The sequence below is a fragment of the Streptomyces sp. NBC_01198 genome, assembly GCF_036010485.1.
GTDB lineage: Bacteria > Actinomycetota > Actinomycetes > Streptomycetales > Streptomycetaceae > Actinacidiphila.
The window spans coordinates 4,377,457-4,492,799 of record NZ_CP108568.1 but is presented as its reverse complement, the minus strand read 5'-3'; the positions used below and the strand labels follow the sequence as shown (position 1 = coordinate 4,492,799).

Annotated in this window: 94 protein-coding genes and 2 pseudogenes (2 of these 96 only partly in view); 65 read left to right on the top strand and 31 right to left on the bottom strand. The window is 73.2% G+C overall.

The window, feature by feature from the left end; all coding sequences use genetic code 11:
- From OG702_RS20200 to OG702_RS20185, 4 genes are all read left to right on the top strand, one after another.
- Positions 1-249, top strand: the 3' portion of a protein-coding gene (locus OG702_RS20200; RefSeq protein WP_327290304.1) for a SitI3 family protein. Its footprint begins 234 nt before the window's first position; the window shows 249 of its 483 coding nt (coding positions 235-483); the start codon falls outside the window, past its left edge; it ends in the stop codon at positions 247-249.
- Positions 250-271: 22 nt separating this feature from the next.
- Complete coding sequence (locus OG702_RS20195) at positions 272-715, top strand: DUF6086 family protein (protein WP_327290303.1); 444 nt, start codon at positions 272-274, stop codon at positions 713-715.
- A gap of 1,159 nt (positions 716-1,874) precedes the next feature.
- A complete protein-coding gene (locus OG702_RS20190; RefSeq protein WP_327290302.1) occupies positions 1,875-3,497 on the top strand; it encodes a hypothetical protein in 1,623 nt (540 codons plus the stop codon).
- A gap of 8 nt (positions 3,498-3,505) precedes the next feature.
- Complete coding sequence (locus OG702_RS20185) at positions 3,506-3,904, top strand: hypothetical protein (protein ID WP_327290301.1); 399 nt, start codon at positions 3,506-3,508, stop codon at positions 3,902-3,904.
- A gap of 217 nt (positions 3,905-4,121) precedes the next feature.
- On the opposite strand, the gene OG702_RS20180 is transcribed toward OG702_RS20185, so the two are convergent.
- Both OG702_RS20180 and OG702_RS20175 read right to left on the bottom strand, forming a co-directional pair.
- Positions 4,122-6,215: a hypothetical protein gene (locus OG702_RS20180; RefSeq protein WP_327290300.1), complete on the bottom strand. Its 2,094-nt coding sequence runs from the start codon at positions 6,213-6,215 to the stop codon at positions 4,122-4,124.
- A 137-nt stretch (positions 6,216-6,352) separates the two neighbouring features.
- Positions 6,353-7,045 carry a TetR/AcrR family transcriptional regulator gene (locus OG702_RS20175; protein ID WP_327290299.1) on the bottom strand — a complete coding sequence of 231 codons (693 nt, stop codon included), beginning with the start codon at positions 7,043-7,045 and terminating at the stop codon, positions 6,353-6,355.
- A 336-nt stretch (positions 7,046-7,381) separates the two neighbouring features.
- On the opposite strand from OG702_RS20175, the gene OG702_RS20170 reads away from it, so the two are divergent.
- Together OG702_RS20170 and OG702_RS20165 are read left to right on the top strand one after the other, a co-directional pair.
- The gene (locus tag OG702_RS20170; RefSeq protein WP_327290298.1) at positions 7,382-7,939 is read left to right on the top strand and encodes a hypothetical protein; all 558 of its coding nucleotides are present in this window, start codon (positions 7,382-7,384) and stop codon (positions 7,937-7,939) included.
- A gap of 301 nt (positions 7,940-8,240) precedes the next feature.
- A complete protein-coding gene (locus tag OG702_RS20165; RefSeq protein ID WP_327293301.1) occupies positions 8,241-8,747 on the top strand; it encodes an SUKH-4 family immunity protein in 507 nt (168 codons plus the stop codon).
- Positions 8,748-8,902: 155 nt separating this feature from the next.
- On the opposite strand, the gene OG702_RS20160 is transcribed toward OG702_RS20165, so the two are convergent.
- On the bottom strand, positions 8,903-9,916 hold the full coding sequence (locus OG702_RS20160) for an acetamidase/formamidase family protein (protein ID WP_327290297.1): 1,014 nt from the start codon (positions 9,914-9,916) through the stop codon (positions 8,903-8,905).
- A 239-nt stretch (positions 9,917-10,155) separates the two neighbouring features.
- Here OG702_RS20160 and OG702_RS20155 point away from each other — a divergent pair, with 239 nt between their 5' ends.
- From OG702_RS20155 to OG702_RS20120, 8 genes are all read left to right on the top strand, one after another.
- A complete protein-coding gene (locus OG702_RS20155; RefSeq protein ID WP_327290296.1) occupies positions 10,156-10,863 on the top strand; it encodes a nucleotidyltransferase domain-containing protein in 708 nt (235 codons plus the stop codon).
- 89 nt (positions 10,864-10,952) lie between these two features.
- Entirely contained in the window at positions 10,953-12,329 is a 1,377-nt protein-coding gene (locus OG702_RS20150) for an SMI1/KNR4 family protein (protein WP_327290295.1), read from the top strand.
- A 347-nt stretch (positions 12,330-12,676) separates the two neighbouring features.
- Positions 12,677-13,747 (top strand): hypothetical protein, encoded by a 1,071-nt coding sequence (locus OG702_RS20145; protein ID WP_327290294.1) that lies wholly within the window; start codon positions 12,677-12,679, stop codon positions 13,745-13,747.
- A 162-nt stretch (positions 13,748-13,909) separates the two neighbouring features.
- On the top strand, positions 13,910-14,896 hold the full coding sequence (locus OG702_RS20140) for an NAD-dependent epimerase/dehydratase family protein (RefSeq protein ID WP_327290293.1): 987 nt from the start codon (positions 13,910-13,912) through the stop codon (positions 14,894-14,896).
- Positions 14,897-14,977: 81 nt separating this feature from the next.
- The gene (locus OG702_RS20135; protein WP_327290292.1) at positions 14,978-15,781 is read left to right on the top strand and encodes a HEAT repeat domain-containing protein; all 804 of its coding nucleotides are present in this window, start codon (positions 14,978-14,980) and stop codon (positions 15,779-15,781) included.
- Between the two features lie 243 nt (positions 15,782-16,024).
- Positions 16,025-16,312 (top strand): hypothetical protein, encoded by a 288-nt coding sequence (locus OG702_RS20130; RefSeq protein ID WP_327290291.1) that lies wholly within the window; start codon positions 16,025-16,027, stop codon positions 16,310-16,312.
- Complete coding sequence (locus OG702_RS20125) at positions 16,309-16,707, top strand: PIN domain-containing protein (protein ID WP_327290290.1); 399 nt, start codon at positions 16,309-16,311, stop codon at positions 16,705-16,707. The genes OG702_RS20130 and OG702_RS20125 overlap by 4 nt, the downstream gene beginning before the upstream one ends.
- Before the next feature lie 192 nt (positions 16,708-16,899).
- Entirely contained in the window at positions 16,900-17,583 is a 684-nt protein-coding gene (locus tag OG702_RS20120) for a DUF899 family protein (protein WP_327290289.1), read from the top strand.
- Between the two features lie 68 nt (positions 17,584-17,651).
- Here the strand turns inward: OG702_RS20120 and OG702_RS20115 are convergent, their stop codons facing one another.
- The 4 genes from OG702_RS20115 to OG702_RS20100 all read right to left on the bottom strand — a co-directional run bounded on the left by OG702_RS20115 (position 17,652) and on the right by OG702_RS20100 (position 20,925).
- Positions 17,652-18,005, bottom strand: coding sequence for a VOC family protein (locus OG702_RS20115; protein WP_327290288.1), 354 nt, complete (start codon positions 18,003-18,005; stop codon positions 17,652-17,654).
- 146 nt (positions 18,006-18,151) lie between these two features.
- Positions 18,152-18,817 (bottom strand): DUF4232 domain-containing protein, encoded by a 666-nt coding sequence (locus tag OG702_RS20110; RefSeq protein WP_327290287.1) that lies wholly within the window; start codon positions 18,815-18,817, stop codon positions 18,152-18,154.
- A 210-nt stretch (positions 18,818-19,027) separates the two neighbouring features.
- Positions 19,028-19,492, bottom strand: coding sequence for an SRPBCC family protein (locus OG702_RS20105; RefSeq protein WP_327290286.1), 465 nt, complete (start codon positions 19,490-19,492; stop codon positions 19,028-19,030).
- A gap of 32 nt (positions 19,493-19,524) precedes the next feature.
- Positions 19,525-20,925, bottom strand: coding sequence for a hypothetical protein (locus OG702_RS20100; protein ID WP_327290285.1), 1,401 nt, complete (start codon positions 20,923-20,925; stop codon positions 19,525-19,527).
- Positions 20,926-21,225: 300 nt separating this feature from the next.
- Between OG702_RS20100 and OG702_RS20095 the strand changes: the two genes are divergently transcribed.
- The 7 genes and pseudogenes from OG702_RS20095 to OG702_RS20065 all read left to right on the top strand — a co-directional run bounded on the left by OG702_RS20095 (position 21,226) and on the right by OG702_RS20065 (position 31,377).
- Positions 21,226-22,410, top strand: coding sequence for a serine hydrolase domain-containing protein (locus OG702_RS20095; RefSeq protein WP_327290284.1), 1,185 nt, complete (start codon positions 21,226-21,228; stop codon positions 22,408-22,410).
- Between the two features lie 103 nt (positions 22,411-22,513).
- A pseudogene (locus tag OG702_RS20090) lies at positions 22,514-22,621 on the top strand (RICIN domain-containing protein); the annotation flags it as partial.
- Between the two features lie 181 nt (positions 22,622-22,802).
- Positions 22,803-24,716: a M1 family aminopeptidase gene (locus OG702_RS20085; protein ID WP_442814485.1), complete on the top strand. Its 1,914-nt coding sequence runs from the start codon at positions 22,803-22,805 to the stop codon at positions 24,714-24,716.
- Between the two features lie 197 nt (positions 24,717-24,913).
- Positions 24,914-27,757, top strand: coding sequence for an ATP-binding protein (locus tag OG702_RS20080; protein ID WP_327290283.1), 2,844 nt, complete (start codon positions 24,914-24,916; stop codon positions 27,755-27,757).
- Between the two features lie 231 nt (positions 27,758-27,988).
- Positions 27,989-28,861, top strand: a complete 873-nt coding sequence (locus tag OG702_RS20075) for a patatin-like phospholipase family protein (protein ID WP_327290282.1) — start codon at positions 27,989-27,991, stop codon at positions 28,859-28,861.
- The gene (locus OG702_RS20070; RefSeq protein ID WP_327290281.1) at positions 28,858-29,973 is read left to right on the top strand and encodes a hypothetical protein; all 1,116 of its coding nucleotides are present in this window, start codon (positions 28,858-28,860) and stop codon (positions 29,971-29,973) included. Before OG702_RS20075 ends, OG702_RS20070 begins: the two co-directional genes overlap by 4 nt.
- A 231-nt stretch (positions 29,974-30,204) precedes the next feature.
- Positions 30,205-31,377 (top strand): hypothetical protein, encoded by a 1,173-nt coding sequence (locus OG702_RS20065; protein WP_327290280.1) that lies wholly within the window; start codon positions 30,205-30,207, stop codon positions 31,375-31,377.
- Between the two features lie 8 nt (positions 31,378-31,385).
- On the opposite strand, the gene OG702_RS20060 is transcribed toward OG702_RS20065, so the two are convergent.
- Positions 31,386-32,273 (bottom strand): DUF427 domain-containing protein, encoded by an 888-nt coding sequence (locus OG702_RS20060; protein ID WP_327290279.1) that lies wholly within the window; start codon positions 32,271-32,273, stop codon positions 31,386-31,388.
- Positions 32,274-32,573: 300 nt separating this feature from the next.
- On the opposite strand from OG702_RS20060, the gene OG702_RS20055 reads away from it, so the two are divergent.
- Positions 32,574-34,322: an MOSC and FAD-binding oxidoreductase domain-containing protein gene (locus OG702_RS20055; protein WP_327290278.1), complete on the top strand. Its 1,749-nt coding sequence runs from the start codon at positions 32,574-32,576 to the stop codon at positions 34,320-34,322.
- Between the two features lie 63 nt (positions 34,323-34,385).
- On the opposite strand, the gene htpG is transcribed toward OG702_RS20055, so the two are convergent.
- The 3 genes from htpG to OG702_RS20040 form a co-directional block, all read right to left on the bottom strand.
- Entirely contained in the window at positions 34,386-36,326 is a 1,941-nt protein-coding gene (gene htpG / locus OG702_RS20050; RefSeq protein WP_327290277.1) for a molecular chaperone HtpG, read from the bottom strand.
- Between the two features lie 70 nt (positions 36,327-36,396).
- Positions 36,397-39,456 carry a DEAD/DEAH box helicase gene (locus tag OG702_RS20045; RefSeq protein WP_442814483.1) on the bottom strand — a complete coding sequence of 1,020 codons (3,060 nt, stop codon included), beginning with the start codon at positions 39,454-39,456 and terminating at the stop codon, positions 36,397-36,399.
- Positions 39,457-39,561: 105 nt separating this feature from the next.
- Positions 39,562-40,755: a damage-control phosphatase ARMT1 family protein gene (locus OG702_RS20040; protein ID WP_327290276.1), complete on the bottom strand. Its 1,194-nt coding sequence runs from the start codon at positions 40,753-40,755 to the stop codon at positions 39,562-39,564.
- Positions 40,756-40,930: 175 nt separating this feature from the next.
- Between OG702_RS20040 and OG702_RS20035 the strand changes: the two genes are divergently transcribed.
- Together OG702_RS20035 and OG702_RS20030 are read left to right on the top strand one after the other, a co-directional pair.
- A complete protein-coding gene (locus tag OG702_RS20035; RefSeq protein ID WP_327290275.1) occupies positions 40,931-41,461 on the top strand; it encodes a hypothetical protein in 531 nt (176 codons plus the stop codon).
- Positions 41,462-41,506: 45 nt separating this feature from the next.
- Positions 41,507-42,520 (top strand): ADP-ribosylglycohydrolase family protein, encoded by a 1,014-nt coding sequence (locus OG702_RS20030; protein WP_327290274.1) that lies wholly within the window; start codon positions 41,507-41,509, stop codon positions 42,518-42,520.
- Between the two features lie 52 nt (positions 42,521-42,572).
- On the opposite strand, the gene OG702_RS20025 is transcribed toward OG702_RS20030, so the two are convergent.
- Together OG702_RS20025 and OG702_RS20020 are read right to left on the bottom strand one after the other, a co-directional pair.
- The gene (locus OG702_RS20025; protein WP_327293298.1) at positions 42,573-43,520 is read right to left on the bottom strand and encodes a DUF5996 family protein; all 948 of its coding nucleotides are present in this window, start codon (positions 43,518-43,520) and stop codon (positions 42,573-42,575) included.
- Positions 43,521-43,736: 216 nt separating this feature from the next.
- Positions 43,737-45,593, bottom strand: coding sequence for a galactose-binding domain-containing protein (locus OG702_RS20020; RefSeq protein ID WP_327290273.1), 1,857 nt, complete (start codon positions 45,591-45,593; stop codon positions 43,737-43,739).
- Positions 45,594-46,008: 415 nt separating this feature from the next.
- On the opposite strand from OG702_RS20020, the gene OG702_RS20015 reads away from it, so the two are divergent.
- The 5 genes from OG702_RS20015 to OG702_RS19995 all read left to right on the top strand — a co-directional run bounded on the left by OG702_RS20015 (position 46,009) and on the right by OG702_RS19995 (position 51,829).
- Entirely contained in the window at positions 46,009-47,322 is a 1,314-nt protein-coding gene (locus tag OG702_RS20015; RefSeq protein ID WP_442814481.1) for a L,D-transpeptidase, read from the top strand.
- A gap of 163 nt (positions 47,323-47,485) precedes the next feature.
- Positions 47,486-47,950, top strand: a complete 465-nt coding sequence (locus OG702_RS20010) for a MarR family winged helix-turn-helix transcriptional regulator (protein WP_327290272.1) — start codon at positions 47,486-47,488, stop codon at positions 47,948-47,950.
- A gap of 165 nt (positions 47,951-48,115) precedes the next feature.
- Positions 48,116-48,631: a (2Fe-2S)-binding protein gene (locus tag OG702_RS20005; protein ID WP_327290271.1), complete on the top strand. Its 516-nt coding sequence runs from the start codon at positions 48,116-48,118 to the stop codon at positions 48,629-48,631.
- Between the two features lies 1 nt (position 48,632).
- Entirely contained in the window at positions 48,633-49,622 is a 990-nt protein-coding gene (locus OG702_RS20000) for an FAD binding domain-containing protein (protein WP_327290270.1), read from the top strand.
- Entirely contained in the window at positions 49,619-51,829 is a 2,211-nt protein-coding gene (locus OG702_RS19995; protein ID WP_327290269.1) for a xanthine dehydrogenase family protein molybdopterin-binding subunit, read from the top strand. Before OG702_RS20000 ends, OG702_RS19995 begins: the two co-directional genes overlap by 4 nt.
- Here OG702_RS19995 and OG702_RS19990 read toward each other — a convergent pair.
- Together OG702_RS19990 and OG702_RS19985 are read right to left on the bottom strand one after the other, a co-directional pair.
- A complete protein-coding gene (locus tag OG702_RS19990) occupies positions 51,804-54,209 on the bottom strand; it encodes an FtsX-like permease family protein (RefSeq protein ID WP_327290268.1) in 2,406 nt (801 codons plus the stop codon). The genes OG702_RS19995 and OG702_RS19990 overlap by 26 nt on opposite strands.
- A 467-nt stretch (positions 54,210-54,676) precedes the next feature.
- Positions 54,677-55,360, bottom strand: a complete 684-nt coding sequence (locus tag OG702_RS19985; protein ID WP_327290267.1) for an ABC transporter ATP-binding protein — start codon at positions 55,358-55,360, stop codon at positions 54,677-54,679.
- A 134-nt stretch (positions 55,361-55,494) separates the two neighbouring features.
- Between OG702_RS19985 and OG702_RS19980 the strand changes: the two genes are divergently transcribed.
- The 6 genes from OG702_RS19980 (at position 55,495) to OG702_RS19955 (ending at position 60,251) form a co-directional block, all read left to right on the top strand.
- Positions 55,495-56,811 (top strand): sensor histidine kinase, encoded by a 1,317-nt coding sequence (locus OG702_RS19980; protein ID WP_327290266.1) that lies wholly within the window; start codon positions 55,495-55,497, stop codon positions 56,809-56,811.
- Between the two features lie 5 nt (positions 56,812-56,816).
- Complete coding sequence (locus OG702_RS19975; protein ID WP_327293296.1) at positions 56,817-57,449, top strand: response regulator transcription factor; 633 nt, start codon at positions 56,817-56,819, stop codon at positions 57,447-57,449.
- Positions 57,450-57,521: 72 nt separating this feature from the next.
- Complete coding sequence (locus tag OG702_RS19970; protein ID WP_327290265.1) at positions 57,522-57,875, top strand: MerR family transcriptional regulator; 354 nt, start codon at positions 57,522-57,524, stop codon at positions 57,873-57,875.
- A gap of 244 nt (positions 57,876-58,119) precedes the next feature.
- Complete coding sequence (locus OG702_RS19965; protein WP_073494967.1) at positions 58,120-58,323, top strand: cold-shock protein; 204 nt, start codon at positions 58,120-58,122, stop codon at positions 58,321-58,323.
- A gap of 154 nt (positions 58,324-58,477) precedes the next feature.
- Positions 58,478-59,962 carry a DEAD/DEAH box helicase gene (locus tag OG702_RS19960; protein WP_327290264.1) on the top strand — a complete coding sequence of 495 codons (1,485 nt, stop codon included), beginning with the start codon at positions 58,478-58,480 and terminating at the stop codon, positions 59,960-59,962.
- 34 nt (positions 59,963-59,996) lie between these two features.
- A complete protein-coding gene (locus tag OG702_RS19955) occupies positions 59,997-60,251 on the top strand; it encodes an SCO5918 family protein (protein ID WP_327290263.1) in 255 nt (84 codons plus the stop codon).
- Between the two features lie 243 nt (positions 60,252-60,494).
- Here OG702_RS19955 and OG702_RS19950 read toward each other — a convergent pair.
- Positions 60,495-61,146: pseudogene (locus tag OG702_RS19950) on the bottom strand (alpha/beta hydrolase).
- Between the two features lie 145 nt (positions 61,147-61,291).
- The gene (locus tag OG702_RS19945; RefSeq protein WP_327290262.1) at positions 61,292-61,858 is read right to left on the bottom strand and encodes a TetR/AcrR family transcriptional regulator; all 567 of its coding nucleotides are present in this window, start codon (positions 61,856-61,858) and stop codon (positions 61,292-61,294) included.
- 140 nt (positions 61,859-61,998) lie between these two features.
- On the opposite strand from OG702_RS19945, the gene OG702_RS19940 reads away from it, so the two are divergent.
- The 3 genes from OG702_RS19940 (at position 61,999) to OG702_RS19930 (ending at position 69,121) form a co-directional block, all read left to right on the top strand.
- The gene (locus OG702_RS19940) at positions 61,999-67,224 is read left to right on the top strand and encodes a caspase family protein (RefSeq protein WP_327290261.1); all 5,226 of its coding nucleotides are present in this window, start codon (positions 61,999-62,001) and stop codon (positions 67,222-67,224) included.
- Between the two features lie 266 nt (positions 67,225-67,490).
- Positions 67,491-68,186 carry a hypothetical protein gene (locus tag OG702_RS19935; RefSeq protein WP_327290260.1) on the top strand — a complete coding sequence of 232 codons (696 nt, stop codon included), beginning with the start codon at positions 67,491-67,493 and terminating at the stop codon, positions 68,184-68,186.
- A 155-nt stretch (positions 68,187-68,341) separates the two neighbouring features.
- Complete coding sequence (locus tag OG702_RS19930) at positions 68,342-69,121, top strand: oxidoreductase (protein ID WP_327290259.1); 780 nt, start codon at positions 68,342-68,344, stop codon at positions 69,119-69,121.
- Positions 69,122-69,189: 68 nt separating this feature from the next.
- Here OG702_RS19930 and OG702_RS19925 read toward each other — a convergent pair whose 3' ends face one another.
- From OG702_RS19925 to OG702_RS19915, 3 genes are all read right to left on the bottom strand, one after another.
- A complete protein-coding gene (locus OG702_RS19925; RefSeq protein ID WP_327290258.1) occupies positions 69,190-72,828 on the bottom strand; it encodes a choice-of-anchor D domain-containing protein in 3,639 nt (1,212 codons plus the stop codon).
- 193 nt (positions 72,829-73,021) lie between these two features.
- Complete coding sequence (locus OG702_RS19920) at positions 73,022-73,750, bottom strand: hypothetical protein (RefSeq protein WP_327290257.1); 729 nt, start codon at positions 73,748-73,750, stop codon at positions 73,022-73,024.
- Between the two features lie 126 nt (positions 73,751-73,876).
- A complete protein-coding gene (locus OG702_RS19915; RefSeq protein WP_327290256.1) occupies positions 73,877-74,329 on the bottom strand; it encodes a MarR family winged helix-turn-helix transcriptional regulator in 453 nt (150 codons plus the stop codon).
- A gap of 94 nt (positions 74,330-74,423) precedes the next feature.
- Here OG702_RS19915 and OG702_RS19910 point away from each other — a divergent pair, with 94 nt between their 5' ends.
- The 7 genes from OG702_RS19910 to OG702_RS19880 all read left to right on the top strand — a co-directional run bounded on the left by OG702_RS19910 (position 74,424) and on the right by OG702_RS19880 (position 80,990).
- Positions 74,424-75,281: a haloalkane dehalogenase gene (locus tag OG702_RS19910; RefSeq protein ID WP_327290255.1), complete on the top strand. Its 858-nt coding sequence runs from the start codon at positions 74,424-74,426 to the stop codon at positions 75,279-75,281.
- A 51-nt stretch (positions 75,282-75,332) separates the two neighbouring features.
- Entirely contained in the window at positions 75,333-75,968 is a 636-nt protein-coding gene (locus OG702_RS19905; protein ID WP_327290254.1) for a GNAT family N-acetyltransferase, read from the top strand.
- Between the two features lie 194 nt (positions 75,969-76,162).
- Positions 76,163-76,693 (top strand): SigE family RNA polymerase sigma factor, encoded by a 531-nt coding sequence (locus OG702_RS19900; protein WP_442814479.1) that lies wholly within the window; start codon positions 76,163-76,165, stop codon positions 76,691-76,693.
- Positions 76,686-77,123, top strand: a complete 438-nt coding sequence (locus OG702_RS19895; RefSeq protein WP_327290252.1) for a hypothetical protein — start codon at positions 76,686-76,688, stop codon at positions 77,121-77,123. Before OG702_RS19900 ends, OG702_RS19895 begins: the two co-directional genes overlap by 8 nt.
- A gap of 93 nt (positions 77,124-77,216) precedes the next feature.
- Entirely contained in the window at positions 77,217-78,557 is a 1,341-nt protein-coding gene (locus tag OG702_RS19890) for a hypothetical protein (RefSeq protein WP_327290251.1), read from the top strand.
- A 132-nt stretch (positions 78,558-78,689) separates the two neighbouring features.
- A complete protein-coding gene (locus OG702_RS19885; protein WP_442814478.1) occupies positions 78,690-79,385 on the top strand; it encodes a TetR/AcrR family transcriptional regulator in 696 nt (231 codons plus the stop codon).
- Between the two features lie 63 nt (positions 79,386-79,448).
- Complete coding sequence (locus tag OG702_RS19880) at positions 79,449-80,990, top strand: MFS transporter (protein WP_327290250.1); 1,542 nt, start codon at positions 79,449-79,451, stop codon at positions 80,988-80,990.
- A 76-nt stretch (positions 80,991-81,066) separates the two neighbouring features.
- Here the strand turns inward: OG702_RS19880 and OG702_RS19875 are convergent, their stop codons facing one another.
- The gene (locus tag OG702_RS19875; RefSeq protein ID WP_327290249.1) at positions 81,067-81,609 is read right to left on the bottom strand and encodes a GNAT family N-acetyltransferase; all 543 of its coding nucleotides are present in this window, start codon (positions 81,607-81,609) and stop codon (positions 81,067-81,069) included.
- Positions 81,610-81,628: 19 nt separating this feature from the next.
- Positions 81,629-82,402 (bottom strand): GntR family transcriptional regulator, encoded by a 774-nt coding sequence (locus OG702_RS19870; RefSeq protein WP_327290248.1) that lies wholly within the window; start codon positions 82,400-82,402, stop codon positions 81,629-81,631.
- A gap of 215 nt (positions 82,403-82,617) precedes the next feature.
- Here OG702_RS19870 and OG702_RS19865 point away from each other — a divergent pair, with 215 nt between their 5' ends.
- The 3 genes from OG702_RS19865 to OG702_RS19855 all read left to right on the top strand — a co-directional run bounded on the left by OG702_RS19865 (position 82,618) and on the right by OG702_RS19855 (position 84,734).
- On the top strand, positions 82,618-83,187 hold the full coding sequence (locus OG702_RS19865; RefSeq protein WP_327290247.1) for an ATP-binding protein: 570 nt from the start codon (positions 82,618-82,620) through the stop codon (positions 83,185-83,187).
- A gap of 105 nt (positions 83,188-83,292) precedes the next feature.
- A complete protein-coding gene (locus OG702_RS19860; RefSeq protein ID WP_327290246.1) occupies positions 83,293-84,264 on the top strand; it encodes an STM4015 family protein in 972 nt (323 codons plus the stop codon).
- A gap of 269 nt (positions 84,265-84,533) precedes the next feature.
- On the top strand, positions 84,534-84,734 hold the full coding sequence (locus OG702_RS19855) for a hypothetical protein (protein ID WP_327290245.1): 201 nt from the start codon (positions 84,534-84,536) through the stop codon (positions 84,732-84,734).
- A gap of 86 nt (positions 84,735-84,820) precedes the next feature.
- Here OG702_RS19855 and OG702_RS19850 read toward each other — a convergent pair whose 3' ends face one another.
- Positions 84,821-85,285, bottom strand: a complete 465-nt coding sequence (locus tag OG702_RS19850) for a DoxX family protein (RefSeq protein ID WP_327290244.1) — start codon at positions 85,283-85,285, stop codon at positions 84,821-84,823.
- A 204-nt stretch (positions 85,286-85,489) separates the two neighbouring features.
- Positions 85,490-85,759, bottom strand: coding sequence for a helix-turn-helix domain-containing protein (locus tag OG702_RS19845; RefSeq protein WP_327290243.1), 270 nt, complete (start codon positions 85,757-85,759; stop codon positions 85,490-85,492).
- A 165-nt stretch (positions 85,760-85,924) separates the two neighbouring features.
- Between OG702_RS19845 and OG702_RS19840 the strand changes: the two genes are divergently transcribed.
- Positions 85,925-86,410, top strand: coding sequence for a helix-turn-helix domain-containing protein (locus OG702_RS19840; RefSeq protein WP_327290242.1), 486 nt, complete (start codon positions 85,925-85,927; stop codon positions 86,408-86,410).
- 40 nt (positions 86,411-86,450) lie between these two features.
- On the opposite strand, the gene OG702_RS19835 is transcribed toward OG702_RS19840, so the two are convergent.
- Complete coding sequence (locus OG702_RS19835; RefSeq protein WP_327290241.1) at positions 86,451-87,425, bottom strand: class I SAM-dependent methyltransferase; 975 nt, start codon at positions 87,423-87,425, stop codon at positions 86,451-86,453.
- Positions 87,426-87,503: 78 nt separating this feature from the next.
- On the opposite strand from OG702_RS19835, the gene OG702_RS19830 reads away from it, so the two are divergent.
- Both OG702_RS19830 and OG702_RS19825 read left to right on the top strand, forming a co-directional pair.
- A complete protein-coding gene (locus tag OG702_RS19830) occupies positions 87,504-88,088 on the top strand; it encodes a helix-turn-helix domain-containing protein (RefSeq protein ID WP_327290240.1) in 585 nt (194 codons plus the stop codon).
- 131 nt (positions 88,089-88,219) lie between these two features.
- Positions 88,220-88,771 carry a COG4315 family predicted lipoprotein gene (locus OG702_RS19825; RefSeq protein WP_327290239.1) on the top strand — a complete coding sequence of 184 codons (552 nt, stop codon included), beginning with the start codon at positions 88,220-88,222 and terminating at the stop codon, positions 88,769-88,771.
- A 35-nt stretch (positions 88,772-88,806) separates the two neighbouring features.
- Here the strand turns inward: OG702_RS19825 and OG702_RS19820 are convergent, their stop codons facing one another.
- The 3 genes from OG702_RS19820 to OG702_RS19810 all read right to left on the bottom strand — a co-directional run bounded on the left by OG702_RS19820 (position 88,807) and on the right by OG702_RS19810 (position 90,982).
- Positions 88,807-89,490 (bottom strand): ArsR/SmtB family transcription factor, encoded by a 684-nt coding sequence (locus tag OG702_RS19820; RefSeq protein ID WP_327290238.1) that lies wholly within the window; start codon positions 89,488-89,490, stop codon positions 88,807-88,809.
- Positions 89,491-89,565: 75 nt separating this feature from the next.
- Positions 89,566-90,252 carry an RES family NAD+ phosphorylase gene (locus tag OG702_RS19815; RefSeq protein WP_327290237.1) on the bottom strand — a complete coding sequence of 229 codons (687 nt, stop codon included), beginning with the start codon at positions 90,250-90,252 and terminating at the stop codon, positions 89,566-89,568.
- A gap of 4 nt (positions 90,253-90,256) precedes the next feature.
- Complete coding sequence (locus tag OG702_RS19810; protein ID WP_327290236.1) at positions 90,257-90,982, bottom strand: hypothetical protein; 726 nt, start codon at positions 90,980-90,982, stop codon at positions 90,257-90,259.
- A 265-nt stretch (positions 90,983-91,247) separates the two neighbouring features.
- Here OG702_RS19810 and OG702_RS19805 point away from each other — a divergent pair, with 265 nt between their 5' ends.
- The 7 genes from OG702_RS19805 (at position 91,248) to OG702_RS19775 (ending at position 104,434) form a co-directional block, all read left to right on the top strand.
- Positions 91,248-92,561, top strand: coding sequence for a hypothetical protein (locus tag OG702_RS19805; RefSeq protein WP_327290235.1), 1,314 nt, complete (start codon positions 91,248-91,250; stop codon positions 92,559-92,561).
- Positions 92,551-94,689 carry an AAA family ATPase gene (locus tag OG702_RS19800; RefSeq protein ID WP_327290234.1) on the top strand — a complete coding sequence of 713 codons (2,139 nt, stop codon included), beginning with the start codon at positions 92,551-92,553 and terminating at the stop codon, positions 94,687-94,689. Before OG702_RS19805 ends, OG702_RS19800 begins: the two co-directional genes overlap by 11 nt.
- Entirely contained in the window at positions 94,680-95,372 is a 693-nt protein-coding gene (locus OG702_RS19795; RefSeq protein WP_327290233.1) for a 4Fe-4S cluster-binding domain-containing protein, read from the top strand. The genes OG702_RS19800 and OG702_RS19795 overlap by 10 nt, the downstream gene beginning before the upstream one ends.
- Positions 95,360-95,977, top strand: a complete 618-nt coding sequence (locus tag OG702_RS19790; protein WP_327290232.1) for an FHA domain-containing protein — start codon at positions 95,360-95,362, stop codon at positions 95,975-95,977. Before OG702_RS19795 ends, OG702_RS19790 begins: the two co-directional genes overlap by 13 nt.
- 414 nt (positions 95,978-96,391) lie before the next feature.
- Complete coding sequence (locus tag OG702_RS19785) at positions 96,392-99,361, top strand: protein kinase domain-containing protein (RefSeq protein WP_327290231.1); 2,970 nt, start codon at positions 96,392-96,394, stop codon at positions 99,359-99,361.
- A complete protein-coding gene (locus tag OG702_RS19780) occupies positions 99,358-103,800 on the top strand; it encodes a CHAT domain-containing protein (RefSeq protein ID WP_327290230.1) in 4,443 nt (1,480 codons plus the stop codon). Before OG702_RS19785 ends, OG702_RS19780 begins: the two co-directional genes overlap by 4 nt.
- Positions 103,801-103,840: 40 nt before the next feature.
- Positions 103,841-104,434 (top strand): hypothetical protein, encoded by a 594-nt coding sequence (locus tag OG702_RS19775; RefSeq protein WP_327290229.1) that lies wholly within the window; start codon positions 103,841-103,843, stop codon positions 104,432-104,434.
- Between the two features lie 42 nt (positions 104,435-104,476).
- On the opposite strand, the gene katG is transcribed toward OG702_RS19775, so the two are convergent.
- Positions 104,477-106,711 (bottom strand): catalase/peroxidase HPI, encoded by a 2,235-nt coding sequence (katG, locus tag OG702_RS19770; protein ID WP_327290228.1) that lies wholly within the window; start codon positions 106,709-106,711, stop codon positions 104,477-104,479.
- A gap of 273 nt (positions 106,712-106,984) precedes the next feature.
- Between katG and OG702_RS19765 the strand changes: the two genes are divergently transcribed.
- Together OG702_RS19765 and OG702_RS19760 are read left to right on the top strand one after the other, a co-directional pair.
- Positions 106,985-107,407, top strand: coding sequence for a Fur family transcriptional regulator (locus OG702_RS19765; protein ID WP_327293294.1), 423 nt, complete (start codon positions 106,985-106,987; stop codon positions 107,405-107,407).
- Between the two features lie 149 nt (positions 107,408-107,556).
- On the top strand, positions 107,557-108,186 hold the full coding sequence (locus OG702_RS19760; protein WP_327290227.1) for an LUD domain-containing protein: 630 nt from the start codon (positions 107,557-107,559) through the stop codon (positions 108,184-108,186).
- Positions 108,187-108,246: 60 nt separating this feature from the next.
- Here OG702_RS19760 and OG702_RS19755 read toward each other — a convergent pair whose 3' ends face one another.
- Positions 108,247-109,170, bottom strand: coding sequence for a DUF2199 domain-containing protein (locus tag OG702_RS19755; protein WP_327290226.1), 924 nt, complete (start codon positions 109,168-109,170; stop codon positions 108,247-108,249).
- Between the two features lie 285 nt (positions 109,171-109,455).
- Between OG702_RS19755 and OG702_RS19750 the strand changes: the two genes are divergently transcribed.
- The 3 genes from OG702_RS19750 (at position 109,456) to OG702_RS19740 (ending at position 112,660) form a co-directional block, all read left to right on the top strand.
- Positions 109,456-110,274 (top strand): 6-phosphogluconolactonase, encoded by an 819-nt coding sequence (locus tag OG702_RS19750; protein ID WP_327290225.1) that lies wholly within the window; start codon positions 109,456-109,458, stop codon positions 110,272-110,274.
- Positions 110,275-110,339: 65 nt separating this feature from the next.
- On the top strand, positions 110,340-111,641 hold the full coding sequence (locus OG702_RS19745) for a family 4 glycosyl hydrolase (protein ID WP_327290224.1): 1,302 nt from the start codon (positions 110,340-110,342) through the stop codon (positions 111,639-111,641).
- Positions 111,638-112,660, top strand: coding sequence for a BadF/BadG/BcrA/BcrD ATPase family protein (locus OG702_RS19740; protein WP_327290223.1), 1,023 nt, complete (start codon positions 111,638-111,640; stop codon positions 112,658-112,660). The genes OG702_RS19745 and OG702_RS19740 overlap by 4 nt, the downstream gene beginning before the upstream one ends.
- Positions 112,661-112,690: 30 nt before the next feature.
- Here OG702_RS19740 and OG702_RS19735 read toward each other — a convergent pair whose 3' ends face one another.
- Complete coding sequence (locus OG702_RS19735; RefSeq protein ID WP_327290222.1) at positions 112,691-113,431, bottom strand: GntR family transcriptional regulator; 741 nt, start codon at positions 113,429-113,431, stop codon at positions 112,691-112,693.
- Positions 113,432-113,578: 147 nt separating this feature from the next.
- Here OG702_RS19735 and OG702_RS19730 point away from each other — a divergent pair, with 147 nt between their 5' ends.
- Both OG702_RS19730 and OG702_RS19725 read left to right on the top strand, forming a co-directional pair.
- Positions 113,579-114,955, top strand: coding sequence for an ABC transporter substrate-binding protein (locus OG702_RS19730; RefSeq protein WP_327290221.1), 1,377 nt, complete (start codon positions 113,579-113,581; stop codon positions 114,953-114,955).
- A 2-nt stretch (positions 114,956-114,957) separates the two neighbouring features.
- Positions 114,958-115,343 carry the beginning of a carbohydrate ABC transporter permease gene (locus OG702_RS19725; protein ID WP_327290220.1) on the top strand. 586 nt of this gene lie beyond the right edge of the window, so 386 of the gene's 972 nt are visible here — the first part of the coding sequence; its start codon is at positions 114,958-114,960; the stop codon falls past the right edge of the window.

The window sequence follows — 115,343 nt, the reverse complement described above, 5'->3', positions numbered from 1 at the left end:
GTGGCGTTCGTGTTCGACAAGGAATCCGACTTGGCCCGCCAGGAGGACGACGTCATCCAGTTGGTGACCGGACTGCTGGAACACGTTCCTGGTGACGCCGTACTGGAATACCACGACGAGATCATCTGGCTACTCCGGCGCAATGGCGACCTGAGCTTGAATGAGAGGGACGACCTGTGGTCCCCGCGACGCCTCGCTGAGGTTCGGCAGCCCTACCGCCGCGCAACGTACGCTTTTTCAGAGGAGTGATGGTGAAGAGGTCTTCGATACGATGAGTTCCGACGACGCGTCTGACGGTATCCGGTTCGCAATAACGCCTACCGGAGCGATATCTCAGATCTGGTTCAGAACTGGCTCCTCACATGTCGCTCCTGAAGCGGGACTATGGCGAGCCGACGATCGTGTTGCCGGCCTGTTCCTGGGACACGCGGCGCTCTTCGCGGACTTCCTCGGGGTGCCATCAGGGATCGGCAACATCGTCAACGGTGAGTGCCCTGTCGACGGCTCCCTCCTCGACGCGTTCTGCGTCGCTTCTCTTGCCGAGTACGGTGCGACGGTTCAAGGGATCCAGCGCGCGCTGACAGTGGGATTCATCGCCACAGCCCTCGTCCTGCTGGACCGAGCCGGACGACCGGTCCCCACTTGCGTCGCCCCGGAACAACAAGCTGCGTGGGCCGCTCTACGCGATCAGCACTCCGCCGTCATGCCGCGCTGAGGCAGGAGCAGGAACACCGGAGCCCCCTCCGCGGTTCCCGTACGGTCGCCGTTTCACGGGGCCGTGCGACCGCCGGGATATGGGCTGCTTATCCCCAAGGCCGAGAACTGCATGCGGACCGTCACAACCCAGCAGCGAGCCCATGGACTGGAAGGGTGAGCGGACTCAGCTGAGCTCACAGCCGAGCGCGGCCAGAATGCCAGCCTCCTGCTCGGGATCCATGCCGTACTCGGCCCACCGTGGGTGGTCAACCGGCCGCCCGTCAGCCTGGAGCCGCGCCCAGGTGTCCTCCACGGTCTGGGCCAGCGGCCGGCAGGCTGGACCGCACCGATCTGGTCCGGCACCAGCGGGCCGTCAGGCAGCTCGACGACCACATGCTCGACGTCGGCAGGCGGGCCGTGCCCGGGGAGGATGAAGAGGCTCACCACGAGGTCGAACTCACCGCCCACGACCGCCGACTACAACTCGCCAGTTCTGTCGGTCCAGTAGTGGCCGCCTATCCACTTGCAGGGACGGATCTCGTTCCACGGCTCATCAGGGCCCAGGGACGTTTCGACCTTTCTGGCGCGTCTTCATCGGCGCTCCCATCCGACGAGACGAACGACTGCCCGCTGTAAGGACGTTCCCGCCGCCGTGACTCGCTGGCGTCACCTCCTCCGCCGCGGGCCGAGAGACGGAAAGGGCGCAGGTCAAACCGAGGATCCCTGGGAGCCATATGGGAGCCGAACCGCCCCCCGAGCCCCTACGAGACCTCCCCAGGCCCATCCAGCCCAACCCTCTGACCTGCGGCAACGTCAAACGCCCAGCTAGCGACCCCCGTTCGACGGCATTCGGGACGAAGAGGCCGTGGGTTCAAATCCCGCCACCCCGACCCAGGTCAGAGGCCCTGCAGGATCATCCTGCAGGGCCTCTGGCGTACCCGTACAGCAGCGAAGTACAGCAACCGTGCTGGTCAGCGCTCCGGCTACAACTCGTTCGGCTCCCACGGTCCGGCCTGCCTAGGACGTTGCGCGGCACCAGTCTGGCTGCTTTCAGACATTTTCCTCCCCGAAGCGCCCGGTGCCGGACTTGTTCCTGCTTTCCAGTAGCCAGGCAGGCCAGGCATGAGGAGGATCGGCACCCGTTGGCTTGGTGACGGGAACGAGCGCCCGGGGGGGCAATGTCCACGACCGAAAAATCCTCGATTTTCGCAGTACCGGCTGTGCCGATCGGCCCGGCGACCGAGGGACAGTCCGATGAGTACACAGGACGCATCACCAGGCAGTTATGCGCAGCGGCGTACGTGCGGCCTGATCGGTTGGCGAACGTCCGGAGCTGGGTGCTCGCGTTACGTGCGCAGCTGATCGCTTGGGTACGGAAGCGCCTGCACTTGAAACCCGTGGCTGCGCCGAAAGCCTCGTCGCCAGAGAGCGAACCTGCGGCGCCGTCGGTAGTGCGCGGGCCGGACTACGCGATGTGGGTACGGAAGCGGATCACCTCACAGGCCCATCGGATACCGACGCACGCCTTCGATCAAGGACCCGTCCTGCGGGTCTGTGACATGGCCATCCGACAGGTGCGAAGGCGTACCGCCACCCTGACCGCGGTGGTGCTCGGTTCCCTCGGCTTAGCGATCATGGGCTGGCTTCCGAGCGGGACGGCAGCCATCCTCGCGCTGATCGGCTGCTGGCTCGTCTACCTGGCAGACAGGTACACCGCCCAGCAACGGTCCAACGCGCTCCTCTCCGGCGGCCTGCCCTCCGCGCCATCCGACCCACAGAGTCCCGCCCTCCCCTATGTACGCGAGGCGGGCCGTGGCGGGCCGCGTGATCGATTCCTGGGCGCCGGCCTGAACGCGTGGCAGGAGGCGGTGATCGGTATTGACGTGGAGCCGGCTCCCGAGAGCCAGGATGACGACGAGCACGCTACCCCGTTCGTTCCAAGGCCGAAGGCCGGATCGAAGAACGAGGATGTCGCCGCAGCGGTCCTCGCGGCACTCTCGCAGCACGGTAAGCGGACCAGTGCGCGCAAGCCGATGAAGCCCTTCCGGGACACCGACCTGCACGCCTACATAATTAAGCGGCTGTCTGACCCCGCACCCACGCATGACCGCCTCCACCCGAAGCTCCTCATCGACGTCATCGGCATAGCCGGCATCTCTCGAGATCGCTGGGCAAGGCTGGATGACGACGCCTGGCGCGGACTGGCATCCCTCGCGGCGAACGACAAAGTGAGCAGTCTGCCGGGCACCGACACCGCCCGCCGCTACGTCTGGGCTCGGATCACCGACTGGAACGGCGAGCTGGTCGCATCTGTCCTGGTCCACTTCGCCTACGCCGGCGGCTTCCTACGCGTCACCGTCCGGCCGCACATCATGGCGCCGCTCAACCCCGCCGTCGACGGGCTGAGCGCCACCGCACCGCTGACGTTCCGGTGGCTGAGCCGAGCCGCCCTGAACGCCGTGGGCGACATCGCCGTAGGAGTCAACCGGCTGCTCCGCCGCCGCACTCCCCGGCCAGTCCCCGAACTCGGCGCGGATCCCGGGCCGGTCAGCCTGCGGGAGGTCTACAGCCTGCGCCGGATCGAGGACATGCACATGAACGACGACGCCCGCTACTACGTCCAGATGATGCAGCGCCGTGTCTTCGACTCCACGGAGATATTCCTCCGCGACCACAACGTCGACATCGCCGCCTACACGCAACAAGCCACCGCGATCTACAACTTCGGCGTCATGAACGGCGGCACCATGAACGGAGCCGTTCAGGCAGCGCCCTTCTCCAACGACGCCCAGATGAGCTAGGAGTCACCATGCCCCTCGGCCGCAACCACCCGGACTCCAACCCCAACGGCGCCAACTTCGGCATCATCAACAGCGGCTCGATCAACGGCCCCGTACAGGCCGCCGCCTTCTCCTCGAACGCCTCACAGACCAATCACATCGCGCCCGGCGCAGTGGACCGCGCCCAGGACAGCATCACCGACCTGCGCCAACGCCTCGAAGCTCTCCGCCTCCACCACCCCGAAGCCGAACAAGCCCTTCGCGCTCTGGACGCGATCAGCCCGCGCCTCGCGGCTCCCGACAGCGACCCAGGTGCACTGCGCTTCATGCTCGAAACACTGACGACCACATGTGCCGCGATCCCTAGCGTCGTCACCGCCGCCGAAGCAGTCCACTCAGCCGTAACAGCCCTCATGCCAGCCCTCTGAACCTACCGCGGGCCCCGCCCGTCCTCGCCGCCGATCCTTCGGCGCCCACGCTCCAGCTCCCGCTCGCGCTCTGGACCATCGCCCTGCCACTCGTAGCGAACATGACGGGTCTTTCCTGGACCAACGGCTGCAACTTGGCTGCAGGCCTTGAACCCACCGCCAGGTCCGAGTCCAGAAAGCCGTTACCGTAACGCATATGCGGTCCTCGGCGCAGGCGCTATGCGCGCACCGGCGAGCTGTTCAGCCAAGCCAGCATCGTGTGGAGGCGCTGGCGGTGGTAGGGAGGTGGTGGCGGGTCGGCCACCATCAGCTCCCGAACCAGGTGCTCTGTGATCTTGGGCGACAAAGACTGCGACACGTCCTCAAGTAAGATGAAATTCGTGCCATTCGAGGAGCCACGTACACTCAGCAGAAAACGCCAGATTTCGCGCGCTATTTCCTCATAACCACATGAAGCGAATGCCCTCGCCAGGCCTCGCTGGTCGTCCAAATCCAGAGACTGGTGACGACAAACGCGTTCGGCAAGATGGACCAGTTCACCTTGGTCACCAAGGGCCAATAGCGTATAGATGGCACCTGCCACATCGGAGCTGTTGGCATCCGGGAACTCAAGAAGGCGCTCGGCAATACGCACGCTCAATTCATCGAGTTCCGGAGATGCTTCTCGGATGATGGACTCCAGTACGCCCCTGGCCCAGCCGCTTGTGAATACCGTTCCATTCAGCTGTGACGTCATTACTTCTACAGCACGTTTGCTGTCCACCTTGAGAAGTACTTTCGCCGCCAGACTGTACTGTCGATCCTTCATGATGGAAGACTGTAACGCGAGCGTGGCCACGCGCGCCGCTTCGCCGACGTGACCGGCGTTCAGTAGAATTTCGGCGTATCTGACTCGCGCGTTAAGGTTCAACCGGGTGCCATCGCCGATTAGCGCACGGAACTCATTCAGGGTCGCTCCCTCGTGTGCCGCAACCCAGAGCCCAATGATGATCTCCGAATTGGTAGGAGATTCACCATCACCCGAGAGCTGGGATTTTACCCATTCATGAACTGGGTAATGCACGCCGGCTTCTGTCATCGCCTGAAGCAACAGTGCCTGACGCCATGATTCACAGCCTGATTCCTGCGCTCGAGCGAGGAGCCTTTGAGCGGACTCGGACACCGCTGCTCCCTTGATGCGCAGCAGCACGTTCATGGCTTCCCCATGACTCGTCGTAAAGGGCTCGGCTTCCACGACCTCAAGGGCCAGTTCTGAAGCCGCGGTCAACGCACCAGCCTGCTCCAGCGCCAAAGCGAGGGCCAGTCGGCCTGCATGGTCGAAGGACGGGCGGTCACGGCCGAGTCGGACGATCTCAGCCGTGACTTCGGGCAAGAGGCTGGAGTCCAGCCAAGCGACAACTGCCCTCCTTAGGTCGTCCTTGTCCGCCAGTGGGTCGTCGAGGGTACCGCGAGCGGCACGCCGCAAATCCTCATCTGCTCCGAGTGCCCGGTACGTCTCCGCCGCGATGGTCGATTCCCATGCCCCCGCGTCCGGTTCGGCGAGAAGGTCATCTACGCGAAGTCGTACCGCTTGGCGTGCATATTCGTTCAGTTGCTGAGCGAGTTGCGCCGCCTTGGGCAACAGTCCATACATGAGCTCGAGTATTGGCATGAGCAACTGGGACGTGATCGCCGGATCCACGAGTCGATTGAGACCAATAAGCGCGTGGAATCGCTGCGTTGAAGTTAGCTCCATCGCGGTGGCGAGATCTTTCAGAATCCCTGCCGTGTCGTATCGTGTACCCAGAGCCGACAGGGCGTCCACCGCAGTCTGGTATTCTTCGCTGTCGTTCCGAAACACACCGACCACAAGACGCACGACCCTCGTGCAGCGCTCTTCATTAACCTCGATTCCCTCGACTATGAGCGAGGCTGCAAGCAGCGACCGCTCGGGATAAGGATGGGTCAGGATTCGGTCGATAAGCAGGTCAGTGGAGCAGTCCACGCGGCTCGCCCATCGGCACAAGACGAACCGCGACAATGTCTGGTCCGTGCCCTCGCTAGCCCGCCGGATCCAGGCCTCAAGTCCCTTGCCATCTGCCGGTATCTCTCTGGCGTACTCCCACGCCGCTAGATATTCAGCGAAACTTTGGTGTAGGAAACGGAATTGGTCACCGGCCACCACTAGCAGCCCTGTGTCAGCCAACGCAGCGGTCAGGTCGTCCTGCCAACCAGTCGGCAACGCCGATCTGGCCGAATGCCGTTGCAACACTTGGTCACGTGCGGCTTGGGCAAGGTCCACTTCCCCTTCCGTTTGCAGTCGGGCCAGCACCCGAACGAGATCATCGACCGACCCTGCGAGCCAGGACGGGAACCGGGACCACGGCCCTCGGTGATCCGAACTGCCGCCCCGCCCAGCAGGCCCAAGCGGCCCGCGCCGCAGCCGCAGTCGTCGCACCCCATCCGCGGCTACGTGCTGGGCGGCGAGCAGTCGATCCCGGAGACCGGCGTGGCGGCCGAAGGCGCCTGGTCGGGCGCGGCAGCGGCGCTTTCGCCGGGCCCGAAGCCGCCGGTGAGGACTCGCAGCAGTCCTTCGATGCCCCGCAGCAGCGTCTCGCCGGCCACGACCGGGTCGCCGAGGTAGCCGGCGCTCATCGCGCCGTCGCGGAGCATGACGAAGTGGCGGCCGGCGTGCTCGGCCCTCGCGGGCGCGATGTCGGCGAACAGCCCGGTGATCGTCTGCAGGAACCACTCACGGTGCTGCACGACGGCACGGTGGACGGGGTGGTCGGGGGCGGGGAATTCTGCTGCCGCGTTGAGGAAGGCGCATCCGCGGTAGCCGGGCGAACGGATCTGCCCGACCAGGGACGCGCCGATGGCCCGCAGGATGCCGTCGGGGGGCGTGTCCGCCGTCATCAGGGAGCCGATCTGGCTGCGGATCGCCTGGTCGACGCTGCTGATGTAAGCGACGGCCAGGTCTTCCTTGCTGCGGAAGTGGCGGTAGAAGGTGGCGTTGGTGACCTTCGCCTCGGCGACCAGGCGGTCGACGCCCACCGTGTGGATGCCCTCGGCGTAGAAGAGCTGCCCAGCGGTGCCCAGGAGCCGTTCCCGCGCTGCGGAGACCCTCTTGCCGGTGGCGGTGCCGGCTTCCGTCTGCGTCATGCCTTCCACCATAGCGGGTAGAACGCTCTCTCTTGTTTTGGCCGCAGAGGTGTGTCAGGCTCCAGACGAGAGAGAGCGTTCTCTCTGTATCGAGGTGAAGGTTTCCCGTGATCCGTCCTGCCATCCGACCCGCGCTCCGGCCTTCGCCGCCGCATCACCAGAGGCCGACCTCCGGGCCGAAACCGACCGTCGTCTTCGTACCCGGCGCGTTCGCCGAGCAGGCGGACCGCGGCACCATCCGCTGATTCGCCCCGCCGCGACCGACACTCCGCCGCTCGACCCGCGCGACCACACCAGTCCCGTTCGACCCATCCCCGCACTCACTGGAGAATCCCCATGGCATCCGCCGTCACCACGGAGCATGCGATCCCCGGCACCGTCCTGCCCCGGCTCTACGTCGTCCGCTTCGTCTTCGCCGCCGCGTGGGCGGTGCTGCTGCTGGTTTCCGGCTCCGACCTCACCGCCGGGGTCAAGGTGCTGCTGTTCCTCTACCCCGCCTTCGACGTGGCTACGGCCGTCGTCGACGCCAGGTCGGCCGGCGCCGACGGGCCTGTCAGGGGCCTGTACCTCAACATGGCCATCAGCGCGCTCGCCGTCGTCGCCCTCGCCGTTGCCAGTGCCTCCGGCACCGGTGACGTCCTGCGGGTATGGGGCGCCTGGGCCGTCGTGTCCGGCCTGGTCCAGCTTCTGGTGGGCATCGCCCGCCGCCCGATGGGCGGGCAGTGGGCCATGATCGCCAGCGGCGGCATCTCCGTCCTCGCCGGCACCTCCTTCATCCTGAGCGCTTCCAAGGCCGACCCCTCGCTGAACGCCCTCGCGGGCTACGCCGTACTCGGTGGAGTCTTCTTCCTCGTTTCCGCGATCCGGCTCCACCGGTCGGCCCGCAGGGGCTGAGCCGTGTCGGTTCCGGGCGGCAACCAGGGCCCGCGGGCACGCACAGGCGGATTCCTCGGCGCCTCTCTTCCGCGCGCGTCGCGGCTACGGTCCCAGGTCGCGCGCAGTTCCACGGCTCCAGCCGGGCCGGAAGTGGTGAGGAGTGGCAGCCTGCCGTCCGCGCGTCTGGGTGCGAGCTCCGTCAGGTGTCGCGGAGCGCGGTGCGGGTGCCGTAGCCGACGGCCCGAGTTCCCGCGCTCGGCGCAGGGGGCCCGGCTCGCGGCTCCCCGTGAGGCGGGAGCACGAGGATGATGTCCGCGTGATGCGAGACCTGCCGCCGTTGCCGTTGCCCCAGTACGCCGTGGTCCGCATCGGCTGCTCACCGGAGGTGCCCGCTGAGATCGCCGCCGAACTGCGGCAGATCGGCGTCCCGGCAGGGCTGATCGGTTACGAGTACCGGCCGCTGACCGAGGCGGCAGTCCTCGGCGGCCTCGACGAGAGCGGGTTGGTCGCCTTCGGGACCAGCGGTCTGTTCGGACACATCGCCATTGACGTGGCTTCGCGTCGCATCGTGCACATGCCCACAACCGCGTCCTCGACCGTCAACCACGTGAACAGGGACCTCGGAGCCTTCCACCGGTGCGTCGCGGCGGCCATCGCCCGTTTTCCGTTCTACGAAGAAGGCGAGGACGACAGATTCGACGAGGCAGCGGACGACCTTCGCGAGCTTCTCGCCAACCTCGATCACACCGCGCTCGCACACAACGGGCTCTGGGAGACCCTGTGTGACGACGTCGCGATGGGCGACTACGCGAACTGGGCGGACTGAGGCACGTCAGCTCTCCCGTATCAGACCCGTGGCCGTCGGGCAGCCGTCGACCAACTTGCGGCGGCACGAGCTCCTTTGAGGCAACGCTTCACAGCACGGGTGATCTGCCTCAGGTCCGCAGCGGCGAGGCTGCCGCAGCCCACGCCGCCTCGCGCTCAGGGCCGAAGTGCCGTCGCGCTCTCCCGCAGCTGCGCGTGCAGTCCGCGGTGGGTCTCGCGGGCCGGCAGCCACTCCTTGCGGATCTTGGCCACGCACGTGTAGTTGGTGTCGCAGACATTCGCCAGCGGTGACTCGACGGCCTGGGTGGCGAACTGGTACGCGTCCAGTTCGCTGAAGCCGTAGTCGCGTACCAGCCACTGGACCAGGTCGAGTTGGGAGATGCGGAACGCGTCCTCCAGCGGGCGTGCCGAGCCGGTCGAGATGATGTGCGTGTCCGACTCGATGCGCGGCCACGGGGTGGTGTGCCCCTTGAGCAGCTCGACGATCACCACCGTGTTCATCGCGCACTCGACGGCCACCCCGCAGGTCTCCCCCTCGCCCTGCCGGGCGTGCCCGTCGCCGAGGCTGAGCAGCGCGCCCTCGACGTTCACCCCGAGGTAGCAGGTGACGCCTGAACGCATCTCGGGGGTGTCCATGTTGCCGCCGTGCGCGTCCGGTACCAGCGCCGAGCGCACCTCCAGGTTGGCCGGGGCCACACCCACCGTGCCGTGCATCGGGTCCATGGGCAGCTCAAGCTCGATGTCACTGTCGTGCGCCCGGAACAGCGCCGTGCGCCGCGCCCGGTCCAGCTGCCAGATCCAGACGGTCTCGGGAAGCGGGGGTTGCAGGGTCGCCGTGGTGTGGGTCGAGGTGAGCGCCCCGAACAGCGGGACCGTGGTGGACGCCGCCCAGTCCCGCGCCGGCTCGATCGACACGAAGTGCACGGCGACCGTATCGCCGGGCTCGGCTCCCACGACGTGGAAGGGGCCGGTCTGCGGGTTCAGGAACGGGAACTCGCACACCTCGGACACCAGGTCCTTCTCGGACCGTACGCGCCCGGCGAAGCAGTCCTCCGTGTACAGGTCGAGAACCGTGCCGGGCTCGATGCGGGCCACGGGCGGCGCACCGCCGAACGTCCAGGCGTACTCGTCCGGTTGGGGCCGGACGGTCAGGATCCGGGGGTAGCTCATCGCTGCACTGCTCCCATTCTGGCTGAATCCGCGGATGTGCTCGCAACAAGTACACCGGTGCACTTGGCCGGGGTGAAGGCCATTCTGCATTCATGAGTCCGGCGTGGCGATGGACCGTCCCACTCCTGGTCCGGCACACGCGGGTGAAGTCCTCCTTTGCCCGCCACGGCTGGGGCCGCGGCGCGCACCGGGAGTGAAATCCCCTACGCCCGCGACCGGCCGGCCCCGATAATCCCCTCATGGACCCGATCGACGCCGCGCTCGCCGTTGTCGAGGAACACCATCCCGACGCGCGGGCCGCCTTCCTCGGCGGCAGCGTCATCACCGACCGCCGTACCGCAACCTCCGACCTGGACATCGTGGTTCTGCTGCACGGCGCTCCAGCGCCCTACCGGCTCAACGTCCACCGCCATGGCTGGCCGGCCGAACTGCTGGTCCACACCGAGGAGTCCTGGCACGGCTTCGTCGAGCGGGAGGTACGCGACGGCAGTTCGCCGCTCATGTGGATGTGCGCGGAAGGCGTCCTGCTCCTCGACAACGACGGCGTCGGCGCGCGTACCGGTGCCTACGCCAAGTCACTGGCCGCCGCCGGCCCTCCCGCCCTGCCCGTCGAGGAGATCGAGGACCGCCGCTACGCCCTCACCGACCTCCTGGACGATCTCGCGGGCTGCACCGAGCAGGGCGAACGCCTCTTCATCTGCACCGAACTCGCCCGCCGCACCGCCGAACTCGTCCTGGCGCTCAACACCGCCTGGAACGGGGGCGGAAAGTGGCTGTCCCGCCGCCTCGACGCCACAGCCCCCGGTCTGAGCACGCGCCTGCACGACGGGGTGCAACAAGCCCTCGAAGGCCGCACGAAACCGCTGGTCGCCGTCGTGGACGAGGTGCTCGACCGGGCCGGAGGCCGGTTGTGGGTGGGCTACCGGCGCAGCGGCACCCCGCGATGACCCCGCTGACCCCGGCGACCACGTGACCCACGGTGTCGTACCCCTGTGGTGGGGTGGTGTCGGACGGTGGAGAGCGAGGAGCGGGGACGATGGGTGAGCGTGCGGCTTGGCGGCCGTTCTTGAAGCAGTGGAGCGAGGAGTGGGTCGCGGCGCACGGCTCGGAGCAGGACGAGCCGCTCGCGGAGGAGGTCGTACGGAACACCTGGCTCGGGTTCGCGCCGGCGAGCGAGGCCGATGTCGCCGCGGCCGAGGCGCGGCTCGGACGCCGACTGCCGCCTTCCCTGCGGGAGTTCCTGCTCGTCACCAACGGGTGGCGCGATGCAGGGAGCTTCATCTATCAACTGGCGAACTGCACCGAGCTCGCGTGGCTGCGGGACACCGACGACCGCAGCTGGATCGACGTCTGGGAAAGACTCGCGGAAGACCAGGAGGAAGACGACCAGGACGAGGAAGCGTTCGGCGTCCGGGAGGCGAAGGTCCTCGCGCGTTCTCTGCGCCTCTCCCTCGACGGTGACAGCGCGATCATGCTGCTCGACCCGGACGACGTGGACGAGGACGGCGAGTGGGCGGGCTACTGGCTCGCCTCGTGGTCCGGCGAGGGGCCGGAGCGGCACGGATCGTTCCACGACCTCATGCGCCAGCAGTGGGTGTCCTTCCACGCCATACGCAAGCCGTCAGGTGCCACTCGGGACCACTGGGACGCGGAAGTCGAGCGGGCTCGCCGCGAGGCGCTGGCCGGGGCGGTGAGCGGGCCGCTTGCGGTGTTCGCCGAGGCGCACGAGTTCGGACGCGAGCGCGCCGACGTCCTGAGCGCGCAGCTGAAAGCGCTGGTCGGCGACTGGCGCCAGCTCGTCGCCGACCTGATGTGGTGGACCCCGAAGAAGGACGACCTCCTTCTCAGCCCGCTGTTCGCCGCCGAACTCCTGCCGCTGCTGGTCAGGCACGACCAGCTCGCCCGGCCCCTCGAACTGCGGCCCCTGCCACGGCTCAAGGAGTACGCGCCCGAACCGGTACGAGCGCTCATCGCCGGCTACGAGGCCCGAACGGACGAAGCGGGCTTCCGGCTCACCTTCGGCGGCGGCCCCGAGTTCGACGCGGCCGTGCACGCCGTCGCCGACCCTCTCGCCGCGCATCCGGCCTTCCAGGCCCCCGACCGACCGGCGGCCCCTGCGGGTACAGACATCGTCACCCGCCACATCCGCGGCACCCGTGACATCGGCAGCTGCCGGGAGCCCGACACCGACCCGCTGTCTGATCCAGCGAACGTCCGGGCAGCCCGCGCGGCCCTCTGCGACGAAGCCTGGCCCGAACTCCTCGCCGCGCTGCGCCTGTGGCGCCCGGTGTGCGAGGACCACATCGCCCCGATATCCCTGCTCGCCGATCCCGTCCTGGCCGAACTGATCACCCCGGCGCGCGGGAACGAGATCCTGGCGACGCCCCGAGGCCCGGGTCCCGGCGTCATGTAAACCTGCTTCGGAGCCGCCGCCACCTTGCTGGGGGTCCCGCCGCGCGGGCGGGAGCAGGCGTGGCGCACCGCGACCACGCCGACTCAGCCTTGGGCGCCGGAGTCTTCGCCCGCATCGTGGAGGCGTGGACGAACGGCCTCCACTGGGGCCGCGCGCACCGGTATCCCCGTCCCCTTCCACAGGGCTGTGGACGACCGCGAACGCGCCACCGCCGGCTCCGTGACCCGACGCCATCGGACGCCGGCAGCGCTCCCGCGCCTCCAACCAGAGGCGGTTGAAAGGGGGTTCGGGAGGCGAGCGATCCCGGCCCGATGACGCCGGGCAGACCTCGGGCCTATGGTGTGCCGGTGATCTTCAACAGCAAGCCCGAGGCTTCGGGACTCGCCGCCACCGTGTCCGAGCTGGAAGGCGCGGTTGCCGCTCGTGACGGCGACCGCACCGGGCGGGCCTTCGACGCCATGATGAACGCCGTGCAGTCGGCGTCGGACGCCGAACGCGCCCTCGCGGGGCTGCGGTTGGCGGCGCTCATTCCCGCCTTCCCGCCCACGGGCCCGCGGCCGATGCTCGCGATGGCGGCCGGCTACTGCGTCGAGCGGGGGGCCGATCCCGCGGCCTGCGCCGAGCCGATACTCGACGGCGTCCACCGGGACCTGCTGGCCGCGCTGGAGTTCGCCCGGCGCTGGGCCGCCAGTGGCGGGCCCCAGGACGAACTGCCGGAGCCGGACGAGAAGATCATCGACGACGCGCTGCTCGCCCGCCTCGGCGACGACGCCTACGAGGCCACGCGGCTGGCCCTGGCCTGGTGCTGGATCGAGCAGTGGCAACCGCCCGCGCTGGCCGTGCTGTGCCGCAGCGCCGAGGTACGCCGCCGGCACGCGTCCGCGCTCGTCACCGCCTGCCGCGACCTGGCCGCCCTGAACCGCCACGACCTCAAGTGCCTCGCCTACGCCCTGGCAGTGCTGGACGAGGAGCCGGTGGTGGTGCTGCACCGGCCCACCAGGACCGGGTTCGAGGTGCGCATAGGCGGCATCGGGGACAACTTCCAGTTGCACACGCTGCTCGCCCACGCCCTCATCGGCGGCGGCCACGTGCCCGGCACCCCGCCTTCGGCGGAGAGCGTCCGGCTGGCCACGGACCCCGAACCCGCCCGCGGGAGGTCGGAGGTCATCGCGGCCGGGGCCTTCGAACTCCTCGCCCCGGACGGCGAGCGCATCTGGAACGAGGGGCTGCCCGACGACATCCCCGTGGTGCAGGGGCGCCGCCTGCTGGTGCTCGACGATCCGGCCTACCAGCGCAGTTGGAACGCCGACCGGTTCTTCCCGCACCTTCCGGGCACGGTGGAACTCACCCGCGTCCTCGACGCGGACGAGACACGGGCCTGGTACGCCCACACGTCATCCGGCGACGGGACCCGCTGAACTGCCGTGCCCTGACGGCTCCGTCGCCCTGTGCCGCGTGACGGCGAGCCCCCGCGCCCACGCAGGTGATTCCGCGCTCCTCCAGGTCCGCCCTTCCACCGGGAGCTACGCCCTCGGCGAAGGAGGGGGCCAAGGGTGTGCTGACCGTGTTTGGGTGGCCCGATGGAGATCCTGGTACTGGGCGGGACAGCGTGGGTGGGCCGCGAGGTGTCGCGGCAGGCACTGGAACGTGGGCATCGGGTGACCTGCCTGGCCCGCGGCGTGAGTGGCGACGTGGCCGAGGGCGCGGCGCTGGTCGCCGCGGACAGGCGTGAACCGTCGGCGTACGAGGGCCTGGTGGGCCGGGACTGGGACGCGGTGGTCGAGGTGTCCTGGCAGCCGGGATTCGTCCGCGGTGCGCTGGCGGCCCTTGGTGAGCGGGCGGCCCACTGGTCGTACGTGTCCTCGGTCAGCGCGTACGCCTCGCACGCGCGGCCGGACGCGGACGAGTCGGCGGAACTGCTTCCCGCGACCGCACGGGACGAGGTCGACGCCACGGAGTACGGGGAAGCCAAGGTGGCCTGTGAGCAGGCCACGAGCGCCGCGGTGGGCGACCGGCTGCTCATCGCCCGCGCCGGGCTGATCGGCGGTCCCGGCGACCACAGCGGCCGCACCGGCTACTGGGTCGCCCGGGCGGCGCGCGAGCCGCTGGCACCGCTCCTGGTGCCGGAGTCGGCCGGCGTCATGACGCAGGCGGTCGACGCGAGGGACCTCGCGGCGTGGCTGCTCGACCGCGCGGAGAAGGGGACGACCGGAACGTACGACGCTGTCGGCCCGATCGTCCCCTTCGGCGAATGGGTCGCGCTGTCACGGGAGAGCGGCGGCCACACCGGGCCGGAGGTGGAGGCCGGCGCCGACTGGCTGCTCGATCAGCATGTGGAGCAGTTCATGGGCCCGGACTCCCTCGCGATGTGGACGACCGGCCCGGACTGGGCCGGCTTCAGCGCCCGCAGCGGCTCTGCGGCCCGCGCGGCCGGTCTTCGGCACCGGCCCCGTGCGGAAATGCTGGCGGACACCCTGCGTTGGGAGCGGGAACAGGGGCTGGACCGCCCCCGCCGGGCAGGCCTCACCCCGCAGCGCGAGCGCGAACTGCTGGCAGCGTTGGGGTAGGTCGGTACGGGGATGTGCCCGGGGCCGGGGGTCGCGGGTGCCGGCCGGTGCCGTGGGATCGGCCGCCTACCATCCCATGTCATGGCGATGTTCGTGCACTTGACCTCGGCGGCGAACGCGCCGGGCGTGCGGCGGTCCGGGATACGGGCCGCCAGCCACGGACAGGGCAGCGCGCGGGGGGTGTACTGCTTCCCCGTACTGCCGTCGTACACCCTGACCCACCAGTGGCTGCGCGAGCTGGCCCGTTTCGGCAGCAGGGGCGGGCTCGTGGCGGTCCACGTGCGACTCGACGATGCCCAGGAGGTGTTGGTCGGGCGTTATGCCGAGCGGGCACGGATGGCGCAGGTCGTGGTCTCCGCGGCGGAGGCGGTACGGCGGATCGCCGCGCTGGAGGACCCGCGCGGGTGGGAGGTGTTCGTCCCCCGGGCGATCCGCCCGCGTGAAGTGCACCGCGTCCGTACCGCGCCCCAGGTGACCGGCTGGCGGTACCTGCCGGACGCGCACGGTGCGCGCCCCTGCACCTGTTTCGGCTGCCGGGTGCGCGGCGGGTACGGGGCGCGGCGCCTGCGCGAGCGGTTGCCGCATCCGCTGGACGGCCCGCCCCCGCCCGTGCGGGTGCTGCTCGCCCAAGTCGCAGCCGGTGACCCCGGGGACGCGGCCGCGCTGCGCGAGGCACTGCACTGGTTCAGCATGCGTCGGCGTGGCCCGCTCGACCGGTTGGCCGGCCTCGCCACCCACCCCGACCCCGGGGTGCGCGAGGATCTGGTCTGGGCGGTCGCCGGCTGGTCCACCCCCGGGGTCACCGAACTGCTGGACGGCCTCGCCGACGATCCGGACGCGGACGTCCGGGAGGCGGTGGAGGCGGCCCGCGATCCGATCAGCTAGCGCATACCGTGACCTCTTTGCACGCTCGCTGGGCTCTCGCCCGAGGCTCGCTGCCGGCAGTGTGCACCTTTCCAGCCCGGTCGCCTGGGACGGCCTTGGCCCTCATGCCGCCGCCCGCGCAGGGCCTCTGGCGGATGTGCGTCCTGGGCCGCGCGCCGGTGTCCGGGGCCAGTGCCCTGCTGCGTCCTTCGGCCCTTTCGCCCGTGATGGCGCATGCACCACACAGACGGTATGGTCGATGGTATGGCAACCAAGAAGTACACCGTCACCTTGCCAGAGGAGCTCGCCGAGGAGATCCGCTCCGAGGTCGGCCCCGGCGGCTTCAGCCGCTACGTCACACAGGCCGTCGAGCGCCAGCGCGAGCGGGAGCGGTTGCACGAGGCCGTCGACTGGTGGGAGACCGAACACGGCCCCGTCACGCCGGAGGAGCTGGCCGAGGCAGAGGCGGAGCGCAAGGAGATCGAGCGAGCCCACGCCGACCGCGAGGAGCGAGCTCGTCATACGGCCGATCCGTCCGGAGAGGCCGCGTGAGCGACGGACAGGTCTACCTGCTCGACAGCGAGGGCCTTTCCCAGTGGGTACGCGGAGACCGCCGCATGGGTGCCCGCCTCAAGGACGCCGACCGCTCCGACATCCCCGTGGTCACGACGTCGATGACCCTTGTCGAGGCCTACCACGGCAAGCTCCACCGGCCGGCCTGGCGCTGGGCTCTGTCGCGCCTGCGGGTGGAAGCGGTGACCGAACAGATCGCCAATGACGCCGTCGACCTTCTCCAAGGGGCCGGACTGCACGGCCACAAGTACGCGACCGACGCCGCCCTGGCCGCCGTGGCCCTGCGGCAGCGTGGCCGGGTCACGATCTTCACCTCGGACGAGGACGACATGCGCAAGCTCTGCGGAGACCGTGTCGTGGTCGTGAAACTCTGACGCCTGGCGCTCCGGCGCCCTGTTGCGAACCACCGGGCCGCACCTCCGAGGTCGGCCGGACCGGGCAGGTCAGGCCTGCGTCCGCGACTTCGTGGGCAGCGCACCGGCCGGGGACCGATGAGTTTTGGGCGGGCGGGCGGTCAGCACTTCCAGACAGGCACCCGACCGCCCGGAGGCACCATGTCCAGGAGTATGAGTAACGCCCTGCCGCCCGTTGTCGAGAGCTCCGACTGGGAGGCGAGGCTGGCCGCTCTGCGCGTGCGGGAGAAGGCAGCCACCCGCGAGCTCGACGCCATCGCGGCCGAACGCCGCCGGCTGCCGATGGTGCGGATGCCCGACTACGTGCTGGAGGGCGAGGACGGACCCGTCCGGCTCGCGGAGATCTTCGGCGACCACCCGCAACTGATCGTCTACAGCCACATGTGGCACGAGGGCGCGGAGTGGCAGTGCGGCGGCTGCACCGGCTTCACCTCGCAGTTCACCCGGCTCGCGGGCCTGGAGAAGTTCGACGCCCGGTTCGTGGTCGTCACCCAGGGGCCGATCGAGGAGGCGCTCGCGTACAAGCGCAAGGTGGGCAACGCGATGACGTGGTATTCGACGGCGGACAGCCCGTTCGGCAGCGACATCGGCGCCCCGCCGAACGGCGGCTTCGCCGTCAACGTGTTCCTGCGCGACGGCGACACCGTCTATCGCACCTGGCACACCGACGGGCGCGGCACCGAGCAACTGAGCCATCTGTTCGGCCTGGTCGACCTCCTGCCCTACGGCCGCCAGGAGGAATGGCAGGACTCCCCCGAGGGCTGGCCCAAGTCGCCGACCTACAGCCGCTGGGCGACACCGCAGGAGATCGCGGGCGCGTACGGCGAAGGCAGCTGATTCCTGCGGGCGTTGGGGGCGGCGGGCGCGTCAGGCGCTCGGCGTGAGCTGCGTGGCGGGGGAGTTGGTCAGGCGGGCTGCCACAGCTCGATCCGGTTGCCCTCCGGGTCGGTGACCCAGCCGAACCGGCCGACCCCCTCCATGTCCTGGACCTCCTCGCTCACGTCCGCCCCCCTGGCGCGCAGCTGCGCGAGCATCGCGTCCAGGTCGCGGACCCGGAAGTTGAGCATGCTCTGCTGGGCGCGGGAGCCGAAGTAGTCGGTCTCCGACTCGAAGGCCGCGAAAACCGTCGGGCCGGCCTCCTGACGCCACAGGCCGTTCTCATCGGAGTCCAGGCCGAGGCAGTCGCGATACCAGGCCCCCAGGGCCGCCGGGTCGGCGGCCCGGAGGAAGTAACCACCGATTCCACGTACACGTTCCATGCGGCCATCTTGCCGGACGGCTGCCGGGCGTGATCCCGCGTCGTGCTCGCGGGTCCACGGCGTACGCACGGCGCGCCCGTCCGTTTGCCCTCCCGGCCGGCCGGTCCAGGCGCCGCGAGAGCAACTCCGGGTTGGAGCGGGTCGGGTCAGGAGGCGGTGACGGGGCCCACGTAGGTGGCGGGGTGGGTGGCGCCGTCCTGGCGGAGGACGCTGCCGCCCGGCCAGGTCAGGGTGACGGAGGTGGTCTCGTTGGGCGGGGTGATGACGAGGCTCTTCGCCTTGAACTCCTGGCCGTTGCCCGCCTCCCAGGGGTCGTAGGTGATGACGAAGCTCGCGCTCGCGCCGGGCTTGAGGGTCACGGTCGGGGTGGACTTGGCGGAGCGGACGAGGGACCAGGAGTCCGCGGCCTTGAGGTCCGCGCCCGGGAAGCCCTTGACCGTGCAGGTCGATCCGCTGCCGTTCGTCATCACGACCTCGAGGTGCTGCTGGTCGTCGGAACTGCTGTAGGTCTGGTCCCCGTTGCCGAAGGAGAACTTCAGGCCGGCGGTGTGGCAGCGGCTGGTCACGGCGGCGGCGGGCGCGCCGTTGCTGCCCGACGTCGAGGACTTCGTGCTCCCCGGGGCGGGCTTCGTGCCGGAGGTACCTGTCGTCGCCGGGGCGGCCCCGGGGGCGTTCGTGGTCGCCGACGTGGACGACGACGGCTTCGCCGGTGCGTCGGCCGACGTGGACGAGCCCGAGTCGCAGGCGGAGAGGCCGAGGGCCGCGACGAGGGCGGTGGCGGCGACGGCGGCGGTGCGCAGGGCACGAGACACGGTTTCTCCCGGTGATCGAAGCTGGTGGCGCGGTGTGATCAGTATTGGTCGCGGTGCGCAACAGCCCTGTCACTGCCGGATGCTGACTGGAAGACAGTTCTCGGGTGCGTTGTTACACACCGATCCGGGATTCGCGGAACCGTTGCCGCGACCGTCGTCAGGGAGGACCCGCAAAGGCCCGTGTGCCGCTACATGCACGGCAGAGGCGGGTTACTTGGGGTGGTCTCCGCGGCCCGGAGTCAGGCCGGATACGTACGCGTCGAAGCGGTCGAGAGCCGTGGTGAAGCCGATTCTCGACTCGGGGTTCCAATACGCGGCCGGCAGGCCGGTCTGGTGGGTGACCATCTCGGTGCGGGCGTCGTCCAGGGGGACGAAGGTGATCGTGGTCCGCATGGTGGTCTCGGAGTCGGGCTCGGACCACACCAGGCGACCGGGGCGGCTCACCTCGACGTAGACGGCGCGCGTGGTGTGGGTGGTGCCGTCGGTGGTGTCGGCCGTGGTCGTTGCGAACGCTCCGCCGGGGCGCAGGTCGATGACGATGTCGCCTGGTGGGGTGGTCGTGCCGGGCGGGCCCCAGAAGTGGGTGAGGTGTTCCGGTGTGGTCATGCAGTCGAACAGCAGCTCGGGCGGTGCCAGGTGCACGCGCCGGTAGGTGACTTCGCCGCTCGTGGTCATCGTGCCGTCCCCTCGGCCTTGCCCCCTCCCCGTCAGCCGAAGCCGCCGCCGTCGCCGAAACCGCCCCCGTCACCGCCGCCGCCGCCGAAACCGCCCCCGTCGCCGCCACCTCCACCCCCGCCGCCGAAGTCGCCCGGGTTGAAGTCGGAGCCCGAGTAGTCGCCGCCCTCGGGGCCGCCCGAGCCGCCGTCGGGGTCGAATCCGCCGTCGTAGCCGTAGCCGGGGCCGAAGAGGGAGCCGCCGAGCAGGGTGCCGACCAGCAGGCCGGGGAGCAGGCCGCTGCCGAAGTAGCCGCCGGCGTAAGGAGCGTAGGCCGAGCCGGCGTTCCAGTACGGCTGCGGGCCGCGGGCGGTGTCGACGTTGCGGGTCATCGGGGGGTCGCCGTCGGCGAGGCGGGCCACGTCCGCCGCGCAGGCGGGGACGTCGCGCGGGCCGCCGCCGGGGGGCGCCCAGGACACGTCGCGTACGGAGGGGCCGTGCCGGGGGTCGAAGAAGCATGGGGGACGCCGTTCGGGCAGCGGCTTGCCGCTGCGGCGGGCGTCCAGGGTCGCCAGGGCGAAGCGGCCCTCCTCCACGGCCTTGGTGACGGACTCGACGTCCACCGGGCGGTGGGCGGCGCGCATCAGGAGCTTGGCGCGCTCGTACGCGTCCAGGGCCTGGGCGTAGTCGGCGCGCATCAGGTCGTCGGAGGCGGGGTCGGCGGGGTGGAAGTCGAGCCGGTCGAGCTCCTCGCCGAAGGCGGTGATGTCCTCGTCGACGACCTTGCGCACCCAGCGCAGTTGGTCGCGCTGCTTGTTCTGGCGTGCCTTGCGGCGGCGCCGGAGGAGCAGGTATCCGCCGCCGACCACGACGACCACGATCGCGGCCACCACGATGACGCCGACCGGGCCGACGCCGTTGCTCCGGCTCTGCCAGGAGGTGGGGCCCAGGCCGGCGGCCTGCGGCAGGGCGCCGTCCACGAAGCTGTCGACCTCGGCGGCGGTGTTGCCGCCGGAGGATCGCTGGACCTGGCCGACCAGGTTGGTGACGGCGTTGCGCGACATGACCTGGGGGTCGGCGCCGGCGTCGAAGAGGGTGCCGAGGTGGATGGCGTAGACGCCGGTGACGCCGGTCGCCGAGCGCACGTCCCGCAGCACGGTCTGCGACGGGAACTCCGAGTTGGCCGGCAGTACGGCGACGAAGACCGGCTTGTCGGCCGACTTGATCTGGTCGGACAGCGATTTCGCCTGGTTCGGCGTCAGCTGGTCCGACACCCGCGGGTCGACGTAGACGGGCCCGCGCCTGAGGTGCTTGGCGACGTTGTCGATGGCGCTCTCGGACCGCGCCGGGGGTGCGAGCGCGGCGCCCGTGAAGGCGAGGACGCCGGTGACCGCCATCGCGACGGCCGGCAGCAGCGCCCACCGCCGCAGGAGCCGTCCAGGACCGTTGCGCATGATCGCATCTCTCCTCGCTGCTGCTGTCCCGCTCGCGCTCTCGTCACCCTTCGTCCGAACATTACTGGACAAATAGGGCGACGAGCCGGTGCCGGGGGGTGAGGCTGGCGCGTCACCCCCCTCGGAGCGGGGTGTTCTCCCGGCCATTACGCGTGCCTTCGGCGTCCGAGTGCTGGTCGGGCACGCGCCGGACCCGTCGAAGCGGTATGTCGGGAGAACGTGTGTTCGCACCGCGGCCGCCGGCCGGCTCCTGCCGCGTGCGGGACCCGGCCGTCCGCCGCCGGTGGCCGCGGTGCCAGGATGGGCGGCATGACGACGACGATCAGTGGTCAGGTCGCGGGCGGATTCGAGGCCGTACGGGAGGCGTTCGCGGCGAACTTCGCCGAACGCGGGGACATCGGCGCGGCGGTGTGCGTCTACCGGGACGGCCGGCCCGTCGTGGATCTGTGGGGCGGGGTCGCCGATCCGCAGACCGGCCGGCCATGGGAGCGGGACACGCTGCAACTGGTCTACTCGGCGACCAAGGGTCCCACCGCGACGGCGGCCCATCTGCTGGCCCAGCGCGGGGAGTTGGACCTGGACGCGCCCGTGGCGCGCTACTGGCCGGAGTTCGCCGCGAACGGCAAGGCGGACATCACCGTCCGCCAGATCATGTCGCACCGGTCCGGGCTGGTCGCGCTGGACCATCCGGTGCCGCTGGAGCAGGCGTTGGCGTGGGACCCGATGATCGCCGCGCTGGCGGCGCAGCGTCCGCAGTGGACGCCGGGGACCGCGCACGGCTACCACGGGCGGACCTTCGGCTGGTTGGTCGGCGAGGTGATCCGGCGGGTGTCCGGCCGTACTCCCGGGCGGTTCTTCGCCGAGGAGATCGCCGGGCCGCTGGAGGTGGACTTCTTCGTCGGGCTGCCGGAGTCCGAGCGCGGCCGGGTCAGCCGGATGGCCTACCCGCAGCCGGCGGTCGACCTCAGCACCGTGCCGCTCGCCGCGATCCCCGAGGCGTTCCGCGGCCTGGTCGCGGCCATGCGCGACCCCGAGTCCCTGACCAACAGGGCCTTCGGCGTGACCGATCCCACCGAGATCGACTTCAACTCCCCCGAGGTGCAGGCCGCCGAGATCCCGGCGTCCAACGGCATCGGCACCGCTCGCGGGCTGGCGCGCATGTATGCGGCGCTGGTCGGCGAGGTGGACGGCCGGCGCCTGCTCACCTCGGAGACCGTGGCGTCCGCCGCCGAGGAGCAGGCCGCGGGTACGGACCGGGTGATGATGATCCCGAGCCGCTTCGGGTCGGGCTACATGCTGCCCACCGACGACAGTCCGCTGACCGGCCCGCGCGCCTTCGGCCACCCCGGCCGGGGCGGCTCACTCAGCTTCGCCGACCCCGAGCACGGCATCGCCTTCGGCTACGTCATGAACAGCATCGTCGAGGGCGGCGACGACGTCCGGGCGGCCACGCTGGTCGAGGCGGTGCGGAAGTCGCTGGCGTAGGGCTTTGATCGGCTCACCTCCGGGCCCGGCGGGTACGCAACTCCGCCGGGCCCGGGCCCCCTTCAGCGCGCGGGCTCCCGGGCCCTGATCGTCGGTCACGGGTTCCGGCAAGTGCCTTGACGCCACCGGGCCGAGCTCGGCGGACGGCACCCGACTGCAGATCTGGACCTGCGCCGGCGGCGCCAACCAGACCTGGACGCTGCCGTCCTGACCCCCGCCCGACCCCCGCGGCGGTCGGGCAGCCGGCCGCCGACCGCACAGGAAACGCATAGGGATATCCCTACCGCTCCCCGCCGGACCTTACCGGCGGGGAGCGGTCGTGCTCAGACTCCCCCTACGGCAGCGCCACTTGCCGGCTCATCCCCCCACCCTCCGAGAGGACCGATGAGTACATGAGGAAACGACTTGTCTCCCTGATGGCCGGCGCGGGCGCGGCCGGCTTCGCCGTGGCGGTGAGCCTGGGCGTGGCCGGTGTCGCCGGTGCGACCGGCGCCGGGCCCGCGGGCGCTCCGGGCGCCGCGCCTGCCGCCTGTACGCCCACCCAGGTCGTCGGCAACGGCGGCTTCGAGAACGGGACGTCGCCCTGGACCGCGTCGAGCGGGGTGATCACGACCGGCGGCGGCCAGAGCGCGCACACCGGCAGCAGTTTCGCGTGGCTGAACGGCTACGGCTCCACGCACACCGACTCGCTCAGCCAGTCGCTGGCGATCCCGGCGGGGTGCAGTGCCGCCTCGCTGACGGTGTGGCTGCACATCGACACCGACGAGACGACGACCACCACCGCCTACGACAAGCTCACCGCGAAGCTCGGCACCAGCACGCTCGCGACGTACTCCAACCTCAACGCGGCCTCCGGGTACGTGCAGCGGACGTTCGACGTGTCGTCGTTCATCGGGCAGAACGTGAGCCTGGCCTTCAGCGGCACCGAGGACTCCGGGCAGCAGACGAGCTTCGTGATCGACGACGTGGCGCTCAACACCTCCGGCAGCGGTACGACGCCCCCGACCACACCGCCCACGACCCCGCCCACCAGCCCGCCGCCCGCGGACACCACCCGCACGCCGGCCTCGCCCGGTTACACCGTGAGCCTCAGCAGCGACGCGACCGGCGTCACCTGGACCGGGCACGAGAGCGTGACCTTCACCAACGCCTCGTCCTCGGCGCTGACCAACGTCTACCTGCGGCTGTGGGACAACTACCACGGCTCCTGCCCGAGCACGCCGATCACCGTCACCAACGTGACCGGCGGCACGGCGGGTTCGCTGTCGGTCGGCTGCACGGCGCTCGGCATCACGCTGGCGTCGCCGCTGGCGCAGGGGCAGTCCGGCACCATCGGGTTCGACCTGAAGATCGTGGTGCCCAGCGGCGCCGACCGGTTCGGGCACGACGGCGCGTTCAGCTTCGTCGGCAACGCGCTGCCGCTGCTGGCGATCAGGGACGGCTCGGGCTGGCACCTGGACCCGTACACCAACAACGGCGAGGCCTTCTACTCGCTGGCCGCGGACTTCCACGTCACCCTCGACCACCCCTCGAACCTGCTGGTGCCGGCCACCGGCACGTCGGTGGACACCCCCGGGACGTCGGGCCGTACGGTCACCACGGCGACCGCCACCAAGGTGCGGGACTTCGCCTGGGCGGCGGGCGCGTTCAGCAAGGTCTCCGGCACCTCGTCCGGCGGTGTGAAGGTCAACGTCTACGCGGTCAGCGGGATCAGCTCGGCGAACTCCCAGGCCATGCTGACCGCGTCGACCGCGGCGCTCGACGCGCACGGCGGGCGGTTCGGCGCCTACCCGTACGGCGAGGTGGACGCCGTGCTGGACAACAACTTCTGGTTCGGCGGGATGGAATACCCCGGCTTCGTGCTCGACCTGGTCGACAAGACCGCGCTCACCCACGAGCTCGGCCACCAGTGGTGGTACGGGATCGTCGGTGACGACGAGTACAACAGCCCCTGGCTGGACGAGTCGTTCGCGGACTACTCCACGGATCTCGCGCTCGGCAAGACGGGGACGAACTGCTGGAGCAGCGTGTCGTGGGCCTCGTCGAGCGAGAGGATCACCAACTCGATGGCGTACTGGGACGCGCACTCCTCGCGGTACTCCACCGTCGTCTACGGCTACGGCAAGTGCGCGCTGCACGACCTGCGGCGGCTCATCGGTGACAGCGCGATGACGACCCTGCTGCGCAGTTACGCGCAGGCGCACTGGTACGGGGTCTCCACCACCGCCGAGTTCAAGGCGGCGGCGCAGGCGGCGACTTCGACGGATCTCACGTCCTTCTGGAGTACGCACCGGATCGACGGGTAATCGTCTGTCGGCGGCCTTTCTCAGGGGCCTTTGACGACGGCGGGTGCGCTCCCTTCAGGGGGGCGCACCCGCCGTTCGGCGTCGGGGCCGGGCGGGGCGGGAGGCGCGCGGCGGAAGGCCCCCGGCCCGAGGCGGCATTGACCGTGGGGGCGGGCGTTCCGACACTGGGGGCACCCGGCTTCCAGGTTGGCAGGTGCATGGTCAGACGGATCGGCTCGGTCAGTTCGGACGCGCGGCCCACCGGCCGGGACGCGCTGCTCACGACCGCCAGTGCCGCGCTGGACGCCGGTGACAGCGTGCTGCTCACCGGCGAGCCGGGAATCGGCCGCAGCACGGCGCTCACCGCGCTGGCCGCGCTCACCGCGGAACGGACCGGGGGCCTCGTCCTGCGGTGCGCGCCCGCCGAGGCCGAGCGGCAGTTGCCCCTCCTCGGCCTGATCGACCTGCTCTCCGGGGTGCCCGACGCGGCCTTCGCCACGCTGTCGTTACGCGAACGGGCCCTGCTGCGGGTCGCGTTGCACCGCCCCTGCGCCCAGGAGGAGGCGCGCGGGCGGCCGTACGGGGAGGCGTACGACGACGTCCTCACGCTGCGGGTGGCCCTGCTCAAGACGCTCACCGCGCTCTGCGGGCACGCCCCCGTCCTGCTGGTGCTTGACGACGCCCAGTGGCTGGACCGGCCGAGCGCCGAGGCGCTGGAGTTCGTCGCCCGCCGCGCCGGAGGGCTGCCGCTCACCGCGATCGCCGCCTGGCGTGTCACCTACGGGCCGCCGGAGGCCGGCAGCGGCAACGCCGAGGCGCTGTGCCCGGCGCCCGTACTGCCGCTGGCCGTACCGCCGATGACCGGGCGGGAGGTCGCCGCGCTGCTGGCCGCGCAGGACGGCCCGGCCTGGCCGCGCCCGGTGCAGGCCCGGTTGCACGCGGCGTCCGGCGGCAACCCCTACGCCGCCCTGGAGTTGTCCCGCGCGCTCGCCGAGGAGAGCCGTACGACCGGGCGGGACCCCGCCGGTGGCCCGCTGCCGATACCGGCCGCGCTGCGCGCCCTGCTGCTGGCCCGGCTCGCGCCGTTGACCCCGCAGGCCCGCCGCACGCTGCTCGCCGCGAGCGCCGCGGCCCGCCCCACCGTCGCGCTGCTGCGCCGGGCCGGCCGCGACACCGCGCCGGCGGACGTGCGGGAGGCGGTCAGGCTGGGCGTCGTCGAGCCGTCGCAGGCCGGGTCCGTACGGTTCACGCAGCCGCTGCTGGCGCGGGTGCTGTACGAGAAGGCCGCCCCCGCCGCGCGGCGGCGCGTGCACGCCGCGCTCGCCGAGGCGGCCGACGACCCGGTGGAACGCGCCCACCACCTGGCGTCGTTGTCGCCCGGCTGGGACGCGCGGACCGCTGCCGCGCTCACCGCAGCCGCCACCGCGGCCCGGCGGCGCGGGGCCCCGGCGACGGCCGCGCGCCTGGGCCGACTCGCCGCCGACCGGACCCCGTCGGGCGACGCCGCGGCCGACGCCGAGCGGCGGCTGACCGCCGCCGAGGACGCGGTCGCCGCCGGCGACTACGCGCTGGCGCGCGGCATCGCGCACGAGGTGCTGGCCGAGAGCGCCCGGCCCGCGGACCGGGTACGCGCCTGGATCGTGCTGGTCGACTCCAGCGGGCAGGCGATGGCCGAGGTCGCCGACGTCTTCCCGAGGGCGCTCGAAGACGCCCGCGACGACCCGGAGTTGCTGGCCCGGCTGCACTACCGGCTGAGCTGGCGTGCCTGGTTGGTGGAGGGCTCGGCGGCCGCCGCGCTCACCCACGCGGCGCGCGCGGCGGTCCTGGCGCTGCGGGCCGCCGACCGTCGCACCGAACTGCTCGCGCTCACCCAGCAGGCGGCGCTGGAGTTCTACCTCGGCCGCCCCGGCGCCGAGCGGACGCTGACGCGGGCGCTCGCGGCGCCGCAGGACCCGCGGGTGCTGTTCGACCACAACGGGCCGGTCTTCCTCAAGCACCGCAGGCACCTCCTGCACGACCGGCTCGACGACGCCAGGACCGAACTGCGGGCGCTGGTCTACACCGTGCGCTACCGGGGCTCCGCCGAGAGCCTGTGCCAGTGCCTGTCGGGGCTCGCGCAGGTCGAGATCCTGCGCGGCCGCTGCGAGGCCGCACTCGGCCTCGCCCACCAGGCGCTGCGGGTCACCGAGCAGGCCGGGCTGAGCCAGGGGCCCGCCTGGTACGCGGTCGCGCTCGCCGAGGCGGCCGGCGGCGCCGCGGACCGCGCGCTGGCCGCGGCGGACCTGGCCAGGCGGCACAGCGAGGACGACGACGACCAGCTGTTCCTGCCGCGCGCGCTGCACGCCGAGGGCCATGTCCGGCTGCTGCGCGGCGAATCGGCCGCCGCCGTGCACGCGCTCCAGCGGGTGCGGCTGCTGGAGACCGGGCAGGGCCAGGGCGATCCCGCCGTACGCCGCTGGCAGTCCGACCTCGCGGAGGCCCTGGTCGCGACCGGCCGGGCGGACGAGGCGGCCGAACTCCTCGCGGAGACCCGCGCGCAGGCGGCCCGGCTGGGCAGGCAGGGGCTGCTCGCGGTGCTGGACCGGGCGGCCGCCCTGGTCACCGAGGCGCGCGGCGACCCGGCGGCGGCCGCCGCGCTGCTCGACGCCACCGCCACCCGGCTGGCGGCGCTCCCGTACCGCCTGGAGGAGGCCCGCACCCGTCTCGTGCTCGGCCAGGTCCAGGCCCGGCGCGGTGCCATGGCACCGGCCCGCGCGGCCCTGACCGAGGCCGCCCGCCTCTTCACCCGCGCGGGCGCCCACCCCTGGCTCACCCTCACCACCGACGCCCTCGACCAGTTCCCCGCCCCCGCCGCCCCGGCCGGCCTCGACACCCTCAGCCCCACCGAGCACCGCGTCGCCCTTCTCGTCGCGCAGGGCGCGAGCAACCGCGAGATCGCCGCGCACCTCACCATCAGCGTGAAGACGGTCGAGGCCGCCCTGACCCGCGCCTACCGCAAACTCTCCGCCCGCTCCCGCGTCGCCCTGGCCCGCGCGGTCCTGGCCCACGACGGGACCCCCTGACCGGGCATCCCGGACGAACCGGCTGTTGTCGGTGCTGCCGGTTACCGTGAGGACATGGGAACGGGGCCTCACGTACGTGAGGGGCGACGCGACGACGCCGCCGGGCAGCGGGCCGAAGGTGATCGCGCGTGTCCCGGCGGGCGGGTGATCGACGTGCCGTGACGCGGGGGCGGTCGTCCCGGGGGCGGGGCCGCGCGGTTGGGGGGGTGGAGTCAGGGCACGCGGTGAGACATGGATCGCAGTGCGAGTGACGTGCGCGGCCCGGCACTCGTGCTGGGCGGTGGGGGCGCGCTGGGAGCGTACGAAGTCGGGATGCTCAAGGCGCTGTTCGGCGCCGGAGTGCGGCCGGGGCTGGTGCTGGGGACGTCCGTCGGGGCGATCAACGGTGCCGCCGTCGCCGCGGAGCCGTCGCAGGCGTCGGTGGCGCGGCTGATCGACCTGTGGACGGGGCTGGGCAGAGCCGGGGTCTTCGCCGGGTCGCTGGTGGGGCGGGTGTCCACCGCGGTACGGACGCGGACGCACCTCTACGCGCCCGCGCCGCTGCTCGAACTGCTGCGCGAGCACCTGCCCGTCGGCCTCATCGAGGAACTGGCACTGCCCTTCCAGTGCGTGGCGGCCAGCATCGAGAACGCCGCCGAGCACTGGTTCGACAGCGGGCCGCTGGTCGAGGCGGTGCTCGCCTCGTCCGCCGTGCCGGGGCTGCTGCCGCCGGTCGGGCTCGGCGGCGAGCACTTCGTGGACGGCGGCCTGGTCAACAGCATCCCGGTGGGCAGGGCCGTCGCGCTGGGCGCCGACGAGATCTACGTGCTGCAGGTCGGCCGGATCGAGCGGCCGCTCACCCCGCCGAAGCTGCCGTGGGACGTGGCGACCGTCGCGTTCGAGATCGCCCGCAGGCACCGGTTCGCCCGCGACATGGCCGACCTGCCGGCACACGTCACCGTGCACGTACTGCCCAGCGGCGCTGCGTCGGGCGACGGGGGCGGGACGCTGAGCCAGCTGCGGCACCGGGCCTTCGGGCAGACGGCCGAACGCATCGAACGCGCCTACGCCGCCTCCTCGCGCTACCTGGACACCGTCCTCGACACCGCGGACGGCCGGGCGTGACCGGCGGCGTCCCCGTCGCGGACGAGGCGGCCGGTGGGCGTGCGGACCCGGCAGGCAGAGCGGACCTGCGGCGTACGGGAGCCACCGGCGCCGCAGCCGCGGTGGGCACGACGGCCCGGCGGGCGGTCGCCACCGTGCTGGTCGCCGCGCTGATACCGGTCGCCGCGGCCCTGCTGGTCGCGGTGACCGTGCTCGGCGCGCCCGTGTCGCTGAGCACCCGCGGGCCGTGGCGCCCGACCCGCTTCGCCGGCTTCCTGCTCGTCTACCTGGCGGTGGACCTCACCGGAGTGCTTGCCGCGTCCGCGCTCTTCCTGCGTCACCCCCGCGGCGGCCCGGACGCGCGGGACCGGCGGGCGGCCGAGGCCTTCGCGCTGCTCGCCCGGCTGCTCGCGGTGCTGCGGCGGACGGCGGAGCGGCTGTTCCGCCTTGAGGTCGACATGACGCCGGCGATGCTCGCGGCCGACGCGCCGCCCGACCGGCCGCTGCTGGTCCTCGTCCGGCACGCGGGGCTGGGCGACTCCTTCCTGCTGCTGCAGATCCTGCTCACCCAGGCCGGGCTGCTGCCGCACACCGTCCTGAAGGGCGTGCTGCGCGCCGACCCCTGCCTCGACGTGCTGCTCGGCCGGGTGCCGCACAGCTTCCTGCCCCCGGCGCGGGGCACCGCGGAGGACGCGGTCGCCGGGCTGGCCGCGGGGCTGCGGGCGCGGGACGCGCTGGTGATCTTCCCCGAGGGCGGCAACTTCACCCCGCTCCGCCACGGCAGGGCCATCGCCCGGCTGCGCCGCCTGGGCCGTTACCGGCAGGCCGCCCGTGCCGCCCGGCTGCACTACGTCCTGCCGCCCCGGGAGGCGGGCAGCCTGGCGGCGCTGGCCGCGGCACCCACCGCCGACGTGGTCTTCGTCGCCCACGCGGGCCTGGACGTCATCGCCTCGCCCCGCGCCGCGTGGTCCTTCCTGCCCTTCCGCCGCCCGGTCCGGGTCCACTGGTGGCGGATACCGGCCGCCGACATCCCCACCGGCGACGCGGCCCGCAGCGGCTGGCTGCTGGGCCAGTGGGAACGGATGGACCGCTGGACCGCCGAGCAGGCGGTGGCCGCGACGCCGCACGTCTGACGGTTGCGCCTGCCCGTCGGACGGGCGCAGTGCCATGCGGCCGGGCGCTACGCCTTCGCCGCCGTCGAAGCGACGGTCGCGCGGCGGGCCGCGGGGGCCGGGCGGGCGAGGCTCGTGGGTGATATCGGCGCACAGTGGCGTACCTCACGAAAATCCGACATATGGAACTCGTATGCTCGCCTGCCCGTCTGACCCCAGGAGGCCGATCGGGAAAGGCGGGCAGGGTCCGGCATGGGCGAGGCACAGGACGGCGACGGACGTCCGGGCGACACGCGACGCACGGAACAGGTCCGGCAGCAGCAGCCAGGGACGTCGGCGGACGTTCCGGTGACGCTGCGGAAGGCGCCCGCGACGGGCCGTGAGGGCAAGCTCGGCCTGAACGTGCCGCAGGTGGCGGGAAGCGCGGTCGCCGCGGTCGTGGCCGCGAAGCTCGCCTCGAACCTCGGCATCTACGGCACCATCCTCGGCGCGGGCGTGGTCAGCGTCCTGGGCACCTGCGGCGGCACGATCCTGCAGCACGTCTTCCGGCGCACCGGCCAGCAGGTCCAGGTCGTCGCCGTCCAGGCGCGACCGGTCGTCCGCAGGACCGCGACGCAGGCGTGGAGCCGGACGGACGTGGACACCCGCGCGACCGGGACCACGACGACGACCACGGGGGCGGCGGCGGACCGCACGCGGACCCTCCCGGCGGCGGACTCCACGCCCACCAGGCCCGTGACCAGCACGGATCCCGCCGGTAAGGACCCCACTCCGCCGCCGCTCGCGGACGCCACCGGCACCACGCCTCCGGCCGGTACGCCGTCGCCCCTACTCCCGGACGCCACCCGCACCACTCACCCCAGCGCCCCCCTGACCGGCGCGCACCCCGCGACCCCGGTGACCCCCGGCGACGGCTACGGCGAGGCCACCTCCTACCGGGGCGGCCGGCGCGGGTGGAAGCGGCCGCTGATCGCGGTCGGGCTCGCCTTCGGGCTGACCATGGCCGGCATCACCGGTTACGAGGCGATCGCCGGGGAGAACATCAGCGGGCACGGGCACGGCACCACCATCGGCAACGCCGTCACGGGCCACAACTCGTCGCACTCCGGCGGCGACACCCGCCACTCCCCCACGCCGACCGACACCCCCACCCCGCCCAGCGACACCCCCACCGGCCCGCAGGGCGGCGGCCACGGCCGTCCCACCCCGCACACCACGCCCTCGGCCCCGGACTCCCCGGGCACCGGCGGCGGCAACGGCACCTCCGGCGGCGGCCACTCCACGCCGCCTCCGACGAACTCCCCGTCGTCCCCGCCGCCGACCTCCGCCTCCCCGTCCCCGACCGACACCCCGGGCGGCGGCACCGACGGGAACAGCGGGAACGGCGTAACCGGCGGTACGGGCGACGGCGGGTTCCAGCGCTAGAGTTGGAGCTAGAGCCGCGCCCGGTTCGGGTTCGCCAGGTGCGGGGTGGCCTCGGCCGCGTCCAGGCTGCGGTCGACGCCGTGCGGTGTGACCTGCTGGCCGGTCTCCAGGTGCAGGCGTTCGCCGTCGAGGCGGACCTCGATCTCGTCGGGCTCGAACGACACCATGCCGCCGATCCGGTCGACCTCCCGGTAGGCGTCGCGGTACGTCCAGGCGGCCCGGCGCGCGTCGCCGACGTCGTAGTAGTCGCACAGGCCCTTGTACGGGCAGAAGGTCTGGCCCTCGACGGGCTGCAGCCGCGAGTGGTCGATGTCGGCGGTCGGGACGTACCAGCGCGGGGCGAAACCCGACTCGTAGAGCACCACGGGGTGCTCGGTGCGGGCGATCACGGTGTCGCCGTCGCGCACCTCAAGGGTGCGGGAGGTGTTGCGGATGTCGATGCGGTGGTACGCGTCCGACGCATGCCCGACGATGCGCTCGTCCTCCTCGTAGAAGCCGTCCATCGCGCGCCACGCGAAGGCGATACGGCCGCGGAAGTCGGCGGCGAAGCCGGGCGGGGCGGCGAGCTCCCAGGCGGCGCGCTCGGTCGTACGGCCACCGGCGTGCACGGCGTACCAGGCGGTGTCGCCGAGGTCCTTGTGCTGGGTGACCTTGCCGCTCGCGGTCAGCGCCCGCTCGTCGACGTCCTCGCGGGGGAAGTAGGCGACGGGGTAGTGGCCGGGCTCGTGCAGCAGCAGCGCGTTCTCGCTGTCGGCGACCCAGGCGTCGCCGAACCGTACGCGCATACGGCGGCGGAGCCGTTCGGCGAACAGCAGCCGGTCGGGCAGCGGCTCGGGGGTGAGGAAGTGCCCGTTCGCACTGCCGGAGAGGGGGCCTTGCTGCCAGGACAGTCCCATGGCGGATTCTTCCTTCCCGGTACGGGGTGGACGGGCCGTCCCGCCGGCCGGCGCGCTGACCGGGGTCTCGCCCCGTCACCGTCACGGCGGATGGCGGCCCTGCTTCCAGCCTCCGCCCCGGAGCCGACTTCAGCCAGCGCAACGCGCGGCCCGCAGGACATGCCAGGTGGCGGCGGGACCCCCTACGCTCGACGGGAGGACCGGAAAGCAGCCGATACCGGCATGAAACGGCATCGGCTCCGGCGTCACGGATCGCGCCGCCAAGGAACGCCCGGCCGGCCGCGCAGCAGGAGGCCCGCAATGGCGAAACTACTGTCCGTCAACGTAGGAATGCCCAAGGACGTCGCGTGGCAGGACAAGACCGTCCACACCGGGGCCTGGAAGGCTCCCGTCGACGGCCCCCAGATGGTGCGGCGGCTGAACATCGAGGGGGACGGCCAGGGCGACCTGGGCGGGCACGGCGGCGAGATCCGTGCCGTCCTCGTCTACCAGCTGGACTCCTACCGCTACTGGCGCGAGCACCTGGACCGCGACGACCTGTCCTTCGGGAACTTCGGCGAGAACTTCACCGTCGACGGCCTGCCCGACGATGACGTGTGCATCGGCGACCGCTACCGGATCGGCGAGGCGGAGTTCGAGGTCACCCAGCCCCGCGTCACGTGCTACCGGGTCGGCATGCGGCTGGGCGAGCCCACCATGGCCTCCCTGCTGGTCGCCCACCACCGCCCCGGCTTCTACCTGCGGGTCATCGCCGAGGGGCACGTCGAGGCGGGTGACGAGATCACCCTGACCAGGCGGGGCCCGGAGGAGCTGAGCGTCGCCGACACCGACGCGCTGCTCTACCTCCCCGACCGTGACCCCGACCGGCTGCGCAAGGCGTTGAACATCCCGGCCCTCAGCCCCGGCTGGCAGCAGTCCTTCCGCGAGCTCGCCGACGCCCAGCACGACGGGGCGCAGCCGGGCTCCGGCGGCGGCGCGAAGGCGGCGGAGCCGGGGTGGCCCGGTTTCAAGACCATGCGGGTGGACCGCATCGTCCACGAGACACCCGCTGTCGCCTCGGTCTACCTCGTCACCACCGACGGCACCCCGCTGCCCGAGTCCCGGCCCGGCCAGTACCTCTCGCTGCGGGTCGCCGTGGGCGACGCGGCCCCGGCGGTGCGCAGCTACTCGCTGTCCCACGTGCCCACCGCCGACACCTACCGCATCAGCGTCAAGCACGAGCCGCACGGGCAGGTCAGCGGCTACATCCACGCCACGCTGCGGACCGGGGACCTGGTGGACGTCGCGAGCCCGCGCGGGGCGTTCGTGCTGGAGGAGGGCGACCGGCCGGTCGTGCTGATCTCGGCCGGGATCGGCGCCACCCCGATGCTGGCCATGCTCCAGCAGCTGGCGGCAGGGGAGGACCCGCGCCCGGTCTGGTGGATCCACACCGCCCACGACCGCGCCCACCACGCCTTCGCCGAGGAGTCCGCCGCGCTGCTCGCGCGGCTCCCCGACGCGCACGAGCACATCTACTACACGGCGAAGGACGCCCCCCTCCCGGACGGCCAGCAGGTCAGCCGGGGCCGCCCGACCGGCGCGTCGCTGGCGGGAATCGGGCTGCCGGCGGACGCCGACGCCTACATCTGCGGGCCGACCGCCTTCATGGACGGCCTCGGCGGCGACCTGCGCGACCAGGGCTTCCAGGCCGAGCGCATCCACACCGAGGAGTTCAGCTCGCTGCCCGCCATCAACCCCGGCGTCACGTCCAAGCCGGCGGTCCGGCCGCACCAGCCGCCGGACGAGTCCGGCACGGGGCCGTTCATCACCTTCGCCCGCAGCGGCATCACCGCCCGGTGGCCCAGCAGCCAGTCGTCGCTGCTGGACCTGGCGGACGCCTGCGACGTGCCCACCCGCTGGTCCTGCCGTACGGGCGTCTGCCACACCTGCGTCACCCGCCTGGTGTCGGGTGACATCTCCTACACCACACCGCCGCTGGAGCCTCCGGAGAACGGCGAGGTGCTGATCTGCTGCAGCGAACCGGACGGTGACGTCGTCCTCGACCTCTGAGCGGCCGCCGGGCGGTCGCCCGGAGGCCGAGCCGGTCGAGCCGCGGAGCTCGGACCGGACCGCTCACAGGGAGCGTTCGAGCCGGTCCGCGGTGAGCTTGACGAAGCGGGCCGGGTCGGGGAGTTCACCGCCCTCGGCCAGCAGGGCCAGGGAGTGCAGGAGTTCGGCGGTCTCGCCGACGGCGGTGTCGTCCGGGCGCTCGGTGTGGGTGCGGTTGAGTGCGGTCACCAGGGGGTGCTTCGGGTTGAGTTCGAGGATGCGCTTGGGGTGCGGGATCTCCTGGCCCATGGCCCGGTAGAGGTTCTCCAGCGCCGGGGTCACGTCGTGGGTGTCGGAGACGATGCAGGCCGGTGACACGGTCAGCCGGGAGGACAGCCGCACCTGCTTGACATGCTCGGTCAGGTGGCCGGCCATCCAGCCGAGCAGGGCCGCGTACTCCTCCTGCTGCTTCTCGCGCTCGCTGCCCTCCTGCTCCTTCTCCTCCGCGGTGCCGAGGTCGACCTCGCCCTTGGCGACCGAGCGGAACTGCCTGCCGCCGAACTCCGGTCGGGTGTCGACCCACACCTCGTCCACCGGGTCGGTCAGCAGCAGCACCTCGATGCCGCGGGCCTGGAAGGCCTCCATGTGCGGGGAGTTCTCGACGGCCTGGCGCGATTCGCCGGTGAGGTAGTAGATGTGCTCCTGGCCGTCCTTCATCCGCTCCGCGTACTGCGCCAGCGTGGTCGGCTGGTCCTTGTCGTGGGTGGTGGCGAAGGAGGACACCCCGAGGATGCTGTCGCGGTTCTCCGGGTCGCCGAGCAGGCCCTCCTTCAGCACGCGGCCGAACTCCCGCCAGAAGGTGGCGTACCGCTCGGGGTGTGCGGTCATCATGTCCTTGACCGTGGAGAGCACCTTCTTGGCCAGCCGCCGGTGCATCAGCTGGATCTGGCGGTCCTGCTGGAGGATCTCCCGGGACACGTTCAGCGACAGGTCCTGCGCGTCCACCACGCCCTTGACGAAGCGCAGATACGACGGCATCAGCGCTTCGCAGTCGTCCATGATGAACACGCGCTTCACGTACAGCTGCACACCGCGCTTGTAGCCCTGGAGGAAGAGGTCCTGCGGGGCGTGGGACGGGATGAACAGCAACGCCTGGTATTCGAAGGTGCCTTCCGCCTGGAGGCGGATGGTCTCCAGCGGGTCGGTCCAGTCGTGGCTGATGTGCTTGTACAGCTCGTGGTACTCGTCGTCGGTGACCTCGTCGCGCGAGCGGGCCCACAGGGCCTTCATCGAGTTGAGGGTCTCCACCTCGGGCGCCGCCGCGTCCCCGGACTCCGCGGCGTCGTCGGCCTGTTCGGCCGGCTCGCCGGCGGGGCGGGTCGCCATCCTGATCGGCCAGGTGATGAAGTCCGAGTAGCGCTTGACGATCTCCCGCAGCTTCCACGGCGAGGTGTAGTCGTACAGCTGGTCCTCGGTGTCCTCCGGCTTGAGCCGCAGCACGATCGCGGTGCCCTGCGGGGCGTCGGCCACCGTCTCCACCGTGTACGTGCCCTCGCCGCTCGACGTCCAGCGGGTGCCCTCGCTCTCGCCGGCCCGCCGGGTCAGCAGCGTCACCTCGTCGGCGACCATGAAGCTGGCGTAGAACCCGACGCCGAACTGGCCGATCAGCCCGTCGGTCGTCGCGGTGTCGCCGGCCTCCTTCAGCTCCCGCAGGAAGGAGGCGGTGCCCGAGTTAGCGATCGTCCCGATGAGCTCGACCACCTCGTCGCGCGACATGCCGATCCCGTTGTCCCGCACGGTGAGCGTGCGGTCCTGCGGGTCGGCGTCCAGGGCGATGTGCAGGTCGGACACGTCCGCGCCGAGCGAGTCGTCGCGGAGTGCTTCGAGCCGCAACTTGTCGAGGGCGTCGGAGGCGTTGGAGACGAGTTCGCGCAGGAACACGTCCTTGTTGGAGTAGATCGAGTGGATCATCATCTGCAGAAGCTGGCGCGCTTCCACCTGGAACTCGAACGTCTCGGTCGGCATTGGTCCGTTGGTCCTTCTCGGGTCAACCGGGTGACGGGCACTGACCGAAGCACTGTAATTCAGGCGCTCGTCAGCGGCGGGGCCTTCGCAAAGTGACCAGCTCCGCGAGTTCGCCGTCGGTCAGGTCGCCGAAGGCGGCCTCGCCCGATCCCAGGACGGCGTCGGCCAGTTCGCGCTTGCGGCGGAGCATCCCGGCGACCCGGTCCTCGACCGTCCCCTCGGCGATGAGCCGGTGCACCTGGACGGGGCGGGTCTGGCCGATCCGATACGCGCGGTCGGTCGCCTGGTCCTCGACGGCCGGATTCCACCAGCGGTCGTAATGGATGACGTGGTCGGCCCGGGTGAGGTTCAAGCCGGTGCCCGCGGCCTTGAGGGACAGCAGGAACACCCGTGGCCCGCCGTCCTGGAAGGCGTCGACCATCTGCTCGCGGCGGCGGACCGGCGTACCGCCGTGCAGGAAGAGGGCGGGGATGCCGCGGTCGGCCAGATGGCGCTCGATGAGCCGGCCCATGGACACGTACTGGGTGAAGACCAGCGCGGAGCCGTCCTCGGCGACGACGGTGTCCAGCAGCTGGTCGAGCAGCTGCAACTTGCCGGAGCGGCCGGGCAGTCGCGCGGTCGCGGGCTCCTTCAGGAACTGCGCCGGGTGGTTGCAGACCTGCTTCAGCCCGGTGAGCAGCTTCATCACCAGGCCGCGCCGGGCGATGCCGGCGCTCTCCTCGATCTCGGCCATCAGCTCCCGCACCAGGGCCTCGTAGAGGGAGACCTGCTCCCTGGTGAGGGACACCGGACGGTCCGTCTCGGTCTTGGGCGGCAGCTCCGGTGCGATACCCGGGTCGGACTTGCGGCGGCGCAGAAGGAACGGGCGTACGAGATAGGCCAGTTGCGCGGCGGCCCGCTCGTCGCGGTCGCCCTCGACGGCCCTGGCGTAGCGGTCGCGGAAGGCGGGGAGCGTGCCGAGCAGGCCGGGGGTGGTCCAGTCGAGCAGCGCCCACAGCTCGGTGAGGTTGTTCTCCACCGGGGTGCCGGTCAGCGCGACCCTGCCGCGGGACGGGATGGCGCGCAGGGCCCTGGCGGTGCGCGCGTGCGGGTTCTTGGCGTGCTGTGCCTCGTCGGCGACGAGCAGTCCCCACGGGTGCGCGGCCGCGAGGCGTTCGGCGTCCCGGCGCATCGTCCCGTAGGTGGTCAGGACGAAGCCGTCCGCCGGCGTGCCGGTGAGGTCGCGGCCGGGGCCGTGGAAGCGGCAGACGGGGGTGGCCGGGGCGAAGCGCCCGATCTCCCGCTCCCAGTTGCCGAGCAGCGAGGCGGGGCAGACCACCAACGTCGGTCCCGCGGTGGCCTGTTGCTCCTGGCGGCGCAGGTGGAGCGCGATGAGGGTCACGGTCTTGCCCAGGCCCATGTCGTCGGCCAGGCAGCCGCCGAGGCCCAGCGAGGTCATCCGGTGCAACCAGTCAAGGCCGCGCAACTGGTAGTCCCGCAGGGTCCCTGCCAGGGCCTCCGGCGCGGCCTGGGGGCCGGCGCCGGACTCCGGCCGCGCGATCCTGGCCCGCAGCTCGGCCAGCACGCCGCCGGCCGCGACCGGCACCCGCTCGCCGTCCAGCTCCACGACCCCGGTCAGCGCGGCGCCCAGGGCGTCGAGCGCGGTCAGCGGAGGCGTGCGGCGCCGCAGCCGGCGGGCCAACTCGCCGTCCACGAGCACCCATCGGTCGCGCAGCCGCACGATCGGGCGGTGCGTACCGACCAGCCGGTCCAGCTCGGCGGCGGTGAGTTCCTGGTCGCCGAGGGCGACCCGCCAGCGGAAGTCCAGCAGGGCGCCGGACGACAGGAAGGTCTCCGCGGCCGACCGCGGTCCCTCGCCCGCCGGTTCCAGGACGCCGGTGGCGGTCAGCCCGCGCACCAGGTCCTTCGGGACGTGCACCGCGACTCCGGCCGCGGACAGCCGCGTCCCCGCCCCGCCCAGCAGCGCGGCGGCCTCCGCGCCGGACAGCTCAAGCTCGGCCGGGGCCGCCGCCGCCAGCAGCTCCGCGGCCGGCGGCCATACGCGGGCGGCCCTGCGCAGCACCCGCGCCACCTCCGACCTGGCCTGCGTGCCGAACAGTTCGGGCGCGGCGGCCCGGCCCGCCCACAGGTCGGCGGCGTCGGTGAGCACGGCCGGGTCGGCCAGGCTGCCCAGCTGGACGACGGCACGGAAGGCGTACTCCTCGGCGTCCGGCTGCCCGGCCGCCGCGAACTCCAGCCGCAGCGAGACCCGCAGGGCCGGTTCGGGCACGGCGGCCGCCTCCCGCGCGGGGAGCCGTGGGGAGATGACGTTCCGGGAGGGCGGCGGCGCGGGGGCCGGCTGCCTGGCGGCGGGCGTACGGGTGAGCGCGTCGGCCACCGCGTCCAGGAACGCCAGCACCAGCGGCTCGGCCGCCGGAACCTCCGGGGCCGCGCCCGGCCCGGGTGACGAGACGGCCGGCACCGACCCGCCCGCCACGGGGTCACCTGGCGAACCTCCGGGCCACACGACCCCACAGGCGCCGGGCGGCGCGGCCGCCGGAAGCGCGGGCGAAGAGGCCGCCGCCACCGGGTCCCATTGCGAACCCCCGGGCCCCGCGAGGCCGCCCGCCCCGGCACGCAGTGCCGCCGCCCGGAGCTCCGGGGGCATCGTCGCCGCCAGGGCGGAGAGGCGGTCGTGGTCGGCGGGGTCCAGGGGGCCGACCTGCCAGGCGGCGGCGCCTGCCGGTGTCGTCGCGGGCTGCACCCGGCCGCGGGCGAGCAGGGTCAGGGCCAGTGTCGCCGCCGCGCCCCAGAACGCCGTGGTGGCCGACGCCCGGCCGGTGGCGCCGAGCGCGCGGCAGCGGGTCAGCAGCGGCAGTGCCTGCTCCACCGGGAGGAGGAGGGCGGTCTCCTGTCGGAGGGCGGCGCCGTCGGGCAGCGTGAGCTGCGACGGGGGCACCCCCACGTCCGGCGGCTCGCCGTCCCGCGTCCAGAACGCCACCTGCCCCCGGCGGGGCGGGTCGGCGGGCAGGAAGGCGGCCTCGCCCGCCGCGAGCAGCGGCAGCGCGGCCAGCAGCCGCGTCCGGTCGGCGGCCCGCGCCGGCTCCCCGGGTGGGAGCGGGTCGGCGACCGGCCAGGAATGCCTTCCCACCGCTACCCACTCCTGGAGCCGTCCGTCAGAAGGCCGGGACGTCCCCGGCCCCCCGGACGTCCCCGCCGCTCCAGGCTATCCGCCGCCACCGACAGCCCGGGCCGGTCAGCCGCGCTCCGCGCCGGCCGGCACGGCGAACTGGACCACCGCGTGCGTCCCGGCGGTCCGCCACCCGCCGCCGGCCGCGTCGAGCCCGGCGAGCGTCGCGGGTGCCAGGCCGACGGCGACGTCGCACTTCAGGGTGCGCAGCGCCAGCAGCGGTCCGGGGAAGTACCCGGTCAGCCGGGCGAAGGGGGTGGTGGCGGGCCAGTGCCGGTCACCGACCAGGCGGCGGTAGTTCAGGTCGCCCTTGGCGAACGTGACCGTGGCCCGGGCCAGGTCCGCGCGCAGGTCGGCCGGCATGGCGGCGTAGGGCAGCGGCGCGCAGAAGAAGCCGTGGGTGCGCACCGCGAGGCGCCCGGCGGTCATGGCCTGCCACAGCCGGGCGCCGATCGCCCCGGCCGGCCCGGGCGCCTCGGCGATCCGGCGCAGGCAGTCGACGACGTCCGCCGTGGTCGCGTCGGAGACGTAGTACGGGTAGGGCTTGACGTGCAGTACGGCCCGGTCGGCGCGGCCGGTGCGCAGGAGGTGGTCGAGCAGGATCAGGTCGGCGACCGTCTCGCGGCCCGCGTTGTCCGCCAGCAGATGCACCGTGCCGGCCGGCGCCGCGGCCAGGTGCTCCCACAGCAGGGCGCTGTCGTCCGCGATGACGTGGCGGTCCGCCTCGCCGGGGTCGCCGCAGGAGATGCGGAAGCCCAGATCCGCCCGGTTTCCCCACAGCGAGCCGGTCAGCAGCGCCCGGTCCCGGTCCTCGTCCGGCAGTTCGTCCACCGCGTCCAGCGCGGCCAACTCCCCGGCCACCGCGTCCCCGCGCAGCTCGGCCCGCTTGAACGGGGCGAAGGGGTCGACACCTTGCCACGGGCCGGGGGCGAAGTAGCCGACGGCGTCGAGCAGCCGGCGGTAGAAGTAGCTCTCCGACCAGAGGAACGGCACGTCGAACCAGGAACGGCCGACGGCCTCCGCCCCCCAGCCGTCCCACAGCTCGCGGTCGTGCGCGCCGGGCGGCAGCGGCGTGACGACCCCGCCGGCCGTCTCCTCCTGGAGCGCGTCCAGGGCGCGTTGGCGTTCCGGCGGGTAGGGGAACGCCTCGCGGACCTGGCGGATCAGGGCGGGGTGCCGCTCGGCGAGGACAGTCCACGCGAAGGAGCCCGGCTCAGCCGCGGTGATCACCGGCGCGCCGTCGTTCGGTCGTTCGGGCATCGCTCCCCGTTCCTTCGTGCTGTGCCTCGCCACCGGCGACCCGTTCCCCCCACCGTACTGAACTCCGGGGTACATACGCCGGATTCAGGCGGTTCGTCTATCCGCAGAGGTGCACGCTGCGTAGCCGGTCCCGTTCTGCTCCGGGCGGCGGCGGGCGGACCCTACGGTGCGGGGCATGAAGAACAGCAATCGCACAGTTTGCGCCATCGCCACCGGTTTCGCCGCGCTCATGCTCGCCGCGTGCGGACCTGTGGGAGTACAGGACGCCGGGCACCAGGCGCCGACCATCAGCACGGTCACGGCGACCGCGACGGCCGAGGCGTCGGACTCGCCCTCCCCCTCACACTCGTCGCCCTCGTCGCCCCCGCCGCCGAGCACCCAGGCGAGCACTCCGCCGTCCACGAGCCCGGCGAGCGCGCCGGTGACGACGGCCGCCAAGCACGCCAAGCCCGCGGTCACGCACACCACCGCACCCCGCGTGCACCGCACCAGCGCGGCCCCGGTGCACCACAAGCCGGCGCCGACCGCGCACCGGACCACGCCGCCGGCCGCGAGTTCGGGGTGCAGCATCCGCTCGGCGGCGGGGAACTGCTACAAGGCGGGGCAGTTCTGCAGGAAGGCCGACCGCGGCAGGACCACCACGGACGCGCATGGCCGCAAGATCAGTTGCGTCATACAGTCGGGCAAGCCGCACTGGCACTACTGAACCGCGACGGGAGGCCAGGCGGGTGGACACGGGGGGAGCAGGCGCGTGAAGCGGGCGGCTACGGGGGCGTTGGTGGGGCTGGCGGTGGGGGACGCCATGGGCTTCCCGACGGAGTTCCACGACATGACGGAGATCGCCGCCAAGTGCGGCCCGTGGCGGACGATGGAGCTGCCGCTCGCCTCCGGGACGGCGTATGTCACCGACGACACCCAGATGACGCTGGCGCTCGGCGAGGGCCTCGCCGAGGCGCTGGCGGGCGGACGGGCGCTGACAGCGGCGGGTATGGAGCCGCCGGTCCGGGCGCGCTTCGTCGAGTGGTATCGCTCGCCGGACAACAACCGGGCGCCGGGCGCCACTTGCCTGCGGGCGTGCGGGGCGCTGAGCCGGGGTGGCAGGTGGCAGGCGGCGAGCGACCTCGGCTCCAAGGGGTGCGGGGCGAACATGCGGGTCGCGCCCCTGGGCCTGGTGCCGGGTCTGGACCGGCACCAGCGGTCGGGAGCCGCCCAGTTGCAGTCGGCCCTCACCCACGGCCACCCCACCGCGCTGGCCGCGAGCGACCTCACCGCCTGCGCGGTGCGGCTGCTGGCGGACGGCACGGGCCCGGGTGAACTGCTGCCCGCGCTGCGGGAGTACGCCCGGGAGAGCCGCGAGGTCTATCCCGGCGACTGGCTGGGCGACCTGGCCGACCGCGCCCACGACCCGGACCGGGCGGCCTTCGCCGCGCGCGGCTGGGACGAGTGCCTGGCCGTACTCGCCCGGCTGGCCGACGCCTTGCGCACCGCCGACCCGGAGGCGGACCCGTGCCTGGCCACCGGGGCCGGCTGGGTCGCGGAAGAGGCGCTGGCCGCCGGCCTGTTCTGCTTCCTGATGCTGCCCGACGACCCGCCCGCCGCGGTCCGCAGGGCGGCGTACTCCTCCGGTGACTCCGACTCGATCGCCGCCCTGGCCGGCGCGTTCGCCGGCGCCCACCACGGGGCGGGCGCGTGGCCCGACGCGTGGGTGCGGGACATCGAGTACCGCGACCGGCTGCTCGCGCTCGGCGCCGCCTGGGACGCGTAGGCCGGGTCTGACAGATCCCGCCCGGCACGCACGGCCCAGCGCCCGGGCGCGGTCAGCCGGCCGCCGGGATGGTGCGCAGCCGCGGGTCGGTGATGCCGCCGGGGCACTCGCGGCGGCGCTCCCAGCCGGTCAGCTCGGCCCCCGCGCGGTAGGCGCTCTCCAGGAAGCCCAGGGCGGTGGATCGGGGGTCGGTGGTGGCGCGGGCGTCGTCGTACATCAGCAGCGCGATATGGCTGCCGCGGGCCTCCGACCACCGGGCGGCCCCCGGATACAGCGGCTGGTCGGCCAGGCCGTCCGGCTCGGGGGCGGTGTAGGAGTAGAAGGCGGGGGCCGGCACGGTGTCGTCGCCGAACCAGAAGCCGGCGCTGATCACCTCCCGGGAGTACGCCTCGCGGGTGACCGGGTCGGCGCCGTCCGGCGGGGTGATCTCGCGCTCGGAGAAGCGGGTCACGGCGATGTCGAACGTGTGCCAGAAGTGGTGGACCGGGCTGGTCTTGCCGGAGAAGCCCGCCGCGTACTCCTCGAGCAGCAGGTTCACCTGGCTGAGGATGCGCCAGTAGCGGGTGACCGCCGCGGGGTCGTAGCTGCGGTGCTCGTGGTCCTCGGCGAAGGCCCGGCGCGCGTCGGGCAGGTCGTAGGGGAACGGGTGCTGCGGGGCGGCCTCGATCTCCAGCGCGACCAGCGCGGTGACGGTGTCCCGGTAGAAGTCGGCGACCGAGCGGTCCGCCAGCGGGAAGGACACCTCGCGGCCGGACAGCGTACGCACCAGGAGGCGGTGGGCGACGAAGTCGAAGTCGACGCAGAAGGCGTCGCCGCCGCGGATCGGGCCCATCGGGCGGGTGGTGATGCCCTGCCCGGTCAGATGGAACGGCACGTTCCACCAGTGGTTGCGGCGCGGGCTGCCCTCCAGCCGGATCTTGCCGACGATCTGCAGGAAGCGGTGCAGGGTCTCCTTCGTGTCCCGCCAGGACTCCAGGGGCAGGGGTGGGAAGACGTCCACATCGCTCTCCAGGGTCGGCGGGTACCTGCGGGGCGCCGCGGGCCCCCCGGCCATGGTGCGCGTCCTGCGGCCGGGCCGCCAGCGCTGTCCGCCGGACGGGGCATGCGCCGGGGGCGGGCAGGCAGCGCGCGAGCGCCGCCGCCACGGCCGGAGACCGCGCTACGCCCGCCGCGAGGTGCGGCGGGCGTACCGGTCGGTCCTGCCGGTCCGGGAAGGTCAGGTGCCGTAGACCTGGAACTCCCAGAGCGAGTAGCCGTACTGCGTGGTGCGGGCGGTGCCGTTGACCCTGACGTAGCGGCCGGTGCCGGTGACCGGAAGGGTCTGGACGCCGCCGGTGCTGGTCGTGGTGCTGTAGACGGTCGTCCAGTTAGCGCCGTCGGACGAGGTCTGGATCTGGTACGCCTTGCCCGCCGCCGCCTCCCAGTTGAGGACGACCTGGCTGATGCTGTGGCTCGCGCCGAGGTCGACCTGCAGCCACTGCGGGTCGGAGAAGGCGCTCGACCAGCGGGTGCCGGTGTTGCCGTCCACCGCGTTCGAGGCGGTGAAGCTGGCGTTCTCCGAGGACGAGGCGGTCGCCGTCTTCCCCTGCGAGAGCAGGGTCGCCGTGCCGCCGCCCGGGTCGCCGCCGCCGGAGGACGGGGTGCCGTACAGCGCGAGTTCGTACAGCGAGTCGCCGTACTGCGAGGCTCTGCTGGTGGCGTAGACCCGCACATAGCGGGCGGTTGCCGACAGGTTGGTGTCCTGGAGGTCGGCTGGGCTGTTGTTGTTGGTGTAGACGGTGGTCCAGGTCGTGCCGTTGGTGGACGTCTGCAACTGGTAGGCGGATGCTGCCGCCGCCTCCCAGGTGAGCGTCGCGTGCGTGAGGTCGTAGTTCTGGCCGAGGTCGACCTGGACCCACTGCGGGTCGGAGAAGCCGCTGGACCAACGGGTGGTGATGTCGCCGTCCGTGGCGTTGGACGCCGGGAAGGTCGCGCTCTCGTTGGACGAGGACGTGGTCGGCTTGCCCTTGGCGATGTTGGTGCCGTGGTCGGGCGACTTGTTGTAGACGGCCACGTAGTCGACGTTCAGCTGGCCGCCGGAGACGGTGGCGGCGTTGGGGCCGCCGCCGAAGGCCGCCGGGAAGCCGCCGCCGATCGCCAGGTCGAAGATGATGTAGAAGCTGTGGTCCACCGCGTTGGCCCAGGCCGCCGCGTCCACCTGGTTGGAGCTGAGCGTGAAGTAGTTGGCGCCGTCCAGATACCAGCGGATCTGCTCGGGCGAGGTCGAGCGGTCGACCTCCACCGCGTAGGTGTGGTAGCCGGTCTGGCAGCCGGAGCAGGCGCGTTCGCCGCTGCCGACGCCGCTGGTCTCGTTGCAGGGGCCGCCGGAGCCGACACCGCAGTGCAGGGTGCCGAAGACGGAGCTACGGCCGTTGATGTCCTCCAGGATGTCGACCTCGCCGGACCCGGGCCACGGCACGCCGACCCGCAGCGGCGAGCCGAGCATCCAGAACGCCGGCCAGTAGCCCGCGCCGTTGGCGGTGGTCACGTTGGGCTGCTGGATGGACGCCTGCATCCGGACGACGCCGCCCGGCTGCGCGCCGAAGCCGTCGGCCTGGGTCTCGACCCGGCCCGAGGTCCAGTTGGCGGCCGGGTCGGTGCCGGTGTGCAGGGCCTTGAGCACCAGGTGGCCGCTGCCGTCCTGGTAGACGTTGGCCGTGCTGTTGGTCATCGTCTCGATCTCGCCGGTGCCGAAGGTCCAGCCGGCGCCTGCGTCGTAACGCCAGGTGTCGGTGTTCAGGCCCGTGTTGGCGGCACCGTTGAAGTCGTCGCTCCAGGTGGTGGTGAAGCCGGCCGGCGCGGCGGGCACGGCGGCGGGCTGTACGGCGGCCGGCTGGGCTGCGGGCTTCGCGGCGGCGGCCTTAGCGGCCCCGGCGGACGCGGGCACCGTGACCTTCGCCGACGCCGACGCCGACGCCTGGCCGGAGCCGGCCAGTGTGACGGTCGCCACAGCCGCGGCGGCCAGCAGACCGATCCCGAACCGCCTGAGCGGTCCGCGGCCCGGCGGCCGCAATCGCTTGCCTCTGATCGACATGCGGTCGTACTCCTTCTCCTGTGGGGGGTCGGTACCGCAACTGGCCTTGCCGCGTTACCGGGTTGGGGGGAGGTGAGAGCGCTCTCAGGAGAGTCTTCCCCCGCCCTCCGCGGTGTCAAGAGAACCGGCAACGTTTACGGAACTCATGCGTCTGCCGAAACGTCCACGGGGTAGGAATCGGCCCAGCGCGACTTCCGGATCGGGTGCGTGTCCCGCGGCGAGCGGTTCCCCGTCCCGGATCCCCCGCGGGGGGCCGCCGGCGGGCACCCCCGCCGACCGCCGGCCCACGGCTGACGGCACCCCGGCTGCGTCGCGCCGGGAGACGTGACGTATCAGTCATGCAACAGCCGCAACCGTGGACCGGGGATGCGGTCTCCTAGAGTGCGACCTTTGCGGAAATGGGGAGACACGAGTGATGACGGAGCACACGGCGGCCGACACGGCCACCAGGGTGGAGGAGGCGGCGCCGGGCAGCCGGGGCGGCCGAGGTGCCTGGGGCATACGCGGCGCACGCGGCAGGAGAGGGCTGATGGCGCTCGCGCTGGGCGCCGTCCTGCTCGGCGCCGCGGCCTGCGGGGGCAACTCGGGCGGGAGTTCCGCCGGCTCGCAGGACGGTAAGAACGGCAGCTCGGCCAACGGATCGGCGGCGTCCGACGCCTCGCAGGCGACGGTCACCGTGCTGCCGAAGAACGGCGCCACCGGTGTGGACACCGCGGGCGCGCTGAAGGTCTCGGCCGCCAAGGGCAAGCTGACCAAGGTCGCGGTGACCGCGCAGGACGGCACCGCCGTCGACGGCGCGATATCCGCCGACGGCACCAGCTGGACGCCGAAGGGCAACCTGCGCACCCACACGAAGTACTCCGTCACCGCCACCGCCACGGACACCGCGGGCAAGGCCGCCAGCCAGCAGTCGTCGTTCACCACCCTGAAGCCGGCGGGCTCCGCCGCCAACTACGGGGTCTTCAACGTCGACCAGGGCGCGACCTACGGCGTGGGCATGGAGGTGTCGATCCGCTTCAACAGGTCCGTCACCAACCAGGCCGACGTGCGCCACGCGATCAGCGTCACCACCACCCCCAGCGTCCCGGTCGAGGGCCACTGGTTCAGCGCCCAGCGGATCGACTTCCGCCCCCAGAACTACTGGGCCCCCGGCACCAAGGTCACGCTGCACCTCAAGCTCGACGGCGTGAAGACGTCCAAGACGAGCTACGGGCAGCAGTACAAGGACGTGTCCTTCACCATCGGCCGCTCGCAGACCTCGGTGGCCGACAACAAGGCGAAGACGCTGACGATCTACCGCGACGGCAAGCACCTCAAGACCTACCCCGCCAGCCTCGGCGACCCGCAGCACACCACCTACAACGGCAAGATGGTGATCGAGGAGAAGGACAAGGTGGTGGACATGGACTCCCAGACCGTCGGTCTGGGCAACGCCTACCACATCAAGGACGTCCCGCACGGCATGCGGCTGTCGGACTCCGGCACCTTCTCGCACGGCAACTACTGGCGCCCCGCCTCCGTCTTCGGCCACCAGAACACCAGCCACGGCTGCGTCGGCCTGCGGGACGTCAAGGGCGGCAACGACCCGAGCACCCCGGCCGCCTGGTTCTACAACAACTCGCTGATCGGCGACGTCATCCAGGTCGTCAACTCCCCCGACAAGGTCATCGCCCCGAGCAACGGCCTCAACGGCTGGAACATGTCCTGGTCGCAGTGGGTCGAGGACTGACCGACCCCCGCTCGTCGCACGCCCCGCAGGCCCCGACCGCTTCCACCGCGGTCGGGGCCTGCTGGCGTACGCGGTCCCGCGGGCGGGCCCGAGGCCGCGGGCCAGTAGGCACCCAGGGTGACTGTCCCTGGGACTGATAGTCCTGCGAGCTATGCTGGGAGATGTGAAGTCGCAGCCACTCCTCGGGCACCCCGCGTGCCTGCTGACCCAGCTCGACGTCCATGTGCAGGAGCAGGTCACCGCCCTGCTGACGCCGCTGGGCATCAGCCCGCGCCAGTACGGCGTCCTCAGCCTGCTCAGCGAGCAGGACGGGCTCAGCCAGCACGAGCTGTGCCGGGCACTGAACATCCACCGCAATGTGATGGTCGACCTGGTCGACGAGCTGGAGGCACGCGGCCTGGCCCAGCGTCGCCGCCATCCCGCTGACCGCCGCGCCCACGCCCTCCACCTGCTGCCGGCCGGCCGCCAGCTGCACGCCGAGGCCGAGGCGCTGCTCGACCGCTTCGAGGCGAAGCTGCTCGGCGGCCTCGACGTGGACGAGGCGACGGCCTTCGTCGCCCTGCTGCAGCGGGTCAGCGTCGACGCCGGGCTGATCACCCTCACCCGCCCGGGCATCACCGGCCCCTGACACCCGACCGCACCGGCGAACGCCGCCTTGCGCCGGGGCAGCGGCTCAGGCGGTGGCCGCGTAGGCCGTGACGTGGTCGATCCGCACCCTCAGGAAACGGAAAAGGTGCGCTCGCCGTGTTGCCGAGGCAATCCTAGCCTGAGGCAACGGCGGAAATGAGGGCAAATGTCACGAACCGACGAGACGGTACGCCCGGCGCTCCAGGCGGCCTGGGACCGGCCGGAGGTCGACGTCACGCTTCGCGTCAACGGCGGCAGGCACCGGTTGCGGCTGGACGCGCGGGTCACCCTGCTGGATGCGCTGCGTGACCACCTCGGCCTCACCGGGGCGAAGAAAGGCTGCGACCAGGGTGCCTGCGGGGCGTGCACCGTGCTGCTCGACGGCAAGCGGGTGGTGTCCTGCCTGGTGCTCGCCGCCCAGTGCGAGGGGCGGGAGGTCACCACCGTCGAGGCCCTTTCGCAGGGCGACGAGCCGCACCCGGTGCAGGCCGCCTTCGCCCGGCACGACGCCTTCCAGTGCGGTTACTGCACTCCCGGCCAGATCATGTCGGCGGTCGCGCTCATCGCCGAGGGGCGGGCCGGCTCCGACGAGGACGTCAAGGAGTTCATGAGCGGCAACCTCTGCCGCTGCGGCGCCTACCCGAACATCCGGGCCGCCGTGCGCGACGCGGCGGGAGGGTGACATGCGGCCCTTCGCGTACGTGCCCGCGACCGGCGCGGAGCAGGCCGTCGCCGCCGTGACGGGCGACCCCGGCGCCTCCTTCCTGGCCGGCGGCACCACCCAGCTCGACCTCATGAAGGACGGCGTCCTCGGACCCGACCGGCTGGTCGACATCAGCCGGCTGCCGCTGCGCGGCACCAGCGCCGGTGAGACGGCCCTGCGGGTGGGGGCGCTCACCACGATGGAGGAACTCGCGGCCGACCCCGTCGTCGTCCGCCGGCTGCCCTTCGTCCGTGAGGCGCTGCTGCAGGGCGCGTCGGTGCAGCTGCGCAACCTGGCGACCATCGGCGGCAACCTCCTGCAGCGGGCCCGCTGCCGCTACTTCAGGGATCCCGCGGTCGCCGCGTGCAACAAGCGCTCGCCGGGCTCCGGTTGCGCCGCCATCACCGGCGTCCAGCGGATGCACGCCGTGCTCGGCACCAGCGAGCACTGCATCGCGCTGCACGCCTCGGACCTGGCGGTGCCGCTGACCGCACTGGACGCGGTCGTCCACGTCCAGGGCGTGGGCGGGACGCGCAAGATCCCGCTGAACCGGTTCTATCTGCTGCCGGGGGCCACCCCGCAGGTGGAGAACGTGCTGGAGCACGGGGAGATGATCACCGCCGTCGAGGTGCCGCTGCTCCCCGAGACGGCCGCGTCGCACTACCTCAAGGTGCGCGACCGGGCCTCGTACGAGTTCGCCCTGGCGTCGGCCGGCGTCGCCCTGGTGATCGAGGACGGCCTGATCCGGCAGGCGCGCGTCGCGCTCGGCGGGGTGGGCACCGTCCCCTGGCGGGCGTGGGACGCCGAGGAGATCCTGCGCGGGTCCCCGGCCGACGCCGGGGTCTTCCGGGCCGCGGCGGACGCCGCGATGGCCGGCGCCCGGCCGCTGCCCGGCACGGAGTTCAAAGTCGATCTGGCCCGCCGCACCCTGGTGCGGGCCCTGGAGACCGTCGCGGGAGCGCACTCATGACCACCCTTGACGCGGGCAAGGTGATCGGCGCGGGCATCGACCGGGTGGACGCGCTGCCGAAGGTCTCCGGCACCGCCCACTACGCCAACGACTACGGGTATCCCGGCATGGCGCATGCCGCGCTGGTGCGCAGCACGGTGGCGGCAGGGCGGATCCGCGGCATCGACGCCTCCCGCGCGGAGCTGGCGCCCGGCGTCCTCGCGGTCATCTCCCATCTGAACGCGCCACGAATCCAGCCGGGCCCGATGACGCTGCTCGGCCCCTCCCCGCCCGCCCCGCTGCAGGACGACCGCGTCCTGCACCACGGCCAGCACGTCGCCGTGGTGGTGGCCGACACCGCGGAGCAGGCCAGATACGCCGCGACGCTCGTCGAGGTGGCCTACGAACCGGCCGAGGCCCGGCTCGGCATGACGGACCCGGACGCCGAGGTCGTGAGCAACCCCTGGGACCTCGACCAGCGACGCGGCGACGTGGCGGCCGGTTTCGCCGCCTCCGACGTGGTGGTCGAGGCGACCTACACCACCCCCGACAACACCAACAACCCGCTCGGGCTGATGGCCACCGTCGCGCTGTGGGACGGCGACGCGCTCACCGTCCACGACGCCACCCAGTGGACGCACAACGTGCGGACCACGCTCGCCACCGCCTTCGGCGTCCCCGAGAGCGGCGTCAGGTGCCTCACGCCTTACGTCGGCGGCGCGTTCGGGGCGGGGTTGCGGGTGTGGCCGCACGTCATCCTCACCGCGCTCGCCGCCCGCGAGGTGCGCCGGCCGGTCAAACTGGTGCTCACCAGGCCGGAGATGTTCACCTCGGTGGGCCACCGCCCGGACAGCGTGCAGCACGTCAGGATCGGCGCCACCCGCTCCGGTGACCTGATGGCGGTCCAGCACGTGAGCACGTCGTCGGTGGCGATGGAGGACGACGACTTCGAGCCGGTCTCGCTCGGCTCCGCCGTCTCCTACGCCTGCCCCAACGTGCTGACCCGCGACAGCCAGGTCCGGCTGAACATCCCCTGCCCGGGGTCGATGCGCGCCCCGGCCGAGGGCCAGGGCAACTTCGGCCTGGAGTCGGCCGTCGACGAACTCGCCTACGCCCTCGGCATGGACCCGCTCGAACTGCGGCTGCGGAACTACGCGGAGACCGATCCGCGCTCCGGACTGCCCTGGTCGAGCAAGGCCCTGCGCGAGTGCTACGAGGAGGGCGCGCGCCGCTTCGGCTGGTCGCGCCGCGACCCGGAACCCGGGTCGATGCGGGACGGCCGCTGGCTGGTCGGCTACGGGGTCGCCGGCGCCTCCTACCCCTACTACCAGGTGCCCTGCCAGGCGCGCGCCTCGATCCGCCGGGACGGATCGGCGTACGTGCGCAGCGCGGCCACCGACATCGGGACGGGCACGTACACCGTCATGACCCAACTCGCGGCGAACCTGCTCGGGTTGGAGACGTCCCGGGTGCGCTTCGGCCTCGGCGACTCGGACATGCCCTACGCACCGCAGGCGGGCGGCTCGGGCCTGACCGGGGCGCTCGGCAACGCCGTGCACACCGCCTGCGAGCGCCTGGTGAAGGACTTCCTCGACGTCGTCCGCGACGACCCGGACTCCCCGCTGCGCGGCGCCACCCTCGCCGACGTCACCGTGGGCGGCGGCCGCATCCACCGCACCGGGGCGGCCGACCAGGGCGAGTCGTACGCGGAGATCCTCGCGCGGCACGGAATCGAGGAGCTGAGCGCCGACGGGCGCAGCACCCCGCCGGACGCCGAGCACCTCGGGATGTCCACCGCCGGGGCCTTCGGGGCGAAGTTCGTCGAGGTCAGGATCGACCCCGACATCGGCGTGCTGCGGGTGGCCCGGGTCGTCTCGGCGGTCGACGGCGGCCGGATCCTCAACCGGAAGACCGCCACCAGCCAGATCATCGGCGGGACCGTGGGCGGCATCGGCCAGGCGCTGTTCGAGAACACCGAGACCGACCAGCGCACCGGCCGCATCGCCAACGCCACCTTCGGCGACTACCTGATCCCGGTGAACGCCGACATCCCCGACATCGAGGTGGTCTTCGTCGGCGGCTCCGACCGGGCAACGCCGGTGGGGACGAAGGGAGTCGGGGAGGTCGGACTGGTCGGCACCGCCGCGGCCGTCGCCAACGCGGTCCACCACGCCACCGGGCGCCGGCTGCGGTCGCTGCCGCTCACGATCGAGCAGCTGCTCCTCTGACCGCCATCAGCAGGGCCGCGGGGACCACGGACGCCGCCACCGCGACAGCCGCGCACGCCGCGACCGTGCCGCCGAGCGCCTGCCAGGGCAGCACGAGGGGCGAGTGCACGCCCAGGCCCGCCAACGCGGCCCGCATGCCGGCCAGGTCGAGCAGCGCGACCGGCAGGCCGAGGACGGCGCCGACGGCCACCACCAGCAGCGACTCGGCGGCCACCAGGCGCAGCACCTGGAGGCGGGTGGCGCCGGACAGCCGCAGCAGCGTGAGGTCGCGGGCGCGGGACGCGGTGGACATGGCCAGGGCGGCCGCCAGGGCGAGGGCGGCGTAGGCCAGGGCGATGCCCAGCGTGAGGGCGAGGCCAAGCCGTGTCGCCGCGGTGGTGTGCGGGGCGGTGGCACGGGCCCAGGCCGCGCCGGTGCGTATCTCCGCGCCCGCGACCGCCCGGTGCAGCGCGGCCGTGACCGCCGCCGGGTCCGCGGCCGGGGCCAGCCGGAAGCGGACCAGGGTGGGGGCGGCGCCCCGCGGGCTGTTGTGCGGGGTCAGGTAGACGCCGTTGCCGCCGGTCCCGGTCGCCAGCACCGCGGCGACCCGCAGGGTGCGGCGAGTGCCGTCGGCGAGCCACACGGTGACGCGGCAGCCGACGGTGTGCTGCTGCCATTCGGCGTTGACGACGATGGAGTCGTCGTCCAGGTCCGCCAACCGCCCGGCGACGAGCGGGAGTCGGGCCGTGCCCGGCAGGGTGGCCGGATCGACGGCCCAGGCGTCGGAACGGATCAGGGCGACGCCGTCCTCGCGTGTGAAGACGGTGCCGGTGGTCACCGCCGAGGCCCGGGCCACGCCCGGCACCGCGCCGGCCCGGGCGAGGGCCGCCGCGTCCAGCCCGCCGGCCGCGGTCAGCACCAGGTCGGCCGTCGTCGCCCGGCGGATCTCCGCGGACTTGGCGGCGTTCACCGTCGCCACCCCGCCCAGCAGCGACCCCGCCAGCGCCACGGTGACCAGCACCGGCCCGGCGACCGCCGCCGTGCGCCGCACCGCCGCGGCGGCCTGCTCCCGTACGAGCATGCCGCGTACAGCCAGCAGCCGCACCAACGGGCGCACCAGCGCGGGCGACAGCAGGGACACCGCGCTGATCAGCAGCATCGGGCGGCTGACGTACGACTTGCGGTGCAGCAGGTCGGAAGGGTCGCTCGTGAGCGTGTACGCCGCCAGGGCCAGCGCGCCCAGCAGCAGGGCGCCGCCCGCCACGGCCCGGCCCGGGGTGAGCGCGCGGCGGTCGGCGTCCGCCGCGCGCAACGCCTCCGCCGGCGCGGTGCGGCCCGCCCGCCAGGACGCGGCGACGCTGCCGCACAGGGCCGCGGCCACGCCGGTGGCGAAGGACACGGGGTACGGCCACAGGTGGGTGTGGCCGCTCACCGTGTACCAGCCGGGCGCCAGACCGCCGTTGACGGCCCAGCGGGCCAACAGCCGCGCGCCGTACGCCCCGCCCAGACCGCATCCGGCGGCGGACGCGGGCAGCGCGAGCAGCAGCGACTCGGCCAGCACCGTGCGGCGCAACTGGCCCGGCGTCGCGCCGATCGTGCGCAGCAGGCCGAACTCGCGGCGGCGGCCGGCCACCGACAGGGCCGTCGTGGACGACACGACGAAGACGACGACGAAGCCGGTGACGCCGGCGGACGTGCCGAGCACGACGGCGAGCGGGGTGAGGTCGTCCTGCCGGCCGCCGGGGTCCGCGGCGCGCAGCCCTTTGCCCCTCAGGACGGTGGCGCCGCCCTCCCGCGCGACCAGTGCGCTCACCCTGGCGGGGTCCGCCTGCACCGCCAACTGGCGCAGCGGCGGGTCGATTTCGGCGGCGCGGGCGTCGGTGAGGAACAGGGAGTCCTCGGTGGCGGGTGCGAGGGTGCCCACGATGTGCAGCGTGCCGCTGCCCGTCCTCACGGTGGCGCCGGGCGCCGCCCAACCGCCCGCGACGGCGGCCTCGTTCGGGGCGGTCGGGGCGCGGCCCGCGCTGAGGTGGTACCCCGCGAGGGCCGCGGTGCTCCAGGGGTGCCCCTGGATGTCCCCCGGGACGTGGTCGGCCCGCACCGGGAAAGTGCGGTCCTCGACGGTGGGGCCCAGCGCCTTCAACGCGCCCACCAGGGCGCCGGGCAACGGCACCGGCTCCGGCAGCCGCGCGCCCCGGGTGCCGCTGACGTGCAACACGTCCAGGCCCCGGACCACGGTCCTGGCCGCGGCCAAGCGCTGCGGCGCGCTCGGTGGGGGGCCGTCCAGGGCTGCGGCCAGGGCGAGGGTCGTGGCGCTCAGGAGGGCGGCGCCCAGCATCGCGGCCAACAGGTTGGCAAACGCGGCGATCTTTTGCGCCGTCGCGGCGCGGGCGTTCCACATGCGGGGGTCCTTCCGCTCTCGATCCGTCTCGCCGGTTGCGCCGGCATCGCGTCTTCCCCCCGGGGGCCGGGGGGGCTGCCACTTGCGGTGGGTCCGCTGCCTGCGGCTGCGCCGTGGCTTGTCGCGCAGTTCCTCGCGCCCCTGGGTGGGTGCCACTTGCGGTGGGTCCGCTGCCTGCGGCTGCGCCGTGGCTTGTCGCGCAGTTCCCCGCGCCCCTGGGTGGGTGCCACTTGCGGTGGGCGCGCACCTTTCCCCCGGTGGGGGCCGAGCGCGCAGTTCCCCGCGCCCCTGGGTGGGTGCCACTTGCGGTGGCGTTGCGGCTTTCGCCTCGTCGTGGTTGCGCGCGCAGTTCCTCGCGCCCCTCAGGGGGTGACCTCTGCGCGGAGGGTGCGCGTTTTTCAGGGGCGCGGGGAACTGCGCGCTCGGCCCCCACCGGGGCGCGGGCGAAATGCCATCGCAAGGGGCCGTCACCCCGGGGGCGCGGGGGAGAGGAGGCGGCCGGAGGTCAGGGTGAGGGTGGTGTCGGCGTGGGCGGCGGCCGACGGGTCGTGGGTGACCATGACGACGGTGTGGCCCTCCGTCGTCATCTGGCGGAGGAGGCCGAGGACTTCCTCCGCCGTGCGCGCGTCCAGCGCCCCCGTGGGCTCGTCGGCGAAGAGGACGTCGGGGTGGGTGGCGATGGCGCGGGCCAGGGCGACGCGCTGTTGCTGGCCGCCGGAGAGGGCCGCCGGGCGGTGGTGGGCGCGGTCGGCGAGGCCGACCGCGGCCAGGGCGGCGCGGAGTTGGGCGGGGGCGGGGCGGCGGCCCGCGAGACGGAAGGGCAGGGCGACGTTCTGCTCGGCGGTGAGCGCGGGCAGCAGGTTGTAGGCCTGGAAGACGAAGCCGACGCGGTCCCGGCGCAGCCGGGTGAGCCGGGACTCCCGCAGCCGGGTGATGTCGGTGCCGCCGATGAGCACCGAGCCGGAGGTGGGGCGTTCCAGGCCGGCCGCGCACTGCAGCAGCGTCGACTTGCCCGACCCGGAGGGCCCCGTGACGGCGGTGAAGGTGCCGCGCCCGAAGCTCAGCCTCACCCCGTCGAGGGCCGTCACCGTACGCCCGCCGACCCGGTAGCTCCGGCGCAGGTCCCTTACTTCGACCACGTCATCGTTCATGCCGGCAAGCCAACCGCCGGGAGCGGCGGCCGGCATCAGGGCGGGGGCGAGTCCTGGGGGTATGCCTGGCACCACCCCGAGGGTGGGGCCGGCCAGATCGCCGCCGGTGCGGGACGGCTCCTACCGTGGGCGGCATGCGCGGTGAGCGGAGTGTGTGGCAGGCCCTGGCCAGGCGCGGCTTCCTGGTGTCGGGGTGGCCGTGGCGGGCGGCCGGGTATCTGGCGGGCGGGGTGCTGACGGGGGCGCTGACGCTCGCCGCGCTGGCCGCGGCGCTGCTGCTCGGCGGCGCGCTCGCCGTCGTCGTGGTGGGGCTGCCGGTGCTGGCGCTGGCGGCCCTCGGCGGGATCCCGGTGGGCGCGGTCGAGCGGCGCCGGCTGCGGCTGGTGGACGCCGCGCCCGTACCGTCCCCGCACCGGGGTCCGGCCGAGCCGGGGTTCGGCAGCTGGGCGCGTGCCCGCTTCCGGGAGCGGGCGACCTGGCGGGAGCTGGGGTACGCCGCCCTGCTCGCGCTGGTGCTGTGGCCGCTGGACGCGCTCGTGCTGACCGTGGGCGTCGTGGTCCCGGCCGCGCTGCTGGCGGCCCCGGTCGCGATGGCGGTGAACGGCGGCGAGACGAAAGTGCTCAAGGCGTGGACGGTCGACGGCTGGCCGTCCGCCGCGGTGACCGCCCTGGCGGGGCTGCCGGCGCTGGCCGCCGGTGCCTACCTGGTCGGCGTGGCGGCCGGCACGCGGGCGGCGGCGGCCCGCGGCCTGCTCGTACCGGCCGACGCGGACGCGCGGATCACCGAGCTCACCCGCTCCCGGGTGCGGCTGGTGGACGCCTTCGAGGCGGAACGGCGGCGGATCGAGCGCGACCTGCACGACGGCGCCCAGCAGCGCCTGGTCGCCCTGACGATGACGCTGGGCCTGGCGCGGCTCGACGCGCCGCCCGGGCCGCTGGCCGAGCAGCTGGCGAAGGCCCACGAGCAGGCGGGTGCGGCCCTGGCGGAACTGCGCCGCCTGATCCACGGCATCCACCCGCAGGTGCTGGCCGACTACGGCCTCGCCGCGGCCGTCGCGGACGCCGCCGACCGCTCCCCCGTCCCGGTGGACGTCGACCTCGACCTGCCCGTACGCCTGCCGCAGGCGGTGGAGGCGGCGGCGTACTACGTGGTGTGCGAGGCGCTGGCGAACGTCGCCAAGCACAGCGGCGCCACCCGGGCGCGGGTCAGCGGCGGCCACCGAGGCGGGCGGCTGACCCTGACCGTCCACGACGACGGCCGCGGCGGCGCGGCGGCGGCGCGCGGGCCGGACGCGCACGGCAGCGGTCTGACCGGGCTGGCGGACCGGGTGTCCGTGGTGTCCGGCACACTGGCCCTGGCCAGCCCGCCGGGCGGCCCGACCCGACTGCGTGTGGAGATCCCGTGCGAACCGACGCCGACGCCACCGCCGCAGCGGGCGGCACCGCGCTGACCGTCGTGCTCGCCGAGGACAGCGTGCTGCTCAGGGACGGCCTCACCGGGGTGCTGGGCCGGTTCGGCCACCGGGTGGCCGCCGCGGTCGGCGACGCGGACGCGCTCCTCGCGGCGGTCGAGGAGCACCGCCCCGACATCGTGCTGACCGACGTCCGTATGCCGCCCGGCTTCCAGGACGAGGGCCTGCGGGCGGCCGTACGGCTGCGGGCGCGGCGGCCCGGGCAGCCGGTGCTGGTGCTCAGCCAGTACGTGCAGCGGACGTACGCCGCCGACCTGCTGGACTCCGGCGACGGCAGCGGCGTCGGATACCTGCTCAAGGACCGGATCGGCCAGGTCGGCCAGTTCGTCGCCGCCGTCGAGGAGGTGGCGGCGGGCGGCACGGTCGTCGACCCGGAGGTCGTACGGCAGCTGCTGCGGCGCCGCCGTGACCCGCTGGAACGGCTCACGCCGCGGGAGCGCGAGGTGCTGGCGCTGATCGCCCAGGGCCGCTCCAACGGGGCCATCGCCCGGGACCTGGTGGTCTCCGACGCGGCGGTCGGCAAGCACATCGGGAGCATCCTCGGCAAGCTCGATCTGCCCGTCGCCGACGACACCCACCGCAGGGTGCTGGCCGTACTCGCCTTCCTCCGAGCGTGAAAACCTGCCGTCGGCCCGGTAGGGTTCCTTGTGCGGCCGGGCCAAGCCCGGCGATTCCCCAAGAAGGTGTTCGTGCCCCCTGAACCCCCGCCGCGGGCCACCGACCGGCTTGACGACGACGACTACCCGGCGTACACGATGGGTCGTGCCGCCGAGATGATCGGCGCCACGCCCAGCTTCCTGCGGGCCATCGGCGAGGCCCGGCTGATCACTCCGCTGCGTTCCGAGGGCGGTCACCGCCGCTACTCCCGTTATCAGCTGCGCATCGCCGCCCGGGCCAGGGAGCTGGTCGACTCCGGTACGCCGGTCGACGCCGCGTGCCGGATCGTCATCCTGGAGGACCAGCTGGACGAGGCCAGGCGGCTCAACGAGGAGATGCGCGGCCGGCTGCCGACCGGCGAGCGGCAGGGCGACGGCACCGGCTGAGCATTTCTGTCCCCGCCACGGCAGAAACTGTCGGAATCCGCGGTGAGGGTTTATGGCACGGCGGGCTCAGCGAAATGACATCCCGCGCCTGTCCGGTTGCGCCGTGCTACGGTGGAAGCAGTTGCAGTCGTGGTTCCCAAAGCTTTGATTCCGGTGCGTTTCTCCGGACGGGGTAATCATTTCAGCGACACCGGGTCTGCGCAGTGCGGGCCTGGCGGTATTGCCCCAAGGAGAATTTAGAAAAATGGCTACTGGCACCGTGAAGTGGTTCAACGCGGAAAAGGGCTTCGGCTTCATCGAGCAGGACGGCGGCGGCGCCGACGTCTTCGCCCACTACTCCAACATCGCTGCCTCCGGCTTTCGTGAGCTGCAGGAAGGCCAGAAGGTGACCTTCGACGTCACCCAGGGCCAGAAGGGTCCGCAGGCCGAGAACATCGTTCCCGCCTGACGCACCCCGCACCAGCACATCCGGGTCCGCACCTTCGGGTGCGGACCCGGGTTCGTGTTCCGGCCCGTTCCTGCAATTCCCCGCGTCGCGGACCCCCACACGGACCGCCGCACCGGGAATTCCTCGATACGCGCCGCATCGAGGAAAGGCTTGCATGAATCGTCAGGCACGTGACAACGAACGGTATTCCAGAACTTCCCGCGGCACCGGCGGTGCGCGCGGATCCGCCGGCTCGGGCGCTGCCCGGGGCTCCGGCGGGGCGCGCGCCGGCGGCTACGGCCGAGGTGGCGGCGCGCAGCGGCCCGCCTCCCGTCCCGCGGTCCGGCAGGGCGAATTCGCCATGCCCGTCACCGTCACGCCGGCGCTGCCCGCGGTCGCGGCGTTCGACGAGCTGCGGATACCCCTCCCGGTACTGAAGGTCCTCAGCGCCCAGGGCGTGACCGAGCCCTTCCCGATCCAGGCCGCCACCCTGCCCAACACCCTCGCCGGGCGCGACGTGCTCGGCCGGGGCCGTACCGGCTCCGGCAAGACGCTGGCCTTCGGGCTCGCGCTGCTGGTCCGCACCTCCGAGGTCGGCCGGCGCGCCGAACCGCGCCGCCCGCTCGGCCTGGTCCTGGTCCCGACCAGGGAACTGGCCCAGCAGGTCACCGACGCCCTCACCCCGTACGCCCGCACGCTGGGCCTGCGGCTGACCACCGTGGTCGGCGGCATGTCCATCGGCCGGCAGTCGACGGCGCTGCGGCGCGGCGTCGACATCGTGATCGCCACGCCCGGCCGGCTCGCCGACCTGATCGAACGCGGCGACTGCCGGCTCGACGAGGTCGGCATCACCGTCCTGGACGAGGCCGACCAGATGGCCGACATGGGCTTCATGCCGCAGGTCACCCGGCTGCTCGACCAGGTGCGCCCGCAGGGGCAGCGGATGCTGTTCTCGGCCACCCTGGACCGCAACGTCGACCTGCTCGTCCGGCGGTATCTGCACGACCCGGTCGTGCATTCCGTCGACCCGGCGGCCGGCGCGGTCACCACCATGGCGCACCACGTGCTGCACGTGCACGACGCGGACAAGTACGCCACCACCACAGAGATCGCCGCCCGCGACGGGCGGGTGCTGCTCTTCCTCGACACCAAGCACGCGGTGGACCGGCTCACCACGCACCTGCTCAACAGCGGGGTACGGGCCGCAGCCCTGCACGGCGGCAAGTCCCAGCCGCAGCGCACCCGCACGCTGGCCCGCTTCAAGACCGGCGACGTCACCGCGCTCGTCGCCACGAACGTCGCGGCCCGTGGCATCCACATCGACGACCTCGACCTGGTCGTCAACATCGATCCGCCCAGCGATCACAAGGACTATCTGCACCGGGGCGGCCGGACCGCCCGTGCGGGCGAGTCGGGCAGCGTCGTCACCCTCGTGCTGCCGCACCAGCGCCGGGAGATGGCGCGGCTCATGGCCGCGGCCGGGATCACGCCCGAGGTCACCCAGGTCCGCTCGGGTGAGGCCGCACTGACCCGCATCACCGGCGCGCAGGCGCCGTCCGGCGTCCCGGTGCCCGTGACGCCGGCCCCCGCGGCCACGTCCCCCCGGTCGGCGTCCGCCCGGTCCCGCGCCGGGCGGCGGCCCGCACGCCGTAGGTCCTGAACGTCCCCCTCTTCTCGAACTCCGCGGAGGCATCATGCGTTGCGTCATCGCCCGCTTCTCTTTCGACCTCATCAAGGACGAGGTCGAGAAATCCATGAGCGGGGTCAAGCCGGAGGCTGTCACGGAGGCGTCCGTGACCATCGGCCGCAAGCAGTACCCCGTCAAGCAGGTCGGGGCGATCATCACCGGTCAGGACCGGCGTGACTTCACCACCACGGAGGTCGTCCGCGCCCTCACCCGCCTCGGCTTCACCTGCCACCCGGCCCCCACCCCTTCCCCGACCCTCTGACGCAGTCGTTCCCCTTTGGCCCCGGTGCCCCCTGGCGATTGCCCCTTGCACTGGCGCCGCCGCTCCCGCACCGCGGTGGTTGCGCCGGCAGTTCCCCAGCGCCCCTGAAAACACTTCCTCCGCCAGGGAGCAACACCTGGCGGAGGAGCAAACGCGCCCGAAGGGGCGCGAGGAACGGCGCGACAAGCCCCCACGGCGGGAGGCGGCGCCGCCAGGGCAAGGGGCACCCCGGGGCCGCCCGGCTCAGGCTCGCGCCAGCAACTCGCGGAGGTCTGAGAAGATGCGGTCGTGAGCCGCCAGGGCAGCGGGGTCGTCCAGGTCCATGCCCTGGATGAAGCCATGCGGCAGCCCCGCTTCGCGGCGGTGCCGCACTGCCACCCCCGCAGCGGCAAGCCGCTGCGCATAGGCCTCCCCCTCGTCACGCAGAGCGTCATGTTCCGCGGTGACGATCAGTGCGGGCGGCACGCCCGCGAGATCCACCGCGTGCAGCGGACTCGCGCGGCTCGGGCACGTAGGACGCAACAAAGAAGGCCAGGACATCGACGTCCAGGTCGTATTCGGTGCCCTTCTCGGTGATCGAGGGCCGACTGAGCGTCAGGTCGGTGTTGGGGCAGATCAGCGCTTGGAGGGCGGGCAGCGGGCCGCCCGCGTCCCGTAGCGCGAGGCACGCGGCGGCAGCGAGGAAGCCGCCCGCGCTGTCCCCGGCGACCGCGGCGGGTCGCGCCCGGGTCAGGGACGGCGACGGCGTCCTCCAGGGCGGCCGGGTGCGGATACTCGGGGCGAGCCGGTAGTCGACAGCGAGGACGTCGACGTCGCAGGCGGCGGCGATCCGCCGGCAGGTGCGGTCGTGAGTGTCGAGGTCGCCGAAGACGAAGCCGCCACCGTGTGGGAACACCACCAGCGGCAGCCCTTCCCCGCCGGGCTGGTAGCGGCGCAGCGCCAGCCCGCCGGGTCCGGTGATGTCGTCGACAGCGGCCAGCTCGGGCCCCCTGGCCCGGGTGGCGCGCCGCTCCCGCGCACCGTCCCGCGACTGCGTGAGGTCAGGTCCGGGACAAGGCGGTCAGGGTGACCTGGACCAGGCGGTGGACCGCGGCCTTTGAGGGGAGGGTGCGGGCTGCGGTCGTGGCGGAGAGGCAGAAGCGGGCCAGTTCGGGGGGCGGGACGTCGTCGCGGAGGTGGCCGGATGCCGCGGCTTCGGCGATCAGGGCGGCGACCAAGTCGGTGACGTGCTGCTCGGCGCCGGTGACGCGGTCGCCGCGGTGCAGCGCGGCGGCGAGCTCGTGCACGGGGTGCTCGTAGTAGATCATGGCGTACGCGCCGAGGACCGCGGCGAGCCGCCCGGCGGCGTCCCCGCGGGCGGCGGGGGCGGCGGTGAGCCGGGCGAGATGCGCGGCGACCTGGCGTTCGTGCCAGGTGGCCAGGATCGACTCGACGTCGGGGAAGTATTTGTAGAGCGTGGCCCTGCCGATCCCGGTGCGCGCGGCGACCGCCGACATCGTCACCCTGGTGAGCCCGCGCTCGGCGACCAGCGCGGCCGCGGCGTCGAGCGTCGTGTCCCGCACCGCGCTGCGGTGCGCCTCGATCGTCTCGTTCCAGAGTTTCGGCACACCGGCAGTTTAAGGGGCACATACTGCGCCGGGGGTGACGGAGTGTATCGATCCGCCGCGGTCGGCGAAGCCCCCTGCGGACCGCGCCCCGCGCGCTAGAGTTCCCAGCAGGTTCGTGGACCTCGGCACGGGGCGGTGGAGTGGGCCGGCGATTCTTCTTGGCACTGGGGAGCAGGCGGTACCGCCACCTGCCCGAGGACGAGCAACTTCCCTCCGTGCCGGGCGACATCCGTGCGGTGACCGACCTATTCACCGGCGTCGGCTATCAGCATGTGCTGCCCGGCCTGGGCGACTACGACGGCGCCGAGCAGATCCGGCAGAAGCTCGCGCACTGGTCGGAGGACGCCGGCCTCACTGGCGAGGACATCGTCGTGCTGTACTTCGCAGGACACGGCTCCGTCGAGGAGCGCGACCGGCACTATCTGCTGTGCTGGGACTCCCTGGACGGGCAGTTGGCGACCAGCGCGCTGGCCACCGAGGACCTGGTGCGGATCCTGTGCCGGGGCAGCCTTCGCAATCTGCTGCTGGTCCTGGACACCTGCGCCGCCGGTGCAGGCGGCGGTGAGGCCTCCGCGGTGGCGCTGCGGTCGATCGCTTACCGCAACGCGGACGCCGACTCCGCCGGACTGTGGTTCTTGACGTCCGCGCGGCGCAAGGACATCGCCGAGGACGGCGCCTTCGCGGCCGCGCTGACCGAGGCGGTGGGGACCACCACGGGCCGCACCGGGCAGCGGCAGCCGTATCTGGACCTGACCGAGCTGGTGAAGGCGGTCAACGAGCGCTTCGACGGGGAAGGCCGCGGCCAGCGCGCGGAGTTGGCCTGCGCGCTGGTGACGAACCTGGCGCCCTTCCTGCCCAACTCCGGCTACCAGGAGGAACTGCCCCCGATCGGCACCGACCTGGAGGTACAACGCCGGGTCGCCGCACGGGACATGTCCGAGCACTTCGGGCCGCGGTCGCGCGGAGTGGAGTTCGAGTCGGAGCAGGGGCTGTACTTCAGTGGCCGAGTGCGGGTGCTGTCGGAGCTAGTCGACTGGCTGACCGACGGCGAGGGCGACGGGCGCGGCCGGGTGGTCACCGGCAGCCCGGGCTGCGGCAAGTCCGCGGTGCTCGGCCGGATCGTCGCGCTATCCGACCGCCACTACCGCGGCCGGCTGGACCTGACCGGCGTCGACCCGGCGACGGTGGTGCCGACCGACTGCGTGGCTGCGGCCGTGCACGCCAGGCACAAGCGCCTCGAAGAGGTCGTGGAGCGGATCGCCGGCGCCCTCGGCGTCGCGTCGGACGGCGCAGCGGCCCTGCTCCAGGAGCTGACAAGGCGCGGCAGGCAGGGTCCGCCGCTGGTGATCGTGGTAGACGCGGTGGACGAGGCCGGCTCCGACACCGCGGCCGACGCCGGCGGCCACGGGGAGCCGCGCCGGATCACTCGGGAGCTGCTGCGCCCGATGTCGGAGATCCAGGGCGTACGGCTGCTGGTCGGCACCCGGCACGAGCTGGTCACCCCGCTCGGTCCGAACTTCGTGTGCGTGGACCTCGACAGGCCCGGCTACCGCGCCAGCGCGGAGGATGTGGCCGGCTACGTGACCAGAGTGCTGCTCGCCGACGAGGAGCCCGGTGCCCGCAGCCTCTACCGCGGGCGGCGGGAGCTGGCCACGGCGGTGGCCAGGGGTGTCGCGGACAAGGCGGCGGGCGTCTACCTCTACGCCCGCATGACCGCCCGCGCGCTGCGGCTGGACGAGGAGCCGGTCGACGTCGAAGCGCCCGGCTGGCTGGACTCACTACCCAAGGGGTTCGGCGCGGCCTTCGACGACTACCTGAGCCGTTTCGGCCCGGACGAGCCCCGGGTGCGGCGGATGCTGCTCGCGCTGGCCTTCTCCGAGGGCAAGGGGCTGCCCCGGGGCCAGACCTGGACCGCGCTCAGCTCGGTGATCTCCGGGGTGCGCTGCACCGAGGAGGACGTCTCCTGGGTGCTGGACATCGCCCAGGCGTATATCGCCGAGGTCATCGACGACGACCACCGCTCGGTCTACCGGCTCTACCACAAGGCACTGGCCGAGCATCTGCGGGCGACCGCGGCCCGGCCGCCGGAGGACATCCAGCGGCTGGTCGTAGAGGCGCTGCGCTCGCTGGTCCCGGCGGCCGCGGCCGGCCAACAGGACTGGCTCACCGCCGTCCCCTACGTACGCCAGCACCTGTCCACCCATGCGGCCGCCGCCGGCGCGCTGGCCAGCCTCGCCGACGACCCTGGCTTCCTGCTGGCGAGCGAACCGCTGGCGCTGCTGCGGGCGTTCGCCTCCGTCGAGGGCGAGGGCCCGCGGCGCATCCGCAGCGCGTACGAGCAGGTCGCGCACCGGCTGACCGCCGACCGTACGATCGGCGAGCGGGCCGCCGACCTGCAACTGTCCGCCCGCCGCTGCGAGGCGGGCCCGCTGGCGGACCGGATCGACGCGCTCGACGTCTCGGTCCCGTGGTCGGCCCGCTGGGCGTGGTGGTCCTCCAGCGGCGCGCACCGGGTGCTGAGCGGGCACACCAAGGAGGTCAACTGCGTGGCCACCGGCGAGCTGGACGGCCGGCCGATCGCGGTCACCGGCAGCGAGGACGGCACCGCGCGGGTGTGGGACCTGACCACCCAGCGCCAGATCGGCGAGCCGCTGACCGGCGGCCTGCCGGTGCACGCGGTCGCGATCGGCGACCTCGGCGACTACACGGTGGCGCTGACCGGTTCGGTGGACGGCACGGTGAAGGTCTGGGACCTCTCGACTGGGCAGGCGTATGGTGCGCCGCTCACGGGGCACACCAACCGCGTCACCAGCGTGGTCACCGGCGCCGTCGACGGCCGCCCCGTGGTGCTCACCGCCAGCGGCGACGGCACCGCCCGGATCTGGGACCTGGTCGATCGGCGGCAGCTCGGCGCGCCGCTCGCTGCGCACCGGCGCACGGTGAACGCGGCCGCCCTCGGCGAGCTGGAGGGGCGGCCGATCGCCCTCACCGGTGGCGAAGACCAGGCCGTCTACGTCTGGGACCTCAGAGGCATCTTCGACGGCGGCGACGCACGGGTCGACGGCACCGCGCTGATCGGCTCGGCGGGAGCAGTCGGCGCGCTGTGCGTGACCGTGGTGGAGGGCAGGAGCGTCGCCCTGGTCGCGGACAACTCGCAACGGCTCAGCCGCTGGGACCTGGTCGACCGCCGCCAGATCGGCGACCCCGTGCTGATGCTCTCCTTTCCGCTGTCCGTGGTGGCCGGCGAATTCAGGGGGCGCCCGGTGGTACTGACCAGCACGTTCCGGGATGTGCAGTTGTGGGACGCGCAGACGCTCCAGCAGCTGTCCCAGCCGCTGCGCGGCCACGTCGAGGGGATCAGTGCGGCGGCACTGGTGAGCCGTCCCGACGCGTTCCTGGCCGTCACCGTCAGCAGGGACCGCACCGCCCGCATCTGGGATCTCGCCACGGACCAGCCGGAAGAAGGGCACAGCGGGGAGATCCGCTGTCTGTCGTACGCCGAGATCGACGGACGGCCGCTGCTGGCCACCGGCAGTTCGGACACCACCGCCCGGCTGTGGGACCTGCGGACCCGCGACCATGTCGGGGCCCCAATGAGCGGGCACTCGGGCACCATCACGACCGTGGCTCTCGGGGCCGTAGGGGGTCGCGCGGTCGTCGCGACCGGCGGCAGCGACACCACCGTCCGGCTCTGGGACCCCCTGTCGGGGGCGGCACTGCGACCGCCGCTGCGGGGCCACACCAACGCGGTGCGGTGTGCGCAATTCGGCGCGCTCGACGGTGCGCCCGTCGTGGTCAGCGGCGGTGAGGACGGCACAGTAAGGGTGTGGGACGCTGCCTCGGGGGAGCCTGCGGGTCCACCACTGGCCGGCCATCTGGGCGACATCGACCACCTCGGAGTCCGGGCGACCGGTCCGGGGATGGAGATCGTGCTCGCCACGTCGCAGGGCCACGCATACGTGTGGCAGCTGGGCGGCGACACACCCTGGCCCGCCGAGCCACGCGCCCGCTTCGCGGTGGAGGACCTGGGCCAGTCCGCTTTGATTTTCGGCATGGGCTTCCACGGCACCTGCCCGGTCGCCATGACCACCCGCCGGGACAACAGCGTCTACCTCTACGACATGCGCGACGGCTCGGTACTGGGCACCCCGCTGACCGGGCACACGAGGATGCCCTCAGCCGGTTCGTTCGGCTGGATCGGCACCACCCCGGTCCTGGTGACCACCTCTCCCGACGACACCGTGCGGATCTGGGACATGGACACCGCGCAGCAGCTGTACCCCGCCCTGGGCATGTATGTCGAGGGCTACATCCGCCCCGGCCGGCCGCCGCTGCTCGCGCGCGCTGATGGCAAGACTCTGCTGCTACTCACGAGTGCCGGCACGGTACGGGTCTGGGACGCGGAAGCCCTGCAACCCGTGGGGGAACCGCTGTCCGGTACCGATCGCGCGCTGCGGTCGGTCGACATCCTGGAGGCCGAGCCGGGCAAGGCCGTGGTCGTCACGGTGGCGGAGGACGGTGTGGTGCGGACGCATGACCGGGAGCGGGGCCGGCAGGTCGCTGCGCATCTCGTGTCGACTGCGGGCACGGCCCATTATGCGAGCGCGGCAGTGCTGGGCGGGGACAGCGTGGTGGTTCGCGGCGACATGACGGCGACCGAGGTGTGGAGCCTCGCGTCCCGCCGGCGGCTCGGCAGGCGTCCCGGCGAGTACCAGGGCTCCTGCGCCCTGTCGGTGGGCAACGGCGGGAACGTGGTCATCTCGGTGACAGAGGAGTACACGCTCGACATCTGGAGCTTGCGCACACTGGCTCCGCTGCGGCCACCGATGGCCGGCCACACCGCCGCAGTGATGGCACTGCAGGCGGGGACGGTCGGGGGGCGGCCCGTCGTGGCGAGCGCGTCCGGGGACGGAACGGTCAGACTGTGGGATCCCGTGCTGGGCGAAGTGCTCGGCGAACCGTTCGGCGGGCACCAAGAGGGCGCCCAAAGCGTCGACTTCGCCCGGCTCGACAACCACGACATGCTGCTGACCGGCGCGGGCGACGGCCGAGTGCGGCTGTGGGACATCGCGGGTCGGCGTGAAGTCGGCCTGGAGCTGGTCCCGTTCACCTCGGCGGTGACAGCGATCCGTACCGCGGTGGTGCACGGCTCGCCGGTCGCGGTGGCGGCCGACCGCTACGGGACGATGCGAGTCTGGGACATGAGCTCCCGCTCCTGGACCGCCGAGATCGACATCGGCAGCGGCATAAGGGGCATCGCCGTCGACGACAGTGGCCAGATCTGCGCCGCCACCGCCATGGGCGTGGTCGCCCTGCGGCTGACCCCGACCGGGCTGGCCACCCAGCAGCGGGCGGTCGCCCGGTGAGCCGGGTGGTGCTAGTGCACGGCATCGCCCAGCAGGTCAAGGGCCCGGAAACGCTGCTGGCCGAGTGGTATCCGGCGCTTTGCGACGGCCTGACCCTGGCGTCCTACCCGACCCCGGACGAGCCGGGCGGCGGGGCGGGTACGTTCCGGGCAGCGGGCGAGACCGGGACCTCGAAGGGCCCCGGGCCGGCGCGCGGGCCATGTGCCAGCGCAGCGCGTACATCCGGGCCCGGCGCGGGGCCGGGGGTTGCGCGGGAGGATGTCGCGATGGCGTTCTACGGGGACCTGTTCCGGCCGCGCGGGCATCGCGGGGTCGGGGAGGCCGAGCTGGGCGCGTCGGACGTGACCGACGGGCTGGAGCGCGAGCTGCTGCTCCGGTGGTGGACGGCGGCGGCCGGGCAGGACAGCCGGGTGGCCGGCCCGGCGGCAGCAGCGCGGCTGCGGACGCCGCTGCTGGTACAGCGGGCGCTGGACGCGCTCAGCCACTCCGCCTTCTTCGCCGGGCTCGGCGAGCGCGCGATGATCGGCAGCGCCCGCCAGGTTCGGCGGTACTTCACCGAGCCGGCGATCCGCGCCGCCGCCCGGGAGCGGCTGGCTAGGGCGGTCACCGCCGACACCGAGCTGATCATCGCGCACTCGCTCGGCACCGTCGTGGCGTACGAGACGCTGTGCGCCCATCCCCAATGGCGGCGGCCAGCCCTGATCACCCTGGGCTCGCCGCTGGCGGTCCCGCGGCTGATCCTGGACCGGCTCAGCCCGCCGCCCGGGGCGGCCCCGGTGCCAGTCCGCAGCTGGACCAACATCGCCGACTCCGCCGACGTCGTCGCGCTGGCCAAACGCCTCGACCCGGTCTTCGGCGGCGGCATCGACGACATTGCCATCCACAACGGCGCCCACGCGCACGACGTCCGCCCCTATCTGACCGCCCGTGAGACCGGGCAGGCGGTGGCGCGGGCGCTGTGATCACCCGGTCGGGCGTAGCGGGGTCAGGGCGATTCGCCGGTGGTGGCAGGGGCCGGCGGCCGGGCGGCGGTCGTGGCGTACGCGCCCGGCAGGCGGGGCGTCCGGGACGCAGGCAACATCCGTAACAACACCGCACACCGAGGAGTGGACGCACGATGACTGGCGAGCTGCAGGGCAGGACCGCCGTGGTGACCGGGGCGAGCAAGGGGATCGGGTTGGCCGTGGTGGCGGCGCTGGCGGGGGCTGGGGCGCAGGTGGTCGCGGGGTCCCGCGGGACCTCGGCCGAGCTGGACGCGCTGGTGGACGGCGGCAGCGTCGAGTGGGTGGCGGTGGATCTGTCGGAGCCGGCGGCCGCCGGCCGGCTGGTGGACGCGGCCGGCGGGCGGATCGACATCCTGGTCAACAACGTCGGGTCGGCCCCGGCCCGCACCGGCGGCTTCCTGTCGGTGACCGACGAGGACTGGGCGCGGACGCTGGACCTGAACCTGCTGGCGGCGGTGCGGGTCACCCGTGCGGCGCTGCCGCTGATGGTGGCGGCGGGCCGCGGCAGCGTGGTGACGGTCGGCTCGGTCAACGCCACCCTGCCGGACCCGCTGGTCATCGACTACAGCGCGGGCAAGGCGGCGCTGGTCGCCTTCTCCAAGGCGCTGTCGAAAGAGGTCGGGCCGCAAGGGGTGCGGATGAACACGGTGAGCCCGGGCCCGGTGGAGACCGATCTGTGGCTGGGCGGCGGCGGGGTGGCCGCGAACGTGTCCGCGGCCTCGGGCGGCGATCCGAAGGACGTGGTCGCGGCTGCCGCGGGCTCGATGGTGACCGGGCGGTTCACCCGGCCGGCGGAGGTCGCCGACCTGGTGCTCTTCCTGGCCGGTGACCGGGCGGGCAACATCACCGGCAGCGACTTCCTGATCGACGGCGGTCTCATTCCGACCTGGTGACGGCCGGGAGTGCACAGTGCCGCCGGGTGCCCATGCACCCGGCGGCACTGGCGTTCATCAGGCCCGCGTCAGGCGTTCCACACCTGCAACTCCGAGAGCTGGCCCGCGGGCCAGCCGTCGTTGGCGGTGACGGTCACCCGGATGTAGCGCTGGGTGGACGCGGTGAAGGTGATCGTGACGGTGTTGTTCGCGCCCGGGGTGAAGGCGTAGGACGCGGACGACTTGAGGGTGGTGAAGCTGCTGCCGTTGGTGCTGCCGCTGATCGACAGCGTCTCGTTGCGCGCGCCCCAGCCGGCCGGCAGTTGCAGGACGACCTTGCTCACGCTCTGCGCCGAGCCGAGGTCGACCTGCGCCCACTGCGGGAAGGCGTTGTTGGCGCTCTCCCAGTAGCTGGCCTGGTTGCCGTCGGTCAGGTTCGACGACGGGTAGACGTCGGCGTGGCTGGACTCGCTGGTGGGCCGGCCGGCTGCCAGGTTGGTGCTGACCGTCCCGGTGCCGGTGCCCGTCAGGGCCACGGTGGTCGGGTTGTTGGCGGCGTTGCTGTTGATGGTCAGCGTGCCGTTGCGGGTGCCGGACGCGGTCGGGGTGAACTTCACCGCGACCGTGCAGCTGGCGCTCGCCGCCAGCGAGCTGCCGCAGGTGTTGGTCTGCGAGAAGTCGCCGGAGGCGGTGACCGAGCTGATCGCGGCCGTGGCCGTCCCGGTGTTGGTCACCGTCACGTTCTGGGCGCCGCTGGTGGTGCCGGGCGCCTGGGAGGCGAAGGTGAGCGAGGACGGGGTGACGGCCAGGGTCGCGGACGTCGGGTTGGTGCCGCCGCTGCCCGGGAAGACCTGGAGTCCGGACAGCTGGGCCGCGCTCCACCCGGAGTTGGCCGTGATGTTGACCCGCACGTAGCGGGCGGTGGCCGCGGTGAAGGTGATGGTCACCGTGTTGTTGTCGGCGCTCGGGTCGAAGGTCCGCCCGGCGGACGCCGACAGGGTGCTGAAGGAGTTGCCGTCGGTGGAGCCCTGGACGGACAGCGTCTCCGTACGGGTCGCCCACGCGGTGGACGGCGGCAGCTTCAACGTGACCTTGCCGACGCTGTAGTTCTGGCCGAGGTCGACCTGGACCCACTGCGGGAAGGCGCCGTTGGCGCTCTCCCAGTACGTGGAGGCGTCCGCGTCGGTGACGTTGCCGGGGACGAAGGTGCCGTTGCTGGAGCTGGCGGTCGCCGTGTGGCCGGCCGCGACGTCGGTGCTGCTGTCGATGCCGGCGCCGCTCAGCGCGACCGTGGTCGGGCTGTTGTTGGCGGTGCTGGTCAGCGTCAGCGTGCCGTTGCGCGTGCCGCCGGCGGTCGGCTTGAAGGTCACGGTCACCGCGCAGGTCGCGCCGACCGCGAGCGAGGAGCAGTTGTTGGTCTGGGTGAAGTCACCCGTCGCCGCGATGGCCGAGATGCTGGCCGCGCTGGTGCCGGAGTTGGTGACGGTCACCGTCTGCGGGGTGGCGCTGGAGCCGACGACCGTGCCGGCGAAGGACAGATTCGCCGGGTTGGTGTTCAGCACCGGGCCGGGCGCGATGCCGGTGCCGGTCAGCGTGACGGTGCTGGTGTTGCCGCCCGCGGTCACGGTCAGGGTGCCGTTGCGCTCCCCGCTCGCGGTCGGGTGGAAGGTGACGCTGACGGTGCAGGAGCCGTTGGCCGGCACCGAGGAGCCGCAGGTGTTGGTCTGCGCGAAGTCGCCGGAGGCGGACAGCGCGGAGACGGCGGCGGCCGAGCCGGTCGGGTTGGAGACGGTCACGGTCTGCGTGCCGCTGGTCGAACCGGTCGCGACGGAACCGAAGTTGAGCGCGCCCGGGGTGGCCGTGACGCCGCTGGCCGGGTAGGGCGGGAAGACCGGGGTGGGGAAGCCGCCGCAGAAGGGCGTGCCGGTGATGCCGGAGTTGCCGCCGCCGTCGGTGACGGCGAAGTTGCCGCCCTCGCAGCTGTAGACGGGTGTCGAGGCGCCGACGCCGGTCGCGGTGACGTTGGTGAACTTCGCGGCGCCGCCGGTCTGTTCCTGCAGGGCGAAGGTGCCGGTGCCCGCGATGGTCACGTTGTTGAGGTTGACCCCGCTGACGGTGCCCTCGACCCACTGCACGGCTTCGTAGGGGCTCTGCTCGATCAGCAGGTTGCTGACGTTGATGGGCCCGGTGATGGCGCCCTGGCTGCCGTCGAACCACAGCGCTCCGACACCGAACTGCCAGTTCGGGTCGAGGCTGCCGGCCCGGATGATGGTGTTGTTGGAGATGGTGGTGGTGCCGACCGGCGTGGAGGTGAAGCGCTGGCCGACGTGGATGCCGCCGCCCTGCGCGAGGCCGGTGTCCTGCACCAGGTTGCCGCTGACGGTGTTGTCGTGGCCGCCGTAGATCGCGATGCCGTTGGCCAGGATCTGCGTCTCGACGGTGTTGTTGGAGATCGTGTCGTTGGCGTCGGCGCCCAGCGCGGAGTCCGCCCAGGTGGCGATGCCGTCGTCACCGGTGTTGCGGATCTCGCTGTTGGTGATCGTCGAGTTGGTCACGCCGCCGTGGAAGTTGATGCCGTCGGCGGTGGTGTCGCGGATGCGCAGCCCGGACAGGGTCAGCTTGTCCATCGGGCCGTCCAGCCAGGCGCCGACCTTGAGGTGGTCGATCCACAGGCTGGAGACCGAGGAGTTGCTGAGCGCTCCGCCGATGCCGTTGACCTGGTCGCAGTCGTTGCGGGTGCCGACCTGGCCGAAGATGGCGAAGTTCGACAGGTGGACGTTGCTGCTGACGCCGCGGTTGCCGCCGACGCCGCAGCTGTCGGGCTCGCCGAGGCCGTAGAAGCCGGGGGCCGCGCCGGTGACCGTGGAGTACCACATGCCCGCGCCGGCGACGGTGACGTTGTCGACCGTGATGTGCCGGGGGATGTTGTACGTGCCCGGCGGGATCCACACGGTGCCGCCGGGGCCGGCCGCGCTGATGGCCGCGTTGAAGGCCGCGGTCGAGTCGCCGGCGCCGGTCGCGTCGGCGCCCTTGCTGGTGACCGACACCGAACCGGAGGGCTGCGGGAGGGCCGCACCGACCTGCTCGAAGTCGGCGAAGTCGATGGTGGTGGCGGCGCTGCCGCCGCTGGTCTGCAGGGTGAAGGTGGTGCCGGCCGGATAGGTCTGCGGCAGCAGCCGGTGGGCCTCGTCGTAGAAGTGGTGCGGGTTGCTGCCGGGCTGGTTGGTGAACGGGTAGCTGCCGTAGTACCAGCTGTAGGCGTTGGTCAGGGTGAAGTCGGGCTGGGCGGCGCCGTTGATGGCGAAGGACAGCGGGGCGGTGTAGACCGAGCCGCCGGAGCCGTCCGGGATGCTGTAGCGGAAGTCGATCGAGTTGGTCGCCACCGGGGTGGTGAAGGTGACGAACTTCCCGCTGCCCGACAGCGTGACGGCCTTGCGGTACGAGGCCTCGTCGGCGAGCTGGCCCGCGAGCCAGCTCGGGCCGATCTGGCTGCCGTTGGTGGCGGAGTTCTCGGCCTGCACCTCGACGTAGGGCAGGCTCGCGCCGCTGCCGCCGGTCGCGGCGGCGTAGGCGGGGGTGGCGGCGCTCAGGGCGAGCACACCGCCGGTGGTGAGCAGGGCGGTGCTGCCGACGACGGCGACCGCTCTTCTCAGGCCGGTGCGGCGGGGCGAACCGCCTGATCGTGGTGGCCTTCTGCGGCCTCGGAGGAAGGGGGGCGTACGGAACATCACGTGCTCCTTTCGACACAGAATGCCGGATCTGCACCGGTGGGGGTGGAGCGTCAACGCAAGGGGCACCGTAATGTCGCGGACACCGGTCCGCAATATCCACGCTCATCATTGCGAGAAAGTAACTTTCTTGCGCAAGATTCTGCGTTCACCAGCAGGGGGCGGACCGGTGGCGTAATTCAGCCGTAACGGGTCAACTCCGGGGCTTCTGCTGCGCTTTCATGACATTCCGCATCGCGTCGACCAGCGCGGACTCGAAACGTCCGACGTCCGAGCTGAGGTGCCGGGGGCCGCCGTGCAGCGCGGCGAGCGTGTCGTCGGAGAGGTACTCGGTGCTGTAACCGGTCAGGGTGACGGTGAACACCGCACCACCGTGCAGGACTTTGAGCTCCTCGCTCTGCCGGCTCAGCGTCTGCGCGACCGCCTCGTCGCCGAGCCCGGTGACCCGCCGCACGGACTCCACCGGCGTCAGATCCGTAGCGTCGACCCGGGCCTGGTCCTCGAACTCCGGCCGCGGGTCGGTGCGTTTGTGCAGGTCGATGGTCACGAAGATCTCGTAGCGGTCGGTGGAGTCGGGGCCGCCGGGCGCGCCCACCGACAGCGTGCAGCGGATCTGGTCGAGGGCCGGCCCGAGCCGGGCCGCGGCGGGTGACACCGCGGCGGTGTCTGCCGCGTGCAGCGCCGTCGTCAGCGGGGCCAGCGTGTCGCCCGCGCACGGGCTGTCACCGAGGGCGTAACCGTGCAGGTCGGGTGGCCCGTCGTGTGCCACCGCCCAGGCCCGCAGCCCGCCCGCCCACAGCGCGGAGGCCAGCAGCACCCCGCCGGCCCCCCACACCCACGGCCGCCGCAGCCCGCCCCAGCGCGGCGCCCGGTCCGCGTCGCTGATCACCTCGGCCCCGCCCTCGTCGGGACCTCCGGTCATTTCCGGCTCCGATATCACGGCTGCTCCTCGCGATGGCGTGGGCGCCGCCCGGAAGCGGAAGCGGAACCGGCGGCGTACGGACGACCGTACGCCGTGGGCCCCTCCGGCAGAGCGGGTGCGGGCCGATCACATCCGTTCGCCGTGGTGGTCGACCACCAGGGTGAGCAGCCGGACGAGTTCGTCCCGCTCGGCCGCGCTGAGCGGAACCAGCAACTCGCCCTCGCCGGCCGCGATCAGGCCCTGGAGCCGGTCGAGCCTGCGGCGGCCGTCGTCGGTGATCGTGATGACGTTGCGCCGCTTGTCGGCATGGTCGGGGGTGCGCTCGACGTAGCCGCCGTCGGCGAGTTCGTTGAGCACCGCCACCATGTCGCTGCGGTAGATCCCGGCCCGCCGGCTCAACTCCGCCTGGCTGGCGGGTCCGTACTCCTGCAGCGAGGCGAGCACCGCGTAGTGCCACTTGCGGGCGCCGACCGCCGCCAGCCGGTCGCCGACCAGCCGGTCGCCCTGCGTGGCGGCGAACGCGAGCAGCCGGCTCGCCAGGGTGCGCAGGCGTTCGGGTGCGGGCCGGGAGGAGTCCATGGCGGGATTCTACTCCGTTGCGTTAGTAACACTAACGATGTAGCTTCGTTAGCGTGACGAACGTTCACAGCACTAACACCCTGCGGAGGCCGCCATGCCCGCCATCGACGTACTCGACTCGACCCTGCACTACGAGGAGACCGGCAGCGGCACACCCCTGGTGCTGCTGCACGGCAACCCCGGCACCTCCCGGGTGTGGCGCAACGTCGCCCCCGGCCTCGGCGCCGGCCGCGTCCTGGTTCCCGACCTGATCGGCATGGGCGCCTCCGGCAAGCCGGACATCCCCTACTCCTTCGCCGACCACGCCCGCTACCTCGACGCCTGGTTCGACGCGCTGGGCCTCGACCGGGTCGTCCTGGTCGGCCACGACTGGGGCGGCGCCCTGGCCATCGACTGGGCCGCCCGGCACCCCGGCCGGGTCGCCGGCATCGCCTTCTTCGAGACCATCCTCAAGCCGCTGAGCAGCGAGGACCTCTCCCCGCAGGCCCGCGAGCGCACCCGGATGCTGCGGACTCCTGGCGGCGGCGAGGAGATGATCAGCGGCGAGAACCGGCTGGTGCGGACCGCCTACACCGGCGGCGTCCTCACCCCGCTGTCCGAGGAGGACCTGGCGCCCTACCTCGCCCCCTACCCCACGGTGGAGAGCCGCCGCCCGCTGCTGGCCTGGGCCCGCCAGATCCCCGTCGACGGCGACCCCGCCGAGCTGATCCCGCGCATCGAGGCCTACGGCACGTGGCTGGGCGCCTCCCCCGAGGTCCCCAAACTCCTGCTCACCTTCACCGGCTCCCCCACCCTGCTGACCGGCCCCGCGCTCACCGACTGGTGCGCCGGCCACATCTCCGCCCTGACCACGGTCCCCTGCGGCCCGGCGGGCCACCACGCCGCCGAGGACCGCCCCGCCGAGATCGCCAAGGCGATCGCCGAATGGCTCGACACCCACGGCCTGCGCTGATCCGGAGGACGCGCTCCTGACCCCTGCGGTGGCCGGATTACGATGCCGGGCATGGGGAGAGCGCTGGCGGGGATTCTGCAGGACGCGGCCGGCGGGGTGTTCCCGCCGGCTGACGGCGGAGTGACGGTGGTCCCGCAGGGCGGGGTGCGGGACGCCGGGGTGATCGCCTTCACCGCGCACGCGGTGGTCTTCACCGACGAGGATCCGGCGTGGGTGCGGGCGGAGCTGGCCGCGGCGCGCTGTGACGCGCTGGCCGCCGCGATGAACCCGCGCTTCCTGGCCGCGCTGCTCGACCGGACGGGCCGGCGTACCGACACCATCGACCTGCTCACCGTGGCGGCCCCGCTGGCCGGCGACCCGCCGCTGGCGCTGCGGGAGATCGAGGACCCCGCGCATCCGCGGGTGGTCCGCGCGCTGGCCCGGCGCGACGGCGTGCGGGTGTGGGCGGCGGACGGCGGGCTGCTGGTGCTCGGGCGCGGGGTCGCCGGTCGCTGGGAGGCCGCCGTCGAGGTCGAGGAGCCCGCGCGGCACCGCGGCCTCGGGCGGGCGCTGGCGACCGCCGCCCGCCACCTGGTCCCGGGCCCGGTCTGGGCCCAGCAGGCCGCGGGCAACGCCCGCAGCGTCCGCGCCTTCCAGGCGGCGGGCTTCCGCCCGGTCGGGGCGGAGTCGCTGCACGTGCTCGGCTAGGCGTGTCCGACACATCCCGCCCGACCCGCGGCGCCTGGCACGGGCCAGGACCGTCAGCCCGGTATGGAGCCCCCTGACGCGCAGGCCGTGACCAGGCGTGCGGCCCTTCTTCAGCTGCACCATGCGCCGCGAGTGACCGGGGTCACACGCGGTTTCCGCCGCCGCGTGTAGACCGCGCGCCGCGTCCCGGTCGTATGCGGGGTGAGGAAGAGCAAGGGGGGCCGCGGGTGACCGCTGAGGAGTTCGAGGAGTTCTACGCGCACGCGGTCGGGCGGCTCACCGGGCAGCTGTACGTGATGCTCGGGGATCTGCACGAGGCGCAGGACGTCGTGCAGGAGGCGTTCGTACGCGGCTGGGACCGGCGGCGGCAGCTCACCGGGGACGGCAACCCCGAGGCCTGGATCCGTACGGTCGCCTGGCGGCTCGCGGTGAGCCGGTGGCGGGGTCGGCGGCGGTCCGACGAGGCCTGGCGGCGGCACGGCGGTCCCGCGGCGGCCGAGCCGCCGGGGTCGGGCTCGGTCGCGCTGGTGTCGGCGCTGCGCGAACTGCCGCAGCACCAGCGCAGGACGATCGCGCTGCACTACGTGTGCGACCTGTCGGTCGAGCAGATCGCGGCCGAGACCGGTGTGTCCGGCAGCACCGTCAAGACCCATCTGGTCCGGGGACGGGCGGCGCTCGCGCGCCGGCTGCCCGAGTTGCAGGGGGAGGAGCCCTCCGATGCCTGAGCAACACGACCCGCTGCGCGCAGCGTTCAAGGCCGCCGCCACCGCAGGGCAGCATGCCGCCGTGGCGCCGCCGGTCATCGTGATCACCGCTCGCGGCGACCGCCGCCGCCGGGCGCGGCTGGCGCTGGTGGCCGCGTGCGCGTGCCTGGCCTTCGGGCTCATCGTCGGTCTGTCCACCGGGCTGCTGCTGGGCGACGGCCGGCCCGCGCTCCCGGCCCACCCGGCGATCAGCACCACCGTCGACGTCACAGATTCCCCCTACGGCCCCTTCACGTACGGCCCCAGCACCTCCCACGGCATCCCCGGCGGCGCCGGGAACGGCCCGCCCGACTACGGGGCCACCACACCGCCGCCGGCCGCCCCGCCGGCGAGCACCACCGCCGGCGGCACCCCCACCCAGCCGGCGGGCAGCGGGACGTCGACCCCGTAACACCGCCCGCCCGCGCTCACCCCCCGCCGCCGGGCCATGCCGGCACGTCCCGTCCCGCGTCCCACCCGCCTCACCCACCCCTGGAGTCCCAGCGTGCACGACACCCAGGCACCCTCCACCCGGGTCCCGGCCCCGCCCGCCCGGGTCGCCGCGGGGCTGCGGCGCCCGGCCCGGCGGCCGGCCGCCATCCCGCGGCGACCGTGGCGGGGTGCCGCGCAGTCGCCGATGGACCGCAGCGTCCTGTGGCTCTACGCCGCGACGAGGGTCGGCGTGTGGCTGACCGCGTACTGCGCGGGCTGGCTCTTCGCCGGGGACGGCAGCGGGCGGGCGGCACCCTCGCTGCTGGGCCGCTGGCAGCAGTGGGACTGGGACCACTACCTGAAGATCGCCGAGCACGGCTACTTCGGCGGCCCGCCGGGAAGCGGCGGCGCCCCGACCGCCGACAACCGCGAGGCCTTCTTCCCGGGCTTCCCGCTGCTGCTGCGGGCGGTGCACGCGGTACTGATACCGCAATGGACCGCCGCGGGGCTGGCGATCTCCTTCGTGGCGGGCGCAGTCGCCGTGCTGGCACTGGCCCGCATCGCCCGGCTTGAGGCGGTCACCGCCGGCCGGCCGGGTGCCGGGTCCGGGGACGACGCCGGGCGGCTTGAGGCGGTCACCCCCGGCCGGCCGGGTGCCGGGTCCGGGGACGACGCCGGGCGGCACGCGGTGTTCTACCTGCTGCTGTCGCCCTGCGCCGTCTTCCTCGCCGCCGGCTACACCGAGGCCCTCTTCCTCGCCGTGGCCCTGCCCTGCTGGCTGGCCGCCCGGCAGGGGCGCTGGGCGGCGGCGGGCCTGCTGGGGTGCGCGGCCTGCGCCGTACGGGTGAGCGGGCTGTTCCTGGCCGCCGCGCTCGTCGTGCGGTTCGTCACCGCGGGGCGGGAGGCGCGCGGGTCCTGGTGGCCCGCCGGATGGCTGGTGCTGCCCGCGCTGCCGGCCGCCGCGTACTGCTGGTTCCTGCACGCGCGCACCGGGGACTGGATGGACTGGAAGCACGCGCAGGAGCGCGGCTGGTACCGCCGGTTCGACTCGCCGTGGCAGGCCTGGGGCCACACCTGGCACGCGGCCTTCTCGCACACCCAGAGCACGCCGTACGCGCTGCTCTTCCAGTTCGAGCTGGCCGCGATGGTGGTGGGCCTTGCCCTGCTCGGCCTGCTGCTGTGGCGGCGGCGCTGGGCGGAGGCGGTCTACCTGGCGCTGACGCTGTGGGCGCTGGGGACCTCGTACTGGTACATGTCCGTCCCGCGGGCCTCGCTGCTGTGGTGGCCGCTGTGGACGGTGGCGGCGGGCTGGACGCTGCGGCGGCCCTGGCTGCGTACGGCGTACGTGGCGGTGGCCGGGCCGCTGGCGACGGTGCTCGCCGTGGCCTTCACCTCGGGGCGCTGGGCCGGCTGAACCGCGGCATGACGCAGGTCACATCGGCCCGGTGAAATATCCGGGGACTCCCTCCCCGTTACATGCACGTGAATGAATAACCGGGGATGCAGTCCCCGGATGCCGTGCCCGACGTCGAGAGGAGTGACCACTGTGACCACCGTCGCTGATCCGGCCGACCTGGCCGAGAGAGCGGACAGCGTGACCGCGGGCGCCGTGCCCGCCGTGATCCGCACCCACCGGACGCGCGCTGACGCCTTGCGCAACCGGGAGCGGATCGTCGCCGCGGCGCGGGACATCTTCGTCGAGTTCGGCCCCGACGCCCCACTGGACGAGATCGCCCGCCGCGCGGGTATCGGCAACGCCACGCTCTACCGGCACTTCCCCGAGCGCCGCGCCCTGGTGCACGCCGTGCTGCTGTCCAGCGTGACCCGCACCGCGGACCGCGCCGAGACGGAAGTGGCCGCGGCGGCCGCAGGCGACGACGCGTGCGCCGCGCTCGGCCGCTTCGCGCACGCCGCCGTGGACGACAACATCGGTGCCCTGTGCGGACTGTTCGTCAACGGTGACGAGACCCGCTCCGCCGAGATCGCCGTGGAGAGCGCCCGCCTGGAGGGCGCGCTCCAAGAGCTGATGGAACGGGCCAGGACGGCCGGCCGCCTGCGGTCCGACGTGACCCTCAACGACCTGATGGTCGCCATCTCGCGGCTCACCCGCCCGCTGCCCGGCATCGACTGCACCGGCAGTGACCTGCACCGCCACCTGCAGCTGTTCCTCGACGGCCTCAAGACCTCGCACCCGTACCCGAACGACGACGAAGCGGGCGACGCGACGACGCGCACCCCGTAAGAGCCCCAGCGGCTCTGCCGACCTCCGCAGTTTTGTGCCACGCGTACCGAAGTGGATACCTCCATGTCCCAAATCGCCCGTATGGAAGCCGCCAAGACGGCGCTTCCTGATCCGCGCCGCTGGAAGGCGCTGGTCTTCATCTCGCTCGCCCAGCTGATGGTGGTCCTCGACTCGACCATCGTGAACATCGCGCTGCCGAGCGCGCAGCACGACCTCGGTATTTCCGACGCCAACCGGCAGTGGGTCATCACGGCCTACGCCCTCGCCTTCGGCGGGCTGCTGCTCTTCGGCGGCCGCATCGCCGACCTGTGGGGCAGGAAGCGCACCTTCGTCACCGGCCTGACCGGCTTCGCGCTCGCCTCCGCCGTCGGCGGTGTCGCGGGCAACGAGGCGATGCTGCTCGGCTCCCGCGCCGCCCAGGGCGTCTTCGGCGCGCTGCTGGCGCCCGCGGCCCTGTCGCTGCTCGCGGTGACCTTCACCGACACCAAGGAGCGGGCCAAGGCCTTCGGTGTCTTCGGCGCCATCGCCGGCGGCGGCGGCGCGGTCGGGCTGCTGCTCGGCGGCGTGCTGACCGAATACCTCAACTGGCGCTGGACCTTCTTCGCCAACATCCCCTTCGCGGTGATCGCCGCCCTGGGCGCGTACTTCGTGATCCGCGAGCCGGAGGGCGGCCGCAACCGCTCCCCGCTGGACATCCCCGGCGTGGTGCTGTCCACGCTCGGCCTGGTCTCGCTGGTCTACGGCTTCACGCGCGCCGAGACCTCCGGCTGGTCGTCGGTGTCCACCATCGGCCTGTTCGTCGCGTCCGCGGTGCTGCTCGCCACCTTCGCGATCGTCGAGTCGAAGGTGCGCTCGCCGCTGCTGCCGATGCGGGTGGTCACCGACCGCAACCGCGGCGGTACGTACCTCTCGCTGGGCCTGGCCATCATCGGCCTGTTCGGGGTCTTCCTCTTCCTGACCTACTACCTGCAGGTCGTCCAGGGGTACTCCGCGATCAAGACCGGCTTCGCGTTCCTGCCGATGGTCACCGCCTTCGTGGTCGGCTCCACCCAGATCGGTGCCCGGCTGGTCAACCGGCTGCCGGCCCGCGCGCTGATGGCGCCCGGATTCGGTCTGGCCGCCGTCGCGATGCTGCTGCTGACCCGGCTCGACGTGGGCTCGTCCTACCCGGGCGTGATCCTGCCCGGCCTGGTGCTGCTCGGCCTGGGCATGGGCTCGGCCTTCATGCCGGCCATGTCGCTGGCCACCACCGGGGTGCAGCCGCGTGACGCGGGTGTCGCCTCCGCGATGGTCAACACCTCGCAGCAGGTGGGCGGCGCGATCGGTACGGCCCTGCTGAACACGATCGCCGCGTCCGCGACGGCCGGCTACCTCGCCTCCCACGCGGCGGGCGCCGGCGGTGCGAAGCTGCTCCAGGCGCACAGCCTGGTGCACGGCTACACCCACGCGATCTGGTGGGCCGTCGGCATCGAGGCGGCAGCGGCGCTGATCGCGCTGACCTTCGTCAACGCCGGCCGCCCGAGCACGGTGCGGGTCGCTTCCAGCGAGGACGACGCCGCGACGTCGGACTCCACCCCGGAGTCGGTCCCGGTCGTCCTGCACTGACCGCCACCCCTCCCGCCCGACCCCGAGGCCCCGCCCACCAGGGCGGGGCCTCGTTACGTACCCGGCGGGGCCGGGATCAGCCCGCCGGCGGCGAGACGAAGCACAGGGCTTCCGCCGCCTGCCGGCCCTCGGCGAAGGTGTGGACCGCGGTGCCGAGGCCGGTCCAGCCGAGCCGGGTGTAGAGGCGGATCGCGGCGGTATCCTTGGTCAGCACGTCCAGGACGAGTCGCATCCCCCGGCTCCGGGCGTCAGCGACGGCCGCCCGCACGAGGTCTTCACCGACGCCCTTGCTCCGGGCCGCCGGAACCACGAAGAGCCGGGCCAGGACCCCCACCCCGCCTTCGGTGCTCACACCGCTCCGGTCGAGCCAGCGAGAAACGGCCTCTTCCCCGTCGGGTCGGCTGACCGCGACATGCCCGACGACGGTCCCCCCGATCTCCGCCACCCACGCGTTGACCATTCCGGGAGGTGTGAGCCACGCTTCGGGCTCGCTCACGCCTTCGACCGGATAACCGTCCGACTCGTGAACGGCGACGAGCCCGGCGGCCGCTGCCGGGATATCGCCCCGGAGGCGGGGACGAACGACCGGTGCGTCTTCGGCGGGGGCGTCATGGGCCATGGAAATTCTCCCTCAGCCACTATTCGACGGGGGCGTTGTAGTGCAGGCCGTTCATGTCGGCCCGCATGACGAAACGAGTCAGCTCGAACGGTTCGCCGTCCTGGTCGAGGCTGGTGTGGAGCACATCGAGCACCGGGACGCCGCGCGGCAGCCGGAGGTACTGGATCTCCTCGGGGGTCGGCATCCTGGCGGTGATCTCGTCGTTGATCCTGGTCATCACGTGCCCCCGCTCCTCCAGCACGCCGTGGATGCCGAACCGGTGCGGCACTTCCGCCTCGACCAGCCCCGAGCCTTCGGCGATGCTCCACGGGATCCAGGTCGTCACGCGGTACACGGGATCGTCGTCGGCGTAGAAGACGTTCTCCCTGCGCAGCAGTGATTTCCTGCCCAGGGGGACCTTGAGCTTCTCTGCGAGCTCAGGATCCGGCTGCACCCGCTCGATGCCGAGGACTTCGAAACGCCCGCGCTTCCCCTGCTTCGCGCATTCCAGAAGGAACGGGGACAGCTCCAACTGCCGGTACTTCGGCGAGTACCGGTCGCTCCCGAGACGGATGAGCGGCTTCTTCTCCCGGACGAATACGCCCCGCCCCCACTCCGAGGTGACGAGTCCCTGGATGCCGAGAACCTTCAGCGCTTCGTCCACCGTATTGCGCGCGACGTCGTACTGCCGGGCAAGATCGCGTTGCGACGGAAGCCTGGTGCCGGGCAGGTAAGTGCCGTCCTCGATCGCCTTGCGCAATTCCGCGGCGATCTGCTGGCTGCGCGGCCTCTTGTCTGCGGAGCCGTCCACCATGATCCCTCCTGACTGGCTCTGACCAGCCTAGTGCCTGGCTTGAGCCAGCTTCCTGGAACGGGTTGACATCAACTGGCCTGAGCCACTTCACTGGCTCAGGCCAGTTATAACACTGGCGTGGGCCAGCTGAGGGCTGGGGTCGGGATCACCGCACGTGCGTGGGGAAGATCAGCCCTGCCTCGCCGCAGGCCCCAACCCAGCCGAGCGAAGGAACGGTGACCAGTGGCATGGAATCGGGGCCGGGGATGGACAACGTGAGGTGCGCAGGACCGGAGCGAGCGGCAGTCGGCGAGGAGCGTCACCCGGCGGACCGCTTCCGGAAGCTCACTCTGCCCGTCGACGCGCCCGACACGGGTCGGGTGGCGCGTGACATGGTCACGGTGACGTTGAACGACTGGGGGCTGGCGCCGCTGGCGGACAGCGTGCGCAGCTGCGTCTCGGAGTTGGTCGGGAACGCGAGAGAGCACGCCGTTCCCGACGGGCGGTCGCCGTTGCGGGGATCGGTGCTGGCCGTGACGTTACGGCTGTGGCCGGGCTGGCTCCTGGTGGACGTGGAGGACGGGGATTCGACCGCACCGACGCTGCCCGAGGGTGAGCCGTTCACCTCCGGCCTCGCGGACGAGCTGCCCGAGGCGCTGCTGCCGGACAGGGGGCGCGGGCTGCATATCGTGCGTCAGCTCTCGGACTTCGTGTGGTGGGCGCCGCGTGACCAGGGCGGCAAGAGCGTCTGCTGCCGCTTCGATCTCGGTGGCCGCTCCGACAGCGGTGGACCGCCGGGTCGGTAGGGCGCTCAGGTGGGTCGTCGCCGAACGGCGGGCCTCATTGCAGAGGCGGCGCGGGGCGTTGGTAGAAATCCTTGTGTTGAGCCGTCCGCGTCAGGGGAGTACCACATGTCCGCCGTAGAGCGCTTGCTGGAACTGCACGGCCTGCCCGTATTCGACTTTCCCGCTGCCGGGGAGGATGCCGCGAAGCTGCCGGAGGCCGGGGAGGTGGCCTGGCGGGTCGGGGTCGATCCGTACGGGGACGGCGGGGAGGAGTCGTACGAGGAGGTGTGGGGGCGCTTCCTGGCGGGGGTCGACCCGGGCGGGGTGCGGGCGCTGGTCGTCGGGCCGTGGGGGGACGTGCTCGACGAGGACGCCGGGGAGAGTTCGGCCGAGGCGGTACGGCTGCTGGTGGAGGCGCGGGAGCGGCTGACCGGGCTGCGGGCGGTCTTCGTCGGGGACCTGGAGATGGAGGACGCGGAGATCGCCTGGATCGCGCAGAGCGACATGACGCCGGTGCTCGCCGCGTATCCGGAGCTGCGGGAGCTGGGGGTGCGGGGCGGTACGGACCTGGTGTTCGGCCCGCTGCGGCACGAGCACCTGCGGACGCTGGCCGTGGAGGCGGGCGGGCTGCCCGCGGGGGTGGTGCGCGGGGTCGCCGCGAGCGAGCTGCCCGCGCTGGAGTACCTGGAGCTGTGGCTCGGCGTGCCGGAGTGCGGCGGCAACGCCACCGTGGCCGACCTGGCGCCGCTGCTGGCCGGCGAGCGGCTGCCCGCGCTGCGGCACCTGGGCCTGCGCAACAGCGCCCTCCAGGACGAGATAGCCGCCGCGCTGGCCGGCGCGCCGGTCGTCGCCCGGCTGTCCTCGCTCGACCTGTCGCTCGGGGTGCTCGGCGACGAGGGCGTGGCGGCGCTGCTGGCCGGGCAGCCGCTGACCCACCTGTCGTGGCTCGACCTGCACCACAACTTCGTCGGCGACGCCGCCGCCCGGCGGCTCAGGGACGCGCTGGAGCCGGCCGGCGTCGAGGTCGACCTCGACGAGCGGGGCGTGGAGTACGAGCAGGACGGCGTCCTCCACCGCTGCACGGCGGTGGGGGACTGACCACCCCCGGGGCGCGGACGTCCCTCAGGTGCTGATGTCCGGGTAGGGCAGCGTCATATGGGCCAGCCGCTCGGCGTACTGGCGCTGGAAGGCGAGCGGTTCGGCGTGGTCGCGCTCGAACATCGCGATGAAGAGGGTGAGCGTGAGGAAGGGGTGGGCGCCCAGCTCGCCACTCGCCGGTCTCCTTCCCGCTGCTCAACCCGCACGGCCACGTCGCCTTCCAGGCCCAGCGCGCCGACGTCCACACCGTCCTGGTCAACGGCCGCATCGTGAAGCACGAAGGCCGGCTGCTGGACACCGACCTGGCCGCGGTGCGCCGTACGGTCGAGTCCACCGTGGAGCACCTGCGCGCGGAGCTGGGCGAGGAGGCGTGGCAGCGCGGCATGAACCCGGACGTGCCGGCGACGAAGATCCTGGACAACCCGTACACGTACACCGACTACCGCAGCGGCGGCACCCACGGGGGCTGAGCGCCCCCGAGGCGGCCGTGACACCTCCGCCCGGGCCGGGCGGAGGTGTCACGGGGCGGGTGACGGACCCGCTGGGTGCCGTCGGGTCAGGTCAGTTCGGGCTCGCGCTCGGCGGGGACGGGGACGGCGCCGGCCGGCTGGAACCTCCTGGACACCCGGACCAGGGACCACGCCCCCGGTCCCATCACCGTGATCAGCAGCAGACTCCAGCAGAACATGGCCGCCGGCTCACCGCCGTTCTGGATCGGCCACAGGGCGTGCTTCTGATGCACCGTGAAGTAGGCGTAGGCCATCGAGCCGGAGCCGGCCAGTGCCGCGAGGCGGGTGCCGGTGTCGCCGATGCCGACGAAGACGAGGATTCCGCTGGCCAGTTGGATCAACCCGGCCCACCATCCGGGCCAGGCGCCCAGCGCCGGCCGGCCGCCGTCGGGGCCGCCGAAGGCGCCCAGCACGGTGGCCGCTCCGTGGCAGGCGAAGAGCAGGCTCACGACCATGCGGAACAGGGCTAAGACGTAGGGGCGTGCAGCATCGAGCCGCTTGTCGGTGTCCAAGACGACACTCCTTGACGTGGGGGACGGACGTCGGCAGGTGGCGACCGCGGAGCGGCCCCACCCCGGCGGCCGGTCGTGCGGAGGACGTCTGCCGGGGAGTGGTACGTACCGCCGGGCGGAGTTGTTCAGCGCGCTCGGCGTTCTTCTTCACCCGGTTATCCGCGGCTCGGCGCGGGGCGCCGCCGGCTCGGCGTCGGCGGGCGGTCAGTCGGCGGTGGTGGCCGCCGGGGCCGTCGTGGCGTGCCGCTTGCGCTCCAGGACGACGATCGGGCAGTTCAGCGCGGCCGCGATCTTGATGAGGTTGGCGGGGGTCGCGCTGCGCCAGCCGGACTCGATCTCCCCCATCAGCTGCTCCGAGATGCCGACCTGGTCGGCGAGGGCGCGCTTGGTGAGGCCCGCCTTCTCCCGCGCCCACGTGACCGCCTCCGGCTCCTGGTGGAGCCGGCTCGGCCTGGTGCGGGTGCGTGGTGCCATGAGGAGAACGTAGCGCGTAGTAGCGCGTGCGACAAGTAGTACGCGCAAGCTACGCGGCTTTACCTGCGTACTGACACGGATACGCACAGGTAGGCCTTGGGCAGGCGGGGCGAAAAATCCGAAGCAGGTGGACGCAGAATGCGTAGTTGTGCGAAGCTCGGTCGCATGACTGAGGGCCCGGACGCGCCACCCGAGGGACAGCTGATCAAGCAAGCGCTGGTCGGCTCGCGGCTCTCCCAGCGGGAGGCCGCCCGGCGGGCGGGGATCAGCGAGACCCGGTGGCGCCAGCTGGTCTCCGGCTACCAGCTGGTCAGCCGCGCCAAGGTGCCGGTCCGCAGCCCCGACGACACGCTGGCCCGGATGGCCCGCGCGGTCGGCGTCACGGCAGAGCAGCTGGCGGGGGCCGGGCGCGAGGGCGCCGCCGCCGTGCTGCGCGAGGCCGACGCCACGGCCGCACCACTCGGCCGCGGCACGGACCCCGGTTCCGCGTCCGGCCGCAGCCGGGTGGAGGAGCGGTGGCCCCTGGTTCAGGCCGTCCTGCGCCAGGCGCGCCTCGGCCTGACGGCCGCCGAGTACGACACGCTCGCCGGCCGCATCACCTCCTACGTCGCCCGTCCCGCCGCGGACGAGGCCGGCGACCCGGCGCCGTAACGCCCGCCGGGTCGCCGGCCTCGTCCGCGGCGGCGCGGCCTCACACCGAGGCGCGGGTGCCCGCGAAGACCGTGGTCGGCGCCAGCAGGAAGGCGTCGGCGCGGTGCGCGATGCCCTCAGGAGCGGTCGGGGACAGCAGGGTGTCCAGGGTGCTGAGGTCGTCCTCGGGGAGCGATCCCGCGACGGTCTCGCGGACCCGGCTCAGGTAGGCGTGCAGGTGGGCGCGCGCCGGGGCGGGCAGCGGGCCGGGGATGTCCAGGACGGTGGTGAAGGTCGTGACCTCGGCCAGTCCGGCCCGGGTGAGCATCGCCGGCCAGTCGTCGACCGCAGGCGTGTAGCCGGGCAGTTCCGCCCGCATGATCGCGAACCACTCCTCCTGCACCGCGTCCAGCCTGGCCTGCAGCCCGGGCCGGCCGACGCCGATGTCGCGCGGCAGGAAGCGCATCGGCAGGCCGCCCTCGGCCACGGCGAGCAGGCCGCCGGGCCGCAGCGTCCCGGCCAGCGCGTCGAGTGCGCCCTGCTGGTCGCCGAGGTGGTGCACGGCCATGCTGCTCCACACCAGGTCGGCGCGGCCGAGGCCGTCGTCCAGGCCGTCGGGCAGCTCGGCGAGTTTGGTGCCGACCCTGCTCCCGAGGCCGAGCCGTTCCGCGCGGGCCAGGGTGCGGTCGAGCAGCGCCTGGGTGCCGTCGACGGCGACCGCCTCGGCGTCGCCGAACTCCTCGGCCAGGACGCAGGTCATCACGCCGGGGCCGCTGCCGACGTCGAGGACGCGGCGGACGTCGTGCCGCGGCCCGAGCAGTTCCCGTAGCCGGGCCGCCGTCGTGCGCAGCAGCGGCAGCCGCAGCTCACCGGCGTTCTCCAGGGTGTCGGCCATCGCCTCCCAGTCGATGTCGGTCCGCTGGCCGTGGCCGGCGTGACCGTGGTCTCCGTGGCCCGGGCCTCCGTGGCCGTGGTCTCCGTTGCCGTGGTGCTGCTGCCCTTGTGCGGGCCCTCGGGTGGATGCGTCAGCGCTCATACCGGGCAGGGTGGACCGGCCCGCGAGAGGGTGGCAACTCCCGTTGCTGTTTCCGGGACGGCGCTGTGGAATGCGCCTATGGACACTTCGGCGCCCCACCAAGCGGTGCTCGACGGGGTCGGCCCCCGGCTCAGGCGCCTGCGGGCCGAGCGCAGGCTCACGCTGGCCGCGCTCTCCGAGACCACCGGCATCTCCAAGAGCACGCTGTCCCGGCTGGAGTCCGGCCACCGCCGCCCCAGCCTGGAGCTGCTGCTGCCGCTCGCGGCCGCCTACCGCGTACCGCTGGACGACCTGGTCGGCGCGCCCGAGGTCGGGGACCCGCGGGTACGGCTGGCGCCGCGCAGCCTGCCGAACGGGGGCACGGTCGTACCGCTGTCCCGTGGGCCCGGCCCGCTGCAGGCGTACAAGATGATCGTCCCGGCCCGCGGCAGCGAACCCGACCTGCGCACGCACGAGGGCTACGAGTGGCTGTACGTGCTGCACGGCCGGCTGCGGCTGGTGCTGGCCGACCACGACCTGACGCTGGAGCCGGGGGAGGCAGCCGAGTTCGACACCCGGCTGCCGCACTGGTTCAGCGGCGCCGGCGGCCAACCGGCCGAGGTGCTCAGCCTCTTCGGCCGGCAGGGCGAGCGCATGCACGTACGCGCCAGGCCGCGCCGGTGACCCATGCCCCGGACGGCGCTCCCGTGTGGCCGGACGGCGGGCGCCGTCGTGTAGTGGACGTGCGGCCCCTGCCAGGCGGGCCGCCGTCCGCCCGCCCCGGGCGGCCCCACCCGTAGAGCCGAGGAGTCGCCGTGAGGCCCCATGTCCGCATCGCCGCCGCCGTCGCGAGTACGGCGCTCGCCACCGCCGCGGTGACCGCCTGCTCCGGCAGCGGCAGCCCCAGCTCGTCCGCCGGGAAGACGGCGTCCCCCTCCACCTCCTACGCGATGGAGGAGGCGGCGAAGGCCGCTCCGGCGACGGTGAACACCAAGTCGGTGCCGCTGGGCAAGATCCTCGTGAACGACAAGAACCTCACGCTCTACCTCTTCCAGGCCGACAAGACGACGAAGTCGACCTGCACCGGTGCCTGCGCCACCGCGTGGCCGCCGCTGATCGTGAAGGGGAAGCCGACCGCGTCCGGCGGCGCCCAGAGCAAGAAGCTCTCCACCACCAAGCGCTCGGACGGCTCGATGCAGGTGACGTACAACGGCCACCCGCTCTACCACTTCGCCGGCGACAAGAAGCCGGGCAACGTCAACGGGCAGGGCCTGAACAACTTCGGCGCCAAGTGGTACGTGCTCGGCACCAACGGCAAGCAGATCACCAAGTCGTCCTCGCAGAACCCCGGCGGCGGCGGATACTGACGCCGCCCGCCGCCCGCCCGCCGCGCCGTTCGCCGTCAGGCGCGTAGGTCGACGGCGAGCTGGTCGCGGAACGCCCGCTCGCCGTCCGCGGTGACCTTCAGCGCCCGGCCCGAGCCGATCCGCTCCACCCAACCGAGCTCGAAGGCCCGCGCGCACAGGGCCGCGCCGACCGCGCCGGCCAGGTGGTGCCGGCGCTCGGTCCAGTCCAGGCAGCGGCGGAGCACCGGGCGGCCGCCCCGCAGGGCGGCGACGTCGATGCCGAGCCCGGCCAGCCAGGCCCGGCCCGCCTCCGTCACGGCGAGCCCGGCGTCGTCGGTGACCAGCCGCCGTTCGAGGGCCGCGTCGGCGACGGCCACCCCGAGGCGGCCGGCGAGGTGGTCGTAGCAGGTCCTGGCCCGCGCCTCGGCGCTCCTGCGCACCGACTCGCGCAGACTGTGCGGGGCCGGCGCGGCACCGGCGTCGAGCGCGTAGGCGGACAGGTCCTCGACCAGCGCCGCCGCGTTGTCGGCCAGGCGTACGTAGCGGTGCCTGCCCTGCCGCTCCTCGGCCAGCAGGCCGCCGGCGACCAGCCGGGACAGGTGCTCGCTCGCGGTGGACGGCGCCACCCCCGCGTGCCGCGCCAGCTCGCCCGCGGTCCACGCCCGGCCGTCGAGCAGCGCCAGGCAGAAGGCGGCACGGGTGCGGTCGGCGAGCAGTGCGGCGGTGGCGGCGAGTGACATATGTCCATCATGCGCGCCGCACCCTTCGGCGGCCGCCGACGCGTCGCGACCGTCCGGCGGGCGGCCGCCGGACGGTCAGGGGCGCCTGCGGGGGTGCTCGACGCGGATGCGCAGCGGCGCGAGCAGGTCGTTGAGGTAGTCGCGGCCCGCCGCGGAGTTCAGCTCCAGCGGGTCGTCCGAGGACGGCTTGAGCAGCCCCGGGCCGCCGGTGCGGTCGTAGAGGGCGCAGACCTCGCCCGAGACCAGGCCGGAGTCCTGGCGGGACGGCCACCTGATGCCCACCGCCCAGGACGCCTGGCCGCGGATCCACGAGCCCCAGCGGCGGGTGCGCGGATACTCCGGGGCCTGCGCCTGGACCAGCCAGATGTCCTGGTGGACCGCGGCCAGGTGGGAGTTGTCCGTCAGGTCGACCAGCGGCAGGTCGACGGCCGCGACGACCTTGGACAGCAGCATGTCCCGCACCCGGGGCTGGGTGATCCGCCGCCGGCCGTCCTGGCGGGTCCGCAGGTCGCGGGCCAGCGTCTCGCACACGGCGGTCAGCGGCGACAGGCCGGCGTAGAGATACGGGCGCCGGTCGGTGCTCAGCTCGTCCCTGATGTCGCAGAACCGCCCGCCGCCCCAGTGCAGGTCCGCCGGGACGGCCTTGAAGTCGGTCGCGGCGCGGCGGACGCTGTGCACCCGCCACAACTCCGTTCCGGCGGGCAGCACATGGCGGTGCGGCGCGGCCCGGACCGTCGGGGCGGGGATCATCTGGTCGGGCACGTACTCACCACTCCGGGATCTCGGCCCGCGCGGCGGACAGCAGTGCGTGGTCCACTCCGGTGCCCAGCAGCCGCGCGGGCGGGGCGTCGAGCCACACGTTGGAGCCCAGCCACCAGTCGGCGGCGCCCCACGGGTCCTCGTCGGCCGACAGCAGCTGGTTGATCTCGACCACGACCGGATACGGCGTGCCGGTGCGCGGGTCGAGCTGGAAGGCGGGCGCGCGCTCCACCCCTTGGGCGTCGGTCAGCACGATCAGCCGCCCGGCCTGCTCGGGGCTGAGTCCCAACTCGGCGGCGGGCCTGGCGGGTTCGGCGAGCAGCCAGGTGTCGTCGGCGTCGGGTACGTAGCGGGGCGGGGCGGCGGGCTCCGGCGCGTACGCCGGGCCGCCGGCCGGCGCCGGCTCTCCGGCGACGGCTGGCGCGGCGGACCCCTCGGCCGCCAGGAGCCCGCGGAAGTGGCGCAACGACTCCCGCAGCGCGGGGTGGTCGGCCTCCAGTGTCTCCCCGGCGTGGAAGCGCAGTCCCGACGGGGTCAGCGCCTCGCGCACCGGGTGGCCGGGCGGCAGCAGGGGCTTGACCAGGTCGCGCAGCTCGTCGGCGGCGGCCCAGGGGTCCGCGTCGGCGTCCGCCATGATCGCCACGACCTCGTCCCGCTCGGCCGCGTCCAGCAGCCCTGACAGCTCCGACCAGTTGGCACTGATCGCCTCGACCGCGTCCCGCAGGAACGGCATTCCGCCTCACCCCCCTCCACGCTCCCGGGCCCGCAGCCGGGTTCACGGCGGGGGCCAGCGGGAAAAACCGTAACAGCGCGGGCAGCAGGGCGGGCCGGGATCTGGCCGAACGGGCACATTCCGCGCGGCAGTTGATGCATCATGGCGCTTGGCATCGCCCGAGGGAGCCGGTGCACGCCGTCGGTCGCCCGCCGGCGGGCGCGCAGCCCGCACCGACGACGCGCCCACTCCCACGCGGTTCACCTGCGGCCCCGGGGGAGGGTCCATGAGCAACTCCGCTGGATACAGCTGGTCCTACGTGGACGTCGAGGCCGAGCGGCGCAGGGAGTTGCGCGGGCAGCTCGCACAGGAGACCGCCCGCACGCACCATCTGCGCGGCCAGGCCAGGTCGCTGCGCCGGGCGTACCGCACGCCCAAGGTCGACGTGCACCTCGTGTCCGTACCGGCCTCCGCGGACTCCGCGGAGCTGGCCGCCGCGTTGGAGTCGGCCCGCAGGACCAACGAGCAGGCCGAGGCCGAGCTCAGCAGGATCGCCGCAGACGTGTGGACCGTCCCGCCGGGCAGCGAGGCCGACACGGGCGCCGAGCACGCCGCGGCCCCGGCAGCCCAACCCGCGGCCGTGGCCGCCGCGCCGGACCGCACCGCGCAGGTGCGGGCCTCCGCCCTGGTGGAGGCCGAGGCGATGCTGCGCCGCGACGGCGCGTCCTGCGAGCCGGACGACCTGCCGGTCTTCGCCCGCCGACTGGCGGCGTTACGGCAGGCGGGCAGCGCGGACGAGGCCAGGACGCTGCTGCACGACCTCGGGGTCCTGGTGCACAAGTCGACCCAGCGGCAGCGCCACGCGGTACGGCTGGCCGCGCTGCGGGCCCGGCTGCTCGACCGCCTGGAGGACGCCTCCCCCGCGGACCGCGAGCACCTGACGGCGGCGGTGAAGCAGGCGCCCGACCCGTCGCACCTGGAGCGGGAGGTGCAGCTCGCGGTGGCGGCGGCCGACACCGCCCGGCACCGGTCCACCCTCGCGGACACCCTGATGCAGGTGCTGAGCGAACGCCGCTACGCCGTGGGCGACGGCTTCGCCGACCTGCTGGCCGAACAGGGCAGTGTCGTCGTGCCGTTCGGCGAGGCCGCCGACGCGGCCGAGGCGTCGGGCGCCGGGGCGGTCCCCGACGGCTACGGGGTGCGGCTGGCGCTCGCGCGGGACCGGCCGGGACTGACCACCGTGCTGGTACGGGCCGCGGAAGCCGGGTTCGACGACACGGCGGGCGACGAGCAGGACGGCGGCGCCGCGGACGGCCGGGAGGCGGCGGCCGAGGCGGACCGGGAGGTCCAACGCTGGTTCTGCGACTCCCAGTTGCCCGCCATCGAGGACGCGGTGCGCGAGCAGGGCGTCGACCTGTCCCGCACCTCGGCGCTGCCGCCCGGCGTCCTGCCCACGGCCGTGGTGCCCGACGGCTCCTGGCCGGACGCGGAGCGCGGCCACGACGACGGCGACCCGGCGGACCGGCGCCGCAAGCCGAGGAAGAAGGCCAAGCCGGCCCGCCGCACCGGATACGCGCAGGAGCGGCCGCGTGAGCGCTGACGGCAACGGCGGTGCGTACCGCAAGGAGGAGGAGCGGCCGGCGCCGCAGCTCGCGCCCGGGTGGATCCGCGAGCTGGACATGGCGCTGACCGTCTACCCGCAGGTCCTGCTGACCGGCAACGTCCGCGACGTCTTCCTGCTGCCGGAGGACGGCGCGGGCGGGGTGGCGGCACCGGACGCCGAGGGCGACCTGATGCCCTACAGCCTGGAGGACGTGATCGAGTCGCTGTGCCGCGCCCGGGGTTACGGCGCCCTGGCGCGGCAGAGCCTGGTCATCGACCGGGTGGTCGCCTGGCGGCTCACCGGCGATGCCTTCGAATTCCCGCCCGCCCTGCGCCGGATGGCGGAGGAGGACGCCCGCGCCGACCGGGAGCGCGCGCAGCGCGAGCGGCGGGAGGCCGGCGGTTCCGCGGCCGCAGGCGTGGACGACGGCCAGGACCCGGAGGAGGACGACGACGGCCAGGACGACACCGAGAGGGCGCTCTCCCGCTTCCGGGAGATCATGATCGGCACGGTCGAGCACACCGGCCCCGCGATCGGCCTGATCGTCCCCTACACCGCCCGCCTCGGTTCGCCGCGCGGCCCGGTCGCGGGCGAGGCCGGCCGACTGCTGGCCACCGCGGAGGAGTTGGGCCACACCGCCCGCCCGGTGCGCGGCGCCGCGGGCGTCATGCCGTACAACACGCTGTTCTGGGTGGTGGAGAAGCAGGAGGACCTGCCGCTGGAGTTCGCCATCGGCAGCCGGGCGTTGCGGGTCGTCACCGTCCCCGAGCCGCCGCACGACCAGCGCCGGGCGGCCGGCCGCTTCGTGGTCGACCGGCTCGCCCGGCGGCGGAAGGCCGACGGCGGCGAGCAGGCGACGGACGAGGAGCAGCTCAACGCGACTGAGGCGCTGGCCCGTTCGTCGTACGGCATGGGCGTCGGCGAGATCCTGGCGGTCGGCCGGATGGCCGCCGACCGGCGGCTGCCGCTGAACCGCCTCGACGAGGCCGCCCGGCTCTACCGGGTCGGCGTGATCGACAACCCGTGGGCCACCACGGCGGTGCGCGAGAACATCCTCAACGGCGAGGCCTATCTCAACGGCCAGGTCATCGGCCAGCCCTACGCGGTGCGGCGCACCATCGAGATCTTCATGCGCTCGGCGGCGGGGCTCACCGGCGCGCAGTCGTCCAGTTCGCCCAGCAGGCCGCGCGGGACGCTGTTCCTGTCCGGGCCCACCGGCGTCGGCAAGACCGAACTCGCCAAGGGCGTCGCCACGATGATCCTCGGCGAGGACGCCCGCCCGATCCGCTTCGACATGAGCGAATTCGCCGAGGAGCACGCCAGGGACCGGCTGATCGGGGCGCCGCCTGGCTTCGTCGGGCACAGCGCGGGCGGCGAGCTGACCAACGCGGTGCGGGCGCACCCGATGAGCGTGCTGCTCTTCGACGAGATCGACAAGGCGCACCCGCGGCTGTTCGACCTGTTCCTGCAGATCCTGGAGGACGGCCGGCTCACCGACGGGCAGGGCGCCACCGTCCACTTCACCGAGTGCGTGCTGATCTTCACCTCCAACCTGGGGGTGTCGGCGGAGATCGTCCGCCCCCGGGACCGCCGCGGGGCCGCGGCCGGCGGCAGCGGCGAGGACGGGGAGGGGGACGGCCAGGACGACGAGAGCAGGGAGGCCGCCGAGGCCAGGAAGCAGCCGCGGCTGAGCCGGCACGACAAGCCGGAGGACGTCAGGGAGGCGCTGCGGATGGCCTTCGACGCGTTCTTCAACGACCGCATCGGGCGGCCGGAGTTGCGCAACAGGTTCGGCGACAGCTTCGTCGCGATGGACTTCATCCAGCCCGCGTCGGTGCCGCCGATCCTCAACAAGGCCCTCGCCTCGGTGACCGGCCGGGTCAAGGAGGTGCACGGCGCCGAGCTGACGGTGGCCGACGAGCCCTGGGAGGTGCTGCGGGTCGAGGCCACCAGGCGGCTGGACCACGGCGGGCGCGGGGTGGTGACCGCGGTGGAGTCGGCCCTGGTCAACCCGCTGTCCCGGGAGCTCTTCCACCAGCCGGCCCGGCCGGGCGAGCACATCGAGGTCGAGGCGGTGGACGGCGAGGACGAGGCGTACACGCTGAAGGTACGGCGATGGATGTGACCGGCGGCGCCCCCGCGCCTGGTCCGGTGCTGCGGGTGTCGCAGGTGCTCGGGCCGGTCACCGCGCTGGGCCCGGGCAGGCGGCTCGGAGTGTGGGTCCAGGGCTGCCCGCTGGCCTGCGCCGGCTGCATGTCCCGGCAGACCTGGGACCCGGGCGGCGGCCAGGACGTGGGCTTGGAACGGCTGTTGGGGCTGTGGGCCGGTGCGCTGGCCGACGGTTACGACGGGCTGACCGTCAGCGGCGGCGAACCGCTGGAGCAACCCGCGGCGCTGGGCGCGCTGCTGGCGGGCGCCGACCGCCTCCGTACCGAGGCCGGGCGGACGGACGCCGACCTGCTCGTCTACAGCGGCTGGGAGGACTCCGAGATCGCCGCCTCACCGGTGGCCGCGGCGGCGCTCGACCGCGCGGACGCCGTCATCACCGGGCGGTACCGCGCGGGCGAGCCCACCGGCCTGGTCTGGCGCGGCTCCGCCAACCAGCACCTGATCCCGCGCACCCCGCTCGGCCGCCGCCGCTACGGCCCGCACCTGGAGCGCACTTCGGACCGCCCTGAGCTGCAGGTGCGCGTGACGGACGGCGACGTCCATATCATCGGTGTCCCCCGGTCCGGTGAACTCAGCGCCCTGGAAAGGGACCTGGCCGCCCGAGGGGTGACCTTCCGGGAGAACACATGGCGACCGTGACCACCCGCTACCGCTGCCCCGTGACCCCCGACGAGTGCCCGTCCTCACCGCGCCGGGGCTTCTGCCCCAACCACGACTGGGAGCCGCTGGTCCCCGAACGGGTCTACCTGACGGCCGAGTCGGAGGAGCCGGCCGCGGAGACGGTGCGGCAGGCGGTGGTGGAGGCGGCCCCCGCGCCTGCGCCGCCGGCGCCCGGGCGGCAGGCGCGGGCGGAGCCGTCCCGCGCGCCTACGCCCGCGCCCGCGCCGTCGCGGCCGGCCGCCGCGGCCCCGCAGGTGGCTCTGGTGCTGCTCGGCGTGGTGGTCCCGGTGCAGCCCGCCGACCGGGGGCGTACGACGTTGGGCCGGGACGCACCCGACTGCGCCCACGTACCGGGCCTCGAAGCGCTCGACCAGGTCTCGCGCGTGCACGCCGAGTTGCGGTGGGAGGCGGGCCGGCTCTACGTCACCGACTCCGACTCGGTCAACGGCACGTTCGTGGACGGTGTGCGCGTCACCCGCCCGGTCCAGCTGTGGCCCGGCGCCCACCGCCTCCAACTGGCCCAGGAGCCCGAGGCGGTGGACGTGAACGTGATCGAGCTGGACGAGTACGGAGCACCCCGCTGAGCCGGCCTCCCGCCGGCATCCCCGCATCCGCAGGAAGCCCGGCCGCAACGCCGGGCGACAAGTGACCCTTTGAGGACCCGCATGGCCGACAACCCGACCGAGGAGCCGTCGAGCGCCGCCGACCCACCGGGCAGGCGACCGAGCCCGCCGACCCGCGTCCAGCCCCAGAACGCGCCTCCGCCGAGCCCGCCCACCCGCGCCCAACCGCAGGACGCGGTCCCGCCCAGCCCCCCGACGCGTAAACAGGCCGCGGCGTCCCCCAGTCCGCCCACCCGCGTCCAGCCCCAGGACGCACCCCCGCCCAGCCCCCCGACCCGCGCCCAACCCCAGGACGCACCCCCGCCCAGCCCCCCGACCCGCGCCCAACCCCAGGACGCAGCGCCGCCGGACGCCGAGCCGAGTCCGCGCACCCGGGTGCAGGGCGCGCCCGAGCCCGCCACCGTCCAGATCCCCGGCGCGCGCCGCAGCGATCCGCCGACGCGGCGCGAAGTCCCGTCGGCCCGGGCGGAGTTCCCGCCCGGCCTGCGGGACCGCTACGAGCCCTACGGCATCGCCGGCGTCGGCAGCGAGGGCGCTGTCTGGCATGTGCGGCGGCTGGCCGACGGCACCGACGCGGCCGTCAAGATCGCCCACCCGGGCCAGGTCATGGACATGGACACCCTCGATTACCTGGCGAGGCCCGAATTCCGGCGGCACGTACCGCGTATCCACGAGTTCGGCGACGTCGCGGTCGGCTCGGCCGTCTGCGGCTGGGTCGCCATGGAGTATCTGCCGACCACGTTCGAGGACCACCTGGGCCGGCGGCTGCGGGACGGCAGGCCGCGCGAGGACGAGCGGCGGGTCAAGGCGACGGTGCGCGAACTCACCGACCTGCTCGACTTCTGGCAGAGCCGTATCGACCGCAACCCGCTGGACCTGAAGCCCGCGAACATCCTCGTCCGGCCGGTCGACGCGAAGGGCGGCACCGCCGAGGAGGGCGGCGGGAGCGGCAGGGGCCGCGGCCACCACCAGTTCGTCGTCGCGGACTTCGGCGGCGTCGCCCGCTTCACCGCGAGCCAGAGCTACCACGACTTCCAGATCACCGTCCTCTACATGGCGCCGGAGCAGATCGCCCACCAGAACCTGCGGGCCACCCCGTGGTGGACCATCGGCCTGGTCCTCTACCAGGTGTTCACCGGCCGCCCGCTGTACGTGCTCGGCGACGACGCGCGGATCACCGACGAGGCCTGGACGCGGCGGCTGGTGATCAACCACGAGGTGGACCTGTCCACCGTCACCAACGAGCGGCAGAACCTGCTCCTGCAGGGCCTGCTCACCAAGGACCCCGACGACCGGTGGACCGCGCCCGAGGTCCGCCGCTGGCTCCGCGACGAGACACCGCCGGTCATCCGGCCCGCCGCACCGGCGGCCGGGCCCGCCGCGGCTCCGCACGCCAACCGGCCGATCACCTTCCGCGGCACCGCCCACCACGAGGCCGCGACCCTGGCGGCCGCGATGGCCCAGCACTCCCAGGAGGCCGCGGACTGGCTCGCCGGCGCCGACGGCCCGCGCCTGGCGGCCTGGCTGCGCGACGAGCTGGCCGACACCTCCTACGACAGCGGCCAGTTGCTCACCCTCAAGGGCGCCCCCGACACGGCGGTACGCGCCGCCGTGGCCGCGCTGTCCTTCGTCGCCGTCTTCGCGCCCACCGCGACCCCGCAGTACCGCGGGCGGCGGGTGGACGCCGAGGGCATCGTCCGCATCGCCCAGGGCCAGGGCGCGGTGGCCTTCATCGACGAGCTGCTCAAGGCCAACGTGCCGACCATCGCGGCCCGTTTCCGCTGCGCCCACCCGGAGTGCGGGCAGGGGCCCTGCGCGGTGCTGCTCGCGCTGGCCGACGAACTGCCGCGCACCATCGAGGACTTCCGGGCCAGGGCCCGCACCCTCGGGCGGCGCGGCGGCGGCGACGGCGGCGCGGACCAGCGCGAGACCGATGCCGCCTACGGGCTGTCCGCCGCGCTGGTCGTGCACCCCGGGCAGCGCGGCCGGGCGTATCTGCCGCTCGCCGGGCTGCCGGTGCCGCTCACCGCGCTGCTGGCGAAGGCGCCGCCCGGAGCGCTCGCCGCGCTGGCCCGGCTGGGCGCGCTGCGGCACCGGGCGGCGGCGCTGCTGCACCGCCGCTCGCCCGACGCCGCCTTCCTGCGCCGCTGGGCCGTCCTGCACCGCAGGGCCGCCACGGGTGACGTGCGGACGGTGGCGGGGCGCGGTGCGCTGGTCACCGCGGCTGTCCTGCTGCCCAGGGCGCTGCGGGCGGACGCGATCGGGCAGGACCACGAGAGCAGCTTCGCCGAGTGGTGGGGCGGCGCCCGGGTGCCGCTGGCGCAGCGGCTGGGCGCCGCGGGCACGCTGTTCCTACTGCTGTGGCTGCCGATCTGGTCCGGCGCGATGTTCAGGTTCGTCCACGACAACGGGCTCGGCAGGCACACCGTCGACCCCTCCGACGAGCTGACCGCACCGCTCGCACAGGCCGCCGACGTCGCCTCGGTGACCCAGGGCGGGCTGTGCGCGGTGGCGCTGGCCGGCGCGGTGGCCTTCGCGGCGGCCCCTACCCGGATCTCGGCGCGGATGCTGCTCGCCGCGGCAGCGCTCGCGGCCTACGTCGGCTACGCACGGCCCGACCTGCCGCCGCTCCACCCGCTGCACGCCCCCGGCTGGGCGACGGAACGGCTGCGCCATCTGCTGGGCGGCTGGGGCAGGTGGAACGGCGTGGTCGGGCTGATCGTGGTGCCGGTGGCCGTCGTGCTGCTCGTGCTGCTCACCCGCTGGCTGCTCGGCCAGGCCCGTACCGCCCAGGAGCAGCGGGCCGCGCTGCTGCGCGAGCGCGGCGAGCAGCGCCGCGCCCGCGCCGGGCTGCCGCGGCGCCCGTACGAGAGCCCGGCGCGCTGGCGGCCGGGCGCGCTCGGCGCCAGGGACCGGGCGCTCTTCGCCGCGGCCGCGCTGCTGACGCTGATCACCTTGCTGTGGGCGGCCGTCGAGGTGCGCGTCGCCTACACCGGGGAGCACCCGACGCCCGGCTCGTGGGGCACCGGGCAGCAAGGAGCCTCCTACCAGTCGCAGTTCGTGGTGGCCTGCGCGGTGCTCTGCGTGCTGGCCGCGCTGAACGTCCCCGCGACCGCCCGGCGGATCCTGCGGTGGGCGGTGCCCGGCGTGCTGGTCCTCGGCTTCTGGCCGCCGCCGGTGGAGCCGGCGAAGGCCGTGAGCGTGCCGGTGCTGTCCGGCCTCTTCGACGGCCTGGCCGGGCTGTGGGGACACGAGGCCTTCTGGGCCGCCCTGTTGCTGGCCCTCCCACTGAGCCTCTACGCGGCTGGTTTCGCCGTCCGCCGCACCCGGCGCGCCGGGCGATGACCGCGCCCGCGGTCGAACTCGGCCCGCCGGAACCGGCCCAGGACGCGGGCCCCGCCGAACTGCTCGACCACGCCGAGCGGTTGCTTGAGCTGCACGACGAGCAGGACCGCCCGGCGGAGGCCGGCGCCTTCTGGCGGCGCTGCCGCGACACCCTGCTGCGGGCCCGCGACCTGCTGGAGGGCAGGGCTGCGGCCGCCGATCCGGCCGAACTGGCCCGCGCCCGCTACCTGCTGGGCCTGGCCCTCTCGGTGGGCTACTGGCAGGCGGTGCGCGGCAACGCGGAGGCCTACGCGCTCCAGGACCTGGACGGCACCCGCCGCAGCGCGGCCTCGCTGCTCGCCCTGGCCCGCGCCACCCTGCCGGCGGACGGCCCGGCGTACGCCACCGCGTGCGTACGCCTCGGCCTGCTGCTGCACGGGCGGTACGAGGACACGCTGGACGCCGAGGCCGCCGGCGCCGCGGACGCGGCGCCGGGCCCGGATCCCGTCACCGGGTCGGGCGCGCGCGACGACCTGGACGAGGCGCTGGCCGCCTTCGACGACGGCCTGCCGCTGCTCGACGAGGACCCGCACCCCGGGCTGTTCACCGCCTACGGCTGCGCGCTCGCCGACCGCTACGACCTCGACCCGACCCCCGAGGGACTGCGGCACGCGGCGGCCGTCCTGGACTCGGTGCTCGAAGAGCTGCGCCCGGCCGGGTGGGAGCCCTCGCAGGACGGGGCGGGATCGTGGGCCGACGAGGCCGACGAGCTGGAGACCGAGACCAGGGTCAGGCTGATCCGGCTGCTCCAGGGCTCCCCCGAGGCCACGGACAAAGAACTGGCCTGCGAGCACCTGGAGTTGCTGGCCGCGACGCTGCCGGACGAGCACGAGGCCCGGATCTTCGCCGCCGGGCACCTGGTCGACGCCTACCGCGAGCGCGGCGAGGGGCGGGTACGCCCCGAGGACCGCCCGGCGTATCTGGCGCGGCTGCGCGACCTGCGCCGCCTGCTCGACCCGGCTAACGTCTACTTCGCCCGGGCGAACGCCCTGCTCGGCACGGCCCTCGCGGAACGGGTGGACCCGGCGCCCCCCGGCAGCGCGCCGACCGCGGAGAACGAGGAGGCGGCCGGGCTGCTGCGCGAAGCGCTCGACGGCCTCGCCGAGGACGACGACCTGCGCCCGGCCACCCACGCGGTCCTCGGCTGCCTGCTCAACGCGCTGCGCGAATTCCACCCGGCGCGCTACGACAACGACGAGGCGCTGCGCCATCTGGAGCGAGCAGCCGAACTCTTCCCCGCCGACGACCCGTTGCGCGGCGACCTGCTACAGCAGCTCGCGCACGCGACCCTCGTCCACCACGACGAGGTCGCCCCCGACCTGGCAGGCGTCGACCGGACGATCGCGCTGCTGAACGAGTCCGCGCGGCTGCCCTCCGGGGTCTCCGACGCGGGCACCCCCGCGCACGGGGCGTACGCGGCCGCCCTCAGCCAGCGGCACGCGCTGTCCAACTCCGCCGACGACCTGGAAGCGGCGATCCGCCATCTGACGGCGGCCTTCCGGCAGGCGGCTGCCGACGACGTCAACCGGCTGGTGTGCCTGCACAATCTGGCCGTCAACCTCTACCAGCGCTACCAGGCGGGCGGCGACCACCAGGACCTGGAGGCCGCCGCCCGCTACCTCAGGGAGGTCGGCGCGGTCGCCAGGGGCGCCGCCACCGTGCCGATGGAGGTGCACCTGATCGAGCTGGACCGGCTGCACATCGAACGGGCCCTGGTGCAGATGCAGTTCATGCTGGCGCTCACCGAGCGCTCGGATGCCGGCATGGCGGCGGCGGTCGAGTCGATGCGCCGGCTGCGCGAGTCGGTGCCCGAGGACGACCCGGAACGCCTCGGGGTGGACGCGGACTTCGGCCTGCTGCTGGTGGTGCGGTCCTTCTTCGGCGGCACCGGGCGGGACCGCTTCGACGGGCTGGTGCTGACCACACAGACCGCGCAGGCGCTGCCCGAGGACCACCCCGACCGGCCGGTGATGCTGCTGCGCGCGGCGGGCGCGATGATGGCGACCGCCTTCACCCCGTACAACAAGCGGGCCGTCGCCGCCGCCGAGCAGCTGCTGCAGGACGCGGCGGGCGTGGTGGCGCCGCAGAGCCAGGTCGGGCTGCGGGTCGACGCCGCCCTGGCGATCCTGTGCCACGTGCGCTTCCTGCACAGGCGCGCGCCCGCCGACGCCGACCGGGCGGTCGAGCTGGCCCGTTCCGTCCGCGAACGGCTGGCGGACCGGCCCCCGTCGCCGCTGAGCGCCCAGATCGCCGACGTCCTCGCCGAGTCGCTGCGGTCCCGCTCTGCGCCCGGCGACCACGCGGCCGCCCGGCGGGCCGGGATCGCCGGGCTGCGCGACGCCGGCACCGTCGTGCTGCTCCAGGCCGCCGCGGAACCCGCGCTCCAGGTGGCCCGCAGCGCCGCCGACCGGGCGCTGAAGATCGCCCGCTGGTGCCTGGCGGACGGCGATCTGCCAGGCGCCGTCGAGGCGTTGGAGCTCGGGCGCGGCCTGGTGCTGCACGCCTCCACCACCACCGCCGACGTGCCCGCGCTGCTGCGCGAGGCCGGCCGGGCGGATCTGGCCGAGGAATGGGAGGGCGGTACGCGCAGGGCACCGCTGATCTCCGACCCCGGCGCGCTGCTCGACGGCCCCGGATCGCTGCTCGGCGGCCTCGGCGACGGCGCGGAGCTGCCGCTGCCCGACGACCTGCGGCAGCGTACGCTGGCGGCGCTCGCCAAGTCCCGGGCCGGCACGGCCCTGATGACCCCCCTCGCCCCCGACGCCATCGCCGCCGCCCTGCGCGGAGCCGGGGCCGACGCGCTGGTCTACCTGCTCCCCCCGGGCGGCGACCGTCCCGGCTCGGCAGTGATCGTCACCCGCGACGCCGCCGTCGACACGGTGACCTTCGGCCTCCTGCGCCACGACTCCCTGACCTCCCTGCACGCCTACCGCGCGGCCCACCGCGCCCACCAGGAAGCCCTGGACGCCGCGACCTACCCGTCAGGCCCGGCCCCGGAGGCGGCGGCCACCGCCCGGGCGGGCCCGCCACCGCCTGCTCCCCAGGCGGCGGGCGGTGCGGCCCGGGCGGCAACCACGGCTCGGGCTGCCGCCGTTGAGCCGCAGGACAGCGGCGCGCCCGGCCGCGAGCCGGATCCGGAGAGTACGGAACCGGACCCGCACGGCTCGCCCGCTTCCACGGCGCCCGGCGTCACGCCCGGCACAGCAACCACGGCGCGGGCGACGGCCGTTCAGCCAGTGGACAGCAGTGATGCGCCCGACGACGAGCTCGATCCGGGGCGACCGGCGCCGCACCCGCCCGGCCCGCCCGCACTCACGGCGCCCGACGCCACGGCCGGTACCCCAACCACGGCGCACGGGACCGCCGCTGAGCCGGCGGACAGCGGCGGCGCGCCCGGCCGCGACCCCGATCCAGGGCGGCTGGCGGCCGCGCACGCGCGGTGGCGTGGCACGTTGGAGGAGGTGTGCGACTGGGCCGGGCCCGTCGTCATGGCGCCGCTGTCGCGCTCGCCGCTCGTGCGGGCGGCGGGGGACGAACCGCACCTGGTCATGGTGCCGTTCGGGGAGCTCGGCGGCATCCCGTGGCATGCCGCGCTGCTCAGCAGCGGGTTGCGGTACGGCGGGCGCCCGGTGCGGGCCGTCGAGCGGATGACGCTGTCGTACGCCGCCTCCGCCAGGCAGTTGCACGAGGTCTCGAACCGCCCCCGCCCGCCGCTTGACGCGGCGCCGGTGATCGTCGGGAACCCGGACGGCACGCTGCCGGGGGCCAGCACCGAGGCGCGGCACATCCACGCCGCCCTCTACAGCCCCGGCGGCCGGCTGCTCGGCTCGGTGCGGCGGGCCGTCGGACGGGGCGTGCCCGCCGAGGTGCTGGCCGCGCTGCCCGGGCGCGGGGGCGCCGGGGCCTCGCTGCTGCATCTGGCCTGCCACGCCCGCCCGTCGGGCAACTCCCCGCTGGACGCCTGCCTGTTGCTCGCGCGCCCGGCGGGCGGCAGCGGCCGGCTGCCGGTCCGCGACATCCTGCGCCAGGCACGCGGCCGCCCGCCGGGCGCCCCTGGCGGCCTGGTGGTCCTCGACGCGTGCGTCAGCGACCACGCCGCCGGCGACCTCGACGAGGCGCTGACGCTGTCGACGGCCTTCCTCGCCGCCGGCGCCACCGCGGTGGTCGGCTCGCGCTGGGAGGTCCCCGACGGCCTGACCGGCCTGATGATGTACGTCTTCCACGACCGCCTGCGCCGCGGCGCGACGCCCGTACGGGCCCTGCGCGAAGCCCAGTTGTGGCTGCTCGACCCGGAGCGGGAGCTCCCGGCCGGCATGCCGCGCGCCATCGCCGACATCCTGAACGACGGCGATCCGGCCGCACTCGATCTGTGGGCGGCGTTCTCCTGCCAGGGACACTGAGGTCGGACCGGCCGCGGGGCCGCGCGAAAGGGGAGGCGTGATGGACTCGGCCGTAACGGGCCTACTGGCGGCGGCGATCGGCGTGGGCGGCACGCTGGGCTCGGCGTGGCTGACCCAGCGCCGCGGCGACGCCGCCCGCCGCGAGGAGTGGGAGCGCCTCGAACGCACCCGCACCGCCGAACTCGCGGCCCAGCGGCGGCAGTCTGACGTGACCGACCGCCGCGCCGCCTACACCGTCTTCAACACCGCGGCCCGCCACTACCTGGCGGCCCTCAACGACCACGCCCACGTCCTGCTGCACCCCGGCGCCGAGGACCAGGACGCGGCGCTCGCCGCGGTCGACACGGCGCGGGCCGAATACCGCCGGCGTTACGCCGAGGCGCAGATGATCGTGCCCGACGCGGTGCTCGCCGAGGTCCGCGAGGTCAACACCGCGCTCGGGGCGATCTACGGCACCCTGGCCCGGCTCACCCGCGGCGTGCCCCGCGACGGCGACGAACTCCCCGCCGCGCAGGCCGGCATCCGGCGCGGCTGGCAGTTGCTGTCCCGGATGCGCGCGGCGATGCGCGCCGACCTGGACGTGACGGGGCCGTCCCACGGCCGGGACGCACCGCGGCCCCGCAGCTCGCCGTGAACCGCGGGGCCGCGCACCGGACCACGTCCGGCCGGAGCGGACTCAGACCAGGTCGTACCGGTCGAGGTTCATGACCTTGACCCACGCGGCGACGAAGTCGCTGACGAACTTCTCCTTGGCGTCGTCGCTCGCGTAGACCTCGGCGAGGGCGCGCAGCTCGGAGTTGGAGCCGAAGACCAGGTCGGCACGGGTGCCGGTCCAGGTCACCTCACCGGTGGCGGCGTCGCGGGCCTCGAAGGTGGTCGAGTCCTGCGAGGTCGGCTGCCACGTCGTGCCCAGGTCGAGCAGGTTGACGAAGAAGTCGTTGGTCAGCGCGCCGGGGGTGGCGGTGAGCACGCCGTGCGTGGACTGGGCGTGGTTGGCGCCGAGCACCCGCAGGCCGCCGACCAGCACGGTCATCTCGGGCGCGCTCAGGGTCAGCAGGTTCGCACGGTCGAGCAGCAGATACTCGGCCGGCAGCCGGGTGCCCTTGCCCACGTAGTTGCGGAAGCCGTCGGATGCGGGCTCCAGCGCGACGAAGGACTCGACGTCGGTCTGCTCCTGCGAGGCGTCGGTGCGGCCCGGGGTGAAGGGCACCTCGACCACGAAACCGCCGTCCTTGGCGGCCCGTTCGACGGCGGCGCCGCCGGCCAGCACGATCAGGTCGGCCAGCGAGACCTGCTTGCCGCCGGTCTGCGCGGCGTTGAAGGAGTCCTTGACGCCTTCCAGGGTGCGCAGCACCGCCGGCAGCTGGTCGGGTCCGTTGACCTCCCAGCCGCGCTGCGGCTCCAGGCGGATGCGCGCGCCGTTGGCGCCGCCGCGCTTGTCGCTGCCGCGGAAGGTCGAGGCCGACGCCCAGGCGGTGGAGACCAGCTGCGAGACGGTGAGGCCGGAGCCGAGGATCTGCTCCTTGAGGGCGGCGGCGTCCGCCGCGTCGATCAGCTCGTGCGTGACCGCGGGCAGCGGGTCCTGCCACACCAGCGTCTCGGTGGGCACCTCGGGGCCGAGGTAGCGGACGATCGGGCCCATGTCGCGGTGGGTCAGCTTGAACCACGCGCGGGCGAAGGCGTCGGCGAACTCCGCCGGGTTCTCCAGGAAGCGCCGGGAGATCTGCTCGTAGGCCGGGTCGACCCGCAGCGCGAGGTCGGTGGTCAGCATCGTCGGGGCGTGGGTCCTGGCCGCGTCGTACGCGTCAGGGACCGTGCCGGCGCCCGCGCCGTCCTTCGGCTTCCACTGGTGCGCGCCCGCCGGGGACTTGGACAGCTCCCACTCGTAGCCGAAGAGGATCTCGAAGAAGCTGTTGTCCCAGGCGATCGGGGTGTTGGTCCAGGCGCCCTCAAGGCCGCTGGTGATGGTGTCGGCGCCCTTGCCGGTGCCGAAGGTGTTCCGCCAGCCGAGGCCCTGCTGCTCGATCGAGGCGGCCTCGGGGTCGTCGCCGACGCTCTCGGCCGGGCCCGCGCCATGGGTCTTGCCGAAGGTGTGGCCGCCGGCGATCAGCGCGACGGTCTCCTCGTCGTTCATCGCCATCCGGCGGAAGGTCTCGCGGATGTCGCGCGCCGAGGCCAGCGGGTCGGGGTTGCCGTTGGGCCCCTCGGGGTTGACGTAGATCAGGCCCATCTGGACCGCGCCGAGCGGGCCTTCGAGCTCGCGGTCGCCGGTGTAGCGCTCGTCACCGAGCCAGGTGGTCTCCGGGCCCCAGTACACGTCCTCCTCGGGCTCCCAGCGGTCCTCGCGGCCGCCGGCGTAACCGAAGGTCTCGAAGCCCATCGACTCCAGCGCGACGTTGCCGGCCAGCACCAGCAGGTCGGCCCAGGACAGCGACTGGCCGTACTTCTTCTTCACCGGCCACAGCAGGCGGCGGGCCTTGTCGAGGTTGGCGTTGTCCGGCCAGCTGTTGAGCGGCGCGAAGCGCTGCTGCCCGGCCCCGGCGCCGCCGCGGCCGTCGCTGATCCGGTAGGTGCCGGCGCTGTGCCAGGCCATCCGGATGATGAACGGGCCGTAGTGGCCGTAGTCGGCGGGCCACCAGTCCTGCGAGGTGGTCAGCACCTCGGCGACGTCGCGCTTGACGGCCGGCAGGTCGAGGGTCTTGAACGCCTCGGCGTAGTCGAAGGCCTCGCCGAGCGGGTTGGCCACGGCCGGGTTCTTAGCGAGGATCTTCAGGTTGAGCCGCTCCGGCCACCACTCGCGGTTGCCGCCGCCCTGGGTCGGGTGCGGGGCGCGCGGCCCGTGGGCGACCGGGCAGCCCCCCGCGCTCTCCGACTTCGGGTCTGTGACGATTGCGTCGTGGTTCTCAGTCATGGAAATCCTTCCGGACCTGGCGGATCACGTGCTCAGGAGCTGCGGGGTGTGGGCAGCAGGGCACAGGACAGCGGGGGGCGTCACCCGCGGGCCGGTCGCCGTACGCGACTCGTCCTGGCCCTTGGCTACCGCCGGAACCGATCCTACGATGGACAGAGTCCAAGTCAAGAAGCGGGCCAATCGCGTACCTCATCGAAAGACGGACACCCGCTGGTAAAGTCCTGGCATCCCGCGAGGACGGCCGTGAAGACGATCATGTGACAGGTGAACGATATGAGTGACCTGCTGGAAAGACTGCGAGGGCGTGGCTGGCGGATGACCTCCCAGCGGCGTGTCGTCGCGCAGGTCCTCGACGGCGACCACGTCCACCTCACAGCGGACGAGGTGCACGCCCGCGCCGCCGTGCTGCTGCCGGAGATCTCCCGGGCCACCGTCTACAACACCCTGGGCGAACTGGTATCCCTCGGCGAGGTCATAGAGGTGGCCACCGACGGCCGCGCCCGGCGCTACGACCCCAACGCGCACCGGCCGCACCACCACCTGGTCTGCTCCGGCTGCGGCACCGTCCGCGACGTCCACCCCAGCCGCGACCCGCTGTCCGACCTGCCCGCGGGCGAGCGCTTCGGCTTCACCGTCGCCGCCGTCGAGGTCACCTACCGCGGGCTGTGCCCCGCCTGCGCGGCCGCCCGGCCGTAGCGCCTCTGGGCGTGTCACACCTCACACCTCGGTCATACCTCCCGGCGGGTCCTGCGCTGCCCGGATGCGGGGATCCCCGTCACATTCCGGCGGGCCGGCTTGTCGTACGGGTGCGTGCCATCCCATGACGACCAGCCCAGGAGTTGCCCATGACTTCGCAGATTCCCGCGACCCTCTTCGCCGACCCCGTGCCCGCGGAGCGCCTGGAGCGGACGGCGGCCGCGCTGACGGCGCACGGCTTCGCCGTGGAGATCCTCGACGACGCCGCCGCCGCGCGCGCCCGCGTGCGGGAGCTGATCCCCGAAGGCGCCAGCGTCTTCACCTCGGCCAGCGAGACCACCCGCCTGTCGGGCATCGACGAGGACATCAACACCGGCGGCCGCTACGAAGCGCTCAAGCCGAAGGTCCTGGCGATGGACCGGGTCACCCAGGGCGACGACATCCGGCGGCTGCTGGCCAGCCCCGACGTCGTCGTGGGCAGCGTGGCCGCGGTCACCGAGACCGGGTCCCTGGTGGTGGCCTCGGCCAGCGGCAGCCAGCTGCCGCCCTACTCCGGCGGCGCCGGGCGGGCGATCTGGATCATCGGGGCGCAGAAGGTGGTCCCGGACGTGGAGACCGCGCTGCGGCGTGTCGAGGAGTACGCCCTCCCGCTGGAGAACACCCGCGCGCAGGGGGCCTACGGCAAGCCCAGCGCCGTCAACCGGCTGCTGATCCTCAACGCCGAGCACATCCCGGGCCGCGGCACCGTGCTGCTGGTCCGCGAGGCCATCGGCTTCTGAGCGCGTGCCCGGTCCGGCCGCCCACGGCGGGCGGCCGGACCGGGGCAGTCACCGCCGCCGTCACCCGGTCCCGGCTTCCGCGCCCTCCTCGACGCTGATGGAACGCCAGACGTGCTCGGCCCAGGCGAGGTCGCCGCGGTCGTCGCAGATGCAGACGACCGCGAGGGCGGCGCCCGGGACGACGTCGAAACCGTAGAACTCGTGCTGCTCCCGGCCGCCGCCGGTCACCGCGGTCCACAGCGCGTGCCGGGTCCGCCCCGGCTGCCGTTCGGTGATCCGCCGGCCGGGCGGCACCTCGGGGGCGCCGCGCAGCAGCCCGGGGAGCAGGGTGTCCACCTCGGCGGTGGCGTCGGGGTGGGTCAGCGCGTTGACGATGACGGTGCGGCCGGGGCCGGTGAACCGCAGGCCGCCCTCGTCGGCGCTCTCGGCGAGTCCGGGGGTGCGCTCGATCGACCAGCGGTCGCCGGCCCGGGTGCGTACGGGCACGGGCAGCGCGTGGGCGAAACGGCTGAGCACGTAGTCGCGGTTCCAGGTCGTCGTCAGGATCCGGGACACCTCGGGCCGCCGCGAACCGGTGACGTAGGGGATGTCGTTCCTGTCGCGCACCCCGACGGTGACCGGCGCGCCCAGCAGGTCGTCCCCCCAGGGCCGGATGGCGTTGGCGATCGTCCCTTCGAGGGTCAGCTCGTCGTACTCCGGCGCCTCCCAGCACTCCTGCGCCACGCCCAGGTCGGCCTCGCTGACCCGCAGCCACGTGCCGAGGACCAGCTCGGTCCCCTCGGTGAGGGCGATCGGCAGCAGGCAGCGGATGAAGCAGCCGTCGTCGTCGGTCTCCAGCAGCGCCCGCAGGCCGCTGGGATACCTCCGCGCCGACTCCGCGCCGCCGACCACCCGGTCCGGCAGGTTGAAGCGGACGTCGATCCGCTTCTCGTCCGGCGTGGGAACTCCGCAGCATGCGCACGTCGGTACGGGGTGGGTGGCCATGCGGCGCAGCCTAGCCCGTGTCTGAAAGATCCCGCCTGGCCGGAGCACCGGCCGGCACCCGGTCGGGGCCGGCCGGCGCGAGGGCGGGCGCGGGGATTCGAAGAGCGCGCGTGCCGGCGGTCCCAACGCGCGCTCCATGACCGCCAGTCGGCCACGGCCGATCCGCGCGGCGGTCCGCGACGGCCGGCGCGGGTGCCGCCGGAATGAGCCGGACAGACCGTTGCGTGGACCAGTCAGACCAGGCTAAGGTCAGTGGCGTATCTGGTCCATGACGGAGGTGACTCTGTGCGGGTAGCACCGACTGTGTTCCGCGGCCCCGAAGCCCTGGGGCGCGTTCTTGCCGCTGAGATCGCGGACGAGATCGACGACGCGGCACGCAACGGGCGGCGGTATGTCCTGGGATGCCCCGGAGGGCGCAGCGCGCACAGCACGTACCGCGCCCTCGCCGACGAGGTGGCCGCGCGCGGCCTGGACCTCTCCCAGGTCGTGATCGTCATGATGGACGAGTACGTCGACCGCGACGGGCGCTCCGGCGCCTACCGGCGGATCGACCCCCAACTCCTGCACAGCTGCGTGCGGTTCGGCCGGCACGAGATCGTGCGGGGCCTGGACGCGGCGGCCGGTGCGGGGCGCGGGATCGCCGAAGGGCACTTCCTGGTGCCTGATCCCGCCGACCCGGCGGCCTACGACCGGCAGATCGAAGCCCTCGGCGGCATCGACCTGTTCCTGCTGGCCTCCGGCGCCGGCGACGGGCACATCGCCTTCAACCCCGCGGGCACGCCGCCCGACGCCGGCACGCACGTGGTGGCGCTGACCGAGCAGACCCGCAGGGACAACCTGGCGACCTTCCCGAGCCTGCGCGGCCTGGACGACGTCCCGCGGCACGGCGTGACCGTGGGCGTCAGCACCATCCGCGAGCACTCCAAGCGCGTGGTGATGGTCGCGCACGGCACCGACAAGGCGCGGGCGGTCAGCCGGCTCGCCGACGCCGAGCACTACGAACCCGACTGGCCGGCCACCATCTTCACCGACTGCGCCCAGCCGCGCCTCTACGTCGACGAGGCCGCCCTCGAAGCCGCCGCGGCGCTGTCCGCGTCGGCCTGACGCACGCACACCCCACCTCTCCGGACACCCGGGTATCCGGAACCCAACCAGATCCTGGAGGATCGATGGCCCGCGTCAAGATTGCTTACCTCGGTGGCGGCTCCTCACGCGCTCCCGGAACGATGGCCTCGTTCATGCACCACGGCAACGAGTTCGACGGCTCGGAGTTCGTGCTGATCGACCTCGACCCCGACCACCTCGAAGTGGTCAGGACGCTCACCGAGCAGCTGATCCGCACGTCCGGCCTGGACATCACCGTCACCGCCACCACCGACCAGCGCGAAGGCCTGCGGGACGTCGACGCGGTGCTCTCCAGCTTCCGTCCCGGCGGCTTCGGCGCCCGCGCCATCGACGAGCGCATCCCGCTGAAGTACGGCGTCATCGGCCAGGAGACGCAGGGCCCCGGCGGCATGATGATGGCGCTGCGCTCGGTCCAGGTGATCAAGGAGCTGTGCGCCAACCTCGCCGACGTGGCGCCCCGCGCACGGATCTTCAACTACACCAACCCGGTCAACATCGTCTCGCAGGCCGTCTCCGACTACACCGACATCCCGATCGCCTCCTTCTGCGAGGGCCCGATCGTCTTCCCGCCGGTGGTCGCCAAGGCCGCGGGCCTGGACCCCGCCAAGCTCAAGGCGAACCTGGTCGGCATCAACCACAACTGCTGGTCCAACGAGGCCACTTACGACGGCCAGGACGCCTTCCCGATCCTGCGCGAGCGCTACGAGGCGCTGAAGGGCAAGCCGACAGACGACGTCAACGGGCTGCGCGCGCTGCACCTGGCCGTCGCGATGGAGTCCATCCCGTCCGACTACTTCAACTACTACTACTTCCGCGACGAGATCCTGCGGGAGCACCAACTGGCGGCCAAGACCCGCTCCGAGATCATCATGGACTCGCTGCCCGACTACTGGGAGCACTACCGCGAGCAGGCGGTCGCCGACGCACCCCGGCTGGAGCAGGGCCGATCCCGCGGCGGCATCCACGAGCTTGAGCTCGCCATCGACGCGATCAGCGCGTACTACAACGACGCCGCGACCCGCCTGCCGTTCAACATCACCAACACCGGCGGCTGGCTGCCCGGTTTCGCCGACTCCACCGTGGTCGAGCTGTGGGGCACCGTCGACGGCAAGGGATTCCACCCCGAGTCGCAGAAGCCGCTGCCGCACTCGGTCGTGGGCATCACCCAGCAGCTCGCCGAGTACCAGATCCTCACCGCCAAGGCCGCGTGGGAGGGCACTGCCGCCGACGCCGTCCGCGCGCTGATGGCCAACCCGCTGGTGCCCTCGCTGAGCGTCGCGGAGGCGATGTACGCCGAGCTGGCCGCGGCCCAGTCCGCGTGGCTGCCGGAGCGGCTGCTCCCGTGACGGACCCGGCCACCGCGGGAGCGCTGTATCTCGGCGTCGACGCGGGCAACAGCAAGACCGCCGCACTGGTGTCCACCGCCTCGGGCGAGGTGGTGGGCGCCGGGCGCTCCGGCATCGGCGACATCTACGGCGCGCCCACCGCGGAGGCGGCGGTCGACGAGGTGATGTCGGCGATCGCCGGGGCGCTGGCCCAGGCGGGCGCCGGTCAGGCCGCGCCGGCCGGCGCGGCCTTCCGGCTGGCCGGTGTCGACTGGCCGGAGGACGCGGCCTACTGGGACGCGGCACTGAGCCGGCGGCAGCCCGCACTGGAGCGGCGCAGCATCCTCAACGACGGCTACGCGGCCATCCGTTGCGGGGCGCCCTCGGGCGTCGGCATCGCGCTGGCGGGCGGGACGGCCGCCGCGATCGCCGCCCGCGGGCCGAACGGCGAGCTGTGGGACATGGGGTGGTGGGGCCAGCACGCGATGGGCGCCATCGGCCTGGCCAACGAGGCGCTCAAGGCCGTCTTCCTCGCCGAGCTGGGCCTCGCCCCGCCGACCGCGCTGACCCGGGCGCTGCTCGACTACTTCGACAAGCCCTCCGCCGCGGAGCTCAACCACTGGCTGACCCGCCGCGAGGGGCGGGCCGGGCACCGGGACCGCACCCGTTGCGCCCGGGTCGTCACCGCGACGGCCCAGGGCGGCGACCAGGTGGCGGGCGACATCGTGCGCGCCCAGGGGCGCTACATGGCCTCCTACGCGGGCGTGGCCGCCCGCTTCACCGGACTGGCCGCGGCCGGCGCCCCGGTGGACGTGGTGCTGTCCGGCTCGGTGCTGATGGCGCCGGGATCGCCCGTCGCGGCGGCGCTGCTCGCGGAACTGCCGGCGCACGTACCGCACGCGGTGCCGCACCGCAGCGTCCTGCCGCCGGTGGCGGGGGCGCTGCTCGACGCGCTCGCCGAGAGCGGCGTGCGGGTGACCGAGGCCGTGGCGGCCCGGGTGGCGCGGACCATGCCGCCCGCGGACTTCCTGGCCACCTGAGCGGTCAGGCCGGCCGGCCCGCGCCGCGGTTCAGATGACGCGGAAGAGATCCGCCTGGAAGCGGTAGGCGTCGCTGCGGTAGGTCATCCGGCCGGTCAGCACGGTGGCGCCGTCCTCGGTGTAGGTGGTCTCCTCGCCGACCAGCACCGGCGCCCCCGGCTCAATCAACAGCAGCTCGGCGGTGGGCTCGTCGGCCGCCTCGGCCCGGACGGTGTACGAACTGCGGGCGATCCGCAGCCCGCACTCCTGCTCCAGGGACTCGTAGAGCGATCGGTCGGTGAGGTCCAGTGAGTCCAGTCCCGGGGCGAGGCCGAGGACGACGACACTGCTGTCCACGCACACCGGGACGTCGTCCAGGCTGCGCAGCCTGCGCAGGTCCAACACCCGCGCGGCCGGGGCGATACCGAGCTGCTCGGCCTCCTCGAAGGTGGCGGCGCGGCTCCGGTGCCTGAGGATCCTCGACCGCGCCCGCAGCCCGCGGGCGCGGGCCATCTCGGAGAAGCTCTGCAGGGTGCTCGGCGGTTCGCCGACCACCGCGTTGCGCACGAACCAGCCGCGCTGCGAGGAGCGTTCGAGTTTTCCCTCGTCGGCGAGCCGCCCGAGAGCCTGGCGGAGCGTCGAACGGCTCACGCCCAGACTCCCCGCCAGATCCCGCTCCCCCGGCAGCCGTCCACCCGCCGGGAACGCGCCCCGCCGCAAAGCCTCGCTCAGCCGGCGGTAGGTCTGGGTGACCGCCGCCCCCGCTCCGACGTCCTCGCCGATGGTTGTCATCCCCCAACGATAGCAAGGGGACCGGACCAGGAGAGCCAGATAGGTAAAAACAAACCAGCTCCCGGAGATCTGGACTAATTGGTCTGCCAGTCCTAGGCTCGCGGTACCCCCGCGGACACCAAACGTCCACCGACGACAGGAGACATCGTGGTCTCGCGCAGGACAACAGGGCGGATCGGCGCCACGCTGGTTCCGGTCGTGATGACGGCACTGCTCTCCGGCTGCATGCCGGGAACCAACGCAGGCGCCTCCGGGAACAGCACCAAGGCAGGGCCGGTCGCCACCGACCCCGCCTCCATGGGCAAGGTCAAACTGCAGGTGCTCGACTACTTCTCCGGCGGCACCGACAACGCCTGGATGAGCTCGGTGGTCTCGGCATTCGAGCACAAGTACCCCAATATCACCATCAACCGCACCTCACTGCCCTGGGGCGACGTGATGGCCGCCCTCCCGCTGAAGCTGAAGTCCGCCAACCCGCCGGACATCGTCCCGGCCAACAACGGCTGGCAGTCGCTCGGCACCCTGGTCCGCGGCGGGCTGGTGCTCAACCTGGACAACTACGCCAAGGCCTACGGATGGAAGACGTCCTTCCCGCAGGCGATCACCAGCGAGCACGAGTTCAGCCCGGACGGCACCGAGATGGGCATCGGCTCGATGTTCGGCGCCCCCGTCGCCCGCGCCTCGCTGATCGAGGTCTACTACAACCGCGACCTGCTCAAGCAGATAGGCGCCGGCATCCCGCACAGCTTCGCGGACTTCCAGGCCGACCTGGCCAAGGCCAAGGCGGCCGGGCTCACCGGGATATCGCTGGGCAACGTCGACCAGGGCGGGGTCACCCAGCCGCTCTTCTCGCTGATGAACGCCCTCGGCGACCAGCGCAAGATCTCCGACTTCGTCTACTCGCAGGGCCAGGTGAAGATCGCCGACACCGGCTTCCCGCAGGCGGTCTCCACCTTCAAGCAGTGGTCCGACAAGGGGTATCTGACCAAGGACTACGCCGGCGTCGCCTCCGCGGACGCCGCCCAGAACTTCGTCAACGGCCAGGGGCTCTTCCACTTCGACTACTCCGGGTCGCTGCCGCTCAAGGCCGGCCAGTCGAAGAACTTCGGCTCCTTCATCCTGCCGCGGTCCGACGGCGGCAAGCCGATCGCCACCGCCTCCTCGGCGACGAACTTCTCCATCTCCTCCAAGTCCAAGCACGCCGACGCCGCCGCGGCCTTCCTCAACTTCGCCGCCGGCGCGCAGGCCGCCCAGCTCGCGGTGCAGAACGGCACGATGCCGCTGCTGCACCCGGAGGTGAAGGCCCCCGCCGACGACCCGCTGTTCACCGACGACGTGGCCATCGCCCAGCAGGTCACCACCGACGGCACCTCGGTGCCCTACGTGGACTGGTCCACGCCGACGCTGCTGAACACCATCAACACCACCATGCAGGACATGCTCGCCGGCAAGACCACGCCCGCCGCGGTGGTCTCCGCGGCCGAGCAGAACGACGCCGCCTTCGTGAAGACGCTGGCGAGGTAACGGTGTCCACTGTCCGCGAGAGCCGCACCCGCGGCGCCGCCGCGGGGCATACCGGGGCGGCCGCCGGCCGCCCCGGGCGCCCCTCGGGGAGCCGCACGACGGCCCCCTACCGGCGGCGGCGCCGCTGGCTGGGGCTGGTCTACCTCAGCCCCGCGCTGCTGATCTACGCGTTCGTGGTGCTGCTGCCCGCCGGTCAGGGGGTGCGGCTGTCCTTCGTCCACTGGGACGGGGTCACCGCCGCGACCAACGCCGGGTTCTCCAACTACACCGGCTTCCTGCACGACCCGACGCTGCGCCGTGCGGTCGCGCACACGCTGTTCTTCATCGCCTTCTTCTCCCTGCTGCCGATCCTCCTGGGCATGGCGAGCGCCGCGCTCACCGCGCGCAA

Coding starts and splice junctions, on each gene's coding strand:
- OG702_RS20195 (WP_327290303.1), top strand. CDS start 272: ATGAGTTCCGACGACGCGTCTGACGGTATCCGGTTCGCAATAACGCCT.
- OG702_RS20190 (WP_327290302.1), top strand. CDS start 1,875: ATGTCCACGACCGAAAAATCCTCGATTTTCGCAGTACCGGCTGTGCCG.
- OG702_RS20185 (WP_327290301.1), top strand. CDS start 3,506: ATGCCCCTCGGCCGCAACCACCCGGACTCCAACCCCAACGGCGCCAAC.
- OG702_RS20175 (WP_327290299.1), bottom strand. CDS start 7,045: ATGACGCAGACGGAAGCCGGCACCGCCACCGGCAAGAGGGTCTCCGCA.
- OG702_RS20170 (WP_327290298.1), top strand. CDS start 7,382: ATGGCATCCGCCGTCACCACGGAGCATGCGATCCCCGGCACCGTCCTG.
- OG702_RS20165 (WP_327293301.1), top strand. CDS start 8,241: ATGCGAGACCTGCCGCCGTTGCCGTTGCCCCAGTACGCCGTGGTCCGC.
- OG702_RS20160 (WP_327290297.1), bottom strand. CDS start 9,916: ATGAGCTACCCCCGGATCCTGACCGTCCGGCCCCAACCGGACGAGTAC.
- OG702_RS20155 (WP_327290296.1), top strand. CDS start 10,156: ATGGACCCGATCGACGCCGCGCTCGCCGTTGTCGAGGAACACCATCCC.
- OG702_RS20150 (WP_327290295.1), top strand. CDS start 10,953: ATGGGTGAGCGTGCGGCTTGGCGGCCGTTCTTGAAGCAGTGGAGCGAG.
- OG702_RS20140 (WP_327290293.1), top strand. CDS start 13,910: ATGGAGATCCTGGTACTGGGCGGGACAGCGTGGGTGGGCCGCGAGGTG.
- OG702_RS20135 (WP_327290292.1), top strand. CDS start 14,978: ATGGCGATGTTCGTGCACTTGACCTCGGCGGCGAACGCGCCGGGCGTG.
- OG702_RS20130 (WP_327290291.1), top strand. CDS start 16,025: ATGGCAACCAAGAAGTACACCGTCACCTTGCCAGAGGAGCTCGCCGAG.
- OG702_RS20120 (WP_327290289.1), top strand. CDS start 16,900: ATGAGTAACGCCCTGCCGCCCGTTGTCGAGAGCTCCGACTGGGAGGCG.
- OG702_RS20115 (WP_327290288.1), bottom strand. CDS start 18,005: ATGGAACGTGTACGTGGAATCGGTGGTTACTTCCTCCGGGCCGCCGAC.
- OG702_RS20105 (WP_327290286.1), bottom strand. CDS start 19,492: ATGACCACGAGCGGCGAAGTCACCTACCGGCGCGTGCACCTGGCACCG.
- OG702_RS20100 (WP_327290285.1), bottom strand. CDS start 20,925: ATGCGCAACGGTCCTGGACGGCTCCTGCGGCGGTGGGCGCTGCTGCCG.
- OG702_RS20095 (WP_327290284.1), top strand. CDS start 21,226: ATGGGCGGCATGACGACGACGATCAGTGGTCAGGTCGCGGGCGGATTC.
- OG702_RS20085 (WP_442814485.1), top strand. CDS start 22,803: ATGAGGAAACGACTTGTCTCCCTGATGGCCGGCGCGGGCGCGGCCGGC.
- OG702_RS20080 (WP_327290283.1), top strand. CDS start 24,914: ATGGTCAGACGGATCGGCTCGGTCAGTTCGGACGCGCGGCCCACCGGC.
- OG702_RS20075 (WP_327290282.1), top strand. CDS start 27,989: ATGGATCGCAGTGCGAGTGACGTGCGCGGCCCGGCACTCGTGCTGGGC.
- OG702_RS20065 (WP_327290280.1), top strand. CDS start 30,205: ATGGGCGAGGCACAGGACGGCGACGGACGTCCGGGCGACACGCGACGC.
- OG702_RS20060 (WP_327290279.1), bottom strand. CDS start 32,273: ATGGGACTGTCCTGGCAGCAAGGCCCCCTCTCCGGCAGTGCGAACGGG.
- OG702_RS20055 (WP_327290278.1), top strand. CDS start 32,574: ATGGCGAAACTACTGTCCGTCAACGTAGGAATGCCCAAGGACGTCGCG.
- htpG (WP_327290277.1), bottom strand. CDS start 36,326: ATGCCGACCGAGACGTTCGAGTTCCAGGTGGAAGCGCGCCAGCTTCTG.
- OG702_RS20040 (WP_327290276.1), bottom strand. CDS start 40,755: ATGCCCGAACGACCGAACGACGGCGCGCCGGTGATCACCGCGGCTGAG.
- OG702_RS20035 (WP_327290275.1), top strand. CDS start 40,931: ATGAAGAACAGCAATCGCACAGTTTGCGCCATCGCCACCGGTTTCGCC.
- OG702_RS20020 (WP_327290273.1), bottom strand. CDS start 45,593: ATGTCGATCAGAGGCAAGCGATTGCGGCCGCCGGGCCGCGGACCGCTC.
- OG702_RS20015 (WP_442814481.1), top strand. CDS start 46,009: ATGACGGAGCACACGGCGGCCGACACGGCCACCAGGGTGGAGGAGGCG.
- OG702_RS20005 (WP_327290271.1), top strand. CDS start 48,116: ATGTCACGAACCGACGAGACGGTACGCCCGGCGCTCCAGGCGGCCTGG.
- OG702_RS20000 (WP_327290270.1), top strand. CDS start 48,633: ATGCGGCCCTTCGCGTACGTGCCCGCGACCGGCGCGGAGCAGGCCGTC.
- OG702_RS19995 (WP_327290269.1), top strand. CDS start 49,619: ATGACCACCCTTGACGCGGGCAAGGTGATCGGCGCGGGCATCGACCGG.
- OG702_RS19990 (WP_327290268.1), bottom strand. CDS start 54,209: ATGTGGAACGCCCGCGCCGCGACGGCGCAAAAGATCGCCGCGTTTGCC.
- OG702_RS19985 (WP_327290267.1), bottom strand. CDS start 55,360: ATGAACGATGACGTGGTCGAAGTAAGGGACCTGCGCCGGAGCTACCGG.
- OG702_RS19980 (WP_327290266.1), top strand. CDS start 55,495: ATGCGCGGTGAGCGGAGTGTGTGGCAGGCCCTGGCCAGGCGCGGCTTC.
- OG702_RS19965 (WP_073494967.1), top strand. CDS start 58,120: ATGGCTACTGGCACCGTGAAGTGGTTCAACGCGGAAAAGGGCTTCGGC.
- OG702_RS19960 (WP_327290264.1), top strand. CDS start 58,478: ATGAATCGTCAGGCACGTGACAACGAACGGTATTCCAGAACTTCCCGC.
- OG702_RS19955 (WP_327290263.1), top strand. CDS start 59,997: ATGCGTTGCGTCATCGCCCGCTTCTCTTTCGACCTCATCAAGGACGAG.
- OG702_RS19935 (WP_327290260.1), top strand. CDS start 67,491: ATGGCGTTCTACGGGGACCTGTTCCGGCCGCGCGGGCATCGCGGGGTC.
- OG702_RS19930 (WP_327290259.1), top strand. CDS start 68,342: ATGACTGGCGAGCTGCAGGGCAGGACCGCCGTGGTGACCGGGGCGAGC.
- OG702_RS19925 (WP_327290258.1), bottom strand. CDS start 72,828: ATGTTCCGTACGCCCCCCTTCCTCCGAGGCCGCAGAAGGCCACCACGA.
- OG702_RS19920 (WP_327290257.1), bottom strand. CDS start 73,750: ATGACCGGAGGTCCCGACGAGGGCGGGGCCGAGGTGATCAGCGACGCG.
- OG702_RS19915 (WP_327290256.1), bottom strand. CDS start 74,329: ATGGACTCCTCCCGGCCCGCACCCGAACGCCTGCGCACCCTGGCGAGC.
- OG702_RS19910 (WP_327290255.1), top strand. CDS start 74,424: ATGCCCGCCATCGACGTACTCGACTCGACCCTGCACTACGAGGAGACC.
- OG702_RS19905 (WP_327290254.1), top strand. CDS start 75,333: ATGGGGAGAGCGCTGGCGGGGATTCTGCAGGACGCGGCCGGCGGGGTG.
- OG702_RS19900 (WP_442814479.1), top strand. CDS start 76,163: ATGCGGGGTGAGGAAGAGCAAGGGGGGCCGCGGGTGACCGCTGAGGAG.
- OG702_RS19895 (WP_327290252.1), top strand. CDS start 76,686: ATGCCTGAGCAACACGACCCGCTGCGCGCAGCGTTCAAGGCCGCCGCC.
- OG702_RS19880 (WP_327290250.1), top strand. CDS start 79,449: ATGTCCCAAATCGCCCGTATGGAAGCCGCCAAGACGGCGCTTCCTGAT.
- OG702_RS19875 (WP_327290249.1), bottom strand. CDS start 81,609: ATGGCCCATGACGCCCCCGCCGAAGACGCACCGGTCGTTCGTCCCCGC.
- OG702_RS19870 (WP_327290248.1), bottom strand. CDS start 82,402: ATGGTGGACGGCTCCGCAGACAAGAGGCCGCGCAGCCAGCAGATCGCC.
- OG702_RS19860 (WP_327290246.1), top strand. CDS start 83,293: ATGTCCGCCGTAGAGCGCTTGCTGGAACTGCACGGCCTGCCCGTATTC.
- OG702_RS19845 (WP_327290243.1), bottom strand. CDS start 85,759: ATGGCACCACGCACCCGCACCAGGCCGAGCCGGCTCCACCAGGAGCCG.
- OG702_RS19840 (WP_327290242.1), top strand. CDS start 85,925: ATGACTGAGGGCCCGGACGCGCCACCCGAGGGACAGCTGATCAAGCAA.
- OG702_RS19835 (WP_327290241.1), bottom strand. CDS start 87,425: ATGAGCGCTGACGCATCCACCCGAGGGCCCGCACAAGGGCAGCAGCAC.
- OG702_RS19830 (WP_327290240.1), top strand. CDS start 87,504: ATGGACACTTCGGCGCCCCACCAAGCGGTGCTCGACGGGGTCGGCCCC.
- OG702_RS19820 (WP_327290238.1), bottom strand. CDS start 89,490: ATGTCACTCGCCGCCACCGCCGCACTGCTCGCCGACCGCACCCGTGCC.
- OG702_RS19810 (WP_327290236.1), bottom strand. CDS start 90,982: ATGCCGTTCCTGCGGGACGCGGTCGAGGCGATCAGTGCCAACTGGTCG.
- OG702_RS19805 (WP_327290235.1), top strand. CDS start 91,248: ATGAGCAACTCCGCTGGATACAGCTGGTCCTACGTGGACGTCGAGGCC.
- OG702_RS19795 (WP_327290233.1), top strand. CDS start 94,680: ATGGATGTGACCGGCGGCGCCCCCGCGCCTGGTCCGGTGCTGCGGGTG.
- OG702_RS19790 (WP_327290232.1), top strand. CDS start 95,360: ATGGCGACCGTGACCACCCGCTACCGCTGCCCCGTGACCCCCGACGAG.
- OG702_RS19780 (WP_327290230.1), top strand. CDS start 99,358: ATGACCGCGCCCGCGGTCGAACTCGGCCCGCCGGAACCGGCCCAGGAC.
- OG702_RS19775 (WP_327290229.1), top strand. CDS start 103,841: ATGGACTCGGCCGTAACGGGCCTACTGGCGGCGGCGATCGGCGTGGGC.
- katG (WP_327290228.1), bottom strand. CDS start 106,711: ATGACTGAGAACCACGACGCAATCGTCACAGACCCGAAGTCGGAGAGC.
- OG702_RS19765 (WP_327293294.1), top strand. CDS start 106,985: ATGAGTGACCTGCTGGAAAGACTGCGAGGGCGTGGCTGGCGGATGACC.
- OG702_RS19760 (WP_327290227.1), top strand. CDS start 107,557: ATGACTTCGCAGATTCCCGCGACCCTCTTCGCCGACCCCGTGCCCGCG.
- OG702_RS19755 (WP_327290226.1), bottom strand. CDS start 109,170: ATGGCCACCCACCCCGTACCGACGTGCGCATGCTGCGGAGTTCCCACG.
- OG702_RS19745 (WP_327290224.1), top strand. CDS start 110,340: ATGGCCCGCGTCAAGATTGCTTACCTCGGTGGCGGCTCCTCACGCGCT.
- OG702_RS19735 (WP_327290222.1), bottom strand. CDS start 113,431: ATGACAACCATCGGCGAGGACGTCGGAGCGGGGGCGGCGGTCACCCAG.